Origin of the sequence: Budvicia diplopodorum (assembly GCF_009800925.1) — a bacterium.
Lineage (GTDB): Bacteria > Pseudomonadota > Gammaproteobacteria > Enterobacterales > Enterobacteriaceae > Budvicia > Budvicia diplopodorum.
Genome location: NZ_WOYF01000003.1, coordinates 230686 through 346028 on the forward strand (window position 1 = coordinate 230686; position 115343 = coordinate 346028).

The window sequence follows — 115343 nt, forward strand, 5'->3', positions numbered from 1 at the left end:
GAGGAACTAGGCTTGAGGAATTAAGCTTAAAGGATAAGCCGTTTTTGACCGTTCTGCGTTGTCGAAGTGTTTGACCAATAAAATATGCCGCAACTGAAGTTGCGGCATATTAGCTAATAAGAGCTTACCCGTTGGTTAAGTGATATCAGGTTACCATTGAACGCTGACGCCGATGCGGCCATTCCAGGATTTCATACCTGAATTGTCAAGCGACTGGCTGTAGCCCGCACCGCTGTATACGCTGACTTTATCGCTGACTTTTCCGCTGATGCCAACGTCAATGCCACCCAGCGTTCCGCCAAGGTCGGAGGTAAACGTGACCGGATTCTGACCGTTTAACGACGTAGCCGTCATTTTACTCTCGCCCATGAACTCATGCCAAACGTTGACACGGCCCCAGGTATTGAGCTGGCGCACGCCGGTCGTGTCCCAGGCTTTATTCAGGCGTAGCCCGGCGCGGCTAAGCAATGACTCAGTGTTTCCATAGCTAAACTTGCCATAGGCATCCTGCGCATCGTCCAATGAGACCAACTGATAAGCGAGCTGAGCCTGCGGTTCCAGCGTCCAGTTGTTGCCGAGTATGTGGGAATAGCCGCCCTCAAGGGAGGCCAGAAGCCCCAAACCGTCCGGATTGACCTGCTTCCCATAGGTCGATTTGGCATCCGCCGAATAGAATGTACTCTGGATAATGGTATTCGTGTACCAGCGAGAAGGGCTCGCATGATGCCAATAGCCGCCAACTGTGTAGGCATCCATGTTAATCGTGCCGGCTTTTGAATTGAACATATCTTCAACGTCGGCGGCGATCTGGCCGTAGCCGACATAGACGCCTAGCTTATCGAGAGTCCCGTTCGCCTGCTGGTGGTCGAAGACACCCACGCCGATCTGCACGCCGGCGGAATCGTAATCATAATTAGGCCCGCGGCTGGAGAAGCTATCGCTGTCGCGTATGCCGCGCTCGCCGAAAATTCGGGCCCAGGATCCTGAGAACCACTGGCTTGATGCTTCACCGATCGGAGTCCGTTCTGAGCATTGAACAGATTTATTTTCAGAACCGGTACGTTGCTGCTTGCTATCATCGGCACAGGTAGCGTCATTCGCTGTGAAAAACCAGCTTTCCGGCTCAATGTTACTGCTAAGATCGGCAGTCATCGATGCATATTTAATTGCCAATGATGGAATGACCATATCAACCGGCACTTCCGGGCGAATGTTCGGCACCTGCTTACCGCCGCCGGTTGAACCGCCTGAATCCTCTGGATTGACTGGATTGACTGGGTCAACTGGGTCAACTGGATCAACCGGTCTGGTACTGCGCAGGTACCAGTTACGATTGTCATCGCTGCCGTCAACCGCGCCTTTATAGAGGTTGTAATCATAAGCGCCCGCAGCGACCCGCTCGTTAAGCGCAAAGTGGCCGTCGGAGGCGCCCTGAACGGTCACGACTTCGATACCGTTACCGCTGGTGAGTGCGCCTGCACCGTTGCTATTGACGATTTTCAGCAGGCTTTGGCCTGAGGTATTGCCTTCAACGACCAGCTTATTGCTTGGCGACGCATCGCCATCGAGCTGGGTATTGAGGGTAATTAAACCGTTATTGCCCACATAGTCACCGCGCACGGTCAGGGTTTTGAACGCATTGTCCGGCGCGGCGAAGGCGAGGGTTGCGTTATCGATGGACAGCGAGCCGACATCGGAATCACCGGTCATGGTCCAGAAAGCGCCGCCGTTCAGCGCCACCGCGCCAATATTGTTTGCAGCACCATTCCAGCGCGAATCGCTGTTCAGCGTGATCGCCGCATTGTTCTGCGTCACCGAGTGGATATTGCCGGTCAGCTCCGAGCCTGTGCTGGCGGTAAGCGCGACATCGCCCGTGCCCTGCACATCGAGCAGATAGGCATTGCCGGCTGTGACAACGGCAGCATCGGAGAGGTTCACTACCGCGCCAGCGCCGGTAACCTGGAAGGTATTTTCGGTGCTGGTAACCGAGCCGCCGGACATCGTCAGGACGTTATTGGCGCCGCTGAACATGACACCGATATTGTTGACGCCTTTTGCGGCAACTTTCGTATTGGTTAAGTTTGTTCTTGCGCCCGTTCCGCGCATCGATAAGGCGGTGGAATTAGCACCGGTGGTGGTTACACTCGAATTGGTGGCGGTGACGACAACGTTATTGGTTCCGGCAACTCTGAGGCCGGTGGAGGACGCGCCGCTCATCAAAATGGTCAGGCCGTCAGCTGTCACTGTGCTGACGCCAGAGACGCTCAGTCCGTAGGAATCAGTGCCGGTTACATTGATCTGTGAATTGACGATATTGACGACATTGCTGCTGCCGTTGCTGGTACCAGTGTAAATCCCCGCTTCCGCGGTGCCGGTCACCGTAATGGTGGAATTGCGCATATCAAGCGAGCCACCATTAAAATTTACGATGCCACTTGCACCGTCCAATGAATTGACGGTGATATTGACATTATCCAGCTCGGCGCGGCCTCCGTGGCCGTTAAAAACACCCGAATTCCGGACACCGTAAATATTCGTAGAGATCGGCCATATGCCGATGTAGCCGTTAGGGTCTGTGCCATTCACCGTGATATTGCTGTTGCTCAGCTTCAGCGTGCCGTTGGTCACGGACGCGCCGATATCGGCGGAGGGGCCTTGCACAGTCACGTTGTTAAATGAGGCGCTTGCGTTATTTACCGCGATTCCCATAAAGGCACTGTAGTTGCCAGAGGCATGGGTGCCGGTCACGTTGATTGTAACGTTATCAAGCATCCCGGCTGGCACAGTGGTGTTGTTCAATACATAAATGCCGGCTGAGCCTGCGGCGCTACCGGTGGTGTTGATAACGGTATTGCCGGTCAGGGCAACCTGACCGGCAATACCGATCCAGATGCCGCCGCGCGCGCCAGTCAGGGTTGCTCCGTTGAGCGAAATCAGCGAACCGCCGGATGAATTGACGGCATTGGTATCGCCATTGGTGATTGCGATGGTCCCGTTGCCGGCGATGATCCCGCCGCCGCTTGCCGAGATAGCGTAGCCGCTGGCAACCTGCACAGTAGAGTCGGCAGGAATAGTGATATTCTGACCGGTACCGGCGGTTATCGGCGTGGTTATTGTTGCTGCCAATGCCATTGGAGACGTACTGAGTACGGTCATTGAACATAATAATGCGAGAGGTGAAGGGGCGATCCGTCGGATAAAACTGTCTAAACTTTCCATGCTGGTGATACTGTCCTGAGGTTAATAGTTTGTTGCAGGATATTATATTGACTCATTTATGATTTCAATATTAATAAATATGGAACTCTTTTATTTTGGTAACAAATTAATTCAAGAACTTATTTGTTATATTGTTTAATATATATTACATTCTATTTTTTGAGTTGTTTATTTATGTAAGATATTGATTACATGCATTTTTATTGGAATTTTCTATTGTGATAGATAACCCAAATACAAAAAATATGTGTATTATTGGTAATTTTTTTAAATTAGTTATTAATATAAATTTATATTTATTCTTGTTGTTAATGAGTTTTTTAAATATATTTTGCAACTCATTTGTCGAGTGAGTGTTTGATCTCATTGATTTATTGAACTTCTCCCGGCGGGAGGAATGCTGACAAACCTGAAAGTTTAAATATGTTGGTTTGAAAAACTTAATCGGAAGGAGAGGGTTCCGTTCGGGTCGTAGCAGCTTTAGCTGCCGACAAATTTGTTTGGAACAAATTTGAACAGCGCTAGCGCTGGCCCGCAGGGTGGGACACAAGGATGTGTCCCATAACCGCCCGTAGGAATCCTAGGCCTGACGCTCATTTGGCTCAAAAGTATCGCCCCTCGGCCGCTAGGAAAAACTAATATTCCAATGTTGATTATGCGGACGAAACTTACGCTGAAATCAAATTAAACTACTTTGTCATCAATCTGAAATACCGCAACTTCTGTTGCGGTATTTTAGCTAGTCAAAACCGATTTATTGATTAAGCGATATCAGTTTTACCACTGAACGCTGACGCCGATGCGGCCATTCCAGGATTTCATACCTGAATTGTCAAGCGACTGGCTGTAGCCCGCACCGCTGTATACGCTGACTTTATCGCTGACTTTTCCGCTGATGCCAACGTCAATGCCACCCAGCGTTCCGCCAAGGTCGGAGGTAAACGTGACCGGATTCTGACCGTTTAACGACGTAGCCGTCATTTTACTCTCGCCCATGAACTCATGCCAAACGTTGACACGGCCCCAGGTATTGAGCTGGCGCACGCCGGTCGTGTCCCAGGCTTTATTCAGGCGTAGCCCGGCGCGGCTAAGCAATGACTCAGTGTTTCCATAGCTAAACTTGCCATAGGCATCCTGCGCATCGTCCAATGAGACCAACTGATAAGCGAGCTGAGCCTGCGGTTCCAGCGTCCAGTTGTTGCCGAGTATGTGGGAATAGCCGCCCTCAAGGGAGGCCAGAAGCCCCAAACCGTCCGGATTGACCTGCTTCCCATAGGTCGATTTGGCATCCGCCGAATAGAATGTACTCTGGATAATGGTATTCGTGTACCAGCGAGAAGGGCTCGCATGATGCCAATAGCCGCCAACTGTGTAGGCATCCATGTTAATCGTGCCGGCTTTTGAATTGAACATATCTTCAACGTCGGCGGCGATCTGGCCGTAGCCGACATAGACGCCTAGCTTATCGAGAGTCCCGTTCGCCTGCTGGTGGTCGAAGACACCCACGCCGATCTGCACACCGTAGGAATCGTAGTCATAATTAGGTCCGCTGTTCGATAAGCTATCGCTGTCGCGTATGCCACGCTCTCCGAGAATGCGCGCCCAAGTTCCAGGAAACCACTGGCTTGATGCCTCTCCGACCTCAGGAACCCGCTCTGAACACTGGATGGATTCATTTTTAGCATCGGTATCGTGCTTCTTGTTGCCGTCGTCGGAACAGACGGTGTCACTCGCTGTGGAAAGCCAGTTTTCCGGCTCAATCTTATTGCCAAGATCGGCCGTCATTGACGCATATTTAACCGCTAATGACGGAATGGCCATGTTAAGCGGAACTTCTGGACGAATGTTCGGTACCTGCTTACCGTTTCCGCCTGAACCTGAACCTGAACCTGAACCTGAACCTGAGCCTGAGCCTGAGCCATTCGGTGGATCAACCGGCGTCGTACTACGCAGGTACCAGTTACGATTGTCATCGCTGCCGTCAACTGTGCCCTGATAGAGGTTGTAATCGTAAGCCCCTGCAGCGACCCGATCGTTCAGCGTAAAGCGACCGTCTGAAGCACCCTGAACGGTAATAACTTCGATACCGTTACCCGTAGTGAGTGCGCCGGAGCCATTACTATTAACGACTTGCAGCAGACTGCTGCCAGACGTATTCCCCTGAACTACCAATTTATCGGTTGGAGACGCGTCGCCATCGAGCTGGGTATTGAGAGTAATTAGACCGTTGTTGCCCGTATAGTCGCCGCGCACCGTCAGGGTCTTGAATAAACCGCTCGCCGGCATGAAAGCCAGTTTGCTGTTATCCAGAGTGAACGATGCGACGTCGGAATCATTGGTCATAGTCCAGATACTGTCGTTTGACATTGATACGTCGCCAACATTGCGGGCTGCACCGGTCCAACGAGAGCTGCCGTTCATTGTCACCATTGCATGGTCCAAGGTGGCTGACTGAATATCACCGGTCAGGTTAGCGCCGGTGTCGGCGAGAAGTACTGCGTCCCCGGTTCCCTGTACGTCCATCAGCAGATTGTCGCCGGGTGTAACGGTGACACCGTGAGTGAAATTCAAGTTGGCACTGGTGCCGGTTACTTTTAGGGCGGTGCCTGAGCTTGTTAGTGAGCCGCCATCCATCGCCAAACGATCGTTACTGCCTGTGATTTCCGCACCGATATTACCCACTCCGTGAGCATCAATATGACTATCGGTAAAGTAGGGGACGTTGTTTGTTCCCTGTACTTTCACACCTATGGACGAATCACCCTCTGTCGTAACGTGCGTACTATTGAAATGGGCGGTAGCGTTAGAGGTATTGATTCCACCGACCTTTATTCCGAGAGATGAATCACCGCTCATGTTTACGCTCAGCCCGTCTGCCGTTAGCGTACCTCCGGGGATGTATACGCCAGTGGTGTACTTGCTGGTTGCGTTGACCTGCGTGTTACTGATAGTCGTCGTTACGTTGGTGCCAGAGCCGTTGTATATACCCGATGACCGGTTGAAATCTCCCGTTTTCTCACCCGTCATGGTAATCGTCGAGTTGGCTATATTGACTGAAGTACCGTCCAGATAAGCCATAATGCCGTACGCATTCTGTGAGCTATTAAGGGTGAGATTAACGTTATCAATATCCGCATGGCTCTGACCACCAGCTAGAGTCTCTAAGAAAACGCCTATCTGATGGTTATTAAGAAAGTTCACGTTTTCAGGCCATATACTCATACCTATACTATTACTGGGCAGCGTGCCATTGAGCGTAATATTGCTGTTGGTTAACTTCAAGTTTCCGTTGCTTACTAACGCACCGATATCACCCGATGTACCCTGAACCGTTAGGTTATTGAACGATGCGCTGCTATTTTTAAGCGCTACCCCGATATAGGCGGCGCTGTTGGTGGTGTGGGTACCACCAATATTGACAGTCACATTGTCAAGCGTTCCTACCGGTGCGGTTGGGGTATTCAGCAAATAAATACCGGCTGAACCGCGGGTACTACCGGTAGAGTTGATAATGGTGTTGCCGGTGAAGGAAATTAGGCCGTAGGAGTCCATCCATGCACCGCCGCGTGCGCCGGTCAGGGTAGTACCATCAAGGGAAATCAGTGACCCCGCGCCCGATGAATTGACGGCGTTAGTATCCCCTGTGGTGCTTGCTAATATACCTGAACCCGAGATGACGCCGCCACCGGCTGCCGAAATAGCCCAGCCGCTGGCAACCTGCACGGTAGTGCCTGTAGGTATAGAAATATTTTGACCGGTACCGGCGGTTATGGGTGCTGCCAATATAACGGAAGGGGTAGTGATTGCGGCCATTGAACACAATAATGCGCTAGGTGAAGGCCTGAAGAGTCGGATGAAAATTTTTAAACGAGCCATGTCGGTGGTACTTTCCAGAGGATCTATATAAAGCGCGGTATGCTATATTGACACATATATGAGTTTCAATAATATATATGTAAAAATTTTTAACGTTGGTAACAAAATAATTCATTAAGTTGCCTGTGCTATTGCAGTGAAAGTGTAATGCATTGTTTTTATTTAAATTAATTATTATATTTTATTGATAATTTATATAAATCAATAAATTAATATATGAGCTGTTTATTTTTACTATATTTTATAAATAGTTGGACAACTCATTAGTTGTGGTGAGTGTTTGTTTTTATTTATATTATTGAATAAGTAGTTAACATCGTGGTTGTTTGAGTTGATTTATTACTCAACTAATAAACTAAGGTTGATGCATTTTGTGCACACTTTAGCTGAGGGTGATTGATAAAATGCGCGTTGATTCTGCGGCAACATAAGGGAAACGTAAGTTTGTTTAAGTGAAGTAGCCAGAAGTCTAACTTAAAACATCGCCCCTCGGCTGCAGGAAATCGCTCATATTCCGATGTTATCGATGTGGAAGACGCTTAGAGTAAAGCCTCATTGGGCCATTTTACCGTTGGCTAAGCCTATGAAACCCGTCTTCTGAATATCCAATATGCCAGGCTTCCCGTGGTGAGCGTAATCACTAATAACGGCCACAAACTCCCCCAAATAATAGCGAAGTCCGCATCCTTCAGGTAAATCTGTTTGGTGATATCCGTAAAGTGGCGGATTGGGTTAACCCAAGTGACGTGCTGTAGCCAGACCGGCATATTCTCAACCGGCGAAACGTAGCCAGAGAGCAGGATCGCCGGCATCATAAAGACAAATACGCCGATAAATGCCTGCTGCTGAGTGGCGCACAGCGATGAAATTAGCAGGCCGAACCCGACCAACGACAGGCTGTAAATTATCATAGTGCCGTAAAACATTGGCAGGGATCCGGCGAACGGAATTTGGTAGGCCAGTATACCGATGGTCAGCACAATCGAACCCTGAAATATCGCCACAATCATGGCCGGAACTGCCTTGCCGATAAATATCTGCCATGTGGTTAACGGCGATACCAGCAGCTGTTCCATCGTTCCCTGCTCGCGCTCGCGGGCCACGGACAGCGAGGTGACGATCAGAACGCCAATGGTGACGATCATGGCTATCAGTGAGGGAATAACAAACCACTTATAGTCCAGATTTGGGTTATACCAATTACGGATAACCAGCTCGCTGTTGTTTTGTTTCGGTAAGCCCCCGGTGAGCTCCTGCTGGTAATTGGCGACGATTTGCTGAATGTAGTTAGCCGCTATCTGGGCGCTGTTAGAACGACGCCCGTCGAGAATTATTTGCAAAGATGCGGTTTGGCCGCGTTCGATATCTCGTGAGAAATCTGATGGAAAGCGAACCAGCAACAGGGCTTTCTGCTGGTTGATGGTCGAGTCGATTTCCGGTGAACTATGCAGCAATAGCACGTTAGTGAAGGCTTTGGCTTTGGCAAACCGTTGAGTCAGCTCCACTGAGGCTTTACCGCTGTCTTCGCTATAAACGGCTATCGTGGCGTTGGTCACTTCCAGCGTGGCGGCAAAGGGGAACAGGAACACCTGCAATAACACCGGTAATACTAATATTGCCCGCGTTTGCGGATCGCGCAGCAGGGACTGGAGTTCTTTAATGATAAGGCTAAGCAGGCGATGCAGCATGATGATTTCCCCTAATCCAGCCGCCGCTTGGTTTTCCAGGCGGTGAGTCCGATAAAGAAAATCGCCGAAGCAATTAAGAACAGTAGATTCGTTAGCAAAATGGGGCCGATATTGCCTGCCAGAAACAGCGTTTGTAGCGTGCTGACAAAATAGCGGGCCGGAATAATATAGGTCGTCGCCCTTACGATTTCCGGCATGCTGTCGATCTCGAAGATAAAACCGGACAACATCACTGCGGGTAAGAACCCTGCGTTGAGCGCCACCATGGCCGCGTTAAACTGGTTACGGGTCAGGGTAGAAATTAGCAAACCCATTCCCAACGTGCTGGCTAAAAACAGGCTGCTCATGCCAAATAAAATTAGCAGGGAGCCTCGGTAGGGAACGTCCATGACGAACACGGCCACAACCATGCACAACACCATGGCGATCATTCCCAAAACATAGTAGGGAATCAGCTTAGACAGCAGCAGCTCGGCGCGGGTAACCTGCGTCGACAAGAGGGCTTCCATCGTGCCTCGCTCCCATTCGCGGGCAATCACCAGCGACGTCAGAATAGCGCCAATTACCGTCATGATAATGGTGATCGCGCCGGGAATAATAAAATTACGGCTAATGGCCGCCGGGTTGAACCAGTAGCGTAGCTGAACGTTGATGAGCTGCTGCGGTTTTTCACCCTTATCAGTGGCTTCGTTGCGCAGCCACGTTTGCCAGATCCCCTGCGCGTAGCCCTGCACAAAATTGGCAGTATTGGGTTCGCTGCCGTCAGTAATAACCTGTACTGGCGCGCTGTCCTGCGGGCGGGCAAGGCGACGAGAAAAATCAGGCGGAATGACAATTAACCCGCGAATTTCTCCGGCCTGCAGCCTGTGAATTAAAGCGCGTTTGTCGGTACTGATGGTTGGGGCTATGTAGGCTGAGCCGATAAAGGCATCGACTAAGCGTCGGGCTTCGGGTGTCTGTTGCTCCATCAAAATACCGACTTTAAGCTTGCTGGAATCAAGATTAATCCCGTAGCCAAAAATAAACAGCAGCATCAGCGGAATAACAAAAGCAATCAGACCGCTGCTAGGGTCACGCAAAATTTGATAGGTCTCTTTACGGCACAGTGCGACCAGCCGACGAAGGGAAAATGAGGTATTTAGCTTTGACCGGGTTGCGTTAGCCATTGTTATCCTCCTTATCATAGCCGAGAACCAAATCAATGAAGGCCTGTTCCATGGTTGGGTTGGGATTGTCTGCGGTAGCAACCTGCTGCTTTAAATCGTCCGGAGAGCCAGAAGCAATAATCTTCCCGCGATAAACCAGCCCAACGCGATCGCAGTATTCGGCTTCATCCATAAAGTGAGTGGTCACCATCACGGTAACGCCTTGTTCTACCATGCCGTTAATATGTAGCCAGAATTCTCTGCGGGTGATTGGATCAACGCCGGAGGTCGGTTCATCTAAAAACAGGATATCCGGCTCGTGCATTAGCGCGCAGGAAAGGGCTAAGCGCTGCTTAAATCCAAGCGGTAACGCATTGGGCTCCTGTTTTAGAATCGGCGTAAAGTTAAAGGTGTCGACCATTTCGCCGATCTTATCTTTCTGCTTTTTACCGTGTAGCCCATAGGCACCGGAAAAGAATTTTAGGTTCTGTTCTACCGTCAGGTTGCCATACAGCGAAAACTTCTGGGCCATATAGCCTAAATGCTGGCGGACGTTGCCAGCGCCGGTTTTCAGGTCCATCCCCAGCACCTGTGCTTTACCGCTAGTAGGCACTAACAAACCGCACATCATCTTAAAGGTGGTCGATTTTCCTGCGCCGTTAGGGCCTAACAGGCCGAATATCTCTCCCCGTCTGACCTGAAAGCTCACGTTGTCCGTGGCGGCAAAGCTGCCAAACTTTTTGGTTAATGAACGGGACTCAATCACAATATCGTCCGCGCTGCCTTCTACAATCGGCATGATTTTAGCCAGCGCCGATTCGCTTTCCGGGTTGCCTCCGAGTAGGTCTATAAAGGCATCTTCGAAACGTGGCTCCGCTTCAACAACGTTAGCATTCGGTTGGCCTAGTAACTCGGGCAGTTGCCGGTGGTTTTCACCCTTGCGTAAAATCAGGCGCACCGCTTTTCCCTGAATCACGCCGTCGGTGATTTGGGGCAGCGTTAAGGCTTTTTGTAATAGCTTGCGGTTGGTTCCCTGAGTGGCAGAAATCAGAATACTGCGGCCAGCCATACGCTGGGTTAATTCCTGCGGCGGGCCGTTAAAAATCAGTTCACCTTCATTCATTAGCAGTACCTGACGGCACTGCTCGGCTTCATCCAGATACGACGTGCTCCAGAGTATCAGCATGCCTTCATCGGCCAGTTCGTGGACCATTTTCCACAGTTCGCGGCGCGAAATTGGGTCGACGCCAACGCCCGGTTCGTCCAGCAATAACACTTTGGGCTGACCAATCAGCGTACAGGCGAGGCCCAGTTTTTGTTTCATTCCGCCGGACAGTTTACCTGCCAGACGATCGGTAAAATGGGCTAAATCGGTGAAGGCCAGAAGTTTCTCAACTATTGTCCGACGTTGTTCTCCGATAACGCTGCGTAGATCGGCATAGAGAGTAAGGTTCTCCATCACGGTCAGATCTTCATACAGGCCAAACTTTTGTGGCATATAGCCTAAAACGGCATGCAGCTCTTTGTCGCTTTTGATGGGATCCAGATTGGCAACCCGAACGGTGCCGGAATCCTGCTTTAGTAACCCGGCTAGAATGCGGATTAGGGTTGTTTTCCCTGCGCCATCGGGGCCAACCAGCCCCATCACGGCTCCGCTGTCTATGCGAGTAGTCAGGCTGGCGACGGCCGGTTTGGTGAGGCCAGCAAAGCGTTTCTCAACGCCTTCCAGCACAATGCTATGACCGGCGGTGGCTGAGGCTATCTGTGTCATTACCGGTTCCTAATGGGAGGGAAAATGAACGGTAACCGGCATGCCTTGCCGTAAATTATCATCAGGGTCAGTAACGATAATCCGCAAGCGATAGACCAAGTCAGTACGAAGTTCAGGCGTTTCTACGCTTTTAGGCGTAAATTCAGCGTTAGGAGAAACAAAACCGACGGTACCGTGATAGGGCTTATCCGAGTGGGCGTCGGTATATATTGTTAGTTTTGTTCCGGGAACGGCACGGGCTAAGTTAATTTCACTCACGTAGGCACGAACCCAGACCGGGGCGGTTAGCGACAGGCTAAATACGGTATTACTTGCGCTTAGCATACTGCCGGGCTCAACGGCGCGGGTCAGAATGGTACCCGCCGAAGGGGAAACTAGCTGAGTATCCGATACGTTAAGTTCAGCCTGTTTTAGCGTTGCCTCGGCCGCCGCTAAATTTGCTTTAGCCTGCGCGATTTCCTGTGGGCGATTGCCGGTTTCAAACTGAGATAGTTTATCTTTGGCTGACTGGAGCGTTGCTTTCGCCTGATCTCTGGCATTTTTCGCATCTTCCAGAGAATTGGCCGAAATTGAGCGGCTTTTCCACAGGCCTAGCTGGCGCTGATAAAAGCTTTGGGCGTAATCATAAGCGGCCTGACTCTGAGTTACCGCTGCCCGTACCTGAGCGATTTCCTCCGCCCGATAGCCTTCTTCAATGAGTGCCAGTTGAGCTTTAAGCGCATCGGCATTCGCTTTGGCCTGTAGTCGGGCATTTTGATAAGGGGCATCGTCTAAATGGCCGAGGATTTGTCCGGCAGCGACAGCATCTCCCTCATCGACGTTCAGCGCGGTGAGACGACCGTTAACCCGAAAGCTCAGGTTAACCGTTCTGATATCAACGTTACCATATAGCGTTAGGTTCTGATTCTGGCGGTTGGTATAGCTGTTCCAGCCATAAACTACGCCAGCAATCAAGATAAGCGCTAAAGCGGCCAAGAGGACTTTTTTCTTACTCATCATCAACAGGCTCCTGTCTACACTGATACCCTATGGCCAGATTATCATTTTGATAACGTTAACACGAAGCTACCGTCGTCAGGGACTGTTATTTATTTTATGGCGATTGGTTCGTTGGGCTAATTGATGTTTATCAAATGGCTCACAGAGACTAATTTGCTTACACGATATGAAATGTCTGGCAACAAAGAGATGTAAGAGAAGCTGGCGCTAGACTAAATGAGTGGGATGGTATGTGTATAAAGGCCGTATGACACCGGAGACTATTGATAACGGGGTTTAATTTAATTGGAACCTACGTGTCGTCTATATAGAGCGTTGGAAAATTATCTTTTCCTGATGAAAAAAGGGCCATATATGTGTATATGGCCCTTTTTTAGACAGTCTGTGTTTAGTCAGCTTGCAATAAGCTATCTATACGCTGGTGATACCACTGAATAGCGGCCACTTCCCAGCAGCATCGTAACGATAGCGGCAAAGATATAAACCGATTCAACTTCAAGACCCCAAGCGCCTACAGCGGTCAGCGTGAAGAATTTACCTGTGCCAACCATTAAGGTCGCAATCACTATATTTACTGCAACAATAAAAGCGGCAGGGCGAGTGAAAATGCCCAATATGATTAATACCGGAGCGATAATCTCGCCGATAAAAACGCCGTAAGCAATAAAGCCCGGAAGCCCTTTACTGATAAGCATTTCTTCAATCCAGCCGGTACCGTGCTGGAATTTTGCCACACCGTGGAAAATCATTAAAATAGAAAACGTAATTCTTAGCAGAAGCTTACCGCCGTCCTGATGGTCAGTCAGGCTGGTGAAGCGTTGATTTAAGTTCGCGAGCATAGCGGTCATCCTGTTCCATTACCCAAGGGCTAGCGGTTAAATTAGGCCACTTTGGGTATATTAATTGAACGTACAAATAAATCGAAACAATTGACAAATTGGTCGTCTACTTATTTCGGAGAGGAAAGTATAAGTGATTTTATAAAGTTTGGTAGTTGAAGCGCCTTTTATTTTCCTTCACGAAATAAGCAGCTTATGTCGGTTTACTTAATTACTAATTTATTAAATTCAATAACCCCCCATTTTTAGAGCTAAATTCTTGGTTTCTTCTAAATACATAATTAAAAATCTATATTTTTCTATTATTTAGTCTATAAATTTGATTTAGTTTATCAAAATAACTGAATGATTATTTTCTGTATAGGGTGGTTTCTTGCAAAAGAAACTATTTTCGTATGAAATAATAATCAGGCTATTTATTTTAGAGATGAGCGCCTTAATTTTCTATACCCCAGAAACCCTTACGTTGACTAATTCTTCAACTAACAAATTTAATCAAGATTTTGGTAATTATGACAGTATCCGTATCTATGATTAAAGATTATGCTATAAGATGAGTAACTGATAGCGGTAATTATCTTCAAAGTTATAGCGCAGAGGTACTAATGGAATCTTTCAGATATGATGCAAGGATTAAGCATTTTCTTGAGCAAAAACTCAATAGTTTTGGCATCAAGCGATATTCCTATTTCTTGTCTCAGAAGTTTATAAATTCAACACCGTTGGTAATATCTAATTATCCAGATGCGTGGGTTTCATACTATATTGATGCTGAGCTGTATTTGATCGATCCGGTATTTTTGTCGGCCAAGCAAAGCATCTTGCCTTTTGCGTGGAGTGAGATATCCACAGCCGATGAGCCTTGGGGCGGCGGTGAAGTCCTTAAGTTTGCTCAGCAGCATAACCTTTTTGACGGATATACCTTTACCATTCACGATGCAAATAATTGCATGGCACTGCTCAGTTTTTGCAATATTGATGAAGATAAAGAATTTCCTAATAATATTAGGAAATATAAAAATGATATTCAGATGTTACTTATTACCGTTCATGATGAAATTATTAAAGCTATTCGTATTTATCAGTTAACTAATAATAAACAGTCAATACTCTCAGCCAGAGAGATAGAAATTCTACAGTGGGTTAGTTTAGGTAAAACATATATAGAATCAGCGATAATATTAGGCATACGTGAAAGAACAATAAAATTTCATATGAAGAATATTGTGAACAAGTTGAATGTATCAAATGCAAAACATGCCATAAAGAAAGCTATAGAACTGCATCTGTTAGAGTAAATAACTTATTTAGACAGTATTTTATAACGTTGTTGACGCTGGTTTTTAATCCTGTAAATTTTTTTTATAAAATAAGACATTAAATTGATTATTTTGTTGTATCTTAATGATTTTTAAGTTTAATTTATTATTTCATCGAATGATCCATATAAATGTTATATGAAATGTTGATTCATTTTTTTTGAATTTCATGAACTGCCAAAATTAAGTCATTCAATATTATCTAATAACTAAAATTAGTTATATTTTTTCTGATGAATTGACTGTTCATTATTGATATTCATCATATCGTTTAATGCCTGTTCAACAAATAAATAGGCAATACCCATAACTTGCTGTTGTCGGGATAATTTCCCAAAACCAATATTTGTAGCATTCGTTCTCACCGCATCGGTGTGATCAAAAGGATTAAAATCAGTCTGCTGCTGAATAATATTTAACCACTCCATCCCAAATCCACAACTACGACCGTACAGATATATCCGGTTGATATTGAGTATATTCAGAAAATTATACAGGCTAAGCCCAATGGCTCGAGCGGCATCACTGACCAATGGCCTGAGATCTTCATCCCCTTGATGGTAGCGTTCAATTAGCCAGTCGGTGGTCGGCGTTTTTAAGGCCTTGTCTTGCTGATGACCACGGGAATGATTTTTTAGCATCATGCGTGATTTTTTCTTTAGCGCCGATAACGAAGCGATGGTCTCCAGACAACCGTAGCGCCCGCAGGCACAGGCGGTACCGTCCGGGGCGATAATCGTGTGGCCAATCTGGCCGCTACCGTACAGGCTACCCCGGTATATTTGCTGGTTAATCACAAAAGATGAACCAATACCATAATCAACGTTAATTACGCAGAAATCCTGATGGTTACTGCCATTTTGCCACTTCTCTGCCAGAGCCAGCATAATGCAGTCATTATCGATCAGTAGCTCGGTATTGAGCCGTTCTTCCAACAGATATTTCATTTCGATCGGTGTATCCCAAGGAGCCTGAGGCATATTTTGCGATACGCCGGTAACCGGATTGACCTGACCATGAATTGACAACGCCAAGCGTAAAGGGAGCTGGCGGTTCATCTGATGATATTCTCGGTATAACTTTTCGATTTCTGTCAACAGCACTTCGGGCGTGGTGGCTTTGATAGCGGTTAGGCGAAGCTCTGACTGCGGGTTAATTAACCCATCAACCAGTACGCTTTCAATCATATAGGGCGTTACGTTAAGGCACAGAATAAATCCCGGCGGCGATATAATTCGATAGCTACCACCGCTATGGCCACGCGCGTGCAGGCTCTCTTCATGGTGAGAAACTTTATTCTCCTGTTCCAGCTCAGCCAGAATTTTACTTATCGCAGGGATCGACAGCTGTGAATGCTTAGCCAACGTTGATTTACTGGCAATTTTCTCGCGGTACAAAATTTCTAACAGAATGCTTTTATTTAAATGGCGTATTCGTTGGTTATTCAATCCGTAAATTTGCATTTCACTAAACTCCGTTAACTGTATTGCGTGACCATTGTGCATAACACAAACGATCTTGTCCATTAGACTGGCACCAATGTGTTTTCAGTGTAACTGATTAAATTTGAGGGGCATTATGGGTCAGGTAAAAGTTTGGCAGGAAGTAGTAGAAATTCCGACTTATGAAGCAGGGGCTCAGGATATTCACCCAATGTTCTTAGAGCATCGGGTATATCAAGGGTCATCCGGTGCGGTATATCCCTACGGTGTCACGGATACCCTGAGCGATCAAAAGGTGATGAAAACCTATCAGGCACTCTGGCTGGAGAACGATTACCTAAAGGTGATGTTGTTACCCGAACTGGGCGGGCGAGTACATAAAGCCTGGGATAAGGTTAGACAGCGGGATTTTGTCTATCACAATGATGTGATTAAACCGGCACTGGTCGGGCTACTCGGTCCGTGGATTTCCGGCGGTATAGAATTCAACTGGCCACAGCACCATCGGCCGACGACTTTTATGCCGGTGGACCATTTCATTCAGGATCAAGAAAACGGTGCTAAAACCGTATGGATGGGCGAGACAGAGCCGATGCATGGGCTACAGGTTATGACCGGATTCACCCTGTATCCTAATCGGGCATTGCTAGAAATTACCTCCAAAGTTTATAACGGCAACCCAACTCCCCGGCATTTCTTATGGTGGGCTAATCCTGCTGTTAACGGCGGCGATGGGCACCAAAGCGTATTCCCACCGGACGTAACGGCGGTATTTGACCACGGTAAGCGCGCGGTATCTTCATTCCCTATCGCGACCGGCACATATTACAAAGTGGACTATTCTGCCGGTGTGGATATATCCCGCTATAAAAACGTGCCTGTTCCTACTTCTTATATGGCAGAAAAATCTGAATATGACTTTGTTGGGGCATATTGCCATGACGAAGAGGGCGGTTTATTGCACGTTGCTGACCATCACTATTCTCCGGGTAAAAAGCAGTGGACTTGGGGTTACAGTGAATTCGGGCAGGCATGGGATCGTAATTTAACCGATGAAAATGGTCCTTATATTGAGCTGATGACCGGCGTTTTCACTGATAATCAGCCTGATTTTACCTGGCTAGACGCATGGGAAGAGAAGCGATTTGTTCAAAACTTCCTGCCTTATAATACCTTAGGCACAATCCAAAATGCTTCCTGCGACGCGGTGCTTAAGCTTGAACGCCAGCAGGGAGAATTAGTATGGGGTGTTTACGCGATTGTACCGTTGAATAACGCCCGCCTGACTATCGTTTGTGATGGTGAAACCACCCCACTAGTGGACGTATCCATTGATTTAACGCCGGGTGAAGCGCTGCGTAATCAGTTGTCCGCTAATCCTAACGGTCGTTTAACCATTACGCTGTACGACGCTGATAATAAAGTTGTGCTCAGCTATACCGAACACCAGCCTAAAGAGACGCCGCTGCCGGAAGTGGCTACTACGCCTCTGCCAGCGTGTGAAATGACCAGTACCGATGAAGTTTGGTTTATAGGTCAACATCTTGAACAGTACAATCATGCCAGTCGTTCACCCTTTGATTATTACCTGCGTGGAATCGAACTCGATCCGCTGGACTATCGTAATAATCTGGCACTGGCGACGCTGGAATATAACCGGGCGAACTACTCACTGGCGATTGAATATGCGGGTCAGGCGCTAAAGCGCGCGCACGGCTTGAATAAAAATCCGGTTTGCGGGCTGGCCAGTTTGGTACGTGCCAGCGCCTATGAGCGGCTGGGTCAGTTTGAGCTATCCCGTGAAGATTTCTATCGTGCTACCTGGAGTGGTAACGCTAAACCGGGGGGGTATTATGGTCTGGCCCGGCTGGCAACGCGTAACGGTGAATACCATCAGGCTCTGTCATTCTGTCGGCAAAGTTTGCTATGCAGTACCACCAATCAGGCGGTTATTAGCCTGAAAGGGCTGGTGCTACAACTGTCGGGCCAACGGGAAGAAAGCCGTCAGTGGCTGGCTCGCTGGGCGCAAGAGTATCCGCTTAACCCGACGCTGCATTATCTATTGTGGCGAGAGTATCAGGATGAAGAACGCCTGCAGGTATGGCGTCAGGTAGCCGGTAACCGGGGGATTAATTCACTGATTACCGCGGGCCAAATGCTTTCTTATGGTCAGACTGAGCTGGCGCTAGAGGTGTTAGCCCGTTTAGACAGCCAAGAAACGTTGCCGCTTTATTTACACGCCAGTTTATTACCAGAGAGCCAACGCAGTGCTTTATTGTCCAAAGCGCGCGATGCTTTTCCTCATCACGTAAGGTTCCCCAATACGCTGGATGAAGTGGATATGCTGGCGCAGATAGGGGAATGCTATTTTGCCCGTCATCTTCTAGCCTGTTTCCACTACAGCAAGCGAAATTATTCTCAGGCCGTTGAGCTATGGGAAGCGTGTACTGCCATGCAGCCTGATTTTGTTGACGCATGGCGTGGGCTGGGTATCTACGCATGGAATAAGCAGCATAATCGAGCTTTAGCGGAGAAGTATCTGGATCGCGCTTTCAGCCTCAGCTCGAATGACGCGCGCATACTGTTTGAACGTGACTTACTGGACAAACTGTGCGCTGTAGCACCTCAAGTTCGTTTGGCCCGTTTGGAAGCGCATATGGCGACAGCGCTGGGCCGGGATGATTTAACGGCTGAAGTCCTGAGTCTCTATAATCAGCTTGGTAAACTTCAGGAAGCCGCAGATATCTTGGCTGAACGTAAGTTTCATCCGTGGGAAGGCGGAGAAGGTAAGGTTACCGGCCAGTATATTTCCAATCTGTTATTACGCGCTTTTAAATGCTTCCAGCAGCAGGAGCCAGAAGAGGCAATATCGCTACTGAATCAGGCCCTCCAGTATCCTGAAAACCTAAGTGAAGGGCGTTTGCTTGGACAAACGGATAATGATATCTGGTTCTGGCTTGGAGTATGTGCTTGGCAGCAGGGTAATTCAGAACAGGCCCGTCGTTGCTTTACTCATGCCACCGCTGGCGACAGCACTATCAATGTACATCGTTACTATAACGATCAGCCGCTGGACTACCTGTTTTATCAGGGACTAGCCCAACGGTGTCTCAATCACCTCGATGCCGCACTGTCACTGTTTAATGACATGGCTGACTGGTCCACCGCCATGTCTGCACAAACCGTTAGCCGGGACTTCTTTGCCGTTTCACAGCCAGATTTATTGGCTCTGGATAACGATCTTCAGCAGCAACATCAGGAGAATTGTCTGTTTATCAGTGCGCTGGCTCATCTTGGCCGTGGTGATTTACCGGCATTCAATCAGGTGACAGAACGCCTGCTGGCGCTAAACCCGGCGCATATCAAAGCCGCTCAGTTCAAAACGCTGTCCGTGGTACTGGCTGAGTTTGCAGATCGCGCTTGGGAACTAAATAAGGAGTTTACTAAACAGAGTTAAGTTTAATTTGTGAGCAGCATGATCATCGTAAAGATGAAGGCAGCATAGAATAGCTCGCGTGCACTCTTCCGTACCCATCAGCGTGATAACAAGAAAACGGCGTTGATGGGTACGATCTACGTTAACGATAAAACGCCTTAACTCTTACCCTCGGAGGCATTTATGTCTGACAGAAAAAAAACAGCACTTATTTCGACGTTGATTACCCTTGCATGTCTTATTGTGCCGGGCGTTAACGCCGTAGAAAAAAAAGATATTACGATTGGGGCTATTTATCTTGATACTCAGGGCTACTACGCAGGCGTTCGCTGGGGAGTCCAGAATTCAGCCGGCCAGTCCGGCGTTAAGGTTGACCTTATTGAAACCAACGCTCAAGGTGATATTTCAAAAGAAAGTTCATTTATCGATACTCTGGTTGCGCGTAATGTTGATGCCATTATCCTCTCGGCAGTATCTGAAAATGGCAGTAGCCGAACCATCAAAAGAGCCAGCGAAGCCAATATCCCCATCATTTGCTACAACACCTGTATTAATGCCAAAGGCGTTGATAAATACGTCTCTGCCTATCTGGTTGGCGATCCGGTAGAGTTTGGCAAGAAGTTAGGCAATTCAGCCGCCGATTACTTTATTGCCAACAATATTACCGCACCAAAAATAGCCGTGATTAACTGCGAAGCTTTCGAAGTTTGCGTACAGCGCCGCAAGGGATTCGAAGAAGTGTTGAAAGCCAGAGTCCCAGGGATGACCATCGTTGCTAATCAAGAAGGAACCGTTCTGGACAAAGCCATTTCCGTTGGTGAAAAACTGCTGATTTCTACGCCAGATCTGGATGCCATTTTTGGTGAATCCGGCGGTGCCACGCTCGGTGCGGTTAAAGCGGTTCGTAACCAAAACCGGTCAGGAAAAACGGTGGTATTTGGCTCAGACATGACCACCGAAATTGCTCAGGAGCTACAAAACAATCAGGTTCTAAAAGCCGTTGTGGATATCTCCGGTAAGAAAATGGGTGAAAACGTATTTGCTCAGACCATGAATGTGATTAATAAGACGCTGCCTAAGGAGAAAGTGATTCAGGTTCCTATCGATCTCTATACCACCAGTGAAAGCGGTAAACAGTGGCTGGATACTCATAAAGACGGGCTGCCTTGATGGCTCAAGTGACGTTGCGTAAGTTCTCGGGCAGCAGCACTGATTGTTCGTTCATTATCTGAGGTATTTGGCATGACGGCTCAACCCTTATCTACACCAGACACAGCAATCGCCTGCATTAGCGGCGGTTGCAAACGCTATCCCGGCGTTGTGGCGCTGGATAATGTCAATTTTACCCTACACAAAGGAGAGGTCCGGGCGCTATTGGGCAAAAATGGTGCCGGAAAATCGACGCTAATCCGAATGCTAACCGGCAGTGAACGACCCGATTCCGGCGAAGTTTATTTATGCGGCACATTATTAGACGGTAGTGATGCCCAGTTAACCCGCCGGGCTGCCAGCCTTGGCGTACGTGCCGTTTACCAAGAGTTAAGTCTGGTTGAAGGTCTGAGCGTTGCCGAGAACCTGTGCTTAGGCGAGTGGCCCCGTCAGGGCGGTATGATCGATCAACAAATGATGTTCGATCAGGCTAATGAGTGCCTGTCTGCATTGGGCGTGGATATCGATCCTATGCTACCCGTGGAGCTACTGAGCCCCGCGCAGAAGCAGCTAGTAGAAATCGCCAGGGTGATGAAAGGTAAGCCAAAACTGGTGATTCTGGATGAACCTACCAGCTCACTGGCCAACACTGAAGTCGATTTAGTGATTGCTGCGGTAAAGCTGATGTCGCGATTGGGAATCGCCGTTATCTACGTTAGTCATCGAATGGAGGAGATACGGCGTTTGGCGTCCTCAGCGACGATTATGCGTGACGGTAAAGTCGCCGGTCAGGTTTCATTAGAAAATACCTCAACTCAAGAAATAGTTGCTCTGATGCTAGGGCGACAGCAGCAACAGCATCGTCAGGTAGAAACTTCGGCAATCAGGGGAGAACCCGTACTGTCGGTAAAAAACCTCTCTTTGCCTCCCAAGCTAAACAATATCAACCTGACGTTGCATCGCGGTGAGGTGCTCGGTATCGCTGGGCTCTTAGGCGCAGGGCGTAGCGAATTACTGAAAGCCATCGTCGGGCTAGATCCTTTCCAACAGGGGGAATTGGTACTGAATGGAAAATCTATTTCACGTCCGGATTACGCATCTATGCTGGCTCAGGGTATCGGCTATACCCCGGAAAACCGTAAAGAGGCGGGCATTATTCCTTTATTGGGCGTTGACGAAAATACGGTGATCACTAATCGCCACACGGTCAGCAACAAGGGCATCTTGCAATGGGGGCTTATCAAAACGCTGACCGAAGGCATTATGCGCCGTATGTCGATTAAGGCTTCCGCTAGCTCTACTGCGATTGGGACGTTATCCGGCGGGAATCAGCAGAAAGTGGTGATTGGCCGTTGGGTTTTCGCCAGCAGTCAGATCTTACTGTTAGATGAGCCTACCCGTGGCGTAGATATTGAAGCTAAACAGCAGATCTATCAAATCGTTCGCGAGCTGGCGGCTGAAGGGAAAAGTATCATATTTATTTCAAGTGAAGTAGAGGAATTGCCGCTGGTCTGCGATCGGATATTGCTGTTGCAACACGGCACATTAACCCGCGAGTTTACTTCTCCCGTTAATGTGGATGAGCTGATGTCGGAAATCTTGTCGGTTCACTAAGAATAATAATATATCGAGGAGTATCGAGTATGTCCGCCTCACCGTTAGCATTACCAAAGAACAATGAGTTCAGTATCAAACAGCTGATTTCCCGCCATATTAATGAGATTGGTTTACTTGTTGTTATCGCCATTCTTTATTTCGTCTTTACCGTTAATGCGCCGGGTTTTATTTCACTGAATAATCAAATGAACATTCTGAGAGATGCCGCCACTATCGGCATCGCCGCGTGGGCAATGACGCTGATTATTATTTCAGGGGAAATTGACGTCAGCATCGGGCCAATGGTGGCTTTCATTTCAGTGTGTTTAGCTTATCTATTGCAATATGGCATACCTCTGCTGCCGGCTTTCCTCATGGTATTGCTGTTGGGAGCGCTATTGGGAACGCTAGCCGGAGCCCTGCGCGGTATTTTTAGCGTTCCTAGCTTTGTGGCGACGCTGGGCCTATGGAGCGCCCTGCGCGGCATGGGGCTGTTTATGACCAACGCGCTGCCGGTACCGATTGAAGAGAGTGACATTCTAGACTGGCTAGGCGGGCAGTTTCTTGGCATACCGGTTTCCGCTCTGATTATGATGCTGCTGTTTGCCGTTTTCCTGTTTATCAGTAAGAAAACGGCGTTCGGGCGCTCGGTATTTGCCGTGGGTGGCAATGCCACTGCGGCCCAGCTTTGTGGCATTAACGTAAAACGGGTGCGTATTCTGATTTTTACGCTGTCAGGCTTGCTTGCCGCCATTACCGGCATTTTGTTAGCCGCTCGCCTCGGGTCAGGCAATGCGGGTGCCGCAAACGGCCTGGAGTTTGACGTTATCGCCGCGGTGGTGGTTGGCGGAACGGCGTTATCCGGCGGCCGCGGCTCTTTGTTTGGCACCCTATTAGGCGTGCTGGTGATTACGCTGATTGGCAACGGATTAGTCCTGCTGGGCATTAACTCCTTCTTCCAGCAGGTGGTGCGCGGCGTGATTATCGTCGTAGCGGTACTGGCAAATATTTTACTGACTCAGCGTAATGCAAAATCAAAACGCTGAGGCACATGCCCGTCATACTTCAAGTTGCAGATGCGTTGGCTGCGCTCACTCACCCGAATCACTTACTTATGTAAGCTCATCGGGATTCATTCACTTGCCGCCTTCCTGCACCTCGAATTATTTTGGGCAGAACGAATGACCATCGGCAATAGCATTGTCGATAAAAAAATAGATCAATAATTTAGTCGAGGAAACTATGAAAACCATGTTAGCAGCTTATCTTCCCGGTAATTCCAGCGTTGAGCTACGTGAAGTAGCATTACCAACGCCGGGGATCAACCAGGTACTTATCAAGATGAAGTCTTCCGGTATCTGCGGCAGCGATGTGCACTATATCTATCATAAACATCGCGCTACCGCCGCAGCGCCGGATAAACCGTTATATCAGGGATTCATCAATGGCCATGAGCCCTGCGGCCAGATTGTAGGGCTGGGCGCAGGCTGCCGCCACTTTCGTGAAGGCGATCGGGTACTGGTTTACCATATCTCTGGCTGTGGTTTTTGCTCTAACTGCCGTCGTGGTTTTCCTATCTCGTGTACCGGTGACGGTAAGGCTGCATATGGCTGGCAGCGCGACGGTGGGCATGCCGAGTACCTGATCGCCGAAGAGAAAGATCTGATTCACGTGCCGGATATGCTCAGCTATGAAGACGGTGCCTTTATTTCCTGTGGCGTAGGAACGGCCTATGAAGGGATTCTGCGCGGCGAAGTCTCCGGAAGCGACAGCGTGCTGGTGGTTGGATTAGGGCCGGTTGGCATGATGGCCATGATGCTGGCAAAAGGGCGCGGGGCCAAACGAGTGATTGGCGTAGATATGCTACCCGATCGTCTGGCGACGGCGAAAAAGCTGGGCGTGATGGACAACGGTTATCTGGCTACGACAGAAAATTTACCGGCCGTTATCAGTGAGCTTACCCACGGCGGTGCCGATGTAGCACTTGATTGTTCTGGTAATGCCGCCGGTCGTCTGCTGGCCTTGCAGTCAACGGCTGATTGGGGTCGTGTTATCTACATTGGTGAAACCGGTAAAGTGGAATTCGAGGTTAGCGCCGATCTGATGCATCACCAGCGGCGGATTATCGGTTCATGGGTAACCAGTTTGTACCATATGGAAAAATGTTGCGTCGACCTGTGTGACTGGAAGCTTTACCCTCACAGTGCCATTACCCATCGTTTCTCTCTTGAGCAGGCCGGAGAGGCTTACGCCCTGATGGCCAGCGGCCAGTGCGGAAAAGTTGTGATTAATTTTCCTGAATGAGCCGCATGCTGGCTGATGGTTTAGCACGATGAGGGATGCGTATGACACTGTTTACATTAAGTAATGACCAGCTTGAGCTGAGCGTCTCCTCTGCGGGGGGGGCTATTGAAGGGTTTTATGGCCGCAATGGCGGGGCTTCTGTTGCGCTCCTGCGCCCGGGAAAAGGCAGCGGCTCTGCGATTCAATCCAGCTGTTTTCCACTGGTGCCTTTTGCCAACCGGGTTAACGGTAACCGCTTTTCCTTTGAAGGTAAAACCTACCGTCTTACCCCGAATACCGAATGGGATACTCACTATTTACACGGAGACGGTTGGCTGAACGAATGGCAATGCCTTGAACATACCCAACATGAACTGCTGCTGGAATATCAGCACAGTCAGGGGATATATCGCTACGTCGCTCGTCAGCATTTCCGGCTACGGGATAATGAACTGGACGTTACGCTCAGCGTGACTAACCAAGGTGAAGATGCGTTGCCTTTTGGCCTCGGATGGCACCCCTATTTCCCTCTCACTAAGCACACCACGGTTCAGGCTAAATCAGGGGGTTACTGGTTAGAGGAAGCGCATTGGCTGGCCGGTGAGCACCAGACTACGCTTCCTGCCGATATCGACTTTAACCAACCGTCCCCCGTTCCCCGCCGCTGGGTGAACAATGGCTTTTCCGGCTGGGATGGCAACGCCACTATCCATTGGCCAGAGCACCAGTGGTCTTTAACCATGGAAACTGAGCCTGCCTGCCCATGCTATTTCATTTTTGTTTCCGATCCGGCGTTTGACCAAGGATATGACTTTGATTTTTTCTGTCTGGAACCAATGAGCCATGCGGCTAATGACCACAACGTGCAGGGCGCGGGAGGGCTAAAGCGGCTAATGACAAATGACACATTGACTCAAACTATGCGATTGACCAGCCGGCCACAGCGTTAGCTGTAATGAAGGCTATCACCTGATGTTCAGCAATTTAAGGAACAAGAATGGAAAAATCAACGGATCGGTTCAATATGGGCTACGTATGGATGATGTGTCTGGTTGCCGCCTGTGGTGGTTTACTCTTTGGCTATGATTGGGTAGTCATCGGTGGTGCAAAGCCATTTTATGAAGCCTATTTCTCCATAACCGATCCGGCCCAATCTGGCTGGGCGATGAGCTCTGCGCTGCTAGGCTGCGTATTGGGCGCGGTGATTTCCGGTTGGTGTTCTGACAAATTCGGGCGCAGGTCTCCGCTTATTCTGGCGGCGGTATTGTTTTCCATTTCAGCTTGGGGCACGGCCATTGCGAGCAGTTTTGATTGGTTTGTGTTCTATCGAATTGTTGGTGGCGTAGGAATTGGTCTGGCATCTGCGCTCAGCCCGGTATATATCGCCGAAGTTAGCCCGGCCCAACGGCGCGGCAAGTTTGTATCTATCAATCAACTGACGATTGTTATCGGCGTGTTGGCGGCGCAGTTGGTGAATCTGATGATTGCTGAACCGGTAGACTCGTCTGTCTCAATGGAGGCGCTGGCTCAGACATGGAACGGTCAAACCGGCTGGCGTTGGATGTTTGGTGCCGAGCTGATACCGGCTCTGGCCTTTCTCATCCTGATGTTTTTTGTGCCGGAGTCGCCGCGTTGGCTGGCAAAGGCAGGAAAAGAAGATCAAGCCAGAAAGGTATTACAGCGTATCGGGGGTACGCACTATGCACAGTCGACGCTGAATGATATACAGCGCTCATTGGGTGATGATGCGAAAAAAATCCCATTTAGTGAACTCTGCTCGCCAAAAGTTCGCCCTGTGATTGTCATTGGTATTGTGCTGGCGGTTTTCCAACAGTGGTGCGGAATTAACGTTATTTTTAACTACGCGCAGGAGATTTTCGCCTCCGCAGGGTTTGATATTAACGACACGCTCAAGTCGATTGTGGCTACCGGTTTAATCAACCTGATCTTTACCGTTCTGGCTTTACCGTTGGTAGACCGTCTGGGCCGCCGTAAGCTGATGCTGATTGGCTCGCTGGGGTTAACCGTTATCTATGCGCTGATTGCCGGTGCCTATGCCTTCGGCATTTTAGGCCTGCCGGTTCTACTGTTAGTACTGGCGGCGATTGCCATTTATGCGTTAACGCTGGCACCGGTGACGTGGGTGCTACTGTCTGAAATTTTCCCTAACCGCGTGCGCGGTATGGCAATGGCGGTTGGCACCTTCTCGCTGTGGATCGCCTGCTTCTTATTAACGTACACCTTCCCGCTGTTGAATGCAGGGCTGGGCGCATCGGGTAGTTTCTTACTGTACGGTGTGATTTGCCTGATGGGCTTTCTATTTATCAAAGCAAAAGTACCGGAAACTAAGGGAATTACGCTGGAAGCGCTGGAAACCCTGTTGGGCGGTAACCGTGAGGTTGACGTTGACGGGGTAGCTAACGATAGAGCGGAAGCTAAGTAGCCGGTTACAGGTTAAGCAATCAGTTCTGGAGCTCGGTAAGAGCCGGGCTTCAGAACGCTGAGAAAAACGGTTATTCCAAAATGTTTCACCGGCATACGCTATCGTCGCGCTTTTTATCAGGATTTGTCAGGTAATCCACCGCCGCCTTATCCACACACAGATTCGCTCCTGACAATGCCAGCGTATGTCCGTCACCTTCCAGCGTAAGCAGCGGACTTCTGAATAGCGTCGCCATGGCTCTGGCATTGTGCCAAGGGGTGGTAGGGTCGTGTCGCTGCGCAACAAACAGTAACTGAGGCAGATTAGGCACATCAGCCGGGCGTTTGGCATGAACGTTGTTTTTCCACGGCCACAAGTCGCACAAATCTAGGGAATCCACTTCCTGAGGCTGATAGTTTGTCGCAGCGAACGCTTCTCTAATCAGCCGTTGCTGACGGCGAATATCAATCTGGCTGAGCTCGCGTACGGATTGATCGGTATAGCTGATAGCGTTCAATGCATCCGGATCGCCAAATGATGCGGAATAATCCAGTAACCCGATGACCTCTTTACTGACAATGCCGATGCTGAGTTGCCTAACCGCAGTGGCCAGAGAGGGCCAGGATGAGCGCCATAGCAGAAGAGAGGTGGTCAGTGATATCAGGTCATCGGAGGATATCTGCCGATCTTCGGCTCCGTATAGCGGCTGAGAGTGCAGTTTATTCAACAAATTGCGATATTGTCGGGTAGCCAGCATTTTATCGGATGAGAGAGGGCAACTGCCGGTTTCTGCACACCAGACAGCAAAGCGCTCAAAGGTCTTTTGGTATCCCCGAGCCTGATTAAGTCGCCACGTGAAGCCATCCTTTGTCTCCTCCAGATCGACAACGCCATCCATCACTATTGCCCGGATAGTTGAGGGAAAGCGTTCTGCGTAGAGAGCTGCCACCTGAGTGCCGTATGAATAAGCCACTGCGGTCAGCCTACTGTCACCAAGCGCTTGGCGAATACGATCTACATCACTGACGGCTTCATCCGTGCCAATATGTTTTAGTACCTCAACGCCCGTATTCTCTATGCAGGCTTTAAGCATATTCCGGGCTTCCTGCTCCTGACTAGTGACAGCGGCGGAGGCACTTTCTGGCACCTTGCAGTTAATTTTAGGGGTAGATTGACCGACACCTCGCGGATCGTACCCGACGATATCCCAAGATTCACTCAGTTTATTGACAGGCCAGTCAGTGCTCAGCAAGGGGTTTATACCCGGTATACCCGGGCCACCACTGATGGCGACTAAGCTGCCCTTGCGTACGCCTTTTGCTGGTAGCAGGGTCAATGCAAGCCTGACGGTTTTATCTGAGCGTTGTTGTTCAATACTGGTGCCATTTTTATACCGTAATGGCACCTCCAGATACCCACAGCGCAGGCTGGGGTGGGGAGAGTCGTTAAACCACGAGTGAAATTTGCTGTTTAAGCAGGATTCCCATTGGATTGAGCGAGCATGGCTGCTGAACGGGATGATACCTGCAATAAGCAATATAGCTGACAGTGCTTTTAACATAGGGTTGTCCAATTCTTCGATGAGGGCGGCGATGCTAGCAATGATAAACTAATTAATTGCGAAATAACGCTGTACGAAAAGCCGTCTTAACGTGGGATGTTTTCTCTTTTAAGCGGATCCTAATAGTTAGCGTCAGCTAAAAGCCAGCTTCGCATCGCCCAGCCCGATGGGGTTAGAAAGTAGCGCTGGGCCGGGCTTGACGGGGTGGCCGGATGCGTCATCGCTACCCAACCGGCATTGAGCGCGGGCAATAGATAATATTGACGAAAGCTTCCTCGATGGCTAAGGGCTAAACGACGAATGAGCTCGCTACCTTTTACCCGTTCATTTAATTTCAGGCAGGCCAATAGCCGCTCAACCTGTGCGCTAGCCTGAGCGCTATCTTGTGCGGTTATACCTTCATCAGGTTGGTCTAGTAAGGCTTGTTTGATGGCGATAGAGAGTGATGAAAGCATAAATTCAATAAACGTGGTTGAGTCTGAAAGGGCATCAGACTGTGACAGCGCATGGTAGTAATCTTCCTGACGATCCTTAATCACCGACTCGACCGGAAGATAGGCTAATATCGGCTTCCATTGGCTAAGTAACCGCGTTTGCCATAGCCTGCCCATCCGGCCATTACCATCGGTAAACGGATGTATAAACTCGAATTCATAGTGAAAAACGCAGCTGGCAATTAACGGATGTTCCTGCTGTCGAGATAGCCAGTCAAAAAGTGATGTGATTAAGTCAGAAACCCGGCTGGCGGGAGGTGCCATGTGCAACAGGCGCTGTTCCCGATAAATTCCCACATTCCCCGATCTCAGTTTGCCCGGACGATCGACTAAACCATTCATGAGTACTTTATGGGCCGCAAGCAAATCGGATAGCTGATTTGCCTGCCAGTTCTCCAACTGCTGGTAGGCAGTAAAGGCATTATGTACCTCCTGAATTTCCTGAGGTAGCCCTAATATCCGCTTACCCTCCAGCAGGGCAGTAATCTGCTCAAGCGTTAGGGTATTATTTTCAATTGCCAGAGAGGCCTGAATAGTTTTAATTCGATTACTACGGCGCAGCTGAGGAGACTGACTGCCCGGCGTCATTGACCACTTACCCAAATACTCGCTGATTTCGGCCACCAGCGAAACGATACGGTTGGTCAGGCGGTAAGGAGGGTAATAATCCATCATACTTTTTTGCCCGCTATCGCTGTCAGTATAGGCCTGAGCGCAATGGCTTAAAGCCAATCCGCATGAGTGTCACGATTTTCTATTATCCATAGTGATTAGAGGAGGACAAGCTGTTCCTGCGGATATGCGAAGGATATCCATAAAATGAGCCGGGTCCCGTAGCCAAAGGCTGTCACCCCGACTTTTCGGGATGACAGCCTAAAAGCCTGATTCAGGCAGAACAATCGTTTGGCATCATCTCGACAGACTGTAGGGATATCAACGCGCTCTGTTTTTCCAGCAGCATAAAGGTGACTGATTCTTTCAGCGCCGGGTGCTCAATGCCTGACAGCAGATAGGCTAAAGTAAAGCATTGCTCGGTCAGTTCGGCCGCACTGAGCGGAGTAGTCTCTATTAAGCTAAACATGGGATCTTCCTCTCATAATTAGAGAGTAATGCACTGACGTTAAAACAAAAGTCTTCGAGGCAGATCGACTATTCGATAAAAAATCCCGTGTAAATTGAGGGCGAGTTTGAGTATGCTCTTCAACAGCCATGATGTTATTCCTGTTAACGTTATGGTTAGAAACCCCGTTAGTGTTTGCGCACTGCGGGGTTTTGCTTGTTGCAACGGAAAAATCCGCGCCACGCCACTGTATGGATAGGCGGTTAACGGGTCAATTGGATGATGGGCGATTTAGCGGGAGAATTGTAGATTCTGGAAACGGATCGCAAAAAAGGATAATGCAGAATTGATATTGATGAAGTTTGATTATAGAAGGGAGCCAACGGCTCCCTCGCTATTTATTCACTACCGTGCGTGCTGACTCTGCAAAGGTTTATCCACCGCAGCCACCGGCCCAGCGCACCAGTTATCCCCCTGATTAATCCCACCGTTCGGCGACGTATAGCCAAGGCAGCCTAAGATTGAGTCAAACAGTTCAACGTGGCGTAGCGTTTGACCGTTTTTCTGTTTAGCCCGCAGGCGTTCAAACGATTGTTCCCGCTCCGGCTGGGCCAAAAACTTGTCTGAAGCCCACACCATGATCGGAATGCGGAACTGCTCCGGCGGTGCCATTTCACGTGGGGTGGCGTGGAAGTGGCTGTTTTCATCAATCGACTCACCGTGGTCGGCGGCGTAGATAACCAGCGCATTTTTATCTTTTAACTGATTAATTACGCTATCGATAAAGCTGTCGGTGTACAGCACGCTGTTGTCGAACGAGTTAATCAGTTGAGCTTTACTGCATGAATCATCAATGCCCATGCATTCCGGCTTATAGGTGCCAAAACCTGCAGGATAGCGCTGAGAATAAAGGTAGTGAGAGCCTTTCGTATGCAAGATAACCAGATGCTTACCTTTCGGGTTATTTTTTATCGACTCGCTTAGCTCGTTAACCAATAGCATGTCGTCAACCGGCTTGCCGTCGTTACGCTTCTCAGAGGCGATGGTTTCGCGAAATGAGTAGTTATTCACATTGACGTTGTTGTAAAACCAAATTTCACTCTGCATAGCAAACAGTTCAGAGCTAAAGCCTAGCGAAGACATGACCGAAAAGACGTTTTGCTCTTTTAGAGTTCGCTGTGGGTTATCTTTGGTTCCGCCTTCGCGCACGAACATGCAGCGTAACGAGAGTTTGGTCGCCGTGTCGCAAGAGGTACCTTTAAACATCAACAGGTTTTTCTCTTTAGCCATTTTCGGCGTAGTGTCACGCTCGTAGCCCAGCATGCCCATATGGTCCCAGCGGGTGGTTTCACCAATGATAAACACCACATAGGTTTGGTCGATATCGGCGGGGGCAACGTAAGTAAACTGTTTAGCTGGGTCGAATAGCTTGCGCGTGTCCTGATTTTCATCGGCCTGCGTATAAATAAATAGCCCCGTTGCCGCCAGCCAGTTTGACGGTAAATAGGAGTGGGCGACCACTCCACCGTAGCTTGGCAGGTCTGTATTGGTCCGTTTCTCATAAACTTTTTGCTCAGCATCTTGCATGCGCAGCGGTAGCCAGACCAGCAGAGCCGAGATAATCATGACTGCCAGCGATGAAATCCGCTGACCCGGTTTTTTTAGCTGGTCGAGCAGCGTATCGTTCAGCGAACTACGCCAGATAAGCAGCAGGGGTAAGGCGCTGACGGCAACCACCCATAGGCCGAATTTGAATCCTATTGCTTCAAGGCTTAAGTCGATATCCGTGGTCATGACCGAAATAATGATGCCGTAGCCAATAACAACGTTAAAAAACACCATATAGTAGCTGGCAGCAACGGAAATGATCACGAACAGGCTAGCTGATATGCGGAAAAACAGCTTGCCGCCAAGAGACAGCAGCCGCATGACAAAGAAGGTAAAGAGTAAAATGGTGACAACTTCCGTCAGCGCTTCTAGCTGTTTTTCGACGTTAAGCTGTAGGGTAAAACGGCGATAGAACACGGATATATTGAGAAAAATACCAATATAGAAGGCTAGCAGCATTGATATATGTTGCTGTGATAGGTTTTTCAATTTATTCATAAAGTTGGATTGAGTTTATATCGCTTATACATAAATGGAAATATTAGGCAGTTATTGTATCAATTTCTCGCTGATAACTCAGAAAAAAATATCAATAATCACAATGTGTTGCAGCCTATTTAGATAACGTTTTAGCAACATATTTTCGGAGGTTGATGATAGTTAGCTATAAATTATCACGATCGGCATCGGGTAATGAAAAAGTTGGTTACAACTGACGCGCAATTCTGACATTCGGTTTCCCGCTCGGAAGATATTGAACTCAATGGGTTACTTAACTGGGTTTCGTGGTTAGCCCGGAGCATCCGTTAGTGACTCAGATGCAGCCGTTACAAAACTCAGAATTAAGAAAATATTCGGAAATTTGTATTTGCGATACGTTAGTCAATCTTGTTGGCCTGTACGGTTACTTTTGCTCTGCGGTCGAAAGCTTATACAGCGGGTATTTTCGCCATATGGAATTAAAGCGTGAATTGTTTAATAAGCGAGAAATGGAATAAACAATGCTTTTAGGCTCGCGCCCGTGAACCACGGCGTGCCCGATCAGCACCGATGCTCCATAGTCCGACCAGCTATCGAAAAGCGATACTGCGATCGGCGGGATCTTTTTAATTAAGTATTCCCACGTGTCTTCATCGGATAAATACCCAACGTGGAAACAGTTTCTGGCCAGAAAGGCTGCGGTTTCCAGATTCAGCGCTGCGCCGTTGGTGCAGGTAACAATGATATCCTGCTTGATGTAATAGGCTTCGCACTGGGCCAGCAATTTTTTCACCTGACCGTTTTCGGGGTCGATAATGATGGGCCTTGAACAGCTATCAATCAGCTTTTCAATTGCCGTAATGGCGCTTTCCCGATCGGTTATCTTCCAGGTATTTTCCAGCATTCCGGTGATTTTTTCAGGGGATAGTCTTAGCGCCAGCACGTTTTCGGTAGCGTCGTTAATCGAAATAAAAGCGGCACCCAACGCCATATATTTCCGATATTTCCCGGGAATTCGATACTTCTTATTGAATTTCCTTAGCTGGGAACGTTCGGACATCTTTTGGAAAAAGCCAGCCATGCAGAACCTCGTGGTGGTGTTTGGGCGTTGAGAGTAAATTTTAATTTAGCGTGTTTACAACGCCATAATCATACTAAAAAGGGGCTTTCGCCCCTTTGGTCAATCAATTCTATCGCGTTACAGCGTTAGCTTTGAGCTGCCAGTTTAGGCGATTTGTTAGTCTCAGACGGATGTGTGTCTTTGATAACGGTCCACAGAACCACGGCACCGATCAGGTCGAGGAATCCTAGAATAATGAAGAACGGACCATAGCCAATGGTAACAACTAAGGCGCCCATTAACAGGTTAAAGGATAGTTGGCCTGCCCATGCGGCTGAACCTGCTAAGCCAGTTACGGTAGCCACTTCATTTTTCTTAAACAGATCGGAAGCCAGCGTGATAACCAGCGTTGACAGCATTTGGTGCGCAAAACCACCCAAGCTTATCAGTGCAATCGCAATGTAAGCATTTTCAACGATGCTGACGAACCCGATAGCGGTCATTAACACCGCCGCGATAGTAAAGCCGATGCGACGTGAGTTAACGGTGGTGATATTACAACGCTTAATCAAGAATGCGGTCAGGAAGCCACCCGCCACGCAGCCAAAGTCAGCGGCGAGGAACGGTAACCATGCAAACATGGCGATCTCTTTGATCGGCATATGCATGACCTGAGTCAGGTATAACGGCATCCAGAAGCTGATAGTACCCCAAGCCGGATCGGCAAGAAAACGGGTGACAGCAATACCCCAGAAGTTGCGCTGAGCAAGGATCACACCCATTGCCGGCTTTTCGTTCACGGTAGACTGAAGGTGCTTTTCCTGTCCGTCAAAGATGTAGTTCTTTTCTTCTTCAGTAATGGAAGGGTGCTTTTCCGGTGAGTTATAGATCAAATACCAAATCACCGCGACCACTAAACCGATACCACCGGTAATAACGAAGGCAGCTTCCCAGTTAAAAGTCAGGATAGCCCATACGACTAACGGCGGAGCCAACATGGCACCAATAGAAGTACCTACGTTAAACAGGCCACCGGCGATGCCGCGCTCGGAAGCAGGGAACCACTCAGCAGACGTTTTCATACCGGCCGGGATAACCGAAGCTTCGGTTAAACCCATTAATCCGCGTAAGAAAGCCAGACCCTGCCAGCTACCGACAAAGGCATGAGCCATGTTAACCAGTGACCATGCCACGGCAAAAATGAAGAAACCAACTTTCAGGCCAACCACGTCAAGAATATAGCCGCAGATAGGCTGTGCGATGGTATAGGCTAGTTGGAATGCGCTGATAATCCAGGAGTATTGTTGTTCAGTGATATGCAGTTCTGTAAATAGTGTTGGAGCTGCAACGCTGAGTGAACTTCTGGCCAAATAGTTAACGATGGTAACCAGGCAAACTAGCGATATGATCCACCAGCGAAGATTCTTTATCTTCATAAATAAAAACCTCAAGAATTCTTATGTCAATTTTAGTTTGCCAATTTTTTGACAAGCTACGTTTAGCTTTATATTTAACTGGCCGTCAGCGACGGCACTTCTATTTTTGGTTTGAAAAATAACGTGATGCATTGCCGTAGCAGATATCCGCTACCATTTGTCCGACTAACTCAAAGTCATGCGGTAACTCGCCGTCGTCCATCCATTTACCAACCATATCGCACAGGATGCGACGGAAATATTCATGGCGTGTGTAAGAGAGGAAGCTGCGTGAGTCTGTTAGCATGCCAACGAATTGACTGAGCAAACCCATTTGAGACAGTTGCATAAGCTGGCGTTGCATACCGTCTTTCTGATCGTTAAACCACCAGCCAGAACCGAACTGAACCTTACCGGCAATACCACCGCCCTGGAAGTTACCGCACATGGTTGCCAGCACTTCGTTATCACGCGGGTTCAGGCAGTAGAGAATGGTTTTTGGCAATTGATTATCAATATCCAGCGCGTTCAACAGCTGAGATAAGGCTTCAGCCACCGGACGATCGCCGATAGAGTCAAAGCCAACGTCTGCTCCCAGCAGCTTAAACATCCGCTGGTTGTTGTTGCGTAACGCACCTAAGTGTAATTGCATGACCCAGCCGCGTTTTGCATATTCACGGCCTAACCATACCTGAACGGCAGTGCTGAATTGAGCAACTTCCAGCTCAGACAGCGGCTGTTGTGCCCGGCGCTTTTGTAAGATCAGGTCTAACTCTGCGGTAGCCGGAACCGCCGCGTAGCGAATCACTTCGATACCGTGGTCAGCGGCAACGCAGCCGTGCAGGGCAAAATGGTCGAGGCGCTTGGCCAAGGCGTTTAAAAAGTCGTTAAAGCCAGAGATTGAAACGTCGGCCGCTTTTTCCAGTAGGGGTAAATAGTCGGTGAACCCCAGCAGATCGATCTTAAATGCGCGGTCCGGTCTCCAGCTTGGGCGAACCTGAATATCGAAGCTGCTGTCTTTAGCAATAGTTTGATGGTGGACCAGCGAATCAATAGGATCGTCGGTAGTGCCAACCATCTTAACGTTCATCTGCTTCATAATGCCGCGGGCAGAGAACTCAGGGGTTGCCAGCATTTCGTTAGCCTGATGCCAGATTTTTTCAGCATTTTTTGGACCAAATTGGATATTTTCGATGCCGAAAGGACGCTTCAATTCCAGATGCGTCCAGTGGTAAATCGGGTTTCCCAACGTTTTTGGTACCACGGAGGCCCAGGTTAAATATTTATCATAGGCACTGGCATCGCCGGTAATTAAACGCTCATCAATGCCAGCGGTACGCAGTACCCGCCATTTGTAATGGTCACCGGCCAGCCAAATTTCGGCCAGATTTTTAAACTGGCGGTTTTCAGCAACGTCCTGCGGCGGTAAATGGCAGTGATAGTCAAAAATCGGCTGCACAGCGGCATAGTCAAAATAGAGGCGTTCTGCGGCTGAAGTCGTTAGCAAAAAGCTATCATTCATAAATTCTTTCATCAGAAAACTCCTTAGGCTTTCAAATTTTCAATGCTTTTTTGCGCACCGTTTTGCATTAAGAAGAGATAGCTCTCAGTAACCTTCTTAACAAAGCGCGGGTCGTTCGGTAGCTGCTCGCCAAATACCGACGTTAACCCTAGCAGGGCGTTAACCCGATCTACGCCATCCTGTGAATGGTTAACGATATCAGCCAGCGTACCCGCCATTGGATCGCGAATATCAATTGGCTGCTGGCTATCGTCAACGCCGCCGATATAGCGCATCCAGCCTGCAACACCCAGTGCTAAACAGTCAAAATTGCCGTTGTTAGCTAAGTGCCAGCGGGAAGAGTCGAGCATCCGCTGTGGTAGTTTTTGCGTTCCATCCATGGCGATTTGCCAGGTGCGGTGCTTGAGTGACGGGTTACTGTAGCGCTCGATCAGGCGATCGGCATAGGCGGCTAAATCTACGTTATCAACGCTTAGGGTTGGAGCCTGTTCTTTCAACATTAAATGATGGGCTGCCGCGCGGTAAGACGGGTCAACCATACAGTCATTGATGTGCTGATAACCCGCCAAATAACCTAAGTAAGCCAGAAACGAGTGGCTACCGTTAAGCATACGTAGCTTCATCTCTTCATACGGGAGAACGTCTTTTACTAGTTCAGCTCCGGCAAGTTCCCATTCAGGGCGGCCGGCAACAAAGTTATCTTCAACAACCCATTGGATAAATGGTTCACAGGCAATGCCTACCGGATCGCTAAAGCCCAGTGCGTTGTTGATTTCGGCCAGCGTTTCTTCCGTTGCTGCCGGTACAATTCGATCAACCATAGTGCTTGGGAAACTGACGTTTTGCTCGATCCATATGGCTAAATCTTTATCGCGAGCGTTTGCTAGGTCCAGAACCGCCTGTTTTACGATATGACCGTTTTCTGGAATATTATCGCAGGAAAGAACGGTGAACGGCGCTAAGCCCCGAGCTCTGCGGCGGTATAATGCTTCAACGATGGTTCCGGCGGCCGTTGATGGCGCAGTCGGATTAGCTAGATCGGCTTTAATGGCTGAATTGTTCAGGTCTAGACCAGCACCGCCGGGCAGAACGCAATAGCCTTTTTCGGTAATGGTTAATGACACAATCGCCACCTGCGGCTCGGCCATTTTTTCCAGAACGGCGTCAATGCCGTCTTTTGCCGGATGTAATGACTCTTTCACTGAGCCGATAACCAGACATTTGTTGCTTTCAGCCCCTTTTTCCAGCACGGAGTAGAGGTGGTCCTGTTGACGTAGCGATTCAATTAGCGCTTCTCCGCCAATCAGATTAACTTCGCAAATTCCCCAATCGCCTTGAGTTTTATTTAAAACGCGATCGGTCAATAATGCCTGATGTGCGCGGTGGAATGCACCAAATCCTAAGTGGACAATGCGGGTTTGCAGTTTCTTGCGATCGTATTGCGGTGACAGAACTGCCTGCGGTAATGAGCTTTTTCCTAACATTTGGGATATCCCCCTTAGATTTTTTGATGCGGTCATACCAAAACAAAAATGTATTTTACTTATTATTCATGATGATAAATATTCCACCACAATAATTGATCTCAGCACTCTCACTTTAGATGCGGGAACTTATCATAGTTGTCAGACCAATTAAGGGATCTAATTCACATAAATTAAATAATAAGGATTAAAGCGCATTTTTATGTCGATTCTATTGGGGTTTTTTAGCATTTATTTATTTAATTCACTGAAAATACTGTTTATTTATATTTTTAAATAATTGGTTGACCAATATTGACGCGATAGGCTATGTTATATTCATCATGTGGTTGGTATGGTATTTTACACAGTAGAAGAGATAGCCGTATTTGCAACCCTAGAAGGATTTAGATTATGTTTAGTGCTAAGCGCCTTTATCAAGAACTCGGTATAAAACTCAAAGAGTTACTGAGTTCCGGGCGTTATCCTGTTGGCTCTCGTCTGCCGCCAGAGAGAGATATTGCTGAACAGTTTGGAGTCAGTCGGGCGGTCGTACGCGAAGCGTTGATCATGCTGGAGCTAGAAAACCTGATTGATGTGCGTAAAGGCTCGGGTGTTTACGTTATTAATACCATTAACGACGATAAGGCCGCTTTTAAAGCCACGGATGACGATATCGGTCCTTTTGAATTACTTCAGGCCCGACAGTTACTTGAGAGTAACATTGCCGCTTTTGCCGCAACTCAGCTGATTAAATCCGATATTGCCGACATGATGGACGCGCTGGAACTTGAGCGGGTAGCGTTGGAAAGTGGCCGGACCGATTACGACGACGACGAACTTTTTCACATGTTGATAGCACGAGCAACGCAAAATTCGGTTCTAGAGAGCATGGTTCACGATCTGTGGGTCCGTCGGCAAAATAGCCCGATGTGGCAAAAGCTACATACTCATATTGTCGATCAAAGCTATCGGCATAAGTGGCTCGAAGACCACCGGAAGATCCTGTTGTCGTTACAACATCGGGACCCGGAGGGCGCTAAACGTGCTATGTGGCAGCATTTAGAAAATGTGAAATTGACGCTGTTGGAATTATCTAACAGCGATGATCTTGGGTTTGACGGTTATCTTTTTGATTCTGTTCCGGTTACTAAGTCGTAATGACGGCTTTGCCTGAATATCAGAGTTGATCGAACAACGGTTTGCCGGGTTAACGCCTGATAGCCTTGTGAGTAGCCGTTTGAGATGTAATTCTAATAGAAAAGGTGAATAAATCATGGAACAAACGTGGCGTTGGTATGGCCCTAACGATCCAGTATCTCTTGATGATATCCGTCAGGCTGGTGCTACTGGCGTAGTTACCGCATTACACCATATTCCTAACGGTGAAGTCTGGACGGTTGAAGAAATTCAAAAGCGCAAAGCCGTGCTGGAAGCCAAGGGGCTGACATGGTCGGTTGTTGAAAGTATTCCCGTTCATGAAGAAATCAAAACCCAGTCTGGAAACTACAAGCAGCATATCGCAAACTATCAGCAGTCTATTCGCAACCTGGCTGCCTGCGGTATTGATACCGTGTGCTATAACTTTATGCCAGTTTTGGATTGGACTCGTACCGATCTTGAGTATGAATTACCAGACGGCTCTAAAGCGTTACGTTTTGATCAAATTGCCTTCGCCGCTTTTGAATTACATATTCTTAAACGCGCCGGTGCGCAAGCGGATTATTCTCCTGAAGAAGTGAAGCAGGCTAAAGCCTACTTTGACGCCATGTCTCAGGCCGATATCGATAAGCTTACGGGCAATATTATTGCCGGTTTACCGGGTGCTGAAGAGGGTTATACCTTAGATCAGTTCCGCGCTCACTTGGCAACCTACGACGGTATTGATAAGGCTAAACTGCGCGAGCATATGGGCTATTTCCTTAAGCAAATCGTACCGGTTGCTGAAGCTGCTGGCCTGAAGCTGGCGGTTCACCCTGACGATCCACCGCGTCCAATTCTGGGCCTGCCGCGTATCGTTTCTACCATTGAAGATATGCAGTGGCTGAAAGATACCGTTGACAGCATCAGTAACGGTTTCACTATGTGCACCGGCTCTTACGGCGTGCGCGGCGATAACGATTTAGTTAAGATGATCGAAACCTTTGGCGATCGTATCCACTTTACTCATCTACGTTCAACCTGCCGGGAAGAGAATCCAAAAACTTTCCATGAAGGCGCGCACTTACAGGGCGATGTAGATATGTATTCCGTGGTGAAAGCGATTCTGACCGAAGAAGATCGCCGCCAGAAAGCCGGAAACTTCCGCGCTATTCCTATGCGTCCTGACCACGGTCACCAGATGCTGGACGATCTGAAGAAGAAAACCAATCCGGGTTATTCTGCTATCGGCCGTCTGAAAGGTTTGGCAGAGGTTCGCGGCGTTGAGCTGGCAATTAAGCGCGCGTTCTTTAGCGATAAAAAATAGTCATTGATGTAGCGTTCTGAACGCTCAGCAAGTGATTAAAAGCCCCGGAGAACGTAAGTTCTTCGGGGCTTTTTAATTGATGGGCGTCACTGGGCCTATCCAAGAATAGCCCCGTTCATTGCTAAACCAATGGGGCATCATTATTATCGGGCAAATGCGGCTACGGCACTAACCAGCGGACCGCCAAGGGTGCGTTTTAAGGTTGTCAGCGCAATGCCTTTAAGCAGGGTTTTAGCCCCCTGACGTACCGCATTATTAATGAAATCATGCTCTTCACTCTGTTCCATCCAGCCGTAGCTGTTTACGGTTTCTAACAGCGCTCCTGCCGTAATCACTTTGCTGTCAAAGCGGATAGCAACCGAACCGGCATAACGACGATACTGAATCTCTTTAATACCCGGAATGCGTTCAAGCTTTTCGATCAATGCCGTCACTTCGGCATGATGATGCTGAATGTATTCTGAACGGATACGGATGCGATTTTGGGTCTGATGAACATAGGGAGCCATGGGTGTACACCTGAATGGTAATGATAACGAGAATAATTTATATTAAGCTTTGTGGTCTGTCCAGTATCCTAAATGAGCAATTTGTGCGAAAGAAGGAGGGTGAGAATTAGGCTAAGGACAAGGTTTTGTGGTTTAAATGTGACTGACTACAAAATGTGATGCGTTTAGCTGTTTAAAATCATCGGGTAGCGTCATATGATAACCATAACAAAAATTTAACGCCTTCTTGCCGCAGACGCAGGATGAATGCATCACATTTAGGACACCGAATGAAATCCGATGGCTTCAGTGGATTAATCACGCTACGTCGTTTTGTTGAAATTGCACACCACATACCCGGCCGTTTAAGGCTACGCTTTACTAATCGTCTGGTTGCCGGGCTCAGTCAGGGCAAACTGTCTTCTCTTGAAGCGTTATGTGGTAACGATAGCTGTTTGAAAAGCTATACGGTAAATTCTGCAACGGGTAGCCTGATACTGGAATATGACGCACGACGGTTATCTCCGGCTTTGTTAGACCAGCTGTTTGGCTCCGATGACAACCTTGCACAGCAGGCTTTAACCGCCATTTTGCCAATTATTTCTCCGTCAGATAGCCAATAACGAGGAACTGAACATGAGCAGCGATAAGAGTAATAACGATCGGGAAAACCCTGCCTTTCAAGGCATGCCGCCATACGGCCCTTACGGTTATCCCACGCCTCAGCAAATGCAACAGATGCAACAACAGATGCTGCAAATGCAACAACAGCCAATGATGTGGCCTCCTTATCCTCCGATGTGGAACCCGATGTACGGCCAACCGCCGATGCCTCAACAGCCTCAGGCCCAGCAGCCAATGCCGCAGGGTTTTGACTGGAGCGGGCAGGCTCAGGGCATGGTTGAAGGCATGATGGGCGAACAGGCAGGCCTGTTTAAAAATATCATCAGTACTATCGGCGTTGATGATAAAGAGTTCTGGAAAGGGGCGATGATTGGTGCCGCCGCGGCGCTGATTTTGGGTAATGAAAGCGTACGCAACACGCTGTTGCAAACTTTTGCTAATGCGGGCGATCTGCTAAAAACGGGCAGTTCAAAGGTGAAAGGCGCAGCAGAGTCAGATACCAGTAGCGTTGAAGAAACGGTGACGGCCACCAGCGCCATTTTCCGCGATACCGTTCAGGCTGGCAACGAAGGTTTTTCGGGCTCGGTAGAGGGCCATCGCCAGCCGGGAGAAGATAAAGATGAGCAATAATAGCGATCGCTTAAACCCTGCCAGCAGGGCGCTGATTGCCGGTGCTTTAGTCGGCGCAACGGCGTCTGGCGTGGAGCAATGGCGCCGTTACCAAAGCGGTGAACAAACGCTGAATCAGGCGACCAGTAAAGTATTAATCGATGCGACCAAGGCCGGTTTGATCAGCGGCGCTGCTATGTCCGTCGCTAATGCCACTGCCGGTCGCCCGGTATTAACGTTATTAGCGGTACTGAGCGCTGGCGCTGCCGGTTTGTATCTATTGGATGCGATGAAGAAAGGAGAGTCAGATGAAACAGCCGAATAATCCTTATTACTACAACCCATACTATTCGCCTTACGCACCTTATCCGGTCGATCAATCAACGCTTCAGCCAGCGTATCGTGCCGATAACGGCCGGGCGCACTTAATTACCGGTATCGTTGCCGGTGCTGCGATTGCCTATCTTCTGACTAACCGGAACGTACAGCAAAGCATCAGCTCTACGGCCAATAAAGCCTGGGGTGCGGTGCGCGGTGAAGTTGAAGAGCTAAAAGAGCGTTTAGCCGACGTGCAGGCGGAGCTGGATTACTACCGCGAAAAAGATCAAGACAGCGAGTAACCGCGTTAATGACAAAACAAACGATTGTCACTTTGGTACACCAGCTACCGGGAAGGCTACGGGTGCGGGTTCCTTATTTGCGCCAACGTCAGGATATCGCAGGCTGGCTTAAAACTCAGCTACTCTCTTTGGCCGGCGTGAAGAGCGTTCGCTTACGCCCTGCGGCGGCCTCGGCGGTGCTGAATTATGATACTCACAAAACCAATGCTCAGGTGCTTTTAGAGCAGCTACACGCTATCGACTGGGCTCAGGCCCACGACAGTGAATACGAAACCGAGTATTGCGGCGGTGATCATTTGCTGAACTTAGCCGGTCTGGCGATGACTCAGTTTTTACCGAAACGCTGGGCTGCGCTGCCTGCGTTAATGCTAATTACGCCGACGCTTGCCGAAGGCGTTGAATCATTAAAGCGTCGAGAGCTTAAGGTTGAAGTACTGGACGCTTTAGCGTTGGGCCTGTCGGTGGTGCGTGGCGATTATCGAACCGCCATGCTGACGCAGTCTTTGCTTACCTTGGGTGAATATTTTGAGCAGGAAACCAGCCGCCACTCCGATGAGCTGCTGTCTGAACTGATGCAGCCTCAATACCATTCGATATGGGTTGAGCGCGACGGTACCAGCTGTGAGATTAGCGCCGAGCGGCTGGTTAACGGTGACGTGATGCTACTCGGCCCGGGAGACAATATTCCGGCCGACGGTACGGTACTACGCGGTATTGGCTTAATTAACCAAGCGTCGATGACGGGCGAAAGCGTTCCGGTGCGTCGGGAAACCGGTGCCTGGGTTTTTGCCGGTACGCAGGTTCAGGACGGAAACATTGCCGTCCGGGCCGACCGGGTTGGCGATGAGTCTTCTACGGCGAGCATTCGCCGCTTTATTACCGAGTCGCTCAGCCAACGCAGTGAAACTCAGCAGGTGACGCAAAAGATGGCTGACCGTCGGGTTGCGATTACGCTTGCCGCCGGTGCGGGCATTTTTGCCCTGACCCGTGACTGGAACCGGCTGGCTTCCGTTTTTCTGGTCGATTATTCCTGTGCGCTAAAGCTCAGTACGCCGATTGCCTTCAAGTCCATCATGTATAAAGCCGCGAACTCTGGGCTGTTACTAAAGGGCGGCCGGGCGATTGAACAGCTGGCCGATATCGATACGGTGGTATTTGATAAGACCGGTACGCTGACGTATGGCGATATGCTGGTAACCGACGTAGTCAGTTTCGATCCGGAACACGCGTGGGCTGAGCGGCTGTTAGCCATTGCGGCATCGGTTGAAGAGCACAGTAACCATCCGCTGGCCCGTGCGGTGGTCAACGCGGCTAAGCAGCATGAGCTTCCTCATATTAATCATGGTGAGGTGGAATATGTAATAGCCCACGGTCTGATTTCTGAGCTTGACGAGCATAAGATGGCTATCGGTAGCCGTCACTTCCTGCATGAGCATTACAATATCGATTTTGACCCGTTTAAATCGCAGATTCGTGCGCTTGAAGAGCAGGGGCGCCATCTGCTGTTTATCAGCCTTGATGAACGATTGGCCGGAGTGATCGGCCTGCAGGATCACGTGCGGGAAGAAGCCGCTGAGGTTATCAGCCAACTGCGGGCGCTGGGTGTCAATAACGTGGTATTGCTGACCGGCGATAAGCAGCATAAAGCCGAGCAGATGGCTAAAGATCTGGGCTTTGACCAGTTTTATGCCGAAGCAACGCCGGAAAGCAAAGTCAGCGTGGTTCAGTCATTGCAGGAGCAGGGCTGCCGCGTGATGTTCGTCGGTGACGGGGTTAATGATGCGCCGGTTCTGACTCAGGCTAACGTTGGCCTGGCGATGAACCGCAGTAGTGAACTGGCCCAGCAGGCGGCCGATGCGGTATTACTGCAGGATTCACTGCATGGCGTCGTAGTTGCCCGTGAACTGTCGGTTGAAGCGATGCGCTTAGTTAACAGTAATATCAAGCTAACCGAGTGGATTAACAGCGGTATTATGCTGGCGGCAGCAATGGGTCGGCTATCGCCGACGTTAAGCGCTTTGCTGCATAACGGAACCACAATGGGCGTATTGCTACGCTCGCTGGCGGCAAGGAAATAGCGCCAGTGGCTATAAGCCGTCGGGTTGAGGGAATAGCGCTTCAACCCGTCGGCTATTAATTTGACTCAACGAATCATCATTTAGGGAATGAATGTATGGAAAACAGCACTATAGGTAAATGGCGTGGATTACTGTTCGTTGCTTTAAGCATTCTGATGATATCAGGCTGCTCTACCCGTTCTATTTCTAACGCCGGAAATGGGCAAAACCAGTTTTATGGCGGTGAGCTAAGGGATCAGGACGTGTTAGGCGCAATGCCTGAACAAGGGATTACCGATGCGGATATTAAAACTGCTCTTAACAATTCCCGCTACAGCTTTAGATTACCCAAAGACTCTTCAATTCTGCTGATCCAATCAGGGGCAATGACGCCGGATCCGGCGATGCAACAGGCGCTAAAACAGTTTTATTCTGTCGCCGTCTTCTCCGGTATTCCACCGAACTCATACCGTTATGGTGATAGTCAGCATAAAGACTCCAACGTTGATTATCCTAAACTGCTGCGCCTGACGGCGGCTAACGGTGGTCAGGATAAGATTCTGGTTTACTGGGGGCAGTTAGAAAGCGGTAGCGAAAATGAAGCGACTAAAGTGGTGTCGTGGGTGCCTTTCATCGGTGGCGTATTGCCTGATGAAACCCAGCATATGCGGATCGTACTGCGCGTTGCGCTGATTGATGTATTAAGCGGTCGTTGGACTACGTTGACGCCGGAAACCTTTGAAAGCTCTACCGTAAGCGGTCGGTATAACCGGGATTCCAAAGATACAAAACAGATTACGGCACTGAAAGATCTGGCCTATGAGGCTGCGGCAAAAGAGATTTTTGAGCGTTTTAGCCGCTGATGAACGTGTTGAATTGAGCCTTAGCGTAAGTTGACTATTTTTAACACCAGATAGATAACCGTTAAGGTTGATCGTTAATACCGAATGGCTCTTTTTTAGAGCCATTTTTGTTTTATGGCTAATCTGATTCAGGAGCTAATCTTCGGGCTTCCGCCGTATCTAACTGCACCAGATCCCGATGCTGGTTGAGCGGTTTATCTAAAAAGTGAGTCAGTAAAATTTGTAGCGGATCCCCGTGCCCGACCAACAGTATATGTTTGCCTTCATACTGCTGTTCCAAATCCTGTAGAAAATCCATTTGCCTGTCGCAGACTGACTGTAAGCTTTCTACCTCGCCAAACTCATGTTCCGGATCCTGAATATCGTGCTGCCAGACTAGCTCGTATTGGGAGTCGTCAAGCTGCTCAAAATCACCAAAATAGCGCTCACGCAGGGCCGGGCTTGGGCTGGCCGGAACGGAGATATGGTCAGATGCTAGCGCTGCGGTTTCAACCGTTCGCTTGAAATCTGAGTGGAAAATCATATCCGGCTTGGGAAACGGCCAGTTCTCCAGCGTACGGACTACCTGAGCAATTCCCCACGGGGAGAGTCCGTAGGCGTCGCGACCGTGCTCAATATCACTGATAATGATCTTCTGCTGATTCGCTAAGCTGTGACCGTGGCGGAGAACGTAATAAATATTGCGTAGAGACATGCGATCGATTCCCATATGTCGGTTAGTTGCCAATCGGCAGAGGAAAAGCACTATTCTATTTGTGGACCAAATTTACCCAATAATCAAATTAAAGGTTTCAGTCAGAAGCCCCAAATAAGCTATTTCTTATGGGTATTGGTCAGCGTCGACACCGAGTGGCGCTTCACCAACGTTGGATTAAACAGATTAGTCACGTGGGGTAGCTGTTTGCCCTGCGCCAGTGCAAGTGCGAGCTCTGCGGCCTGAGTGGCCATAGAAACCACCGGGTAGCGAACGGTGGTGAGGCCGGGGCGGAGGTAGCGGGCAATCAGCACGTCATCGAAGCCGATCAATGATATGTTTTGCGGAACCTGAATATTGTTATCGCTCAGCACCGAGAGCGCGCCCGCGGCCATGGTGTCGTTGTAGCAGACTACGGCGGTTATCTGCTGGTTTCGCTCTAACAGCTCAATCAGCGCTTTTTCTCCGCCCGTTTCATCGGGAGAGCCGTAGGCAATACGCTTTTCATTAATGGCTATTTGATGCTCAAGCAGTGCGTCACGATAGCCCTGCAGCCGGTCTTCGGCATCGGAAATTTTATGGTCAGAACAGATAATGCCAATATTGCGATGCCCCTGCTGGATAAGATAATTGGTCGCTAGCCGCGAACCATAGCGGTCATCCAGAGCAACGCATCGGCTTTCCAGACCGGGAAGGATTCGATTAATTAACACCATGCCGGGGATCTGGCGCATTAGTCCGCGTAGTTCATCGTCTGACAGGGTTTTAGCATGAACCACCAACGCCTGGCACTGATGGCGGATAAGCTGCTCTATCGCTTGGCGCTCTTTGTGTTCATCGTGGTAACCATTTCCAATAAGCAGAAAATTTCCCGTCGAGTAGGCTACCTGCTCTGTGGCTTTAACCATGGTGCCAAAAAATGGATCGGATACGTCTGAAACAATCAGGCCCAAAGTGCCTGTGGTTTGGCGGGCTAGCGCTCTGGCATTGGCGTTAGGATGGTATTGCAGGCTTTCCATCGCGTTGAGTACCGCTTCACGGGTGGTGCCTTTTGCTTTCGGTGAATTGTTAATGACACGAGATACCGTCGCAACGGAAACCCCGGCTAATTTAGCTACATCCTTTATGGTCGCCATGATTAATTCGCCTGAATAAAGTAAACGGTTACATCGCTAAGTCTTACGGAAAATAAGGGTATTGGCAATATCAAAAGTAGAAAAATGAGAGAAAGTCCGCTAATTACACGCTTCGTTACACTTTGTAGGGCTATGTTTCGTTTTGAGGGTGGCTGAAAGCCATGGGGTGGGCTAAATTCAGTATCCCAGAGGTATTTATTGGTGAATATTCAACGTTCGCGTTGGAACCATTTACTGGATTACACCGACCTACGCGGATGCGTAGGTTTTTTTTATTCGCAGTATATTTTTGATTGTTTTTTATCCAATCAAAAGTATTAATGACGATCTGTGGGCGAAATTGGTTGTCTTAGATAGCTCAGGAATGTTATCAACGCACATCGCGCTGTTTATAGGGAAATAATAATGGTTATTCAGTTCCTTCGTTTTGTCTTTCGTGTGTGCTTTCGCATTACCGTCAAGGGTGATTTATCCAGCTTTAGCAAAGAGCGTTTATTAATAACGCCAAACCATCTTTCATTTATTGACGGTGTCCTGCTCGGGCTTTTCCTACCGATTAAACCCGTTTTTGCGATCTACTCTAACGTAACCGAGCGCTGGTTTATCCGGATCATCAGGCCATATATCGACTTTGCGCCAATGGACCCAAGTAACCCAATGGCGATTAAATCGCTGATCAGGCAGATAGAAAAGGGTCGACCGATTGTTATTTTCCCGGAAGGCCGGATTACCGTTACCGGATCGCTGATGAAAATCTATGACGGTGCCGCGTTTATTGCCGCCAAGTCTGATGCTACGGTTATTCCTGTTTGGCTTGAAGGGGCTGAGTTCAGCTTTCTTGGGCGACTAAAGGGCATTTTCAAACTGCGCCTGCTGCCTAAAATTACCATCCACGTTCTTCCTGATACCAAAATTTCTATGCCTGAAGCGCCGACGTCAACTGAGCGCCGCAGGCTGGCAGGCGAGCATTTACATCAGGTAATGATGGATGCCCGAATGGCAACCCGCCGACCAAAAACTCTATACCAAGCGTTTTTAGACGCGAAGTCCTGCTACGGTGGAGGGCAGACTATTATTGCTGATATCGCAATGAAGAATGACACTTACCGCACGTTGCTGAAAAAGTCCCTTGGTTTAAGCCGTATTATCGGCAAAGTGAGTGAGCCCGATGAATATGTTGGCCTGCTGCTGCCAAACGCTATCGTCACTGCCGCCGCTATTCTTGGTACTTCTCTTAGCGGGAGAGTTCCCGCGATGCTCAACTACACCGCTGGTGTAAACGGCTTAAACAGTGCGCTGAAGGCCGCAGAAATAAAAACCATTATTACTTCCCGCCAGTTTTTAGAAAAGGGCCAGTTAACCTATTTAGCCGAACAGGTCACTAATGCTAAGTGGTACTACCTTGAAGATATGAAAGATACTCTAACCAGGGAAGACAAACTTTGGGTCATTAAACATCTGATATTCCCGCGTCAGGCGATGGTTAAGAAACGGCCGGATGATGCAGCGGTGGTACTCTTTACCTCCGGTTCTGAAGGCAATCCTAAAGGCGTGGTGCATTCCCATAACAGTCTATTAGCCAACGTTGAGCAAATCCGTACCGTGGCCGATTTTACGCCGAAAGATAAGTTTATGTCGGCGCTGCCGCTGTTCCATGCCTTTGGCCTAACGGCGGGGCTATTTACGCCGTTGATTACCGGCAGCCGGATTTTTCTTTATCCAAGCCCGCTGCACTATCGCATTGTGCCTGAGCTAATTTATGACCAAAACTGCACCGTTATGTTTGGTACACCGACCTTTCTGAGCAACTACGCTCGTTTTGCTCATGCCTATGATTTCGCCCGCCTGCGTTACGTGGTGGCCGGTGCTGAAAAACTATCGGCGGTGACCCGTGAAATCTGGCAGGAGAAGTTCGGCATTCGCATTCTTGAAGGCTATGGCGTCACCGAGTGCGCACCGGTTATTGCTATTAACGTACCGATGGCGGCGAAGTCTCATACTGTCGGTAGAATATTGCCGGGCATGACGGCCCGTTTAATTAAAGTGGCAGGAATTGAAGAGGGTGGCCGTTTGCAGGTCAAAGGTCCTAACGTGATGAAAGGCTATTTGCGGGTTGAGAAGCCCGGAGAGCTTGAGCCACCGGTCGCGGAGAATCAGCAGGGCGATGTAGAAACCGGCTGGTATGACACCGGTGATATTGTGACGTTCGATCGGGAAGGCTTCTGTACCATTAAAGGCCGGGTTAAGCGCTTTGCTAAAATCGCCGGTGAAATGGTCTCTTTAGAAAGCGTCGAGCTGATTGCTAAGAAAGTGGCGCCAGATGCCGACCATGCGGCCACGGCGATTGCCGATTTGGCTAAAGGCGAGTCGCTGGTGCTGTTTACCACTTCCAAAGAGTTGACCCGTGACGCGCTGTCTAAAGCGGCTCAGGAGCTTGGATTACCGGGGCTGGCCGTGGCACGGGACATTAGGTTTATTAACGCACTGCCGCTGTTGGGCAGCGGTAAACCGGACTTTGTCACCCTGAAGAAATTGGCTGAAGAGCCAGCGGAGTAAGTATGACAACTATCGATGTGACGCCTAAACCGTTGCTTAACCGCAGTATGATTGCGGTAACCAGCGCACAGTTTTTCTCCGCATTTGGCGACAGCGCTCTGTTCTTTGCCACTCTGGGTATACTGATTCAGGAAAAGTATCCGCTGTGGAGCCATTCCACCCTACAAATGCTATTTATTGTGGCTTACGTGGTATTAGCCCCCTTTGTCGGCCAGATTGCCGATAGTTTTTCAAAAGGGCGAGTGATGATGTTCGCCAACGGTATTAAGCTGCTTGGCGCTGCGATCATTATCGGCGGTCTGGATCCGTTTGTTGGCTATACCTTAGTAGGGATCGGCGCGACGGCCTATTCTCCGGCTAAATACGGCATCCTCGGTGAAATTACTCACGGTGACCAATTAGTCAAAGCCAACGGTCTGATTGAAGCCTCAACGTTGGCGGCTATTCTGGTGGGTTCCCTGATGGGGGGCTGGATGGTAGATATCAGCCCCTATTTCGCACTGGCGATGTGCTGTGTGGTGTACGCCGCGGCGGTGATTGCTAACTGTTATATTCCCCGCCTCAAGCCTGCCCGTACCGACGCTCGCTGGAATGTGGCCGAAATGGTTAAACGCTTCGCCGGTGCCTGTAAGGTGCTATGGCAAGACGAAAGTACTCGCATGTCACTGGTGGGAACCAGCCTGTTCTGGGGCGCAGGAATTACTCTGCGGTTCTTGCTGATCCTCTGGGTGCCTATTGCGCTACATAGGGACGGATTACTCACGCCAACGCTATTGAACGCCATGGTGGCGGTAGGTATTGTTATCGGCGCGGCGGCTGCGGCTAAGTGGATCACGCTGAAAACGGTTAACCGCTGTATTCCGGCTGGCGTTCTGTTAGGCGTCGGCGTTGTGTGCTTTATCATTCAGGAAAGCTATATTCTTTCTTACGTGATTTTAATGCTGGTGGGCGTGTTTGGCGGCTTCTTTATCGTACCGTTAAATACCTTACTGCAGGATCGGGGCAAACAAACCGTGGGAGCCGGTAATGCGGTGGCGGTACAAAACTTTGGCGAAAACACGGCCATGCTGCTGATGCTCGGCCTGTATACCTTAGCGGTTAAAGCCGGTATGCCAGTGGTGCTCATCGGTTGTATCTTCGGTGGGCTGCTAGTGCTGTCAATTGGTGGACTGTGGGTCGTTCAGTTACGGAAGAGTAAGCCTGTTTAAGCTAAGTTTTGTATCATGGGGGCTAGCTGTATTGGTACTTGTATTTGGTTCTTAGTTGTTGACCTTCCAATAAGCACTTGAACTCAGCCGACATAAACAATTTGCCAGCATGAGCAGCATGGATGCTGCGAAAGGCAGAGCGACGCCGGACAAAATTGTAGGAACAATTTTGAACAACACCTTAGTGTTGGCCCTGAAAGGGTGAGTCTCAGGGATGAGACGAGTATTCCGGCTCTCTGCCGGTGCGTTAAGGCAAATTTTTTATGGCGGGAAGTCGCTTAAGCGACCTGAGTTCTCGTGCGGAGGTGCGGGTGCAGGGTGCGTGTATTGTGGGTTATGGAAACGGCTTACTTTTAGCGAACGAATATTTCACGATTCTTATCTGGAGTCTTTCAGTTTGGCTCGGGATAATCGCCTGATTCAAAATAGATATCAGCTACAAATCAAAATACCTCGCCAGCAGCGCGCTGGTAAATTCCTTCTTCAGGTAGAACCCTCTTGGCAGCGTCATTATTGGCTGCCCGTGTTCGCCTATGGCTTCCGTCAGGGCTCTGCTGTTGGCTGCCTTTGGGCGAATCTGAAGTACTTGTCCGTGGCGTGCTGTAATTGACTCTACTTTTCCCAGCACGATCAGATCCATTAGCTCTTCCCAGTCATGGCGAAGCTGCTGCTCTTCTTGTTGATTCGGGCTCCACAGCAGTGAGGTTCCAATACGCCGTTGCGCCAGCGGAATAGTGCGCTCCCCTTCAACCGGTACCCATAGCACCCGACGCAGTTTGTTTCGCAGGTGAGAGCTTTCCCACGTAATTCCATTGTTGCCGGTTAACGGTGCGACACAAACAAACGTGGTTTCTAACGGTTTTCCTTTGGCGTTGACGGGTATAGTTTTTAATTCGACGCCAAGATGCGGAAAGTCTTGCTCAGGCTTACTGCCTGCGCTAGCGCCGAGGTAGCGCTCTAATAGCATTCCGACCCACCCTTTATCACGCTTTAGATCCTCAGGGATCGGCATGGCTGCCATATCGGCCAGCTCTTTCATGGTATAGCCTGCCAGAGCCAGCGCTCGTTGATATAGCTCTTGCTCGCTGGCTGGAATATTTACCGGTAGTAGCTCGTGATACATGCCTAATCCATTATTAACTGGTCTAAATTCGTGCAATAAAAAATAGTATATATATCCTGTCGAACGCACGAGTGGATAACTACACTAATCATGTGATTTATAGAATTATTTTACTATTTTAACCTCGATGTTAGTTCACTGCATTGGATTTTATATTGAATAAGCCACCGGCAGTGAACAGGATCTTACACTATGTTATCCACAGATATCTTGGATAAGTGTACAAATCTGGCGCGTTGGATCAATTTTCACCCTTGACGGACGCCTTAATTTGGGCATTAACGTCGGCAGCGTTCAACTTTTTACCGTTATCTGTGGATAAAAACGGCGATGAACGTTTTTTGTTCATCAGAAAACTATTGGGTGAACTAAGTCACATATTTGTCGGTTGTGCATAACTATTTATATTTTTATTTAACTGAAAAATATCATTAACTTTAGATTCAAACCGAAGGGCGGAAATAATGTTATGCAAGGTTTTACCCACATTGTTCTCGGGTTCTTCACATAGATATCCACAGTTAAAGTGAATAACATTGAGTGAAATGGCAGTTATCTGTTTATAACTTTTAGTTTTTGGTCAAGTTATTCTTTAGCGATTATCATCGACGGATGCAAACCAGAGGTTTACCGCCTGTACGTTGTGTGAAACAATCAGTACATCTTTAAGATTTATGCTTATTTGAGGTAGTCCGGTGATCGATGATGATGGCTACCGCCCGAATGTTGGTATCGTAATCTGCAATAAGCAGGGACAAGTATTGTGGGCTCGCCGTTATGGCCAGCACTCATGGCAGTTTCCACAAGGGGGAATCAACCTTGGTGAAACGCCGGAACAAGCAATGTACCGTGAGCTTTTCGAGGAAGTTGGACTGAGCCGAAAAGACGTGCGGATCCTGGGCTATACGCGAAACTGGTTACGATATAAATTACCTAAACGTTTGGTGCGTTGGGACACAAAGCCCGTATGTATTGGTCAAAAGCAAAAATGGTTTTTGTTACAGCTACTGAGTAGTGATGCAGATATCAATATGCAGCGCAGCAGCACGCCTGAGTTTGATGGCTGGCGCTGGGTAAGCTATTGGTATCCAGTCCGTCAGGTTGTCTCGTTTAAACGTGACGTTTATCGTCGCGTAATGAAAGAGTTTTCACCAATAGTTATGCCGCTGCAGGAAGTTAAGCCCCAAAAAGCGCATCCGGCCTATCGCCGTAAAAAATGATTGCGTTTTGCCGCTTAGCAGACTGAGTTATAAAATCCGTTAGCCTCACTTAAATCGTGGGGCTAACTTATTTTTACCGCTAAACGTGGCCGTGCCTTTTTAGGTTTTTAAGCATCTGCCTTGCTGCAACTCCAATTATTTTGGGTATGTGCTATCATGGCAAAATCTGCACGTTTTTAACGTAAGAATCAGCCTTAACTAAACCCTCAAGCCAACATTGAAACGTATTGTGGTGATTGATGAACCCTAGCTTTCTAGAATTTCCTAAATTTGATCCGATTATTTTTTCATTAGAGCCCACGCTGCCTTTGTCATTGCGTTGGTATGGCATGATGTATCTGATCGGATTCGTATTTGCCCTATGGTTGGCAAACCGACGCGCCAAGCAGCCCAACAGCGGCTGGACTAAAGATGAAGTCGAAAGCCTACTCTATGCCGGTTTTTTGGGCGTATTTATCGGTGGTCGGGTTGGCTACGTACTGTTCTATGATTTCCCTAGCTTTATCGCTAACCCGCTTTACTTATTTAAAGTGTGGGAAGGGGGAATGTCCTTTCACGGCGGCCTGTTAGGGGTTATCGCCGTAATGTTCTGGTTCGCCCATCGCACCAAACGTACCTTCTTTCAGGTTTCTGATTTTATCGCTCCGTTGATACCTTTCGGACTAGGCGTTGGTCGGCTAGGTAATTTTATCAACGGCGAGCTATGGGGTCGGGTTACCGATTTCTCATGGGCGATGTACTTCCCGACCTCCAGAGCCGCCGACCAACTGTTTGCGGCCCAAAACCCGCAATGGCTGCCGTTTATGAAAGACGGTATGCTGCCGCGCCACATGTCACAGCTGTATGAGATGTGTTTAGAAGGTATTGTACTGTTTATCATTCTTAACCTGTTTATTAGTAAAAAACGCCCGATGGGAAGCGTTTCCGGGCTGTTTTTAATCGGCTATGGCTCATTCCGCTTTATCATTGAGTTCTTCCGCCAGCCGGACGCTCAACTGGGGCTGTTTGACATTTTCAGCATGGGCCAACTGCTTTCTTTACCAATGATTATCGCAGGCATTTTGATGATGGTTTGGGCATATCGTCGTCCTAAACCTACGCAACAACGAGCATAAACAACTATGAAACAGTATTTGGAATTAATGAATAAAGTCTTGCATGAAGGCACAAGCAAGGCCGATCGTACCGGAACCGGTACGCTATCTATTTTTGGTCATCAGATGCGCTTTAATCTGCAAGACGGTTTCCCGCTGGTTACCACTAAGCGCTGCCATTTACGCTCAATTATTCATGAGTTGCTCTGGTTTCTGAAAGGCGAAACTAATATCGCTTATCTGCACGAAAACAACGTCACTATCTGGGACGAATGGGCTGATGATAACGGAGATTTGGGGCCGGTGTACGGTAAGCAATGGCGTTCATGGGGCTCGGCAGACGGCAGCCATATCGATCAGATAACCAAAGTGGTTGAACAGCTAAAAAACGATCCTGATTCCCGCCGGATTATCGTTTCGGCCTGGAACGTTGGTGAACTAGATCAGATGGCACTGGCACCTTGCCACGCGTTTTTCCAGTTCTACGTTGCCGACGGCAAGCTGTCTTGCCAGCTTTACCAGCGCTCGTGTGACGTATTCCTCGGCCTGCCGTTCAACATCGCCAGCTATGCGCTATTTGTTCATATGATGGCTCAGCAGTGCGATCTGGAAGTCGGTGATTTTGTCTGGACCGGTGGTGATACCCACTTGTATATGAACCATATGGATCAGACCCATCTGCAGCTTAGCCGTGAGCCTCGTGCGCTGCCTAAGCTGGTGATTAAACGCAAGCCTGAGTCCATTTTTGACTACCGCTTTGAAGACTTCGACATTGAAGGCTACGACCCTCATCCCGGCATTAAGGCTCCGGTAGCAATCTAACCGCCGCCGATGAACTTATGAATTAAATCCCCGACATGCATCGCCATTCGGGGATTTTTTTAAGGGTGCTTCAGCGCCTCTATCGTTCAAATTTGCAGGCCCGTTCGCAATTTTTTGCAACGGGCCTGCTGTTTTATAAAATGATAGTGAAGCCGATTCCCGAACTCATCATCTTGCCTGTTAGTTGATAATTCCTTTTATTACCCTACCGCTATGGTAATAACAAAGCGTAATACTCAAAGCGGAATGACATTGATAGAAATGATGTTAGTCGTCGCCATTATGGCGATATTGACCACCGGTGGAATGACCAGCTGGCAAAGCTATCAGCAACGGATTTTTCTGGAACAGGCCAGCAGCGGCGCGTTAGCCTTTATGTCTCAGGTTCAGTTTGCGGCCGACTGGCGCAATAGGTCTTATCGGATCCGTATTGGCCGGCGCGAAAATGTCGCCTGTATCAGCGCAGGCCAGCTTGCAGACAGCAGCGATTGCCATTCTGAACTTGGGCTAGCGTTTACTTTACCCGATCCGGGGCTGAGCCTGGATATGAGTCAGTCAGATATCGGGCTAGGTTTTTATGGTTTACGTAATTCTGCCGGTACCGGTCATTTAACGGTGGTTAACCGCGCAGGGCGAGTGCGGTTAATAGTTTCCGCCAAAGGGCGATTGCGCCGCTGCAGTGAAAAAGTAGACGGTCGCCAGCCTTATCTACCGGGAATAGCGCCATGCTAAATTACGCCAGATTAAACAACGGCCTGAATCATGGTGATTCCCAGCGTGGCTTTTCTTTACTAGAAATGCTGATAGCCATGGTTTTGAGCAGCGTAATGATGGTAAGCGTTGCGGCAATGTATCCGGCCTTGCAGCACCAAAGCCAGTCTTTATACCGGCTGTATCGGCTGGAACAGTCTCTTCGGCAGGTATTAAGGGCAATAGAGAAAGATATAAAGCGAGCCGGGTTTTATTATTCATCGGTAGATAGGGGCGGAGCTCAGGTTGGAAATAATAGTGGAACTAAAGGCATCAGGATTGGGGCGCACCCACAGTCGGCTAACAGTTCCTGCGTGCTGGTTGAGTATGATTTAAACCATAACGGAGCCATTGAGCCTGCCGGTTCAGATAACGCAGAGCAGTTTGGCTATCGTTGGTTAGCCGATAGTATGGAACAGCACCGGGGCCCCACTGACTGTAGCGGAGTAGGCTGGGATAAGCTGTTGGATCCGGCTGAAGTGGTGGTGACGCAATTTTTGGTCACCCGAACGGACGTTGGCAATCAGCACTACTTCACGCTAACGCTGGAAGGCTACTGGAATAAGTGGCCACAGTTGAAACGACGGGTAAGCGGTCGTATCAGCGCTAAAAATTTAACATGAATGAAGCTAATTCAGGTAGCCCGTCACGCCAGCGGGGCTACAGTACGATTGCGATGGTTATGCTGTTAATGCTATTTGGAACGCTAATGCTGAAAGGGCTCAATGCGCAGTTAACGACGCAGGTTAAAATTTATGGCGATGAACGGCGTTATCTCAGAGCCTACAATCAGGCGCTTTCATCCATAGATTGGGCATTATCCCAACGTTGGAATGCACGAAGCGACCAATGGCTGTGTCGCGTATCTGATCGTGATGAGCTATCTGCCTGCGTACGAGAAATGGAGGATAGTACGATCCTAATCCGCGGTGCAGGCCAGCTAAACTATGGTGAACCTAATTTGGCGTTGTTCCAGCTGTCAGTTAGACGCGATAGTCAGCAAGGTGAAGATGACGGTGCATCAGCGCTGAAACGCGTGGCACATGGCTATATTGATTTCTGCCCTTTAGCTATGCAGGCCGATTGCGATCTGTCCGTGGAACCTAAAGCTAAACTGAGCTATCAGGGGGAGCGATGAACGCTGTGCATCATCAAAATAGCTCGGCCCCGGTGATTCAGCAATGTGCCGGTTTCAGCCTGCTGGAAGTGCTGATAGCCATGGTTTTATTTTCAATCTCACTGTTGGGGCTATTGCGTTATCAGCAGGTTCTGCTCGCTCAATTCAGTCATTATGCGGACGCGCAGTACGCATGGCGCTTAGCCAATCAGGCGTTAGATATTTATCCGGCCGTCATTGATAACGAACAAAAGCTGCTGGCTGGGCAATGGGTGCTTAACGTTAACGCGGTTGCCGTGCTGCCAGGATGTGAGCAAGTAGGCGCTCAGGTTACGGCTCCGGGAAACATTGATGTGACATTAACCCGATTGATTTGTCGCTGAGCGCCGAGCGGTCGATAATATTTTCATTATTCATCGGCCAAAACGGGTATCCTGCGGTATTGCTTTACACATCGGTCTATAAAATTGAAAATTGTCTTATAATTTAGTCCGATCGGCGGTTTTTAGCTTGTTTCGTCAATTCTATTTCAGGAGCCCGGATGTTCACGGTTTATCACTCAAATCAGCTCGATCTGCTTAAATCGTTGACCACGGCGCTTATTGCCAGCAAACCGCTGGCCGATCCCTTTGCCCAAGAAATCATTCTGGTTCAAAGCCACGGCATGGCCCAGTGGCTACAAATTGAATTGGCTAATGAGCTGGGCATTGCGGCAAACATAGAATTTCCGCTGCCGGCTTCTTTTATCTGGCAGATGTTTACCAAAGTATGGACAGAGATCTCGCAGGAGAGCGCCTTCAGTAAAGATGCCATGACGTGGAAACTGATGTGGCTATTGCCTTCGATGCTTGATTTACCCGATTTTTCAGCGTTGAAGGGCTATCTTAGTGATGATGAGGATATGCGTAAACGCCACCAGCTGGCCGGGAGAATTGCCGACCTTTTTGACCAATACTTAGTTTATCGTCCTGAATGGTTACAATGCTGGCAACAAAATGAGCGGGTAGACGAGCTGGACGAGGCTCAGATCTGGCAGGCTCCCCTATGGCGCGCGCTGATTGAATATACCGAACGGTTACAGCAACCGGGCTGGCATCGGGCTAACTTATACCAGCGCTTTATTGATACGCTCAACCAGCCCGGCTTTTCAGCAAAGGCGCTGCCTGAGCGGGTGTTTATTTGTGGTATTTCCGCACTTCCTCCGGTTTATTTGCGGGCACTTCAGGCGCTGGGTCAACACATTGATGTACACCTGATGTTTACTAACCCTTGTCGTTATTACTGGGGTGATATTCAAGATTATGCTTTTTTAGCCAAACTACAGGCGCGTAAGCGCAGGCATATTAAGCAAAGTCAGGAAATCCCACTGTTTCGTTCGCCGCAGACCGCCGGTGAACTGTTCGATGAGCAAGGTAACCAGCAGCTAAGTAATCCACTACTGGCCAGTTGGGGAAAGCTGGGGAGGGATAACCTCTATCTACTGGCTCAGCTCGACAAAATGCAGGAAGTCGATGCCTTTGTTGATATTGAACCCGATAGCCTATTGCACCGTATTCAGCGGGACATCCTCTCTCTTGACGATTGTGCATTGGTTGTCAACGGTCCTGATTCGCCTCTGGATAGCCGGGATAAACGGGAACTCGATCCCGGCGATCGTTCTATAAGCGTCCACGTTTGCCATAGCGCTCAGCGTGAAGTTGAAGTGCTTTACGATCAATTGTTGGCCATGCTGGATCAGGATCCTAACCTGACGCTGCGCGACATCATTGTGATGGTGGCAGATATCGACAATTACACTCCCTATATCGAAGCCGTTTTTGGCAATGCGCCGCCTGAACGCTATCTCCCTTATGCGATTTCAGACCGTAGTGCCAGTCAGGCACATCCGGTATTAACTGCATTTATAAGCCTGCTGAATTTGCCCGATAGCCGCTTCACTGCGGAAGATATTCTTACGTTGCTGGAAGTTCCTGCATTGGCGATGCGTTTTCAAATTGACGAACAGGGGCTGCAAATTTTACGCCAGTGGGTAGATGGCTCCGGCATTCGCTGGGGGTTAGATGATGAGATGGTCAGCGATCTTGAACTGCCCTCAACGGGGCAACATACCTGGCGATTTGGGCTAACCCGTATGCTGCTTGGCTATGCCATGGACAGCCAACGCGGTGATTATCAAGGGGTGCTGCCCTATGACGAATCCAGCGGTTTAATTGCCAGCCTTGCCGGGCAATTGGCCGAATTTCTGATGCAGCTGTCCCTTTGGCGCAAGCAGCTGGCTGAACCTCGCACTCTGACAGAATGGGCTCCGTTATGTCGCGGGCTAATCGCCTCATTCTTCATAACTGATGTAGAAACAGAGCCGGTTCTGGCGTTAATTGAGCAACAGTGGCAAAAGCAAATAGGCTTTGGTCTGGAGGCCTGCTATCAAGATTTGACTCCGTTAACCATTTTGCGCGATGAGCTTTCAGCCCGTCTAGACAATGAGCGCGTCAGCCAGCGATTTTTAGCCGGATCCATCAACTTTTGTACGCTGATGCCAATGCGTTCGATTCCTTTTAAAGTGGTTTGCCTGCTGGGAATGAATGATGGTGTTTATCCCCGAACTTTACCGCCGCTTGGCTTCGATTTAATGGCCAGCAAACCGCTGCGCGGCGATCGTAGCCGGCGTGATGATGACCGTTATCTGTTTTTGGAAGCGTTACTGTCGGCTCAGCAAAAGCTGTATATCAGCTTTATTGGGCAGTCAATTCAGGATAACAGCCTGCGCTACCCTTCGGTTCTGATTACCGAATTATTGGAATACATCTCGCAGAGCCATCGACTGCCGGATGACCAACCGCTGGATTTAGAGCAAAGTGCTCAGGCGGTTTATGAACACCTACTCTGTCAACATCCACGGGTGCCGTTCAGCGAGCAAAACTTTATCGATGGCAGCGAGCAGCAAAGCTATGCCAGCGAATGGTTACCGGCCGCCAGCAGGTTGGGGGTGCCTCATACGGAGTTTAGTTCAGCGCTTGATGAGCTGGCGCTTAAACGGGTTGAGCTGGACGATCTGCGGCGCTTCTATCGAAATCCGATACGGGCATTTTTCCAACAGCGGCTACGGGTTCATTTCTCTTTGGATGATACCGAACTGCCTGATGAAGAACCTTTTCTGGTGGATAATCTACAGCGTTACCAGATGAATGTGATGCTGTTGAACTGTTTGGTTGAAGACAGAGATCCAAAAGCTTTATTCTCCCGCTCCCGAGCGGCCGGAGAATTACCTTTCGGCGCTTTTGGCGAACTGTTCTGGCAGGGGCAATGCGACGAGATGACCGAACTGGCAGAGCGCGTTAAACAGCACAAATTGCCCGCTAGCAGTATTGAACTTGAATGCACTATTGCTGGGCTGGAGGTTAGCGGCTGGCTACATCAGGTTCAGTCCGACGGCATTTTACGCTGGCGCCCGGCTGAACTATCGGTGATTGACGGTATGCTGCTATGGCTCGACCATTTGGCGTATTGCATTAACGGCGGCACCGGTGAGAGCCGAATGTTTGGTCGTAAAAATAGCGAATGGCGTTTTGCGCCTATACCGGCAAAGCAGGCCGAAGACATGTTTACTGAATGGCTAAATGGGTATGTGCGCGGGTTAAGTACCCCACTGTTATTATTGCCAAAAAGCGCATGGGCATGGCTGACTAACTGCTATGACCAGCGTTCAGGAGATATCGAGTGGGATGACGACATTCAGCAAAAAGCCCGACAGAAGCTGATTCAGGTCTGGGAGGGTGGGCAGCAGGTAACGGGGGAAGGTGAAGACCCTTACCTTATGCGACTTTTTAGAGTCATGGATGATAAAAGCTATCGGCAGATTATTACAGATAGCCAGCCCTATTTGCTGACGCTGATTCGCCATAAGCTGGCAGATTAAAAATCTGGCTAAAAAAATGAACCCTGAGTTGCGGCGCTGTCAAACTGTGAAGTTAATCTCAAAACACCAAGGCGAGCGTTGTGCTCCCTCGGTTATGAGGCCGGCAGGATAACGTGCTATCTTGCCCGTTATATACCCGTCACGTTTCTTGTTGTACGGGCGCTGGCAGTGCTTATGTAACCCGAACTATTTAGAATATAAGTTGTTATTACGTCATCCAAAAGGAAAGCCCATGCGAAAGTTGCATACCTATATCACCGGTATATTATTTATCTTGTCCTGTTGGATTCCCGCAGCTTTTGCCGCTCAGGGTTGGCAGCCGCTGACTGAAAGCATTCAGAAAAGTGAACGGGATACTCGTCAGTATAAGGCGATAAAGTTAGATAACGGTATGACCGTTTTGTTGGTATCCGATAACTTAGCCAGTAAATCATTGGCGGCATTGGCTTTGCCGGTGGGTTCTCTTGAAGACCCCGATAGCCAGCTTGGGCTTGCGCACTATCTGGAACATATGGTGCTGATGGGGTCAAAACGCTATCCGCAGCCTGACAGTATCTCTGAATTTCTTAAAAAACACGGCGGTAGCCATAATGCCAGCACCGCATCTTATCGTACGGCTTTCTACCTTGAAGTCGAAAACGATGCGCTTGCCCCGGCGGTTGATCGCTTGGCCGATGCGATTGCAGAGCCTTTATTAGATCCGGTCTATGCCGATCGTGAGCGCAACGCAGTCAATGCCGAGATGACGATGGCTCGTTCCCGCGACGGTATGAGAATGGCTCAGGTTGGTGCGGAAACTTTAAATCCTGCTCACCCGAGTGCACGTTTTTCCGGCGGTAATTTAGATACTCTGAAAGATAAGCCGGGCAGTAAATTACACGATGAGCTGGTGGCGTTTTACCACCGTTACTATTCGGCTAACCTGATGGTCGGCGTGCTCTATAGCAATGACTCTTTAGATAATCTGGCCAAACTGGCAACCGACACGTTTGGCCGTATTGGTAACCATAACGCCAGCGTTCCTGCCGTTACCGTTCCGGCAGCGACGGCTAAAGAGAAGGGGCTGATTATTCACTACGTTCCGGCCCAGCCTAATAAGCAGCTGCGCATTGAGTTTCGCATTGATAATAATATTGCCGATTTCCGCAGTAAAACGGATACCTATATCAGCTATCTGATCGGTAATCGTAGTGAAAATACGCTATCTGACTGGCTGCGTAAGCAAGGTCTGGCTGACAGCATTGGCGCTGGCGTTAATCCGGTTATTGACCGTAACGGCGGGGTTTTCAGCATTGGGGTTTCATTGACGGATAAAGGGCTGGCTAACCGGGATCGGGTTATTGCTGCGGTTTTTGACTATCTTAACGTGATTCGTAAGCAGGGAATTCGCAAAGACTATTTTGATGAAATCGCCCATGTGATGGATTTAGACTTCCGTTATCCATCTATTTCACGCGATATGGACTATGTCGAGTGGCTATCGGATACCATGCTAAATATTCCAATTGCCAACGTGCTGGATTCTGACTATTTGGCCGATCGTTACGATCCCAAAGCTATTGCTGCCCGTTTGGATGAAATGACGCCGCAGGCGGCCCGCATATGGTTTGTCAGCCCCGATGAACCACATAATAAAACGGCTTACTTTGTTAACGCGCCTTATCAGGTAGAGCGTATTTCTCAGCAACAGGTTTCTCTCTGGCAGTCTGATGAAAAAACGTTAAATTTGAGCCTGCCAACGCTCAACCCGTATATTCCGGATGATTTTAAACTGGTCGCAAGAGCTGAAGCTCCGGCGGGGCCGATTCAGGTATTAAACCAGAGTGATATCAGGGCATGGTACGCCCCGAGTAAGTACTTCCCGGATGAACCCAAAGCGAATATAAAGCTGGCTTTACGTAACGCTAAAACTTCAGACAGCGCTCGTAATCAGGTGATGTTTGCATTGACTGATTATTTAGCCAATCAGGCCCTTGCTCAGATCAACTATCAGGCTTCAGTCGGCGGTATTAGTTTTAGTACCGGCTTAGCGAATGGCCTGCAGCTTAACGTGACCGGTTTTAATCAGCGAATTCCTCAGCTCGTTACCGCCTTCTTAGATCAGTATCGTACTTTCACTCCGACGGCAGAGCAATTGACTCAGGCCAAATCATGGTATCGGGAGCAGCTAGATGCGGCAGAGAAAGGCAAAGCGTATGAACTGGCTTTACAGCCTGTACAGTCACTGTCTCAGGTTCCATACACCGAACGAAACGAGCGGCGTAGCACGCTGGATAACATTTCTGTCGATGATATTGTTCAGTATCGCAATCAGCTCCTGACCAACGGTACGCCAGAATTATTTGTTCTCGGCAACATGACGCCGGAGCAGGTTAAGCAGCTTGCACTGGGCGTCAAACAGCAATTAGGCTGCGTAGGTACCGAGTGGTGGCATGGCCAGAACGTGGTGGTTGATAAACCGACGTTAGCGAACCTGACGAGAAAAGGCAGCAGTACGGATTCCGCATTGGGGGCCGTTTATATTCCTCAGGGTTATGATGAAGTTCAGGGCATGGCTCGCAGCAACCTGCTTGCCCAGATTATCCAGCCCTGGTTTTATAACCAACTGAGAACTGAAGAGCAGTTGGGATATGCCGTATTTGCTTTCCCAATGCAGGTTGGTCGCCAGTCGGGCATTGGCTTCTTATTGCAGACTAATAGTAAAACCCCGGCTTATCTTGAAACGCGTTACCTCAGTTTCTATAAAATGGCAGAAAAACGCCTGTCAGAAATGAAAGAGGCCGACTTTAACCAGTACAAGCAGGCTCTAATCAATGAACTAGAACAGCGTCCGCAAACGTTGGATGACGAAGCTGGCTATTACACCAATGACTTTGGCCGTGGGAATGCCCATTTCGATACCAGAGCTAAGGTACTGGCTCAGGTGAGAAGCTTGACCAAGGCAGATATTCAGGCTTTCTTCCAACAGGCGGTTATCGACAGTAAAGGTCTGGCTGTGATTTCTCAGGTCATGGGGCAGAGCGATGTGAAAACGGAATATGCACAGCCTAAAGGTTGGACTGAATATCCGAATACCTCATCCCTGCAAAAGACCTTGCCCGTTGAGGTTCAGAAGTAATGACCGAACGGCTGCCTGAATCGCTTAACCCGTTAACGCTCCCCCTGTTCGGGGAGCGCTTAATCGAGGCTTCGGCCGGAACGGGAAAAACCTATACCCTTGCGGCGCTTTATCTGCGTCTGCTGCTTGGGTTGGGCGGTGAGGCTGCTTATCCCCGGCCTTTATCTGTGGAAGAGATTCTGGTGGTAACGTTTACAGAAGCCGCCACGGAGGAGTTACGCAATCGCATCAGAGAGAATATTCATAGTTTGCGTATTGCCTGTATCCGTAATCAAAGTAGCGATACGCTTTTGACTCAGCTTATGGCCGAAGTTCCAGATATCGAGAGCGCCTCTTCGCTATTACTGGCGGCAGAACGCCAGATGGATGAAGCGGCTATCTATACTATCCACGGTTTTTGCCAGCGAATGTTAAGCCATAATGCCTTTGAGTCAGGCATTTTGTTTGAGCAATCACTGATTCAGGATGAACTACCGCTGCGCCGTCGGGCTACCGCCGATTTTTGGCGCAGGCATTGCTATCCTTTACCGTTACCGGTGGCTCAGGCTATTAGCGAGGAGTGGAGCGGTCCGGAAAGGCTACTGGCCGACTTATTGCCTTACCTGCACGGTGAAGCTCCTCAGCTTCGTTATCCTCCGTCTCAGGACGATATATCGCAGCGTCACCGGCAAATTATTGACCGGATCGACGAGGTTAAACAGCGGTGGCGGGAGTCTGCGGCAGATCTTGAATCGTTTATCAGCGGTTCCGATGTCGACAAGCGTAGCTATAGCTCGAAGAACCTGCCTAACTGGTTAAATAAAGTGGGCCTCTGGGCTGAAGAAAACACCCAGAGCTATCGGTTGCCAAAAGATCTTAATAACTTTCGCCAGTCAACGATTGTAGAAAAAACCAAGAAGGGTATACCTCCGGTTCATCCGTTGTTTACTGCCATTGAACTACTTTACGCTGAACCATTGACCCTGAGAGACTTGATTTTAGCCAAAGCTATGAGTGAAGTTCGCCTGACCGTTCAGCAGGAGAAACGCCGCCGGGCGGAGCTGGGGTTTGATGATTTACTGAGCCGGTTAGATACGGCACTGCAACGGTCAGGGGCCGATGCGCTGGCCGAGGCAATACGCCAGCGTTATCCCGTCGCTCTGATTGACGAATTTCAGGATACCGATCCTCAACAGTATCGAATTTTCCATAAGCTGTATGGCGGAAGGCAGGATACCGGCCTGTTGCTTATCGGCGACCCTAAACAGGCCATTTACGCGTTTCGCGGTGCAGACATTTTTACCTATATGCGGGCACGCAGTGAAGTGAGCAGCCACTACACTATGGACACCAATTGGCGTTCATCATCGGCGCTGGTGAATTCGGTCAATACCTTATTCCAGCGGATGCCCGCTCCGTTTATTTTTAATCAGATTCCTTTTATTGCGGTGAAACCTGCCGAGAAAAACCAACGGCTTGGCTTTGAACTGCATGGGCAGGATCAACCGGCAATGGGCTTTTGGTTACAGCCGGGTGAAGCGTCAGGGCAGAACGAGTATCAGCAACTGATGGCTCGACAGTGTGCGGCACAGATTCGAGACTGGCTGACGGCAGGGCAACGGCAGCAGGCATGGCTGGTGCGTGGCGATTGGCGACAGCCGGTGATTGCTGCCGATATTGCTATTCTGGTTCGAACGGGAAAAGAGGCGGAGCTGGTACGGGATGCTTTAAGCGCGTTGGCTATTCCGTCTGTGTATCTTTCTAATCGTGAGAGCGTATTTGCCACTGCCGAAGCGAAAGATTTGCTGTGGTTACTGCAGGCCGTACTGACGCCGGAAAAAGATCGGGCATTGCGTAGTGCATTAGCCAGCGGGTTGCTTGGGTTAGATGCTCGCCAAATTGATGCAATTAATCAAGATGAACGCCAGTGGGATCGGCTGGTGGATGAGTTTAGCCAGTACCGCAGTCTATGGCTCAAGCGCGGTGTGCTGCCCATGCTGCGGGAAGTGATGGCCAAGCGACAGCTGGCAGAAAACCTGTTAGTGACGCCGGGCGGTGAACGGCGGCTGACTGATGTGATGCATATCGGTGAACTGTTGCAGGAAGCTGCACTTATGCTGGAAAGTGAGCACTCGCTGGTGCGCTGGCTGGCTCAACAGATTGCTCAGCCAAACGTTCAGGCAGATAGCCAACAGCTGCGGCTGGAGAGCGAGCGTAATCTGGTGCGGATCGTGACTATCCATAAATCCAAAGGGCTTGAATATTCGCTGGTTTGGCTGCCGTTTATTTGCGGTTTCCGTCCACAAAGTCAGGCGTTGTACCATGATAGAGATACCTTTTCGGCCACGCTGGATCTTCACCAAAGTGAGGACGCACTCACGTTAGCCGAAGAAGAGCGCTTGGCTGAAGATTTACGTTTACTGTACGTTGCACTGACTCGATCGATTTACCACTGTAGTATTGGCGTTACGCCACTCTACGCGGGCAATCGAACAAAGGGTAACTCAGATATACACCGTAGCGCTATTGGGTATTTACTGCAGCAAGGGCTGGCCGGTGATTCGACTCTACTGTCTGACTCGCTGAGCGCTTTAGAGCAGCACGAGGGCATTTGCGTTTATCCGGTTACCAATACGGATTCAACCGTCTGGAAGGATGTTATTACGCTGCCAGAAAGCCTGAGCGCGCGCGCGTTTAACGGCCATAGTCAGGATAATTGGCGAGTCACCAGCTATTCAGGCCTGCAGCAGGGCGCGACTCAGCATTATGACATACTTCCACGCTTTGATACCGATGCTGCCGGTGAGAAAAATGATAGCCAGCATGCGCTGCTGAGCCCTCATAGTTTTCCTAAAGGCGCTGTTCCCGGCACGTTTCTTCACGACCTGTTGGAATCGATTGATTTTAGCAAGCCTATTGATCAGGCTTTTCTCGCCGAAAGGCTGGTTATTCAGGGGCTAGACAGCCACTGGTTACCGGTTGTTCAATCGTGGTTAGAAGCGATCGTGAATGCACCTCTTGAACGGGAACGGGGTATTTGTCTAAAAGATATCCCACCGGCTAATCGTCAGTCGGAGCTGCAGTTTTATTTGCCTATCGGCCCAATGCTGGAGTCCGGCAAGCTGGATGCATTGGTGAAACGCTATGACCCGCTGTCTGCCCGCTGCCCTGAGCTTAACTTTCGTCAGGTAAGGGGAATGCTTAAAGGGTTTATTGACCTCGTATTTTGCTGGCAAGGGCGCTATTACCTGCTGGACTATAAGTCTAACTGGCTGGGAGACAGCAGCGATGCTTATACCCCCGAAGCGATGGAACGGGCTATGTGCGAGCATCGGTACGATTTGCAATATCAACTTTATTCTCTGGCTCTGCATCGCTATTTACGTCACCGGATTGCCGATTACGACTATCAGCATCATTTTGGTGGCGTATTTTATCTATTCTTACGCGGTCTGGAACAGGATAAGCCTGAACAGGGCGTGTTCTACTGTCGCCCTCAGTGGAATTTAGTCGACGGTTTAGATCGATTGTTTGCCGGAGAGAAGGAGCCTGCGCGTGTTTAACCTGTTGCAGAAAGCCGCAGAGATTAATCTTTTTCGTCCGTTAGATGTTCAGCTGGCCCGGCTCCTTGCTACCGATAGCGAGCCCCAGCTGGCGCTACTGATTGCGAAACTGAGTGCCGAAGCCGGTGCTGGCCATGTGTGTTTGTCGTTAAGCTCATTGAATGAATTTTCGCTGTTTGACGGGCGACATAGCGAGCTGGCGGCTGAAATTTGGCGATGCGCCGGTCGTCCTGAACGCGCTGATTTCTTGGCGGCGGTGAATGCCTCTCCGGTAGTCAGTGATGGTGGATTAGCCACGCCGTTGGTGCTGTCAGGCGATCGCCTGTATCTGCAACGGATGTGGCAGGATGAAGGGCAGGTTGCCGCGTTCTTCTTGCATCATAGCCGCAATATGGAGATTGGCGCCGTCGGGCTGCATGAAGAGACGCTTCGTCAGGCTTTAGATAATTTATTTGAGCCGGTCCCTGATGATACTGACTGGCAGAAAGTGGCTGCCGCAGTCGCAGTAAGCCGTCAGGTGTCGATTATTTCTGGCGGTCCGGGAACCGGAAAAACCACGACCGTTGCTCGTCTGCTGGCCGCGTTAATACGGTTGGCCGGTCCGGCTAAATTACGTATCGCTCTTGCCGCGCCCACCGGAAAGGCGGCGGCTCGCCTGACCGAATCCCTTGGTAAAGCCAGCCAGAACCTGCCGTTGAGCGATGTACAACGACAGCAAATGCCGTCGGAAGCCTCTACGCTTCACCGCTTACTTGGCGTTCAGCCCAATAGCCGTCAGCTACGCTATCACAAAGACAATCCATTACATCTTGATGTACTGATTGTCGATGAAGCATCGATGGTCGATTTACCCATGATGGCGCGTCTGGTTGATGCTTTGCCTGAGCGTGCCCGGCTAATTTTATTAGGCGATCGCGATCAGCTGGCTTCCGTTGAGGCGGGTGCCGTGCTGGGGGATATCTGTCGGTTTGCGGAGCAAGGCTATAGCAATAGCCGAGCCATTCAGCTGTCAGGCCTGACCGGATATCACATTGAGGGTAATCATTTAGCCGGTTCGGTGCCGGTCCGAGATAACCTATGTTTGCTAAGAAAAAGCTATCGTTTTCATCAATATTCCGGCATCGGTCAGTTCTCTTTGGCGGTTAATCAAGGTGATGGAAGAGGGGCGATTGGCTGTTTTAACCGGGGTTTTAGCGATCTTGAATGGTTGAAAATGAGTGACGGTAATGACTATTTGCGATTGCTGGAGCATTGTACCGAGGGCTATAGGCATTACCTGAGCCAGATAAAAACCGCTGATCCTTTAGCGGTTCTGGCGCTGTTTAACCAGTTTCGTTTACTGTGCGCGTTGCGCAGTGGTCCTTTTGGCGTCGAAGGATTAAATACCCGAATAGAGCAAGCGCTGCTGGCTAAACGACTCATAGCCAAAATGCCCGGCGCGGCAGGACCTTGGTATCCGGGGCGCCCGGTTATGGTGAGCCGTAATGATTCATCATTGGGGTTATACAATGGTGATATCGGTATCGCTCTGATGACCGATAGCGGAGAAATTCGGGTCTATTTTCAATTGCCGGACGGTTCGGTGAAAGCCGTTCAACCCAGCCGATTGCCCACCTGCGAAACGGCTTATGCCATGACGGTGCATAAATCCCAAGGCTCAGAGTTTGCTCATACCGTATTAGCGTTGCCCGACAGTTTCTCTCCACTGATAAGCAGGGAACTGGTCTATACCGCGATCACCCGAGCCCGTGAAAAGTTAACGCTGTTTGCCAATGAAAATATTTTACTCTCTGCTATCCGAGCGCCAACCGAACGCCGGAGCGGGTTGGCGGAACGTTTAGCCGTGGAAGTGGGCTTCGATTAATATCAGACCGGAGTTACCAGAATTTTTGAACGGCGTTGGTAATTATATAGCGCCTGCTTTTTCATCGGCAGATCGTCAATGTTGGCGGGCGTAAAGCCGCGTTCCTGAAACCAGTGGATGCTGTGGGTAGTGAGAACAAATAGCTTTTCTAACCCCATTAAACGGGCCTGACCGCTGACCTTTTCCAACAGTATTTCGCCGCGCAGTGAACTGCGGTATTCAGGATGCACCGCCACGCAGGCCATTTCACCAATTTTTTCTTCGGGGAAGGGATAGAGGGCCGCGCAGGCGATGGTCATATTGTCGCGCTCTATGATGGTAAATTTATCAATTTCCATCTCAAGCTGTTCTCTGGAACGGCGGACCAAAATACCCTGCTGCTCTAACGGGCGGATCAGTTCAAGAATTCCGCCAATATCGTGAATAGTTGCCCGCCGAACCTGCTCGGCACTTTCCATGACGATCTGAGTACCGATACCGTCTCGGGAGAATAGCTCTTGTAGCAGTGCACCACTGTCCTGATAGCTGATCAGGTGGCAACGACGCACTCCGCTGCGGCAGGCTTTTACTGCGCCGCGCAAGAAGCGCACGGTACCTGAATGGTAATCGCCGTTAGTTTCATAACGTTCAAGATACTTTTGTGCATCGTTGGGAAACAGTTCTGGTAAAACGTTACCGTTTTCATCTTCTACACCCTGTGATGAACAAAAACCGATCATTTTCTCTGCTTTGAGCTTGATAGCTAATTGCGTCGCAACTTCTTCTGACGTGAGGTTAAAGCTTTCACCGGTAACGGATACGGCGACGGGGCCCAGCAATACAATAGCGCCGCTGTCTAGCTGGCGATGAATCGCTTCTTCATCAATACGACGAATACGGCCGGAGTGGCAGTAGTCAATGCCATCATCCACGCCCAGCGGTTGTGAAATCACGAAGTTGCCGCTAACGACGTTAATATGCGCTCCTTGAAGTGGAGTATTATTCAGGCTCATTGATAAACGGGCCGTGATATCCAGCTGTAACCGGCCTGCGGCCTGTTTGACTAACTCCAGCGATTCGGCATCGGTGACTCGGGTATGTTTATGATAGATAGCCTGTTTATTATGTACGGTTAGGTTGGCATCGATTTGCGGTCTGGCACCATAAACTACCACTAGGCGGATGCCTAAACTGTGTAATAGCCCGATATCATTGATAATATTGCTAAAATTGTCATGCTCAATAGCTTCGCCACCGAGCATAATGACAAAGGTTTTGCCGCGGTGAGCATTAATATAAGGAACTGAATGGCGAAAGCCCTCAACCAGCTCAATACTGCGTTCCTTCATGATGGACCTCTTGCATAATAATTCGTATTTTTTGTATTTTTATTCTATTTGAGGTCTGCTGGCAAGCAGAATATTTAGCCATTCTTCGTTTATCTGAATTTATCAATAATTGAGCGGTGGCCGGATTGAATGATTTTTTGTCTGATTTGAGCAATAAATGCTAATTTCCCCGATTTTGTACTCTATATTAGGGCTTATTCCCAATAGCATGCAGGTTAAGCGTGACAGCATTGCTTCTGTTAGGTAGAGTTTTCGCCAACTTTCAATTTTGCTTTATTGTGTCGTTTAAACAGTACATTTTACCAAGGATTATTACGGAGCATCATGTCTAGCGTTAAACCCGATTATTTACGCCGCCGTTTATTACAAGGCGCCGCGGCGACGTGGCTATTGAGCATAAGCGGGGTGGGTGCGGCTGCGGCGACTTCCAGCGTGATTGCCGTTCGGGTATGGCCATCCTCGACCTATACGCGGATCACGTTAGAATCTAGTACTCCATTGAAATATAATCAGTTTACCTTAGCAAATCCTAACCGTATCGTGATTGATATTGAGAACGTGCAGTTAAACAGCGTGCTGAACGGAATTGCTAATCAGGTTCAGAGCAGCGATCCGTATCTTAAAATGGCCCGCATCGGGCAGTTTGACCCTAATACCGTACGGCTGGTGCTGGAACTAAAGCAAAATATTAATCCAAACCTGTTTACTCTCAAGCCCGTTGCGGAGTTCAAGAACCGCCTGGTGGTGGATTTGTATCCGTCTAACGGTAGTGCCGATGAAGCGGACGATCCTTTGCTGGCGTTATTAAAAGAGTATAACCAAGGAGCCTTGGAAAAGGATCCGCCCGCGGAGCTGCCTCAGGCCGGTAAAGCCGGGCGAGACAGGCCATTGGTAATTATGCTAGATCCGGGGCACGGTGGTGAAGATCCGGGAGCAATTGGTAAGCGTGGCACTCGCGAAAAAGATATTGTGCTGCAAATAGCCCGTCGTTTACGCACTCTGATTCAAAAAGATCCGAAAATGAAGGTCTATATGACCCGCGATGAAGACGTGTTTATTCCTCTAAAGGTCCGTGTGGCAAAAGCGCGTAAACAGCGGGCTGACCTGTTTATTTCTATCCATGCGGATGCTTTTACCGATCGTTCAGCTAACGGTTCGTCTATTTTTGCTTTATCGACCAAAGGGGCGACCAGTACGGCGGCTAAGTATCTGGCCCAGACTCAAAACGAAGCCGATGAAATTGGTGGAGTGAGTAAGAGTGGCGATCGCTATCTTGATCATACTATTTTTGATTTAGTACAAACTGCGGCGATTAATAACAGCCTGAAGTTTGGCAAAGAAGTGCTGACCCGTATGGGGAAAGTGAATAAACTGCATAAAAATAAAATTGAGCAGGCCGGCTTTGCGGTATTAAAAGCGCCAGATATTCCGTCTATTCTGATAGAAACCGCCTTTATTTCCAATCTGGAAGAAGAGCGTAAACTTCGTACTACGGCGTTCCAACAGCAGCTAGCTGAGTCTATTTTTACCGGAATTAAAGCGTATTTCGCGACGATCAAGTATTAATCCACGACAAACAGGCGTGCGCCTGTTTCATTTACAACATGAGCTTAAGTTTGTAAATTAGTAGGCCGTAGTTTGCGTGGCCGATTAATAAGCATGAAGCTTAAAGGATAATAATATGAAAATAATGAGAGTGATTGTTTGTGCACTTTTTTGCGTGGCTTTTTATGCGACGGCTGCCGGGAACTCCGATTTCCAAGGATTCACCGTGGACATGACCAGAGAGCAGGGTGATGCGCAAGCGAAAAAGCAGGGTTTTGAGGTTCGGGAACTTGATGCGAATACCTTAGTATATGCTGGCAAAGCCTTTGGCCTGACCGATCGGGTACTAAATGCTCGTTACGAAAACGGCAAGCTGGCGGAAATTTCGGTATATATGTGGGGAAAGAGCTCTGGTCCCACCGGGCTGTCCGATAAGGCTCTTGAGGCGAAAGGCATTGAGTTGCTAGCGGCTTTCGATAAAAAATACGGAGCGCATGCGTCTAAGTTAAATGAAGCGACGGACAACACGACCCACACTTGGATACTTTCTGATAAAAGTACCCTACTGCTGGTACTAGGCCCGGACTATGACCGTTCAGTTACTATTGATTACGGCAAGTAACGGCAGCCTGTGCTGTATCGGAATTAAGGCGTATTTTTGACGACTAAATATTGTTCCACTATAAACAGGCGAGTACCGGTTTTAATCAGTGTTACTTAACGGATAATAGTATGAAAATAATAAGGATTGTTGTTTACGGGCTTTTTTTCGTGGCCTTTCATGTGGCGGCTGTCGAAAACTCTGATTTCCACGGGTTTACTTTGGGCATGACCAGAGTACAGGGCGACGCGGAAGCTAAAAAGCAGGGGTTTGAGGTTCAGGCGGTTGATGAGTATGCCTTGGTATATCGCGGCAAAGTCTTTGGCTTGGCCGATCAGATGCTGCATGCTGACTACGAAAACGGCAAACTGGTATATATAAGAGTACATCTCTTTGGGAAAACTATTGTCCCCACAGGGTTGTCCGATCGGGTTCTTGAGGAGAAAGGCAACGGATTGCTGGCAGCCTTTGGAAAGAAATATGGGGCATACACGTCGAAGTTCAATGAAGCCTCGGGCAGCACGACCCACACCTGGGTACTTTCCGACAAAAGTACCGTATTGCTGGTGATAGGAGCGGATGATTACCGTTCGATTGAAATGGGCTACAGCAAGTAGAACAACGGTTAGGGTGCTAGAATTAGAGCGTATTTCGCAATCGTTAATGATTAACCAACAATAAATAAGCGGGTACCAGTTTTAGCAGAGAATAAATAATGGAAAGGCGGGATATTGCAGACATAAAAAAACCTTGGAGGCAATGCCTGCAAGGTTCAGTAGTATTGGTTGCGGGGGCCAGATTTGAACTGACGACCTTCGGGTTATGAGCCCGACGAGCTACCGGGCTGCTCCACCCCGCGTCCGAAACTACGTTTGCTGTACTCTATTTTCGTGCTTCTTTACTGCTTTATATCGGTTCAACTGAATACGGTAGCGACATTATTTAGTTGGTTGCGGGGGCCAGATTTGAACTGACGACCTTCGGGTTATGAGCCCGACGAGCTACCGGGCTGCTCCACCCCGCGTCCGATACTACTTTTACTTCTACTTTCTATTTCCAGATTTCTACAAACGTTTCCAATTAGTATTGCAGCTACAATATTTAATTGGTTGCGGGGGCCAGATTTGAACTGACGACCTTCGGGTTATGAGCCCGACGAGCTACCGGGCTGCTCCACCCCGCGTCCGTAGGAGGCGCATATTACTCTCTGTGACTCAGGTTGCAAGTGATTTTTTCCCTAAAGTTATAAAAACCGCCGATGTCTGCAAATTATGACGATCTTTTGTTCATTTGTTTTCACTGCTTCATTTATGGGGCCTTTCCTTTATACTTGTGGCTTTAGTATTGTCCCATAGCAATCGATAGTGAATAAAGGTGAATGGCGAAATGAAAGGACGTTGGGCTAAATATGTACTTGGTGGGTTAATTATCGCGTTACTTGCAGGATGTGAGTCGCGACCAACTGACAAAGGTCAGCAGTATAAAGACGGTAAGCTAACCCAACCGTTTGCACTGGTAAATAATCCTAACGCAAAGAATAAGCCTGTTAACGGTCAGGATTTCGCCCAACAGGTTTCCGAAATTAGTAAAGTATCGCCTTCACTTTATGCGAAGCATCGCGAGACCTATCAGGCTATTTTCCAATGGATGGTCTCTGGAGCAGAAGGCGTTCAACTGACGAAACACAAAATCAATGCTTATCAAATGGAAGGCGTTGATAATTTCGGTAATGTTCAGTTTACCGGTTACTACACTCCGGTTATTCATGCCCGCCATACCAAGCAAGGGGAGTTTAAATACCCGCTGTATAGCATGCCCGGCAAAACTAAAAAGATGCGTCGCCTTCCCGATCGTGCAGGGATCTATGCCGGAGCGCTTGATGGTTTAGGCTTAGAGTTGGCCTACAGTAACTCTCTCGTCGACAATTTTATGATGGAAGTTCAGGGCAGTGCGTATGTTGATTTTGGTGACGGTACGCCGCTGGTGTTTTTTGCCTATTCTGGAAAAAATGGCCGGGCTTATCATAGCGTGGGTAAGGTTCTGATTGACCGTAATGAAGTTCCACGTGAAGAAATGTCAATGCAGGCGATTAAGAAATGGACTGACGAGCACAGTGAAGCCGAAGTCAGAGAGCTGCTGGAACAGAATCCTTCATTTGTCTTTTTCAAGCCAAGGCATTCAGCGCCGGTTAAAGGAGCAAGCGCGGTTCCTTTAGTGGCTAAGGCTTCTGTCGCTTCAGATAAAACGCTGATCCCACCGGGAACCACTATTCTGGCAGAAGTGCCGTTATTGGATAACCAAGGTAAATTTACCGGTAAATATGAAATGCGTCTGATGATTGCGTTAGACGTGGGTGGTGCAATTAAAGGGCATCACTTTGATATTTATCAGGGTGTTGGTGATGAAGCGGGGCATGCGGCCGGCTTTTATAATCACTATGGCCGGGTTTGGGTACTCAGTACTCCGGCGGATATTGCCAACGATTTGCCGTCCGTGAAGCTGTAATCCAGAAGATTTTATTTTTGTGTCAACCAGTTAGAGATTATGAGGTCGTCATGTCTGCCAGTTATTCTGAGGCCTATTTACAACGTTTTAGCGGCATTGCCCGGCTTTATGGTCGGGAGGTTTTAGCATTGTTTTCTCAGGCTCAGGTTTGCGTTATTGGTATCGGTGGCGTTGGCTCTTGGGCCGCTGAGGCTCTGGCCCGTAGCGGCATTGGCCATATTACCCTGATCGATATGGATGATGTTTGTGTGACCAATACCAACCGCCAAATCCATGCTATGCGACAGACTATCGGCCAGCCCAAAGGTGAGGTTATGGCTCGGCGGATTGCCGAGATCAACCCCGAATGCCGAGTCACCTGTATTGATGATTTTATTACACCCGATAACGTAGCCGAGTATATTACCGACAGGTTTGACTATGTGATTGACGCTATTGATAGTATCCGGCCTAAGGCAGCGCTGCTGGCTTACTGTCGGCGCTATAAAATCCCGGTGGTGACTACCGGCGGTGCCGGTGGGCAAATCGATCCGACACAAATTCAGGTGGCTGATTTAGCCAAAACCATTCAAGACCCGCTGGCCGCCAAACTGCGTGAACGCCTTAAAAGCGATTATAACGTAGTGAAGAATAGTAAAGGAAAACTGGGGATCGACTGCGTATTTTCAACCGAGCAGCTGGTTTACCCTCAGGCCGATGGCAGCGTGTGTGCCGTTAAAAGCACCGCTGAAGGGCCTAAGCGTATGGACTGCGCTTCGGGTTTTGGTGCCATCACTATGGTGACGGCTTCATTCGGATTTGTCGCGGTTTCTCATGCCTTGAAGAAGATGCTGGCTAAGGCTGAGCGCCAAAGAGTTGCGCTTTGATAGTTCACCATTCTTGATGATGTCAGCGGCCTACTTTTACCTATAAAATTCAGCGGCTTTTCTAATGGTAGCAACCAGTGCATCGAGGCCTTGAGATCGCGATGCGCTGAGCTGTTGATAAATCCCCAGTCTGTCGAAGAATTTTAATGGATCGAGGGCTAATACCTGCTCTGGCGTTTTACCCTCAATCTGTGTCAATAAGATAGCCAGAATCCCCTTCACTATTCGCCCTTCACTATCACCGTAAAAGTGGAGGGTGCCGTCAGGCATAATTTGGTGGCCTAGCCACACTCTATTCTCACAGCCTTTTAGCTCAAGCTGCCGTTGTTTTAGCTCTTCGGGCAGCTCGGGCAGCCGTTTAGCTAGCTGAACCAACTGACGATAGCGATCTTCCCATTGCGTTTTATTGCCAAACTGTTCGAGTAGGTGCTCGGTATTAATCTCCGTACCAAAAGGGTGCGGGGCAAGAATCGTCATGATTACTCCAGTAGGGACAGGGCGCTGATTAATGACTGATACAGTTTATCTACGTCATCAGGTTGGTTATAGGGAGCAAATGAAGCGCGTAACGTACCGCTAACGCCGATAGCATCCAGCAGCGGTTGGGCGCAGTGCTGGCCAGAGCGAATGGCTACGCTCTGTTCTGACAGCAGCGTTGCCACATCGCCGTGATGGAAACCGGCTATATTGAAGGCCAGCAGGCTGCTGTTTTGAGCCCGATAGCTGATAAATCCGGGAATTGTCGAGATTCGGTCATAGGCTGATTGTGTCAGTGAGCAGGCGTAACGTTCTGCTTCAACAAGGTCCTGAGTATTTAGCCATGATAACGCGGCACCAAACCCAATAACTCCGGCAATATTGGGCGTGCCCGCTTCAAAGCACTCCGGCACTGACTGGGCTTCAAACCCGTCGAATGACGCCTGAGTTAGCATTTTTCCACCGCCTTGCCAAGGTGCCATGTTATCCAGCAGCGATGCTTTGCCATAAAGCACGCCAATGCCGGTTGGTCCGTAAAGCTTATGGGCTGAGAAGGCGTAAAAATCCACATCTAGCCCTTGTACATCCGGCGGTGAATGTACCACGCCTTGAGCACCATCAACCACAACGACAGTACCGTTTTGGTGAGCTAACGATATGGCAAGCTTAAGGTCCGGACAGCCACCGGTCACATTAGACATATGGGCTATGGCTAGAATTTTAGTTTTGTGGGTCAGTAAGCTTGGCAGCAGGGTTAAGTTGGGTAAGTATGCTTCATTAACCGGAAGTTTAACCACTTTAGCGCCGGTTTGCTGTGCAACCATCAGCCATGGAATGAGATTGGAGTGATGTTCTGATTCACAGACGACTATTTCATCTCCGCTTTTTAGACGCGGGCGGGCATAGCTTTGAGCAACCAGATTAATCGCTTCGGTGGTTCCTTTCGTCCAGACTATCTGCCGTTGGCTGGCCGCGTTAATCAGGCTGGCAACGCTTTTGCGTGCATTTTCAAAGCGTTCTGTAGCATTTTGTGCGGCACTGTGCGCACTACGGTGGACCGTAGCGCCATTGTGGGCATAATATTCGCCGGTTGCCTGAATGACGCTTAACGGCTTAAGCGCCGTTGCTGCGCTATCCAGATAGCAACCAGTCTGGTGTAATGCGGGAAAATGTTGGCGAAACGAAATGGGATCAAAAGATTTCATTGGTATAACACTTTATTTGTGGTCGGCAGATTAACGCCGCGAATAAAAAAGATTGTACTAGCAGCGACAGCAAAGAACAGCGCTAATTGGCACTATTTTATTGCAGTCGGGTGCTTTTCAGAAGATAGTTACTACGCTCAAATTCATTGAATGTTTTACCTGCATGAGCGGTGATCGCTGCAACTTCAATGAATTTGGGTATAGTTATAGTATGTGATCGAAATGGCTCATGATTTTTTATCGGGTTTTCCCCTGTTTAACCGTAAGGAATAGTTTTATGAAACGTCTTGTTCTTATCGCTTCTGCTCTGTTATTGACTTTAGGGCTGGCCGGATGCTCAAGCCACTATGAAATGACAATGGCCGATGGTACGAAGATTATCACCGTTGGTGAGCCTTCTCTTGACCAAAATACCGGCATATATACCTATGAGACCCGTTTTGACGGCGAACAGCAGATTAGTCAGGACTTGGTGAAAGAGTTTGTGAAGCAGCCTTACTAGGTGTGAGACCATATTTTAGATAAAAAAAAGCACCGCGTTTGCGGTGCTACTGAAATCACTACGGACAGACAGGGTAAATGTTCAGAAAATAGATAAATCGTTAGCACAATGTAATCAATGACTAGCGATCGCACCCAACAAGCGTCAGGTAATTAGCAAACACAACATCACAACCACAAAGCCAAAAGTGCGCCCTTCATTCAAAAAACACACATTCTTCATTCCGGCTTAGGAAGTACCGCTACTATAGGTATTTGCTGGCATATACTCAAAGGACAATTTATAATGTATCGCATTAGAAAAACTAATGAATAGATGGGCGGATATCGCCACCCTGTAGCGCTGCATCTGGGAATTACTGCCAATTATATGAAACGATTACCTCCGTTGAACGCTCTACGGGTGTTTGATTCTGCTGCTCGCCACCTTAGCTTTACTAAAGCATCAGAAGAGCTTTTTGTGACACAGGCCGCAGTTAGCCATCAAATTAAGTCATTGGAAGATTTTCTCGGGCTAAAGCTTTTTCGCCGCCGTAACCGCTCTCTTTTATTGACCGAAGAGGGGCAGAGCTACTACTTAGATATCAAAGAAATCTTTATTGCGCTTAATGAGGCAACCCGAAAATTGCAGGCCCGTAGCGCTAAAGGTGCGCTTACCGTAAGTTTGCCTACCAGTTTTGCTATTCAGTGGCTAGTTCCCCGGCTCTCGGGGTTCCATGAAAGCTACCCCGGCATTGATGTGCGAATTCAGGCGATCGATCGCGATGAATGGAAGCTATCAGACGACGTAGACGTGGCTATTTATTACGGTAAAGGGAATTGGTCCGGGCTGCGGGTAGAACCGCTGTATGCCGAGTACCTGATACCCGTTTGTTCCCCTAGCCTGATGATGGGTGATAATCCGTTAACCTCGCCGAAAGCGCTTGAGTATCAGACTCTGTTGCACGATGCGTCAAGACGCGACTGGCAGGCGTATATACGCCAATTAGGCGTGCAGCACATTAACGTGCAGCAGGGGCCGATTTTCAGCCATACGGCGATGGTGGTGCAGGCTGCGGTTCACGGTCAGGGTGTTGCGTTAGTAAACAATATGTTGGCGTTGGCGGAGATAGAGTCCGGCCGCTTGGTTTGTCCGTTCAATCAGGCATTAGCCAGTAAAAATGCTTTTTATCTGGTATGTCATGACAGCCAGGCTGAACTGGGTAAAATAGCGTCTTTTCGAGAGTGGATTTTAGCCCTTGCTTCCAGTGAGCAAGAGAGCGTTCATTTACGCTACGATGAATAAATGTCGGCAAAAATGAAAACATTCACTGTGGAAACTGAGTATTATCAGTAGAATTCACACAGTTTCTCTTGATTCACCGATGACAGTAATAGGGTTAGTTATCATGAATGGTCGTTTAATTCTTATTTTTTCTGCACTTAGCGGTTTTATCTTTGTTGCTCTTGGTGCGTTTGGGGCGCATGGATTAAGTAAAGTGCTCGATGTTCAGCAAATGGCGTGGCTGCGCACTGGTCTGGAATATCAGGGATTACATACTTTGGCTATTCTGGCTCTAGGGTTCGCCGTTCAGTCGCAGAATAATGCGTGGTTTAAATGCAGCGCTGCCTTCTTAGCGCTGGGTACTATTTTATTTAGCGGTAGCCTTTATTGGCTGGCGCTATCGACAACAAAAATGTGGGTGTATATCACGCCAATCGGGGGCTTTTGCTTCCTAATCGGCTGGGCACTTCTGCTGGTTGGCGCTGTGCGCCTGAATAAAAAGGTTTAACCGTGAATACTATAGCGTTGTATTGCCGTCCAGGGTTTGAGAAAGAGTGTGCGGCAGAAATCACGGAGAAAGCCGCAGGGCTGGAAGCGTATGGCTTTGCACGGGTTAAGGATAACAGCGGCTATGTGCTGTTCGAATGCTATCAGCGTGAAGATGCCGAGCGTTTAATTCATAAATTGCCGTTTAGCTCTTTAATCTTTGCCCGTCAGATGCTGCTGGTTGGGGCATTGTTGCGCAACTTACCGGTCGAAGATCGAATTTCACCTATCATTGCCATGATTGAAGGCGCGGTAGAAAACGCGGGCGACCTGCGGGTAGAAGTACCAGATACCAATGATGGCAAAGAGCTATTGAATTTTTGCCGCAAGCTGACGGTTCCGTTACGTCAGGCATTGCGGTCACGCAATATTTTATTGGCTAAAGAGAATAGCCATCGGCCGGTGATCCACGTTTTCTTTATCGCCAGCGGCTGTTGTTATGTCGGCTATTCTTACAGTAACAATAACTCACCTTTCTTTATGGGCATTCCGCGCCTGAAGTTTCCGTCCGATGCACCAAGCCGTTCAACGCTGAAACTGGAAGAAGCATTTCACGTTTTTATTCCTGCCGATGAGTGGGATGAGCGTTTGGCCAGCGGTATGAAAGCGGTTGATTTGGGCGCCTGCCCGGGCGGCTGGACCTATCAGCTGACTAAACGCAGCATGATGATCGATGCGGTTGATAATGGGCCCATGGCTCAGAGCATTATGGACACCGGTCAGGTGGTTCATCATCAGGAAGACGGATTTCGCTTCGAGCCTACCAGCTCTAACATTTCATGGGTTGTCTGCGACATGGTAGAAAAGCCGTGGCGGGTATCGAGCCTGATGGCCGATTGGCTGATAAAGGGCTGGTGCCGGGAAGCCATTTTTAACCTTAAGCTGCCGATGAAAAAGCGTTATGAAGAGGTTTGCCAAAATCTGAAAATGATCGAGGATAAGCTGAAAGAGAACGGCATTAACGCACAAATCAGCGCAAAGCAGCTGTACCACGATCGCGAAGAAATTACGGTTCATGTTCGCCGCATTTGGGCTTCAGTTCCCGGCCGCAGAGATGAACGCGACTAGCTTTGTTATTAACGCCCCATTGCTCGTGAGCAATGGGGCTGTTTATTAATTCTCTTTTTGTTCCGATGGTTCTTTATTGATTCTTAACTGCTGAAGATTTCCTTCCAGATGTATATCCTGCTTTAAGGTCGCAATGTCGCGGCACAGATAGGCTAATTCCTTATGTTCAATTAATTTTTTGCGCCATTTGTCCGGTACGCTGTCTATTTGCTGATAAATTTTATCTAGCGATCCATATTCAGTGAGTAAGGTGGAGGCTGCCTTTGGACCTATCCCCGGAATTCCCGGAATTTTGCTACTGCTGATACCGGCCAGCCCCCAAAAATCTGTCAACTGTGCGGCTGGCACTGAAAATTCTTGTTGAACAAAAGGTATGTCTAACCAACGTTTTTGGAAATAGTCCCGGATACGCAGCGTGGGTGCCAGAAGCTGGCAGTAGCCTTTATCCGTTGAAACAATAGTCACCTGATAGCCCAACTGACTGACTTTATTGGCCAGCGTTGCTGCAAGATCGTCAGCTTCATCACCAACGGATTGCCAACAGGCAACGCCCGCTTGTTCAAACGCTTCACGCAGTTGGGGGAGTTCTGCAACTAACGCCTCAGGCATAGGGGAACGGCCAGCTTTGTAATCAGGGTAAATTTGATGCCGCCACCCGGTATTGCGGTTTTCATCATCAAATACCGCAACTGCGTGAGTGGGCTGGCTGTGCTGTATCAGCTGTTCTAGCGCTCTGATGCAGGTTTGCTGGCATGGTGAACCCTGAACGGCATGAATACGACGAATCAGGTTTAGCGCATCAACAATCAGTAGATGAATAGGCATAATAAGCTGGTGGAGCGTCCTGTAGCTGCCGGAGGGCTATCTCCGGCAGGGTTAGTGCAAACAGGGTCTATTGACCCACTGCCTGCTAATTAAGTAATGATTTCATAACACGGCGTATAGGCTGAACCCGGGAGCTTCATTCTGTGCTGGGCAACGAACCCCTGTAACAGGCTATCCATGTGTTTCATCATTAGCGGGTCGCCGTGGATTTTGAAGCGGCCGTATTGCTCAATAGCCTGAATGCCAACGTCTTTAACGTTACCGGCGACAATTCCGGAAAATGCCCGGCGAAGGGCCGCGGCCAATTGCTCGGGAGGCTGGTTCGGGTGCAGATTCAGGTTTGCCATGTTTTCATGGGATGGTTCAAACGGATGCTGAAGGTCTGGTGCGATCTTGATTGACCAGTTAAAGCTATAGGCATCGCCATTGGCTCTGCGATTCTCTTTTACCGCAGACATTCCATGCTTCATTTGGCGAGCGACTTCTTCAGGATCGCCGATGATTATGGTGTAGTGCTTACGGGCCTCATCGCCTAACGTATTTTGGATAAACTTATCCAGCACCTGAAAGTAGTCAGCGCTCTCTTTTGGTCCGGTCAGGATCAGCGGAAGCTTTTGATCTTTATTTTCAGGGTTCATCAAAATGCCTAGCAGATAGAGCAGCTCTTCTGCTGTACCTACGCCACCCGGGAATATAATAATACCGTGGGCGATGCGAACAAATGCTTCCAGACGCTTTTCAATGTCTGGCATGATAATCAGCTCATTAACCAGCGGATTCGGCGGTTCTGCGGCGATAATCGACGGTTCCGTCAGGCCAATGAAGCGGCTGTCTTTATAGCCCTGTTGCGCATGACCAACGGCGGCACCCTTCATGGGCGCTTCCATCGCGCCCGGGCCACACCCGGTACAGATGTTGAGTTCACGAAGCCCTAACTGATTACCGACTTTACGACCATATAAATATTCGTTTTCATTAATTGAGTGGCCACCCCAGCAAACCACCATATTTGGCGCTTCTCCTACGTGCAAGGCGCGGGCATTACGCAATATGGAGAACACCAGATTAGTCAGATGAACCGGACTATTCAGGTTGGGATGCTGGACTCTGTGTGCCTGAGATAGCTGGCCGTTAACGAACAGGATATCCCGCATAACGGCAAACAGGTTTGACTGGATTGAGCGAATTAATTGGCCATCAACAAAGGCTTCTTCGGGTGGATTTATCAGTTCAAGCTTAACGCCCCGTTCGCGACGAAGTACGTTAATATCAAATGATTTATAGCGCTCAAGCAGCTCTTTGCTGTTGTCCGTCATACTGCCGGCGTTAAGCACGGCCAATGAACAGTTGCGGTATAGTTGATAAAGGTTACTGCTGGCCGTTCTTTTCAGCATGTCGACTTCAAGCTGTGACAGCAGATCCATTGAGCCTAAAGGTGGACTAATATGTGTAATCAAACCGACTCCCTTAATTAAATCAAAACGCCCTCAGGCACGATGTGGACTAAAAATTCACTAAGCGTAATCACGGATTCTATCTGTTTGTACTACTTTACCGATGTTATGGGAACCGTAAACAATAAAAATATGGATTTATATAAATATTGCGAAGTACTGCGTAATATTATGATTTTATAATGCAATTTTTGATTACTGTCTGGCCAGTCTTTCCGTTGTCGGTGTAAAGGCTTCACTGGTCCTATAAGGGTTGATATCTAACCCGCCTCTTCGCGTATAGCGAGCATAGACCGTTAGGTGGGTTGGGTGGCAATAGCGTTGAATGTCATTGAAAATGCGCTCTACGCACTGTTCATGAAATTCATTGTGATGACGAAATGACACCACGTATCGCAATAGCGCTTCCCGATCGATTTTTGGCCCCTGATAGCTTATCTGGACCGAGCCCCAGTCCGGCTGGTGGGTTATCAGGCAGTTAGACTTGAGTAAGTGGCTGACCAATTGCTCTTTAACATGGGGCTGAGCGTCAGTAACCGCGTTAGCCAGCAGCCGATCGTCAAAGTTATAGTTATCAATTTCAATAGGCTGATCGTCGATACATTCGCCGGTAAACGCGCCAACCGGTTGACCTTCTAGCTGCTCTAAGCGAAACAGTTTTACGTTGACTTTACCCTGTGCACACTGGGATAAATCACGGGATAATGCGTGATTAACCTGCTCCCAACCCTCAAATCGCGTTTGGTTGAAGCTGTTGAGATAAAGTTTAAAGCTTTTTGATTCGATCAGATTAACGCTGTCAGATGCGACTCTGACTTCTCCGACGGCAACCTGCGGAAGACCACGAGCGTTCAGCCATGAGAGTTCGTATAGCGTCCAGATATCTGCGCCGTGAAAGGGTAGATTATCCGGCGTTAGTCCTAAGGGTTCGCGGTTTAAACTACGGGGAACGGCCTGTAATAATGTGGCATCGTAGTTATCGATGTAGGCAGTTTTCTTTCCTAATGTGAGGTTTGAAAGTGCCTGATGGTCCTGATAATGGGAAGTCATACTATTACTCCGGTAGGGTATAACGCTATAATCGTATTCCCATGGTTCTTGAAGTTGCAGCCGCATTCGAAAGGCGCCGTTGCGTGAGTCATCTGATTAGGCTCCGCTTTGTTGCTGGAACTTCAATAGCTTTGGGGTTAAAAAAATTGGCTCTAGTGTAACGTAATATTCGAGAGAAATATGACATATCCGGTAATCTCTGCATTAACTCAGTTTACTTCTTCTTTTATTGATTTGTGGCAAAAGCAGGTCGGACACGAACCGGCCAGTGAAGAGCTTTATGGCGTGCCTTCGCCCTGCATTGTGAGAACTGACGATCGGGCCGTGCTTTGGCTACCGCAGCCTTTTGGCGCAGAAAAAACGCTGGCGAACGTAGCGCGTGCTATTGACATTATCTTACGGGAAGAGTGTTCGGCTTTTTATACTGAACAATATGCTGGTGATATGGCGGGGCGTTTTGGCGATCTTGAACTAACGTTAATTCAGGTCTGGAGTGACGAAGATTTTATTCGTTTACAGGAAAACTTAATCGGGCATTTGGTTACTCAACGCCGGTTAAAATTGCCGCCTACGCTGTTCATTGCGACGACCGAATCAGAAATGGATATGATTTCGCTGTGTAATCTTTCCGGTGAGGTGCTACTGGAGCATTTTGGCACTAAAGATCGGCAAGTATTAGCCCCGTCTTTGGCTGAGTTTCTACATGGTTTGCAGCCACGGATAAACAGGCCGGTCTGAGGTAGCCATGGCCGTTGAATCCGGCCTTGGCTAAAGATTCGCTGTTTTTGATATGCAAGTCTTACATGAAACGATCGTCACCTTGTAGGATATATCTCACAAGCACTGTGAGACATTACGCTTATTTCATTTGCCTCTTAAAAATAAATTACTTATTTATTAAATTGTTGACGTTATTTATCTTGGCTTACAGTCGATTGAATAGCATGTAAGCCTTGCAGGTATATTGTGCGCTTAGGGGAATTGAGCGATCCTATGTTCAAGGAAACGGAGCTCAGGACTAAAGGAAAGTATCAGGATGATACGGGCTTTAGGATAAAGCAAAAGGATTAGCTTAGGAAGAGCTCAGGATTGTCGTCAGGACGATGGCAGGACAGTTCAGGATGAAACTTACGGACATCTCCAGGATGGAGAATCAACGCTTACAAGGCTGTAAGTGGTCAGGAAGAGCAACAAGGATAGACCATCAGGATGATGGTAGGACAGTTTAGGGATTGAGCTTACGGACACCTCCAGGATGGAGAATGAAAACCTACTAGGATGGTAGGGGGTCAGGAAGACTAGCAAGGATAGGCATCAGGATGATGCAAGGATGAATAGTCAGGATGAAAGTAGGACGCCGCAAAGGATAGCGTGGTTAGGATAACCAATAGGACACTGTTTTCAGGGATTGAGCAGGGAAGCAAACGAGTAGCTGGATTGCTATAAAACGGACTGAGCCCACTGTGTATACAGTGGGCTCTTTTTCTTTTGTGCTTTATTCACCGGCGGTTTCTACCCGTTGGGGCAAAATGCTATGATTGGCTATCAAACGAAGCTTTAGCTGCTTCGTGGTGCTTAATTGAACAATGAGACAGTCATGAGTTTAGAAAAACAAATAGGGCAGATACTGGCGGATGTCGAGCTGCTGATGCAAGAGTGCGATCTATGGAGCACCGTTCCACCGGAATCGGCAGCGTTTGAGAGCTGTGAGCCTTTTTGTATTGACACGATGATGCCTGAAGAGTGGCTACAGTGGGTTTTTATTTCCCGTATGCGGGAAATATTAGAAAACCAGCGGCCGCTTCCCACCAATATGGCTATCGCCCCCTATTTTGAAGTTTCTTTTAGCCAGCGCGCCGGTGACTACCAGCCGCTGTTGGTTGCACTTCAGAATATTGACCGACTGCTTAATAAAGAAGTTAATAAATGCTAGATATTCTGTATCAGGATGAGCATCTGATCGCGGTGAATAAGCCCAGCGGTTGGTTAGTTCATCGTAGCTGGCTGGATCGCAATGAAAAAGTGGTGGTGATGCAAACGGTACGCGACCAAATTGGTCAGCACGTTTTTACCGTACATCGCTTGGACAGGCCGACTTCCGGCGTTTTATTAATGGCGCTATCCAGCGAGGTTGCCCACCGGCTTTCGCTACAGTTTGAGCAACACCAAATTAATAAGGTTTATCACGCCGTCGTCCGCGGCTATGTGGATGAGTCAGGAACCATCGACTATGCCTTGGTGGAAGAACTCGACAAGGTTGCCGATAAGTTTGCTAAAGAAGAGCGAGAAGCTCAGCAGGCGGTTAGCCACTATAAGACGCTTTCGCTGGCCGAAGCCCCGATTGCCGTCGGGCGGTATACATCGGCCCGATATAGCTTAGTTGAGCTGAACCCTGAGACCGGGCGCAAGCACCAGCTTCGCCGCCATATGGCGCATATTTCCCATCCTATTATCGGCGATAGCCGTCATGGCGATCTTCGCCATAATCGTGCGCTAGCCGAGCATTTTGATTGTCCGCGTTTGATGCTGCATGCCAGCCATTTAGCTTTAAATCATCCGGTTACCGCACAGCCATTAGTTATTTCGGCTCCTTGGGAAGCCCGATGGCAGCATTTGATGACTCAGCTGGGCTGGCAGAACCAATGCCCTGAATATCGTGAGGTTGAATTTATTCGGCCAATAATACAGGATACAGAGGTTAGCTAATCCCTTAAAAACAGAGAGGATCCTCATGGCAAAGATTGGAATTTTCGTTGGAACCGTTTATGGCAACGCACAGATGGTTGCTGAAGAGGCTCAGACATTGCTTCAGCAGCTTGGGCATGAGGTGACGGTATTTGACGAAGGAACGCTGGAAGATTGGGAAACCTATCCGCAGGGCTATGCGCTGATAGTGACTTCAACCACCGGGCAGGGTGATTTACCCGATTCTATTGCTTCACTGTTTTTTGATATGAAAGAGAACCTTGGTCACCAGCCTGAATTACGCTATGGCGTTATTGCCTTGGGCGATAGCAGCTATGATAATTTTTGCGGCGGTGGAAAGCAGTTTGATGCGCTGCTGCAAGAACAGGGCGCTAGCCGGATCGGTGAGGTTCTGTTGATTGACGCAACTGAAGTATCTGAACCTGAGGTTTTTGCATCTGACTGGATTCGTCAGTGGGGAACGTTAGTAAAGTAAGTACCATGTAGAGTCTGGCTTAAGCGCTCGATCAATATAAACCTGATGGATAATCATTATTTGCTCATCAGGTTTGATCTATTCAGCGCGCCTGTTATGACTTGTCTTTCGCCGTCAGCCTCTCGAGATCGGCTTCTATCTCTGCGATTTTACGAGTCACCACCTGCTCTAAATGGCGTAAATCGCCAAGAATTTTCTGTTTGATATCCACTTCAATTTTGTCACCATGACAAATCTGATCGAGCTTTTCTATTACGTAGCGCAGGTTTGGGCTGATTTCATGCACTTCTTTATAAGATTTTTCTGCCCCCGGATTGGCTAAAATGGTTTTACGTTGGCGAGGGTATTTAAATTTGACGCTTTTGGCAAAGAACTCGCCTTTTTCCTTACGGAAGTAGATTTTCAGAATATCGTTACTGGCTTCTTGTCGCAGGCTGTAGCGGTCAATCTGCTTTGGATTCGTAATGCCGAGACTGATGAGGTTATCGTACATAAGAATGCCTTCCTGATTTATTCAATGACTAAAGGTGATAGGCCAAATGGTGGATTAAGAACCATTTAATTATAATATTGCCGTAATACGCCTATTTATCTTAGTCTTTACGCAATTTAATTATATAAAAACTAAGTATTGATTATAGCAGGGGATATTCTTTAGTAGAAAAATGGCCTAGTGTCAGAGATCACAGAATTCCGTAAAAGGACATAATCGACAATGTGTATTTTCACGTTGATAGCGAAGGACGGTTATATTGGGGGCTTTGGAAGCAGGCATGAATAAACAAACGGCAAGAATATTGATTAATCTCTTGGAGAAGAGCGGCGTTCATTTCGCTAAAGGTTTATCCAACGAGGAAGTCATTACCGTTCAACACCATTTCAACGTGAAGTTTCCTCCGGACCTTAGGCTATTTTTACAAACGGCGCTGCCAATATCAGGCAAATTCATTAACTGGCGGGCCGGGCTGAGCTCTACGGTGAAAGAAAAACAGATTATTGAACGGATTAACTGGCCGCTGGAAGGTCTGCTATTTGATATTGAGAACAATGAGTTCTGGATGGCCGACTGGGGAGATAAGCCCGATAGCGTTGAGCAACAGAAAGAAATTGCCGAACAACACTACCGGCAGTGGCCTAAGCTGATTCCAATTTATTCCCATCGCTATATTCCGTCGGTTCCCTACGAAGAGGGTAATCCGGTACTTTCGGTTTATCAGACGGATATTATTTATTACGGAAATGATTTGGCTGCCTACTTCAAAAATGAGTTTAGGCTGACGCTGCCTGAAGGAATTAAGCCGCCGGACGAGCCGAAGAAAATTGATTTTTGGGGCTATTTCTTAGATGGGACTATTTTTAGAATAGGAGATTGATGAGATAAAAGAACGCGGGCCTTTAACCCGCGCTGTAGCGTTTTTTGGCGATTAGTCGATAGTCCGCAGAAGCTCGTTAATACCTACTTTACCTAACGTTTTGGCATCTACCTTTTTCACAATAACGGCGCAATAGAGGCTGTATTTTCCATCTTTAGACGGCAGGTTGCCTGAAACAACAACTGAGCCAGCCGGAACGCGGCCATAATGAACTTCGCCGGTTTCACGATCGTAAATACGCGTGCTTTGCCCAAGGTACACGCCCATTGAAATGACGGAACCTTCTTCAACGATAACGCCTTCAACCACTTCTGAACGAGCACCGATAAAGCAGTTATCTTCGATAATTGTCGGGTTTGCCTGAAGAGGTTCTAACACTCCGCCAATACCAACGCCGCCGGAAAGGTGAACGTTTTTACCGATTTGAGCGCAGGAACCAACGGTAGCCCACGTATCCACCATGGTACCTTCATCAACGTAAGCACCGATATTAACGTAAGAAGGCATGAGGACGGTGTTACGGGCAATAAACGCACCCTGACGCACGCTGGCCGGTGGTACTACGCGAAAGCCTTCTCGCTGAAAGCGCTCGGCATCGTAATCTGCGAATTTCATCGGGACTTTATCGAAATAGCGGCTTTCTGCGCCGTCCATGACGACGTTGTCATTAATGCGAAATGAAAGCAGAACGGCCTTTTTTAGCCACTGATGCGTAATCCACTCTCCGTTAATTTTTTCGGCGACCCGCAGTTCTCCACTGTCTAATTTAGCCAGAGTATGTTTAACCGCTTCGCGGGTAACGGTGTCTGCATTTGCTGGCGTAATTTCGGCTCGACGCTCAAAGGCGGTTTCTATGATGGTTTGTAATTGCTGCATCTTTTGTCCTGATTTGGTATTAAATGAATATGTACTTTATACATCAAGCTGCCGGTGCGTTGGCTATCGGGATGATTGAGTTTGCCGCTTTCCCACAGCTCGAATTGTTTGGGCTATAGCTACTTTTTGTTAGCCTCATCTTTATCCTTTGGATCTAGGGTTTCTGTCAACCTCTGTTTCAATTCTTCACATATTTCAGAAGATAGTGCCATTCGATCGCTATTAGTGAGAATGAATAAGTCTTCAACCCGTTCTCCGATAGTGGAGATTCGGGCGCTGTGTAGCGATAAACCGAGGTTGGCAAAGACTTCGCCAACCCGGGCTAAAAACCCGGGCTGATCCAGTGCCACCAGCTCCATATAGGTTCGCCGTTCGCTGTGACCCGGTAAAAAGTTAACGTGGGTTGGCACGCTAAAGTGGCGCAGCTTAGAAGAGGCCATTCTAGGGCGCGGTCGCTCATAAATTGGCTGAGTTAATGCCCGTTCAATTCCTTCCCTGATTGCCGCATGGCGGTCGGGCGTTAACGGCTTACCGTCAGGTTCCAGAACGATAAAACTGTCCATAGCCATATCGTCACGGTTAGTGAAAATTTGTGCGTCGTGGACGCTGAGGTTGCGGCGATCCAGTTCACCCACGGTGGCGGCAAACAGATAGGGGCGATCCTGACTGTAGATAAATATCTCTGTTCCCCCTCGATTAGGCAGGGCACTGATTAAAACCAACGGCCGATCTTTCGGATGATTCACCAAATGGCGGGCGTGCCACGCCAGTTGGTTCGGCGTATGGCGTAAAAAGTAGTCAGCCCGGCAGCGGCTCCAAATGGCGTGAAGCGCTTGGTCATTGATATTTTCCCGGCGCAATAGCGCCAGCGCCTGAGCCCTGTGGTGGCGAACCCGCTCTCTGAGATCGGGGCGATATTGCATCCCGCGGCGTAGCTGTTTTTCGGTAGCAAAATAGAGTTCGCGTAATAAGCTTTGCTTCCAGCTATTCCACAGTGGCTCATTGGTGGCGCAGATATCGGCGACCGTTAGGCAGATAAGATAATGTAGCCGGGTTTCGGTCTGAACTTCGGTTGCAAACTGTTGAATAACCTTCGGGTCTTGAATATCCCTACGCTGGGCGGTGACCGACATGAGTAAATGCTGCCTGACTAACCAGCTTACCAGTTCGGTTTCGTTTGAGTTCAGTTCGTGTAGTTCTGCAAACGCTTTGGCATCTTCAGCGCCCAGCGTTGAGTGGTCGCCTCCGCGGCCTTTGGCAATATCGTGGAATAATGCGGCCATTAACAAGAGAGACTGCTTTTGTAGGCGAGGGTAGAGCTCTACGCAAAGTGGATGGGCCTGACGGGTCGCTTCGTCGGCAAAGCTTTCTAATTTCATTAACACCCGAACGGTGTGTTCATCTACGGTATAAACATGGAACAGATCAAACTGCATCTGACCGACAATATTACCCCACTGGGGCATATAGGCTGCTAAAACGCTATGACGATGCATCGGGACAATTGCCCGCGTAACCGCGCCCGGATGCCGTAGGATTGCCATAAACAGATCTCTGGCTTTTGGGATATTACACAGCGGCAGGGTTAAGTGACGGCGGGCATAGCGCAGGTGACGCAACGTAGTTGAGTAAATACCTTTAATTTCCGGGTGGATGACCAGTTGGTAAAACAGGTCAATAATGGTTTCAGGCTGTTCAATAAATAGCAGCGGATCGCGTAAATCAATCAGCTGGTCGCGAAGCTGAAAGCGGTCATCCAGCACCTGAGGTTTATCCGAATGGTCCAGCGCTAGAATAGCCTCATCAAACAGCTGCAACAGCATGTGATTCAGTTCTGCAACTCGGCGAGTGACCCGATAGTAATCTTTCATCATGCGTTCTATCGGGAGATTACCTTCTCCTTGGTAACCCAGTAATTCAGCAACGTTTAGCTGCCGGTCAAACAGCAACCGGTTGTCATAGCGAGTTAAAATCAGATGGAGGGCAAAGCGAATGCGCCATAAAAAATTCTGGCACTCTTCCAGTTCGGTACATTCAGCAACCGTCAGGAAACCAAAGCTGACCATCTCTTTGAGCGAGGTAGCGCCAAAATGGCGACGGGCCACCCACAGCAAGGTGTGAATATCGCGTAGGCCGCCGGGGCTGGCTTTAATGTCGGGTTCCAGATTGTAACTGGTGCTGTGATAGCGTTGATGGCGCTCTTCCTGTTCCTGGCACTTGGCGTGAAAGAAGGTATCAGAGGGCCAGATCTCCTGACTAAAAACGTGTTTTTGCAGCGTCAGGAATAGCGCAACATCGCCACAGATAAGGCGAGATTCAATCAGGTTTGTCGCGACGGTGAGATCGGCCAGAGCCTCTTCCAGACACTGTTCCAGCGTTCTGACGCTGTGGCCGACTTCCAGTTTGAGATCCCAAAGCAGGGTAACGATTTCTCCAACGCTTTCCGCCTGTTTCTCGGTCAGAGGCTGCTGGCTGAGGATCAGAATATCGATATCAGACAGCGGATGTAGCTCCGTCCGGCCATAGCCGCCAACGGCGATTAAAGATAGCCCGCTACTGTTTGCCAAGCCTTCTGGCGTTGGTTTAATAAACTGGTGAAATAGCCAGAGCCGCTGGAGTAGGCTGTCCACATAGTCGGAGCGGGCCAGAATCAGTTCATCGACGCCAATACCGGCTTCGAAAGCCAGCTTTAGCCACAGCTGAAACCCGTCTAGTGCCCGTTTTAGCTGTGGTAGGCTAAGTTCGCCGTTGCTAAAACAGGAGGGATCGCAAGGCTTTGGGGGCAGAGTAAGTTCCGACATTGTGAATATTGCCTTCTGACGCTGATGAGTGGCTATTGCCCTATTAAGCTACCGTTAAATTGAGTAATTCGCCAGATTAAACTCAGCGATGCTGGCAAGCGAATCTGCCGCATAAACAAAAATGGCCAACCTAAGTTGGTTAGCCATTTTTTTCGGGCCGTTGCCCATTACATTTCGTGGGTAATGATCGCGTCGATAGTGTCATCTTTACGCAGCGTTAGAATTTCACAGCCGTTGTCGGTGACAACGATGGTGTGTTCATACTGCGCTGACAGGCTGCGATCTTTCGTTTTGACTGTCCATCCATCTTTCATCGTTCTGATACGGTAGTCGCCAGCGTTGACCATTGGCTCAACGGTGAAGGTCATTCCTTTTTGCAATACTACGCCGCCGTCATCGGCATCGTAATGTAGTACCTGCGGTTCTTCATGGAACACTTCTCCAATGCCGTGCCCGCAGTATTCTCGCACCACAGAAAATCCCTGAGCTTCAACATATTGCTGAATGGCTTTACCTAGGGTACGTAAACGGACGCCCGGTTTAATCATTTTTAACGATAAGTAGAGGCTTTCTTGAGTTACGTGGCACAAGCGCTCACCGAGGATCGTTGGCTGACCAACAATAAACATTTTGGAGGTATCTCCGTGGAATGCGTCTTTGATAACGGTTACGTCAATATTGACGATATCGCCGTCTTTCAGCTTTTTCTCATCGCTGGGAATACCGTGGCAAATAACTTCGTTAACCGAAATACACACCGACTTAGGGAATCCGTGGTAGCCAAGGCAGGCTGAAATAGCGTGTTGGACGTTGGTAATGTAATCGTGGCACAGGCGGTCTAACTCACCTGTCGTGACGCCGGGTTTGACGTGAGGTTCGATCATTTCCAGCACTTCGGCGGCCAGGCGGCCAGCAACGCGCATTTTTTCAATATCTTCAGAGGTTTTGATTGATATAGCCATAAAAGAGTGTCCATTAATAATTGGAAGTCAGCGCGAAATACGGGGCAACTGAAAGCGAGCTAACTGGCAATGATAATCAATATAGAATGCAATTATGGTATCAGTCCTGCAAAAGAGTGCCAAATTTATCATGCGGAATGTATTTGAGCTCATCTGGTGATTTTTGAATACCTCCCATTGGTTGAAAATAGTTGTTGACCAATGATGAAAAACTGATATCTTAAGCCGGTTTGAGCACAGTCTTTTAAAAGTAAGGCGTTTTCTATAATCCCTAACATATATAGGTTAAGAGGATGAAAGTTCACATAGTCTGTAAGGTTGATACCAACCCCTAATCATGAGACCCACGGGTTTTCTGATTAGGGGTTTTTTTTCGGTCTAAATTCAACTTGGGAGCAAAAATATAATGCGAGGCCAGCATATTTTAGGGTTGGAACACATGGTGCCCGCCGATATCGAGCGCGTACTTAATGCTGCGACAGAAATGAAAAAGGTGACTAAGCAAGATGTTAAAAAATTGGCCACGTTGCGTGGAAAAGCAATCGTTAACCTCTTTTTTGAGAACAGCACCAGAACGCGTTCCTCCTTCGAACTTGCAGGAAAATATTTAGGCGCCGATGTGATTAATATTGCGGCGTCGACGTCAAGCGTTGCCAAGGGAGAAAGCCTGAGAGACACGTTGTTAACGGTTCAGGCCATGGGTGTCGATGCTATCGTGATGCGCCATAGTGCAGAAGGTGCAGCTCAGTATGCTACTCGCTACGTGAAGGCGGTTGTGATCAATGCCGGCGACGGTGCGCATGAGCACCCGACTCAAGGGCTGCTGGATTTGCTAACCATTCGCCAGCATCACGGAGAGATTGCCGGTAAGAAAGTGGCCATTATTGGCGATGTTCTTCATAGCCGCGTAGCGCGTTCCAATATCTGGGGCTTACTGAAAATGGGAGCGGAAGTGCATCTTGGTGGTCCGAAAACGCTTATTCCTAAAGAGATGCTGGACATGGGCGTGACGATTCACCATCGGGTTGAAGACGCTATCGCCGACGCGGATGTAGTCAACGTATTGCGCATTCAATTAGAGCGCCAGAAGAAAGGGCTGTTTCCGACGGCGCGTGAGTATGCGCGTATTTTTGGTATCAACGACGAACGCTTAAAGCTGGCTAAGAAAAATGTGCTAGTGATGCACCCCGGTCCGATGAACCGTGGGCTAGAAATCTCACCGGAGGTCGCTTACGGGCACCATTCGGGTATCGAAGAACAGGTTAATAACGGTGTAGCAGTTCGTATGGCTCTTTTAACTCTAACTTTAGCTGATGGGGAACAAGCATAATGGCACAGTGGTTAATTCAAAATGGGCACCTTATCGATTCTGCTAATGGCTTAGACGGCGTTATGGACGTACGCGTTGTTGACGGAAAAGTGGCTAACGTTGGCAAATCACTTCAGCCAGACGCCGCCGATGAAATAATCGACGCAAGTGGCTTAATTGTTAGCCCGGGGTTTATTGATATTCACTGCCACCTGCGTGAGCCGGGGCAAGAAGCAAAAGAAGATTTATTTACCGGTACGGCGTCTGCGGCAGCCGGTGGTTTTACCACGATTCTGACCATGGCAAATACTCGTCCGGTTATCGATCAGGCGATTATCGTCGCTGGCATGAAGCATAAAATACAAACTGATGCCGTAGTCAGGGTTGAAATTACCGGTGCGGTGACTAAGGGTTTGGAAGGCAAGGAACTGGCCGAAATTGGCGATATGGCTCAGGCCGGTATCCGCGCTATCTCTGACGATGGCAACTACGTTAATGACGGGCGCCTGATGCGGGCCGCACTGGAATATGCCAGCATGTTTGATATACCGGTGATATCCCACTCTGAAGATTGCTGTCTGGTGGCTGACGGCGTAATGCATGAAGGCTGCGTATCGGCTAAATTGGGCCTGCGCGGCCGCCCTGCAGAGGCCGAGAATATTGCCGTAGCCCGTGAGCTTATGCTGGCTGAAATGACCGGTGGTCATATCCATATTGCCCATGTCAGTAGTAAAGGTGCCGTTGAGCTGATTCGTGCGGCAAAAGCCAAAGGAATTAAGGTAACGGCAGAAGTGACGCCTCACCATTTATGTTTGGTTGATAAAAGTATTGAGTCTTTTGACTCGGCTTTTAAAGTGAACCCGCCATTACGTACCAATGAGCATATTGTTGCTCTGCTGGAAGGCCTGAAAGACGGTACGTTAGATGCGATTGCTACCGACCACGCCCCTCACGCGTATGAAGAGAAAGACTGTGAATTTAACGAGGCGCCTTGCGGTTTCGCCGGTTTTGAAACGGCTTTTAGCGTACTACACAGCCGCTTTGTGCAAAACGGTGAATGGAGCGTGCAGCAGCTGATTCATCGAATGACTGCGGGCCCGGCTGCGGCGTTTAACTGGAAGGATCGCGGGCATCTGAGCGTGGGTGGATTAGCGGATCTGGTCTTGATAGATCCGAAAAAACAGTGGGTTGTTGACCCTAAAACCATGCTAACTCGCGGCAAATCTTGCCCGTTCACCGGTATGGATATGGTTGGTCAGGTGGTACGCACAATGGTTAACGGCAAATGGGTTTATCAGGAAGGTAAAATCTTTCGCGACTGAGTGCCTGATTGCTTAATCTGACATTGTTCAGCCTGAATAGACCTTCGGCGCTATTAGGTTCCTTGGAACCTAATAGCGCATTTATTTACATCCAAATACGAGTATTTGTGGCGCTTTCCCCCGTTTATATGGTATAAAGCGCGCCGGTAATCCGCTCTCTGTGTCTTAAGTTTTTTAAGGTCATTGAGGGAAGAGATTGCCTTAACATTAATCAACGTTATAACACACACGTATCGACACATTCGGCGGGGTGCTCTGAAGGTTCAATCCTTAGGGGTCGGCGTTATGGGATACGTGGAGGCATAACCCCGAACTTTACTCATAGAGGTAATAATGGCAACTGTTTCAATGCGCGACATGCTCAAGGCTGGCGTACACTTTGGTCACCAGACCCGTTACTGGAACCCGAAAATGAAACCTTTCATCTTCGGCGCACGTAACAAAGTTCATATCATCAACCTTGAAAAAACTGTACCTATGTTCAACGAAGCATTAGCTGAGTTGGGTAAGATCGCGTCTCATAAAGGCAAAATCTTATTTGTTGGTACTAAACGCGCAGCATGCGAGCCAGTAAAAGAAGCTGCACATAGCTGTAATCAATTCTACGTTAATCACCGTTGGTTAGGTGGTATGTTGACCAACTGGAAAACGGTTCGTCAATCAATCAAACGTTTAAAAGAATTAGAAATTCAAGCTCAAGACGGTACTTTCGAAAAGCTGACCAAGAAAGAAGCGCTAATGCGTGCTCGTGAAATGGACAAGCTTGAGAATAGCCTGGGTGGTATCAAAGACATGGGCGGCTTGCCTGACGCGTTATTTGTAATTGACGCAGATCACGAGCATATCGCTATTAAAGAAGCAAACAACTTGGGTATTCCAGTATTTGCTATCGTTGATACTAACTCTGATCCGGACGGTGTTAATTTCGTTATCCCTGGTAACGACGATGCTATCCGTGCAGTACAACTGTACCTAGGCGCTGTTGCTGCAACCGTTCGCGAAGGTCGTTCAGACCAAGGCGCTCAGGCTGTAGAAGAAAGCTTCATCGAAGCAGAGTAATAAGGCGTGCTCCATTGAGAGCCCTTATTAACCAGGTATTAGATATGTTGGTTAGGGGGCCTTTGCAGGCTCCCTTTTTGCTTATATCCAACGAAATATAAACCGAGGATTAAGAGAATGGCTGTGATTACCGCTGCTCTAGTAAAAGAACTTCGCGAGCGTACCGCCGCTGGCATGATGGAATGTAAGAAAGCGCTAGTTGAAGCTGATGGCGATATCGAATTAGCCATCGACAATATGCGTAAATCTGGTCAGGCAAAAGCCGCGAAGAAAGCAGGCCGCGTGGCTGCTGAAGGCGTTATCCTGACTAAGATTTCTGCTGACGGCAAATATGGCGTCATCATGGAAGTTAACTGTGAAACTGACTTCGTTGCTAAAGATGCTGGCTTCCTGGCATTTGCTAACGCTGTTGTAGAAGAAGCGCTGACTGCACGTACTGGCAGCATCGAAGCTTTACAGGCTAAGTTTGAAGAGCAACGTACTACTCTGGTAGCTAAAATTGGCGAAAACATCAATATTCGCCGTCTTGCTATCGTAGAAGGCGAGAAGTTAGGTGCTTATATGCACGGTGCTCGTATTGGCGTTCTGGTTGCTGCAACCGGTGCTGCTGACGAAGAGCTGGTTAAGCATATTGCTATGCACGTTGCTGCAAGCAAGCCAGAATTTGTTAACCCAAGCGATGTTCCTGCTGAGGTTGTTGCTCGTGAGCACCAAATCCAGATCGATATTGCTATGCAATCTGGTAAGCCACGTGAAATCGCAGAGAAGATGGTTGAAGGCCGCATGCGTAAGTTTACCGGTGAGATATCTCTGACTGGTCAGGCTTTCGTTATGGATCCAAACAAAACTGTTGATGCCCTGCTGAAAGAACACAAAGCTGGCGTTGCAGAGTTTGTCCGCTTTGAAGTAGGTGAAGGTATTGAGAAGGTTGAAGTAGATTTCGCAGCTGAAGTTGCTGCAATGTCTAAATAGGCTTAGCTTAATATAACGAAGACGGATCGATCTTAACATCGGTCCGTTTTTTTAAACAAAACCCCTTTATTGACTGCCCACAGGAAACAATACCATGGCAACCAACGCAAAACCCGTATATCAGAGAATCCTGCTTAAACTGAGTGGTGAGGCCTTACAAGGCTCCGAAGGTTTTGGCATTGATGCGAGCGTATTAGATCGCATGGCGCAAGAAATTAAGGAATTGGTTGAGTTAGGTATTCAGGTTGGTGTTGTTATCGGTGGTGGCAATTTATTCCGGGGTGCGGGTCTGGCGAAGGCCGGTATGAACCGCGTAGTGGGCGACCACATGGGAATGTTAGCTACCGTAATGAACGGTTTAGCAATGCGTGATGCGTTACATCGTGCCTATGTGAACGCCCGTCTAATGTCAGCTATTCCGCTGAATGGTGTATGTGATGACTATAGCTGGGCGGAAGCCATCAGCCTATTACGTCATGGTCGAGTAGTAATTTTTTCTGCAGGTACAGGTAACCCATTTTTTACCACGGATTCGGCTGCCTGTTTACGCGGTATCGAAATCGAAGCGGATGTAGTGTTAAAAGCGACTAAAGTCGACGGCGTTTTCTCAGAAGATCCAGTGAAAAACCCTGAAGCAACGCTGTACGAAACGTTAGATTATCAGGACGTTTTAGAGCGTGAACTGAAAGTTATGGACTTAGCGGCATTTACTCTGGCCCGCGATCATAACTTACCAATTCGCGTTTTTAATATGAATAAACCGGGCGCTTTGCGCCGCGTAGTCATGGGTGAGAATGAGGGAACGTTAATTTCCCGGCCGGCAGAATAATCGAGCTTTATAGACTGATAAAGGTTTATAGTTAGATTCTTCCCTAAGGAATTCGCCACAGGGCTAAATTTGACGGGTTACGCGACCGCGTGTGGCCCACCATATTACTTGTTTTTAAAGGTTAGCAACGTGATTAACGAAATCAGACAAGATGCTCAGGTACGCATGGAAAAATGCGTCGAAATGTTTAAAACACATATTAGTAAAATTCGTACCGGACGTGCACATCCGAGCCTGCTTGAAGGTATTCAGGTTGAATATTATGGTTCAGCAACCCCTTTGCGCCAGCTCGCGAGTATCGTTGCTGAGGATTCCCGCACTTTGGCAATTACGGTATTTGATCGCAGTATTAGCCCGGCGGTTGAGAAGGCGATTATGTCTGCTGATTTAGGTTTAAATCCTTCATCTGCCGGTACGGTGATCCGCGTTCCGCTTCCAGCGCTAACTGAAGAACGCCGTAAAGACCTGATCAAGGTAGTGCGTGCCGAAGCCGAAAATGGTCGTATTTCAGTGCGTAACGTTCGTCGCGATGCGAACGATAAAGTAAAGGCGCTGCTGAAAGATAAAGAGATTAGCGAAGATGATGACCGTAAATCTCAAGACGAAATTCAAAAGCTGACCGACGTTTTTATTAAGAAAGTCGATACAGCATTAGCAGAGAAAGAAGCCGAACTGATGGATTTTTAATGCCGTTGGTTATGCAACCTATAACGAACCCGGAATAGTTTATCTATACCGGGTTTGTTGCTATATAAGTCGCGCATTTGGTGTCCGGCGGTTGCTATAGTTAATTCTAAGCGTTGAAAAGTAGAAGCGATCAAGCGGTATTCATTCGGTAGTTATTTTTCTGTCGCTAAAAGAGTAACATGACCCAAATTTTTCTGGCTGAGATCTTGTTTAGCCTGAATATCAATGAGTTTTTCAGAGTTCGTAAAGATTAACGTAATGAAAAAAATAACGATTTTAGGATCTACTGGATCAATTGGGCACAGCACGCTATCCGTAATTCGGGAAAACCCTCATTTGTTCAGCGTTTATGGGTTAGCCGCTGGCTGTAATGTAGCGGTTATGGCTGAACAATGCCGTGAATTTAAGCCTCAGTTTGTTTCTATGGCTGATGAAGCATCGGCCCGGGCGCTACGTTTAATTCTTCAATCGGAAGGGCTGGCAATTGACGTTCTGTGCGGCGTACAGGCCGCATGTGATTTAGCTTCTGCTGCTGAAGTCGATCAAGTGATGGCCGCTATCGTGGGGGCCGTAGGCTTATTGCCAACGCTCGCTGCAATACGAGCCGGTAAACAGGTGCTACTAGCGAATAAAGAGTCGCTGGTGACCTGTGGGCGGCTGTTTATGGACGCGGTTAAACAAAGCGGAGCACAGCTGTTGCCGATTGACAGCGAGCATAATGCGATTTATCAGAGCATGCCGGAATCAGTTCAGCGCCAGCTTGGTTATGCATCGCTCGAAGATAACGGTATCTCCCGGATTATATTAACCGGTTCTGGCGGTCCTTTTCGTACCTGGTCAATGGAGCAGCTAAAAACGGTAACGCCGGATCAGGCGTGCGCTCACCCTAACTGGTCTATGGGGCGTAAAATTTCCGTTGATTCTGCCACCATGATGAATAAAGGGTTGGAGTATATCGAGGCGCGCTGGCTATTTAATGCTTCAGCGCAGCAGATGGAAGTGCTCATTCACCCTCAGTCAATGATTCACTCAATGGTTCGCTATCATGACGGTAGCGTGCTGGCGCAGTTGGGCTCTCCGGATATGAGAACGCCAATTGCTCAGGCAATGGCCTATCCTAATCGGGTTAAATCAGGCGCGAAGCACTTAGATTTTTGCAGTATTGGGGCATTATCTTTTGAACAACCTGACGTTGAACGCTACCCTTGTTTAAAGCTAGCGATGGCCGCTAGCGAGTCAGGGCAGGCGGCGACAACCGCCTTGAATGCCGCAAATGAAGTTATCGTTGAGGCATTCTTACGACATCAAATAGGTTTCATAGATATTGCTGCATTAAATAGCCGTGTGATGGATAAATTAGTTCATACTGAACCTCAGAGTATTGATGAAGTCTTACTGATAGACTCATGGGCTAGAGCCTGTGCCAAACAATTTATCGCCATTCGATGCTAATCTTATGGCATATTTGTTACAGTACAGCCTAAATGATATAGTTTGTGCCATTAAGCCGTTTAAGTTATCTGGCCAATGGAAATGGGCGGTAGAAAAGTACACTAACGAGCTGAGTTTAGTAGGCCGTGCAAGTTCACGGCTTTTTTGCGCAAGAAAACAGCTGATTTTTTTACCGTTGCTCTATTTATAGCTGAGGAATCTTAATAGGTTATGTCGCCCGCGAAACAGCAATTGAATAACAATAAAATGTCGGTGCCGCGCCATGTCGCTATTATTATGGATGGTAATGGACGTTGGGCTAAGCAGTTGGGTAAGTTAAGGATTTTCGGGCATCAGGAAGGTGCAAAAGCCGTCAGACGTGCCGTTAGCTTTGCCGTTAATCATCGTATCGAAGCGCTAACGCTTTATGCCTTCAGCAGTGAGAACTGGAATCGGCCTCCTCAGGAGGTTTCTGCTCTGATGGAGTTATTTATTCGGGCATTAGATAAAGAAGCCAAAAGCCTTCATAAACATAACGTTCGCTTAAAGGTTATCGGTGATACTCAACGTTTTAGCGAAAAATTACAGGCTCGGATTCAACGTGCAGAAGCGCTGACCGAGTCGAATACCGGACTTACGTTGAATATTGCAGCAAATTACGGTGGTCGCTGGGATATTATTCAAGCAGTTCAACAACTCGCTCACCAAGTGAGCGAAGGTATATTATTACCCGATGCGATCGATGAGCAGACGTTGAATCAACGAATTAATCTGAGTGAATTAGCTCCGGTAGATTTAGTGATCAGGACTGGCGGTGAACACCGCATCAGTAATTTTCTGCTGTGGCAAATTGCCTATGCAGAACTTTATTTTACTGAAGTTCTCTGGCCTGATTTTGATGAACTTGTTTTTGAAGGTGCGCTTAATGCATTTGCACAACGCGAACGCCGTTTTGGTGGGACTGAACCCGCGAGTATCAAAGAAATATAGGAGGTTCTCGTGTTGAAGTCACGCATCATTACAGCTCTGATTCTTATACCTATTGTTATTGCAGCGTTGTTTATGTTACCCCCGTTACCTTTTGCTATTATGATTATCGCTGTCAGTATGCTGGCTGCGTGGGAGTGGGGACAATTTTCCGGTTTGGGGTCTCCCTTCCAACGGGTTATCTTAGCCATTGTCTGTGGTATTGGGCTAGCCGCGTTGTTCTGGCCAACTTATCGCTCTCCTTTGCCTCTATTGGATCACCCGGTTGTAGGGGGATTCCTATTAGCCTCTCTTGGCTGGTGGGCATTAGCGTTGGTAATGGTGATGCTGTATCCGAAGTCGGCCCAGCTGTGGAATAAGTCCTATTTTCTTCGACTGCTATTTGGCGTATTAACCATTATTCCATTCTTTTGGGGTATAGTGACGCTGCGCCAGTATGGCTTTGAACAAAATAGCTATACCGGAGCTTGGTGGCTGCTATACGTGATGTTTTTAGTTTGGGGTGCTGACTCCGGTGCCTATGCTTTTGGAAAAATGTTCGGCAAACATAAACTAGCGCCGAGAGTTTCGCCGGGAAAAACGTTAGAAGGCTTGGTTGGTGGATTAGCCACATCGGCACTTTTAGCATGGTTGTTCAGCCTATACGCGCCATTAAATATCTCTCTTAACACATTACTTATTTGTTCAGTGATAGCCGTTATGGCTTCAGTGCTGGGCGATTTAACTGAGAGTATGTTTAAACGGGAAGCCGGTATAAAAGATAGCGGTAATTTGATTCCTGGCCATGGTGGGATCCTTGATAGGATTGATAGTTTAACAGCGGCTGTTCCCGTGTTTGCCTGTTTAATTCTTTTAGTTTTTAAAGGTTAGTTCGGAACATTTATAGCCTATGAATATATTTGGAACGATAGCAGCGTTTATTGTTACCATCGGTATTTTAGTTACCGTACATGAGTTTGGCCATTTTTGGGTTGCCCGCCTCTGCGGTGTAAAAGTTATTCGTTTTTCTATCGGTTTTGGCAAAACGCTGTGGCGGCGTACTGATAATAAAGGCACTGAGTATGTCGTCGCTATGATTCCGCTAGGCGGCTATGTAAAAATGCTTGATGAACGCGCCGCGGAAGTAGAGCTTCAATACCGGAATCAAGCGTTTAATAATAAAACCGTCGGCCAGCGTGCTGCAATCATTGCTGCCGGGCCTCTAAGCAACTTCATTTTTGCGATATTTGCTTATTGGTTGATTTTTATTATTGGAATTCCTACCCTTCGTCCGGTGGTTGGTGAAGTTGAGCCTCAGTCTATTGCTGCTCAGGCAGATATTTCAGCGGGAATGGAACTAAAGTCGATTACCGGTATCGAAACGCCTGATTGGGATTCTGTTCTTTTAGCCATGGTAGGGCAGGTCGGTGAGAAAGATGTAGAAATAACTGTGGGACCTTCTGTTGGTTCTTCGGTTACTTTAGTTAAGCACTTAAACCTGGCTAACTGGCAGTTTGATGCAGATAATAAAGCGAAGCAGGATCCGATCAAGGCCTTAGGTTTATCACCTAAATATCCTCAGATTGAGCCTATACTTGAAGTTGTGCAAAAAGGCTCGGCGGCAGAAAAAGCAGGTTTGCAACCTCAGGACCGGTTAATTAGAATTGATGGCAAAGATTATGACCAGTGGCCCAATTTTGTTAGGTTAATAACAAACAGCCCTGGTAAGCCAATAGAATTAATAATAGAGAGAAACGGCGTTAGCCACTCTTTATTAATGACACCCGATGTAAAGGTGTTGGATGATGGAACACAGCGAGGTTTTGCTGGAATATCTCCAAAGGTAATACCGCTGTCTGACGAGTATAAAGTTAATCGTCAGTATGGCGTTTTTCAGGCTATTCCTCAGGCAACTGATGAAATATGGCAAGTGACTAAATTAATAGTCAAGACGATAGGTAAGTTGATAACGGGTGACATTAAGTTAAAAAACCTGAGTGGCCCGATATCAATCGCTGAGGGTGCTGGCGTATCTGCTAGCTATGGGGTAGTTTATTTCCTAAAGTTTTTAGCGCTTATTAGCGTTAACTTAGGCATAATTAATCTGCTCCCATTACCTGTGTTAGACGGGGGGCATCTTGTGTTCTTAGCGGCAGAAAAAATAATAGGTAAACCGGTTTCTGAGAGAGTTCAAGACTACAGTTATCGCGTTGGGGCAATCTTATTGGTAATGTTGATGGGACTTGCACTTTTCAATGATTTCTCACGCTTTTACGGCTAGAGAACAGGTTAGGAAGAACAGATTACAACGATGGCGATGAAAAAGTTGTTTCTAGCGTCGCTGCTGTTTGGCAGCGCCACCGTATACGGTGCCGATGGATTTGTCGTAAAAGACATCCAATTCGAAGGATTACAGCGCGTTGCCACAGGGGCTGCATTACTCAATATGCCTGTCCGTGTTGGTGATACTATTGACGATGGCGACATTGGCAATACTATCCGTGCCTTATTCGCTTCTGGAAACTTTGAAGATGTAAGGGTTATGCGTGATGGAAGTACCCTTATCGTTCAAGTTAAAGAGCGTCCAACTATAGCAAGCGTGACCTTTTCCGGTAATAAAGCGGTTAAGGACGATATGCTAAAACAGAACCTTGAGTCTTCTGGCGTTCGGGTTGGTGAAGCGCTAGACAGAACAACTCTGAGTTCAATGGAAAAAGGCTTAGAAGATTTTTACTACAGCGTGGGTAAGTATAGCGCTTCGGTAAAAGCCGTTGTAACTCCACTCCCGCGTAATCGCGTTGACCTAAAATTAGTTTTTGCTGAGGGTGTATCTGCCAGCATTCAACAAATTAATATCGTCGGCAACAATGCGTTTTCTACCGAAGAGTTAGTTAGCCGCTTCCAGCTGCGAGATGAAGTTCCGTGGTGGAATCTGGTCGGCGACCGTCAATATCAAAAACAAAAATTATCTGGAGATCTCGAAGCTCTGCGTAGTTTCTATTTGGATCGCGGCTATGCCCGGTTCAATATTGATTCGACTAACGTGAGCTTGACGCCGGATAAGAAAAGCATCTATATCACTATCAATCTAACGGAAGGTAAGCAGTACAAGCTTTCTGGCGTTGAGGTCAAAGGTAATTTAGCTGGCCGTGCAGCCGAGATTGAAGAACTGGCGAAAGTGACTCCAGGTGAATTGTATAACGGTAGTAAAGTAACCGGTATTGAAGACAGCATTAAAAAGCTGTTAGGCCGCTATGGTTATGCCTACCCGCGTGTTGCAACTCAGCCTGAAATTAACGATCAAGATCAGACCGTTAAACTGCATATCAACGTTGACTCTGGTAACCGTTTCTACGTTCGTCGCATCCGTTTTGAAGGTAACGATGTCAGTAAAGACTCCGTGCTTCGTCGTGAGATGCGTCAGATGGAAGGCGCATGGCTGGGTAACGATTTAGTTGAGAAAGGTAAAGAACGGCTGAACCGCTTAGGCTATTTTGAAACCGTAGACGTTTCAACTGAACGCATCCCGGGCATGCCCGATCAGGTTGATGTAGTCTATAAAGTTAAAGAGCGTAATACAGGTACCTTTAACTTTGGCGTCGGCTACGGTACTGAAAGTGGGGTGAGCTTCCAAGTTGGCCTGCAACAGGAAAACTGGATGGGTACCGGTAAGAGTGTCGGTATCAGCGGTACCAAGAATGACTATCGTACCTATGTTGAACTATCGATAACTGAACCATATTTCACCGTTGACGGCGTAAGCTTAAGCGGCCGAATTTTCTATGATAAGTTCAGCGCGGACGATGCCGATTTATCTGACTATAGTAAGAGCAGCTACGGTGTAGGCACTACGCTGGGCTTCCCGATCAATGAGAATAACTCGCTGCGGTTTGGTCTGGATTTTGTTCAGAACGATCTGACGGAGATGCAACCTCAGGTTGCGATGTATCGTTACCTTGAGTCAGTGGGTGAAAAGCCTAGCTTAAATAGCGATGCTGACTATACTGCAACAGATTTCTTTGCAACCGCTGGTTGGAGCTATAACAGTCTTAACCGAGGATACTTCCCGACATCAGGTACCCGTGCGGGCCTGAACGGTAAAGTGACTGTTCCTGGTTCAGATAACGAATACTACAAAATTACTTTTGATAGTGCGAGTTACTACCCAATTAATACTAATGAAACTTGGGTTCTGTTAGGGCGTGTACGTGCAGGTTATGGTGATGGTCTGGGCGGTAAAGAGATGCCGTTCTACGATAACTTCTACGCGGGTGGTTCTGGTACGGTTCGTGGTTTCCAGTCTAACAATATTGGACCTAAAGCCGTATACATCAGAGGTTGTTCAACGCCTAACACTGTCGCAGGTTGCTATCTTGAAAAAGACAGCGATGCCGTTGGTGGTAATGCTATGGGTGTTGCGAGTGCAGAGCTGATTATTCCTACGCCGTTTGTTGGTGATAAGTATGCCAACTCATTGCGTACATCAGTATTCTTTGATGCAGGTACAGTTTGGGATACTAACTGGACAGATACCGCTGCGACTAAGGCTGCAGGTATTCCCGATTACAGCGATCCAAGCAATATTAGAACATCAGCCGGTGTGGCAGTTCAGTGGATGTCTCCACTAGGCCCATTGGTCTTCTCTTACGCTAACCCGTTAGATAAGTATGATGGTGATAAGTCAGAACAGTTCCAGTTTAACATTGGTACAACCTGGTAACTGTTGTGAATTAGTAGTGAAAAACAGTGAGTTTTACTCAATAGCAATTATAGTAAGGAGTTCAAATTGAAAAAGTGGTTATGTGCTGCAGGTTTAGGTTTAGCTATGGTTGCTTCAGCGGGCGTTCAGGCAGCTGATAAAGTTGCCGTTGTTGACGTGATGAGTATTTTGCAAAAAATGCCAGAGCGTGAAGTTATCGCTAAGCAACTGGACACCGAGTTTAAAGCTCGTGCTACAGCTCTACAGAGTGAAGAAAAAGCAGCGCAAGATAAAGTGAAGAAACTGCAAACCAGCGGTGCTTCAATGAAAGCTGCGGATCGCTCAAAACTAGAGGGCGAAATTAAAGCCTTCCAGGAAAAAGCGAATGCCTTCACTCAAGACAGCCGTCGTCGTGAAGCAGAAGAGATGAACAAGTTAGTTGCTAAAGTACAAGCAGCGGTGAAAACTGTAGCTGATAAAGAAGGCTATTCAGTCGTGATTAAAGCTGATGCGGCGTTCTATGCAGCAGCTGAAACCAATATCACTGATAAAGTACTGGCTCAGGTTAAATAAGTCATGCACTCCATTCGTTTAGCTGATTTGGCAGAACATTTGGGTGCGGAAGTACACGGTGATGGCAATATTGCCATCACCGGTATTGCTTCTATGAGTACTGCAATAGAAGGGCAAATTACTTTCTTGTCCAACAGCCTTTATCAGGAGCAGCTTTTAGCCTGTAAAGCGAGTGCAGTCGTGTTAACAGAGGAAAATCTTCCATTCTGTCAGCATCTACCTACCTTAGTAGTTAAAGACCCTTATATTAGCTATGCACGTATGGCTCAGCTTCTGGATTCAACTCCATCGCCGGCGGAAAATATTGCTTCAACAGCGGTGATTGCGGCTAATGCTCAATTGGGAAAAAACGTCTCAATTGGTTCCAATGCGGTAATCGAGACCGGTGTTAAATTGGGTGATAACGTTGTTATTGGTGCCGGGTGCTTTGTTGGTAAAGATGCTTGTATCGGCGCTGGTACCCGTTTGTGGGCTAACGTAACTATTTATCATCGAGTTGTTATTGGCGCTCAATGCCTTATTCAGTCCGGCAGCGTTATCGGTGCCGACGGTTTTGGCTATGCTAATGAGCGTGGAAACTGGATTAAAATCCCTCAACTGGGAACGGTAATAATTGGCGATAAAGTTGAAATCGGTGCCTGTACTACCATAGATCGTGGTGCACTTGATGATACGATTATCGGCAATGGTGTGATCATTGATAACCAATGCCAGATTGCGCATAACGTGACAATTGGCGACAATACGGCAATAGCTGGTGGTGTTGTTATGGCCGGTAGCCTGAAAGTCGGCAAGTATTGCCAGATTGGCGGTGCAAGCGTTATTAATGGTCATATGGAAATTTGCGATAAAGCCGTTATAACTGGAATGGGAATGGTGATGAGACCGATCACTGAACCTGGAGTTTATTCTTCCGGTATTCCTCTTCAGCCAAATAAAGACTGGCGCAAAACGGCTGCTCTTGTGTTGAATATTAACGACATGAGCAAACGACTCAAAGCCGTCGAACGGAAAGTTGATGGGAAGTAGCTTGACATAATTGTATAACAAATAGTCATTAACCCATTGAGTTTTGCTATTTTATTCGCGGCCTGCTTTCATAGTCTGTAGAGATTTGGAGCAGGCCGCGTTGTTGCTTCATCAGTTTAGTTTAGAAGACAGGAAGAGTATTTTGACTACTGACAATCGTACTCTGGATATTGAAGAGATACTGAGTTTATTACCTCATCGTTATCCATTTTTGCTCGTGGATCGGGTTTTGGATTTTGATAAAGGGAAATTTTTACGGGCGGTTAAGAACGTTTCGTTTAATGAACCTTTCTTTCAGGGGCATTTCCCAGGTAAGCCTATTTTCCCTGGCGTATTAATTCTAGAAGCCATGGCGCAAGCCACGGGAATTCTGGCGTTTAAAAGCCTCGGTCAGTTAGAGCCGGGCGAGCTTTATTATTTTGCGGCTGTAGATAATGCCCGCTTTAAACGACCTGTGTTGCCCGGGGATCAGCTGATTCTTGAGGTCGAATTTATCAAAGAGCGTCGTGGTGTTGCCCGTTTCCGTGGTGTTGCCAAAGTTGACGGCGAGATTGCGTGTGAAGCCGACATGATGTGTGCTCGACGCCGGGAGTCTTAATATTGTGATAGATAACACCGCCGTTATTCACCCTACAGCAATTGTTGAAGAGGGTGCAATCATTGGAGCCAATGTGCATATTGGCCCATTTTGCTGGATTGGTTCTCAAGTTGAGATCGGTTCAGGCTCAGTGCTTAAGTCTCATATTGTCGTAAACGGCATGACTAAGATTGGCTCTGATAATCAAATCTATCAGTTTGCCTCTATCGGCGAAGTGAATCAGGATTTGAAATATGCCGGAGAACCGACCCGCGTTGAGATTGGCGACCGTAATCGCATTCGCGAAAGCGTCACAATCCATCGTGGTACAGTACAAGGCGGTGGCTTAACAAAAATTGGTAATGATAACCTGCTGATGGTCAATGCACATATTGCCCACGACTGTCAGATTGGTAACCGTTGTATTCTGGCAAATAACGCGACCTTAGCCGGGCACGTTGAGATTGATGATTTTGTTATCATTGGCGGCATGACCGCCGTTCATCAGTTTTGCATCATTAGTGCGCATGTGATGGTTGGTGGCTGTTCCGGTGTAGCACAGGATGTGCCTCCGTATGTTATCGCGCAGGGTAATCACGCAACGCCGTTTGGAATTAACATTGAAGGGCTGAAGCGTCGTGGTTTCGAGAAAGATGCCCTGCACGCTATTCGTAACGCTTATAAATTGCTTTATCGTAGCGGTAAAACGCTGGAAGAAGCTAAGCCAGAAATTGAAGCTCTGGCGAAAGAGCAGCCGGCCGTTCAGCCGTTCGTTGATTTCTTCAATCGCTCCACGCGTGGCATTATTCGTTAAGCCATGCAACAGCGTCCCCTGACGATTGGTCTCGTTGCCGGAGAAACCTCCGGTGATATTCTTGGTGCCGGATTGATCCGCGCCCTCAAGGCTCAATTTCCTGATGCCCGCTTTGTCGGCGTTGCTGGTCCATTAATGCAGGCCGAAGGCTGTGAAGCCTGGTTTGAAATGGAAGAGCTGGCCGTGATGGGCGTGGTTGAAGTTCTTGGGCGGCTTCCTCGATTATTAAAAGTTCGTCGTGAACTTACCCGCCGCTTTAGTGAATTGAAACCAGACGTTTTTGTCGGCATTGACGCCCCTGACTTTAACATTACTCTTGAAGGTAGGCTGAAGGCTCACGGCATCAAAACTATTCACTATGTTAGCCCGTCCGTTTGGGCCTGGCGTCAAAATCGGGTATTCAAAATCGGTCGTTCGACCGATCTGGTACTTGCTTTTCTGCCTTTTGAGAAAGCATTCTACGACCGCTTTGGCGTGAATTGCCGCTTTATTGGTCATACGATGGCCGACTCGATGCCGTTAGTACCTGACCGCTCAGCCGCAAGGCGGGCGTTAGGTATTGCTGAAAATGTCCATTGTCTGGCTTTATTGCCAGGAAGCCGTCACTCCGAAGTTGAAATGCTGAGCGCAGACTTTCTAAAGACCGCGACGTTGCTGCGCCAGACTTATCCTGAACTTGAAATTTTGGTTCCGTTAGTTAACGCGAAGCGGCGTGAACAGTTCGAACGTATTAAAGCCGAAGTAGCGCCAGATTTGCACGTTCATCTGCTGGACGGTCAGGCGCGAAACGCCATGATTGCCAGCGATGCTGCCTTACTGGCATCCGGCACGGCGGCGCTTGAGTGCATGTTAGCAAAATGTCCTATGGTAGTTGGTTACCGAATGAAGCCTTTTACCTTCTGGCTGGCTAAGCGCTTAATTAAAACCCCATATGTCTCATTACCTAACCTGTTAGCTGGGCGTGAATTAGTCACCGAACTGCTTCAGGACGATTGCTTGCCTGACAATCTGGCAAACGCTTTAAAACCTTTATTGAATAATGAAAACGACCATACAAAGGAACTAAAGCAGACGTTCAATGAATTGCACCAAAGCATTCGTTGTGACGCAGATAAACAGGCAGCACAGGCGGTTCTTGAACTAGCCGGATATGCGTTCCAACCCCAATAAATAATCCTAACGGGTATCATGTGATGAAAAGTACCGAGATGGAACCTTTTGTATACCCTGTTGCAAACCTTATTGCAGGCGTTGATGAAGTGGGCAGAGGCCCGTTAGTTGGCGCAGTGGTGACCGCCGCTGTGATTTTAGATCCGGCAAACCCCATTATTGGTCTGGCTGACTCAAAAAAGCTAAGTGAAAAGAAGCGCCTCGCGCTGTTTGATGAAATAAAAGAAAAAGCGCTTTGCTGGAGTCTGGGCCGGGCTGAGCCAGAAGAAATCGATCGGCTCAATATTTTGCATGCCACTATGTTAGCCATGCAGAGGGCGGTTAATGGGCTGAGTATCCAGCCTGATTTTGTTTTAATTGATGGTAACCGTTGCCCGACATTACCAATGAAGTCATTGGCCGTGGTAAAAGGGGACGATCGGGTTGCTGAAATCAGTGCTGCATCCATTCTGGCTAAGGTTTCCCGAGATCGTGAAATGGCCGAACTGGATTTGCTGTTTCCTCAGTATGGCTTTGCCCAACATAAAGGTTATCCTACGGCTTTTCATTTAGCGAAATTAGCCGAGTTCGGGGTAATTGAACATTACCGTAAAAGTTTTGCTCCGGTCCGGCGCGAGCTGGGATTAGAATAACGATTGCCGAAAGTTTATTGTCCGGCGTTTATTTGAATCACAACCTTAACAATCTGATTGCTGGTATTTTATATGGCTGAACCTCGTTTTATTCATCTGCGTACCCACAGTGACTATTCCATGATTGATGGGCTGGCCAAAACGGGTGCGTTGGTGAAAAAAGTGGCTGCACTCGGTATGCCGGCCATGGCGATCTGTGATTTTACCAATCTTTGCGGGCTGGTGAAATTTTACGGTTCTGCGCACGGCGTTGGCGTTAAGCCAATCATCGGCGCCGATTTTCGCATGCAGAGCGAAACCATGGGGGATGAGCTAACCGAAATAACCGTACTGGCGGCAAATAATGAAGGTTACCAAAATCTGACTTTGCTTATTTCCCGCGCCTATCAGCGGGGATATGTACAGGGCGGCCCGGTTATTGACCGTGAATGGTTGGTTGAGCATAAGAACGGCATTATTCTGCTTTCAGGCGGCCGGTTCGGCGACTTAGGTCAATCACTGATGCGCGGTAATCAGCCCCTCGTTGATGAGTGCCTGCAGTTTTATCGCGAGCATTTTACCGATAATTATTATCTGGAGTTGGTTCGAACCGGGCGAGACGAGGAAGAGATTTACCTTCATGCCGCCGTAGAGTTTGCCACTCGTGAACACCTGCCCGTAGTCGCAACTAACGACGTCAAATTCATCAGTCAGTCAGACTTTGATGCCCATGAAATTCGGGTGGCGATCCATGACGGTTTTACGCTAGACGACCCTAAACGACCGAAGAAATATAGCGCTCAGCAATATCTGCGCAGCGAACAAGAAATGTGCGAGTTATTTGCGGACATTCCTGAAGCGCTAATCAATAGCGTAGAGATTGCTAAACGCTGTAACGTCACCATACGTTTGGGTGAATACTTCCTGCCGCAATTTCCTACCGGTGATATGACCACTGAGGACTTTCTGGTTGCCCGTTCCAAAGAGGGCTTAGAAAGACGGCTTGAGTTTTTATTTCCCGATGCGGATGAGCGAGTCAATAAACGCCCGGAATATGATGAACGTCTGGATATCGAACTTGGCGTAATTAACCAAATGGGATTTCCGGGCTACTTCTTGATCGTTATGGAATTTATCCAGTGGTCGAAGGATAATGATGTGCCTGTGGGGCCGGGGCGAGGCTCTGGTGCGGGTTCATTGGTTGCTTACGCGCTGGGAATTACCGATCTTGACCCGCTAGAATTTGACCTGCTGTTTGAACGTTTCTTAAACCCAGAACGTGTCTCTATGCCCGACTTTGACGTTGACTTTTGCATGGAGAAACGCGATCGGGTAATTGAACACGTTTCTGACATGTACGGGCGAGATGCGGTATCTCAGATTATTACTTTCGGTACCATGGCTGCAAAAGCGGTAATCCGCGATGTGGGTCGAGTACTTGGCCATCCTTACGGATTCGTCGATCGGATATCCAAGCTGATTCCAATGGATCCGGGGATGACGCTAGATAAAGCGTTTGCCGCTGAGCCTCAGCTTCCTGAGCTATACGAAGCCGACGAGGAAGTTAAAGCGCTGATCGACATGGCTCGCCAGCTGGAAGGCGTAACTCGGAATGCGGGTAAACATGCCGGTGGCGTGGTTATCTCGCCGACTAAAATCACCGATTTTGCACCGCTATATTGCGACCCTGAGGGGCAATTCCCGGTTACTCAGTTTGATAAGAATGACGTTGAATATGCCGGTTTGGTGAAGTTTGACTTTCTCGGTCTGCGGACATTAACCATCATTGACTGGGCATTGGGCATGATCAATGCTCGTCGCGCTAAAACCGGGCTTGAGCCGATCAATATTGCGGCGATTCCGCTGGAAGATAAAAAAAGCTTCGATATGCTTCAGCGCTCAGAGACGACTGCGGTATTCCAGCTTGAATCCCGCGGTATGAAAGATCTGATAAAACGTCTGAAGCCTGACTGTTTTGAAGATATGATCGCTCTGGTTGCGCTATTTCGCCCGGGGCCTTTGCAATCGGGCATGGTAGATAACTTTATCGACCGTAAGCACGGGCGAGAAGAGCTATCTTATCCTGATATTCAATGGCAGCATGAAACCCTGAAGCCGGTGCTTGAACCTACCTACGGTATTATTTTATACCAAGAACAGGTTATGCAGATTGCTCAGGTTTTGGCTGGCTATACGCTGGGCGGTGCAGATATGCTGCGCCGGGCAATGGGTAAGAAACAGCCCGAAGAGATGGCCAAGCAGCGTTCTGTATTTAAAGAAGGTGCAGAGCGGATGGGAATCGACGGCGAACTGTCGATGAAGATCTTCGATCTGGTGGAAAAATTTGCCGGTTACGGTTTTAACAAATCTCACTCTGCGGCTTATGCTTTAGTTTCATACCAAACTCTGTGGCTCAAAGCGCACTATCCGGCTGAATTTATGGCGGCGGTTATGACTGCCGATATGGATAACACCGAGAAGGTGGTTGGCCTGGTCGACGAGTGCCTGCGTATGGGACTAAAAGTCTTGCCGCCGGATATCAATAGCGGGCTTTATCATTTTCACGTAAACGATGATGGTGAAATCGTTTACGGTATTGGTGCAATTAAAGGGGTTGGTGAAGGCCCAATAGAAGCTATAATTGAAGCGCGTAATCAGGGTGGGTATTTTAAAGAGCTGTTTGAGCTATGCTCCCGCTCAGATACCAAACGTTTAAATAAACGCGTGCTCGAAAAGCTGATTATGGCCGGTGCGTTCGACCGGCTGGGCCCACATAGGGCCGCATTGATGAGCTCTTTGGCTGAAGCAATGAAAGCCGCCGATCAGCATGCGAAGGCAGAAGCGCTGGGTCAGGCAGACATGTTTGGCGTATTGGCAGAAGAACCTGAGCATGTTGAGAAAGCCTATGCTAATGTAGCGCCGTGGCCGGAGCAGGTTATTTTAGACGGTGAGCGTGAAACGCTGGGTCTGTATCTTACCGGCCATCCGATTACCCAATATTTGAAAGAGCTGGAACGCTATACCGGTGGTCTGCGTCTTAAAGACATGCATCCGACAGAGCGTGGGAAAACCATTATTGGCGTAGGCTTAGTGGTAGCTGCCAAAATAATGACGACTAAGCGCGGCAACAGA

The 115343-nt window shown here is 48.3% G+C and carries 92 protein-coding genes and 3 tRNA genes (2 of these 95 only partly in view); 62 read left to right on the forward strand and 33 right to left on the reverse strand.

Translation table 11 applies throughout. The features are described from left to right. Positions 1 to 10 carry the 3' end of a cell division protein FtsP gene (gene ftsP, locus GVI43_RS05020; protein ID WP_246201518.1) on the forward strand. The gene continues 1424 nt to the left of window position 1, outside the view, so the window shows 10 of its 1434 coding nt (coding positions 1425-1434); the start codon falls outside the window, past its left edge; its stop codon occupies positions 8 to 10. Positions 11 to 150: 140 nt separating this feature from the next. Here ftsP and GVI43_RS05025 read toward each other — a convergent pair whose 3' ends face one another. From GVI43_RS05025 to GVI43_RS05055, 7 genes are all read right to left on the reverse strand, one after another. Further along, entirely contained in the window at positions 151 to 3219 is a 3069-nt protein-coding gene (locus GVI43_RS05025) for an autotransporter family protein (protein ID WP_159565754.1), read from the reverse strand. A gap of 777 nt (positions 3220 to 3996) precedes the next feature. Beyond that, entirely contained in the window at positions 3997 to 7032 is a 3036-nt protein-coding gene (locus GVI43_RS05030; RefSeq protein WP_159565756.1) for an autotransporter family protein, read from the reverse strand. Positions 7033 to 7676: 644 nt separating this feature from the next. Next, positions 7677 to 8783 (reverse strand): ABC transporter permease, encoded by a 1107-nt coding sequence (locus tag GVI43_RS05035; protein ID WP_159565758.1) that lies wholly within the window; start codon positions 8781 to 8783, stop codon positions 7677 to 7679. Between the two features lie 11 nt (positions 8784 to 8794). Further along, a complete protein-coding gene (locus GVI43_RS05040; protein WP_159565760.1) occupies positions 8795 to 9949 on the reverse strand; it encodes an ABC transporter permease in 1155 nt (384 codons plus the stop codon). Continuing rightward, on the reverse strand, positions 9942 to 11699 hold the full coding sequence (locus GVI43_RS05045; protein ID WP_159565762.1) for an ATP-binding cassette domain-containing protein: 1758 nt from the start codon (positions 11697 to 11699) through the stop codon (positions 9942 to 9944). The genes GVI43_RS05040 and GVI43_RS05045 overlap by 8 nt, the downstream gene beginning before the upstream one ends. 9 nt (positions 11700 to 11708) lie before the next feature. Continuing rightward, positions 11709 to 12695 (reverse strand): secretion protein HlyD, encoded by a 987-nt coding sequence (hlyD, locus tag GVI43_RS05050; RefSeq protein WP_159565875.1) that lies wholly within the window; start codon positions 12693 to 12695, stop codon positions 11709 to 11711. Positions 12696 to 13105: 410 nt separating this feature from the next. After that, the gene (locus GVI43_RS05055; RefSeq protein ID WP_159565764.1) at positions 13106 to 13537 is read right to left on the reverse strand and encodes a DoxX family protein; all 432 of its coding nucleotides are present in this window, start codon (positions 13535 to 13537) and stop codon (positions 13106 to 13108) included. Positions 13538 to 14142: 605 nt separating this feature from the next. On the opposite strand from GVI43_RS05055, the gene GVI43_RS05060 reads away from it, so the two are divergent. Next, positions 14143 to 14835: a helix-turn-helix transcriptional regulator gene (locus GVI43_RS05060; protein WP_159565766.1), complete on the forward strand. Its 693-nt coding sequence runs from the start codon at positions 14143 to 14145 to the stop codon at positions 14833 to 14835. 236 nt (positions 14836 to 15071) lie between these two features. Here GVI43_RS05060 and GVI43_RS05065 read toward each other — a convergent pair whose 3' ends face one another. Then, complete coding sequence (locus GVI43_RS05065) at positions 15072 to 16319, reverse strand: ROK family protein (RefSeq protein WP_159565767.1); 1248 nt, start codon at positions 16317 to 16319, stop codon at positions 15072 to 15074. A 115-nt stretch (positions 16320 to 16434) separates the two neighbouring features. Here GVI43_RS05065 and GVI43_RS05070 point away from each other — a divergent pair, with 115 nt between their 5' ends. From GVI43_RS05070 to GVI43_RS05100, 7 genes are all read left to right on the forward strand, one after another. Continuing rightward, complete coding sequence (locus GVI43_RS05070; RefSeq protein ID WP_159565768.1) at positions 16435 to 19755, forward strand: DUF5107 domain-containing protein; 3321 nt, start codon at positions 16435 to 16437, stop codon at positions 19753 to 19755. A gap of 162 nt (positions 19756 to 19917) precedes the next feature. After that, complete coding sequence (locus GVI43_RS05075) at positions 19918 to 20904, forward strand: substrate-binding domain-containing protein (RefSeq protein ID WP_159565769.1); 987 nt, start codon at positions 19918 to 19920, stop codon at positions 20902 to 20904. Between the two features lie 72 nt (positions 20905 to 20976). Then, positions 20977 to 22497: a sugar ABC transporter ATP-binding protein gene (locus GVI43_RS05080; protein WP_159565770.1), complete on the forward strand. Its 1521-nt coding sequence runs from the start codon at positions 20977 to 20979 to the stop codon at positions 22495 to 22497. A gap of 29 nt (positions 22498 to 22526) precedes the next feature. Next, complete coding sequence (locus GVI43_RS05085) at positions 22527 to 23525, forward strand: ABC transporter permease (RefSeq protein ID WP_159565771.1); 999 nt, start codon at positions 22527 to 22529, stop codon at positions 23523 to 23525. Between the two features lie 196 nt (positions 23526 to 23721). Next, positions 23722 to 24783 (forward strand): zinc-dependent alcohol dehydrogenase family protein, encoded by a 1062-nt coding sequence (locus tag GVI43_RS05090; RefSeq protein ID WP_159565772.1) that lies wholly within the window; start codon positions 23722 to 23724, stop codon positions 24781 to 24783. 41 nt (positions 24784 to 24824) lie between these two features. Beyond that, positions 24825 to 25712, forward strand: coding sequence for an aldose 1-epimerase (locus tag GVI43_RS05095; protein WP_159565773.1), 888 nt, complete (start codon positions 24825 to 24827; stop codon positions 25710 to 25712). Positions 25713 to 25759: 47 nt separating this feature from the next. Continuing rightward, complete coding sequence (locus GVI43_RS05100) at positions 25760 to 27205, forward strand: sugar porter family MFS transporter (protein ID WP_159565774.1); 1446 nt, start codon at positions 25760 to 25762, stop codon at positions 27203 to 27205. Positions 27206 to 27290: 85 nt separating this feature from the next. On the opposite strand, the gene GVI43_RS05105 is transcribed toward GVI43_RS05100, so the two are convergent. From GVI43_RS05105 to GVI43_RS05140, 8 genes are all read right to left on the reverse strand, one after another. Beyond that, entirely contained in the window at positions 27291 to 28745 is a 1455-nt protein-coding gene (locus tag GVI43_RS05105) for an alpha/beta hydrolase (RefSeq protein WP_159565775.1), read from the reverse strand. Between the two features lie 119 nt (positions 28746 to 28864). Continuing rightward, positions 28865 to 29914 (reverse strand): Fic family protein, encoded by a 1050-nt coding sequence (locus GVI43_RS05110; RefSeq protein WP_159565776.1) that lies wholly within the window; start codon positions 29912 to 29914, stop codon positions 28865 to 28867. 211 nt (positions 29915 to 30125) lie between these two features. Next, entirely contained in the window at positions 30126 to 30320 is a 195-nt protein-coding gene (locus GVI43_RS05115) for a hypothetical protein (protein ID WP_159565777.1), read from the reverse strand. Between the two features lie 384 nt (positions 30321 to 30704). Continuing rightward, positions 30705 to 32405 (reverse strand): kdo(2)-lipid A phosphoethanolamine 7''-transferase, encoded by a 1701-nt coding sequence (gene eptB, locus GVI43_RS05120; RefSeq protein WP_159565778.1) that lies wholly within the window; start codon positions 32403 to 32405, stop codon positions 30705 to 30707. A 406-nt stretch (positions 32406 to 32811) separates the two neighbouring features. Then, the gene (locus GVI43_RS05125; protein ID WP_159565779.1) at positions 32812 to 33447 is read right to left on the reverse strand and encodes a DUF1266 domain-containing protein; all 636 of its coding nucleotides are present in this window, start codon (positions 33445 to 33447) and stop codon (positions 32812 to 32814) included. 146 nt (positions 33448 to 33593) lie between these two features. Beyond that, a complete protein-coding gene (locus GVI43_RS05130; protein WP_159565780.1) occupies positions 33594 to 34883 on the reverse strand; it encodes an MFS transporter in 1290 nt (429 codons plus the stop codon). 100 nt (positions 34884 to 34983) lie between these two features. After that, entirely contained in the window at positions 34984 to 36396 is a 1413-nt protein-coding gene (gene uxaC, locus GVI43_RS05135; RefSeq protein ID WP_159565781.1) for a glucuronate isomerase, read from the reverse strand. Positions 36397 to 36407: 11 nt separating this feature from the next. Continuing rightward, the gene (locus tag GVI43_RS05140) at positions 36408 to 37868 is read right to left on the reverse strand and encodes a mannitol dehydrogenase family protein (protein WP_159565782.1); all 1461 of its coding nucleotides are present in this window, start codon (positions 37866 to 37868) and stop codon (positions 36408 to 36410) included. A 393-nt stretch (positions 37869 to 38261) separates the two neighbouring features. Here GVI43_RS05140 and GVI43_RS05145 point away from each other — a divergent pair, with 393 nt between their 5' ends. Continuing rightward, positions 38262 to 39008: an FCD domain-containing protein gene (locus GVI43_RS05145; RefSeq protein WP_159565783.1), complete on the forward strand. Its 747-nt coding sequence runs from the start codon at positions 38262 to 38264 to the stop codon at positions 39006 to 39008. A gap of 115 nt (positions 39009 to 39123) precedes the next feature. Further along, entirely contained in the window at positions 39124 to 40314 is a 1191-nt protein-coding gene (uxuA, locus tag GVI43_RS05150; RefSeq protein WP_159565784.1) for a mannonate dehydratase, read from the forward strand. Between the two features lie 143 nt (positions 40315 to 40457). Here uxuA and GVI43_RS05155 read toward each other — a convergent pair whose 3' ends face one another. Beyond that, positions 40458 to 40823 carry an HMA2 domain-containing protein gene (locus tag GVI43_RS05155; RefSeq protein WP_159565785.1) on the reverse strand — a complete coding sequence of 122 codons (366 nt, stop codon included), beginning with the start codon at positions 40821 to 40823 and terminating at the stop codon, positions 40458 to 40460. Positions 40824 to 41092: 269 nt separating this feature from the next. On the opposite strand from GVI43_RS05155, the gene GVI43_RS05160 reads away from it, so the two are divergent. From GVI43_RS05160 to GVI43_RS05185, 6 genes are all read left to right on the forward strand, one after another. Continuing rightward, positions 41093 to 41425, forward strand: a complete 333-nt coding sequence (locus GVI43_RS05160; protein WP_159565786.1) for an HMA2 domain-containing protein — start codon at positions 41093 to 41095, stop codon at positions 41423 to 41425. Positions 41426 to 41438: 13 nt separating this feature from the next. After that, the gene (locus GVI43_RS05165) at positions 41439 to 42056 is read left to right on the forward strand and encodes a hypothetical protein (protein WP_246201521.1); all 618 of its coding nucleotides are present in this window, start codon (positions 41439 to 41441) and stop codon (positions 42054 to 42056) included. Further along, on the forward strand, positions 42046 to 42360 hold the full coding sequence (locus GVI43_RS05170) for a magnetosome protein MamC family protein (RefSeq protein ID WP_159565787.1): 315 nt from the start codon (positions 42046 to 42048) through the stop codon (positions 42358 to 42360). Before GVI43_RS05165 ends, GVI43_RS05170 begins: the two co-directional genes overlap by 11 nt. Beyond that, entirely contained in the window at positions 42344 to 42655 is a 312-nt protein-coding gene (locus tag GVI43_RS05175) for a YtxH domain-containing protein (protein ID WP_159565788.1), read from the forward strand. Before GVI43_RS05170 ends, GVI43_RS05175 begins: the two co-directional genes overlap by 17 nt. A gap of 8 nt (positions 42656 to 42663) precedes the next feature. Next, on the forward strand, positions 42664 to 44733 hold the full coding sequence (locus GVI43_RS05180; protein ID WP_159565789.1) for a heavy metal translocating P-type ATPase: 2070 nt from the start codon (positions 42664 to 42666) through the stop codon (positions 44731 to 44733). Between the two features lie 95 nt (positions 44734 to 44828). After that, complete coding sequence (locus GVI43_RS05185) at positions 44829 to 45575, forward strand: lipoprotein YafT (RefSeq protein ID WP_159565790.1); 747 nt, start codon at positions 44829 to 44831, stop codon at positions 45573 to 45575. Positions 45576 to 45693: 118 nt separating this feature from the next. On the opposite strand, the gene GVI43_RS05190 is transcribed toward GVI43_RS05185, so the two are convergent. Both GVI43_RS05190 and galR read right to left on the reverse strand, forming a co-directional pair. Further along, a complete protein-coding gene (locus GVI43_RS05190) occupies positions 45694 to 46269 on the reverse strand; it encodes a histidine phosphatase family protein (protein ID WP_159565791.1) in 576 nt (191 codons plus the stop codon). A gap of 119 nt (positions 46270 to 46388) precedes the next feature. Continuing rightward, positions 46389 to 47405 (reverse strand): HTH-type transcriptional regulator GalR, encoded by a 1017-nt coding sequence (gene galR, locus GVI43_RS05195; RefSeq protein WP_159565792.1) that lies wholly within the window; start codon positions 47403 to 47405, stop codon positions 46389 to 46391. 405 nt (positions 47406 to 47810) lie between these two features. Between galR and aas the strand changes: the two genes are divergently transcribed. Together aas and lplT are read left to right on the forward strand one after the other, a co-directional pair. Continuing rightward, positions 47811 to 49961, forward strand: a complete 2151-nt coding sequence (aas, locus tag GVI43_RS05200) for a bifunctional acyl-ACP--phospholipid O-acyltransferase/long-chain-fatty-acid--ACP ligase (RefSeq protein WP_159565793.1) — start codon at positions 47811 to 47813, stop codon at positions 49959 to 49961. Positions 49962 to 49963: 2 nt separating this feature from the next. Next, the gene (gene lplT / locus GVI43_RS05205; RefSeq protein WP_159565794.1) at positions 49964 to 51169 is read left to right on the forward strand and encodes a lysophospholipid transporter LplT; all 1206 of its coding nucleotides are present in this window, start codon (positions 49964 to 49966) and stop codon (positions 51167 to 51169) included. A 436-nt stretch (positions 51170 to 51605) separates the two neighbouring features. Here the strand turns inward: lplT and mutH are convergent, their stop codons facing one another. Continuing rightward, positions 51606 to 52292 carry a DNA mismatch repair endonuclease MutH gene (gene mutH / locus GVI43_RS05210; protein WP_159565795.1) on the reverse strand — a complete coding sequence of 229 codons (687 nt, stop codon included), beginning with the start codon at positions 52290 to 52292 and terminating at the stop codon, positions 51606 to 51608. A 695-nt stretch (positions 52293 to 52987) separates the two neighbouring features. Here mutH and rppH point away from each other — a divergent pair. The 11 genes from rppH (at position 52988) to recD (ending at position 69735) form a co-directional block, all read left to right on the forward strand. Then, complete coding sequence (gene rppH, locus GVI43_RS05215; protein WP_159565796.1) at positions 52988 to 53512, forward strand: RNA pyrophosphohydrolase; 525 nt, start codon at positions 52988 to 52990, stop codon at positions 53510 to 53512. A gap of 239 nt (positions 53513 to 53751) precedes the next feature. Then, entirely contained in the window at positions 53752 to 54627 is an 876-nt protein-coding gene (gene lgt / locus GVI43_RS05220; RefSeq protein WP_159565797.1) for a prolipoprotein diacylglyceryl transferase, read from the forward strand. Positions 54628 to 54633: 6 nt separating this feature from the next. Beyond that, positions 54634 to 55428, forward strand: coding sequence for a thymidylate synthase (gene thyA, locus GVI43_RS05225; protein ID WP_159565798.1), 795 nt, complete (start codon positions 54634 to 54636; stop codon positions 55426 to 55428). A gap of 213 nt (positions 55429 to 55641) precedes the next feature. Then, positions 55642 to 56160, forward strand: a complete 519-nt coding sequence (locus tag GVI43_RS05230) for a prepilin-type N-terminal cleavage/methylation domain-containing protein (RefSeq protein ID WP_281350982.1) — start codon at positions 55642 to 55644, stop codon at positions 56158 to 56160. Further along, positions 56154 to 56801: a prepilin peptidase-dependent protein gene (locus GVI43_RS05235; RefSeq protein WP_159565800.1), complete on the forward strand. Its 648-nt coding sequence runs from the start codon at positions 56154 to 56156 to the stop codon at positions 56799 to 56801. Before GVI43_RS05230 ends, GVI43_RS05235 begins: the two co-directional genes overlap by 7 nt. After that, complete coding sequence (locus tag GVI43_RS05240; protein WP_159565801.1) at positions 56798 to 57316, forward strand: YgdB family protein; 519 nt, start codon at positions 56798 to 56800, stop codon at positions 57314 to 57316. Before GVI43_RS05235 ends, GVI43_RS05240 begins: the two co-directional genes overlap by 4 nt. Continuing rightward, positions 57313 to 57678, forward strand: coding sequence for a type IV pilus modification PilV family protein (locus GVI43_RS05245; RefSeq protein WP_159565877.1), 366 nt, complete (start codon positions 57313 to 57315; stop codon positions 57676 to 57678). The genes GVI43_RS05240 and GVI43_RS05245 overlap by 4 nt, the downstream gene beginning before the upstream one ends. 158 nt (positions 57679 to 57836) lie before the next feature. Then, a complete protein-coding gene (gene recC, locus GVI43_RS05250) occupies positions 57837 to 61211 on the forward strand; it encodes an exodeoxyribonuclease V subunit gamma (protein ID WP_159565802.1) in 3375 nt (1124 codons plus the stop codon). Between the two features lie 232 nt (positions 61212 to 61443). After that, positions 61444 to 64329 (forward strand): pitrilysin, encoded by a 2886-nt coding sequence (gene ptrA, locus GVI43_RS05255; RefSeq protein ID WP_159565803.1) that lies wholly within the window; start codon positions 61444 to 61446, stop codon positions 64327 to 64329. Next, a complete protein-coding gene (gene recB / locus GVI43_RS05260; RefSeq protein ID WP_159565804.1) occupies positions 64329 to 67871 on the forward strand; it encodes an exodeoxyribonuclease V subunit beta in 3543 nt (1180 codons plus the stop codon). The genes ptrA and recB overlap by 1 nt, the downstream gene beginning before the upstream one ends. Beyond that, positions 67864 to 69735, forward strand: a complete 1872-nt coding sequence (gene recD, locus GVI43_RS05265) for an exodeoxyribonuclease V subunit alpha (protein ID WP_159565805.1) — start codon at positions 67864 to 67866, stop codon at positions 69733 to 69735. Before recB ends, recD begins: the two co-directional genes overlap by 8 nt. Before the next feature lie 2 nt (positions 69736 to 69737). On the opposite strand, the gene argA is transcribed toward recD, so the two are convergent. Further along, complete coding sequence (argA, locus tag GVI43_RS05270; protein WP_211959067.1) at positions 69738 to 71066, reverse strand: amino-acid N-acetyltransferase; 1329 nt, start codon at positions 71064 to 71066, stop codon at positions 69738 to 69740. 321 nt (positions 71067 to 71387) lie between these two features. Here argA and amiC point away from each other — a divergent pair, with 321 nt between their 5' ends. The 3 genes from amiC to GVI43_RS05285 all read left to right on the forward strand — a co-directional run bounded on the left by amiC (position 71388) and on the right by GVI43_RS05285 (position 73826). After that, positions 71388 to 72629 carry an N-acetylmuramoyl-L-alanine amidase AmiC gene (gene amiC, locus GVI43_RS05275; RefSeq protein WP_159565807.1) on the forward strand — a complete coding sequence of 414 codons (1242 nt, stop codon included), beginning with the start codon at positions 71388 to 71390 and terminating at the stop codon, positions 72627 to 72629. Positions 72630 to 72744: 115 nt separating this feature from the next. Then, complete coding sequence (locus GVI43_RS05280; RefSeq protein ID WP_159565808.1) at positions 72745 to 73230, forward strand: hypothetical protein; 486 nt, start codon at positions 72745 to 72747, stop codon at positions 73228 to 73230. Between the two features lie 206 nt (positions 73231 to 73436). After that, on the forward strand, positions 73437 to 73826 hold the full coding sequence (locus GVI43_RS05285; protein WP_159565809.1) for a hypothetical protein: 390 nt from the start codon (positions 73437 to 73439) through the stop codon (positions 73824 to 73826). Between the two features lie 165 nt (positions 73827 to 73991). Here the strand turns inward: GVI43_RS05285 and GVI43_RS05290 are convergent. The 3 genes from GVI43_RS05290 to GVI43_RS05300 all read right to left on the reverse strand — a co-directional run bounded on the left by GVI43_RS05290 (position 73992) and on the right by GVI43_RS05300 (position 74392). Beyond that, a tRNA-Met gene (locus GVI43_RS05290) sits at positions 73992 to 74068 on the reverse strand. Positions 74069 to 74156: 88 nt separating this feature from the next. Continuing rightward, positions 74157 to 74233 (reverse strand) — tRNA-Met (locus GVI43_RS05295). 82 nt (positions 74234 to 74315) lie between these two features. Then, a tRNA-Met gene (locus GVI43_RS05300) sits at positions 74316 to 74392 on the reverse strand. A gap of 203 nt (positions 74393 to 74595) precedes the next feature. On the opposite strand from GVI43_RS05300, the gene mltA reads away from it, so the two are divergent. Next, positions 74596 to 75714 carry a murein transglycosylase A gene (mltA, locus tag GVI43_RS05305; RefSeq protein ID WP_159565810.1) on the forward strand — a complete coding sequence of 373 codons (1119 nt, stop codon included), beginning with the start codon at positions 74596 to 74598 and terminating at the stop codon, positions 75712 to 75714. 50 nt (positions 75715 to 75764) lie between these two features. Next, positions 75765 to 76580, forward strand: a complete 816-nt coding sequence (gene tcdA, locus GVI43_RS05310) for a tRNA cyclic N6-threonylcarbamoyladenosine(37) synthase TcdA (RefSeq protein WP_159565811.1) — start codon at positions 75765 to 75767, stop codon at positions 76578 to 76580. 36 nt (positions 76581 to 76616) lie between these two features. Here tcdA and csdE read toward each other — a convergent pair whose 3' ends face one another. Together csdE and csdA are read right to left on the reverse strand one after the other, a co-directional pair. Next, positions 76617 to 77057 (reverse strand): cysteine desulfurase sulfur acceptor subunit CsdE, encoded by a 441-nt coding sequence (gene csdE / locus GVI43_RS05315; RefSeq protein WP_159565812.1) that lies wholly within the window; start codon positions 77055 to 77057, stop codon positions 76617 to 76619. Positions 77058 to 77059: 2 nt separating this feature from the next. Next, the gene (gene csdA, locus GVI43_RS05320) at positions 77060 to 78262 is read right to left on the reverse strand and encodes a cysteine desulfurase CsdA (protein ID WP_159565813.1); all 1203 of its coding nucleotides are present in this window, start codon (positions 78260 to 78262) and stop codon (positions 77060 to 77062) included. Between the two features lie 277 nt (positions 78263 to 78539). On the opposite strand from csdA, the gene GVI43_RS05325 reads away from it, so the two are divergent. The 4 genes from GVI43_RS05325 to rlmM all read left to right on the forward strand — a co-directional run bounded on the left by GVI43_RS05325 (position 78540) and on the right by rlmM (position 81641). Then, positions 78540 to 78764, forward strand: a complete 225-nt coding sequence (locus GVI43_RS05325) for a YgdI/YgdR family lipoprotein (protein WP_159565814.1) — start codon at positions 78540 to 78542, stop codon at positions 78762 to 78764. A 369-nt stretch (positions 78765 to 79133) separates the two neighbouring features. Continuing rightward, on the forward strand, positions 79134 to 80048 hold the full coding sequence (locus tag GVI43_RS05330; protein WP_159565815.1) for a transcriptional regulator GcvA: 915 nt from the start codon (positions 79134 to 79136) through the stop codon (positions 80046 to 80048). Between the two features lie 103 nt (positions 80049 to 80151). After that, complete coding sequence (locus tag GVI43_RS05335) at positions 80152 to 80535, forward strand: DUF423 domain-containing protein (protein ID WP_159565816.1); 384 nt, start codon at positions 80152 to 80154, stop codon at positions 80533 to 80535. Between the two features lie 2 nt (positions 80536 to 80537). After that, entirely contained in the window at positions 80538 to 81641 is a 1104-nt protein-coding gene (gene rlmM, locus GVI43_RS05340; protein ID WP_159565817.1) for a 23S rRNA (cytidine(2498)-2'-O)-methyltransferase RlmM, read from the forward strand. Between the two features lie 45 nt (positions 81642 to 81686). Here the strand turns inward: rlmM and xni are convergent, their stop codons facing one another. The 3 genes from xni to queF all read right to left on the reverse strand — a co-directional run bounded on the left by xni (position 81687) and on the right by queF (position 84970). After that, positions 81687 to 82466, reverse strand: coding sequence for a flap endonuclease Xni (xni, locus tag GVI43_RS05345; RefSeq protein ID WP_159565818.1), 780 nt, complete (start codon positions 82464 to 82466; stop codon positions 81687 to 81689). A gap of 89 nt (positions 82467 to 82555) precedes the next feature. Further along, positions 82556 to 83923, reverse strand: coding sequence for a nucleotide 5'-monophosphate nucleosidase PpnN (gene ppnN, locus GVI43_RS05350; protein ID WP_159565819.1), 1368 nt, complete (start codon positions 83921 to 83923; stop codon positions 82556 to 82558). Between the two features lie 192 nt (positions 83924 to 84115). Continuing rightward, positions 84116 to 84970 (reverse strand): NADPH-dependent 7-cyano-7-deazaguanine reductase QueF, encoded by an 855-nt coding sequence (queF, locus tag GVI43_RS05355; RefSeq protein WP_159565820.1) that lies wholly within the window; start codon positions 84968 to 84970, stop codon positions 84116 to 84118. A 180-nt stretch (positions 84971 to 85150) separates the two neighbouring features. On the opposite strand from queF, the gene syd reads away from it, so the two are divergent. From syd to GVI43_RS05375, 4 genes are all read left to right on the forward strand, one after another. Further along, a complete protein-coding gene (syd, locus tag GVI43_RS05360) occupies positions 85151 to 85708 on the forward strand; it encodes a SecY-interacting protein (protein WP_159565821.1) in 558 nt (185 codons plus the stop codon). Between the two features lie 859 nt (positions 85709 to 86567). Further along, entirely contained in the window at positions 86568 to 86903 is a 336-nt protein-coding gene (locus tag GVI43_RS05365) for a YqcC family protein (RefSeq protein ID WP_159565822.1), read from the forward strand. Continuing rightward, complete coding sequence (gene truC, locus GVI43_RS05370) at positions 86897 to 87676, forward strand: tRNA pseudouridine(65) synthase TruC (protein WP_159565823.1); 780 nt, start codon at positions 86897 to 86899, stop codon at positions 87674 to 87676. Before GVI43_RS05365 ends, truC begins: the two co-directional genes overlap by 7 nt. Positions 87677 to 87701: 25 nt before the next feature. Then, positions 87702 to 88151 (forward strand): flavodoxin, encoded by a 450-nt coding sequence (locus GVI43_RS05375; protein WP_159565824.1) that lies wholly within the window; start codon positions 87702 to 87704, stop codon positions 88149 to 88151. 94 nt (positions 88152 to 88245) lie between these two features. On the opposite strand, the gene GVI43_RS05380 is transcribed toward GVI43_RS05375, so the two are convergent. Next, positions 88246 to 88644, reverse strand: coding sequence for a DUF3461 family protein (locus GVI43_RS05380; RefSeq protein WP_159565825.1), 399 nt, complete (start codon positions 88642 to 88644; stop codon positions 88246 to 88248). 280 nt (positions 88645 to 88924) lie between these two features. Here GVI43_RS05380 and GVI43_RS05385 point away from each other — a divergent pair, with 280 nt between their 5' ends. After that, positions 88925 to 89524, forward strand: a complete 600-nt coding sequence (locus tag GVI43_RS05385; RefSeq protein ID WP_159565826.1) for a hypothetical protein — start codon at positions 88925 to 88927, stop codon at positions 89522 to 89524. 51 nt (positions 89525 to 89575) lie between these two features. Here the strand turns inward: GVI43_RS05385 and dapD are convergent, their stop codons facing one another. The 3 genes from dapD to map all read right to left on the reverse strand — a co-directional run bounded on the left by dapD (position 89576) and on the right by map (position 94163). Beyond that, the gene (gene dapD / locus GVI43_RS05390) at positions 89576 to 90400 is read right to left on the reverse strand and encodes a 2,3,4,5-tetrahydropyridine-2,6-dicarboxylate N-succinyltransferase (protein WP_159565827.1); all 825 of its coding nucleotides are present in this window, start codon (positions 90398 to 90400) and stop codon (positions 89576 to 89578) included. A gap of 119 nt (positions 90401 to 90519) precedes the next feature. After that, the gene (gene glnD, locus GVI43_RS05395) at positions 90520 to 93201 is read right to left on the reverse strand and encodes a bifunctional uridylyltransferase/uridylyl-removing protein GlnD (protein WP_159565828.1); all 2682 of its coding nucleotides are present in this window, start codon (positions 93199 to 93201) and stop codon (positions 90520 to 90522) included. Between the two features lie 167 nt (positions 93202 to 93368). Next, on the reverse strand, positions 93369 to 94163 hold the full coding sequence (gene map, locus GVI43_RS05400; protein WP_159565829.1) for a type I methionyl aminopeptidase: 795 nt from the start codon (positions 94161 to 94163) through the stop codon (positions 93369 to 93371). Between the two features lie 406 nt (positions 94164 to 94569). Here map and GVI43_RS05405 point away from each other — a divergent pair, with 406 nt between their 5' ends. From GVI43_RS05405 to dnaE, 18 genes are all read left to right on the forward strand, one after another. Then, complete coding sequence (locus GVI43_RS05405) at positions 94570 to 95493, forward strand: aspartate carbamoyltransferase catalytic subunit (protein ID WP_159565830.1); 924 nt, start codon at positions 94570 to 94572, stop codon at positions 95491 to 95493. Continuing rightward, entirely contained in the window at positions 95493 to 96794 is a 1302-nt protein-coding gene (locus tag GVI43_RS05410; RefSeq protein ID WP_159565831.1) for a dihydroorotase, read from the forward strand. The genes GVI43_RS05405 and GVI43_RS05410 overlap by 1 nt, the downstream gene beginning before the upstream one ends. Positions 96795 to 97127: 333 nt before the next feature. Further along, positions 97128 to 97853: a 30S ribosomal protein S2 gene (gene rpsB, locus GVI43_RS05415; protein ID WP_159565832.1), complete on the forward strand. Its 726-nt coding sequence runs from the start codon at positions 97128 to 97130 to the stop codon at positions 97851 to 97853. 117 nt (positions 97854 to 97970) lie between these two features. Then, positions 97971 to 98825, forward strand: coding sequence for a translation elongation factor Ts (gene tsf, locus GVI43_RS05420; protein ID WP_159565833.1), 855 nt, complete (start codon positions 97971 to 97973; stop codon positions 98823 to 98825). Positions 98826 to 98919: 94 nt separating this feature from the next. Then, positions 98920 to 99654, forward strand: a complete 735-nt coding sequence (gene pyrH / locus GVI43_RS05425; protein ID WP_159565834.1) for a UMP kinase — start codon at positions 98920 to 98922, stop codon at positions 99652 to 99654. Between the two features lie 129 nt (positions 99655 to 99783). Continuing rightward, positions 99784 to 100341, forward strand: a complete 558-nt coding sequence (gene frr / locus GVI43_RS05430) for a ribosome recycling factor (protein WP_159565835.1) — start codon at positions 99784 to 99786, stop codon at positions 100339 to 100341. A 258-nt stretch (positions 100342 to 100599) separates the two neighbouring features. Continuing rightward, positions 100600 to 101793: a 1-deoxy-D-xylulose-5-phosphate reductoisomerase gene (gene ispC, locus GVI43_RS05435; protein WP_159565836.1), complete on the forward strand. Its 1194-nt coding sequence runs from the start codon at positions 100600 to 100602 to the stop codon at positions 101791 to 101793. Between the two features lie 210 nt (positions 101794 to 102003). Beyond that, positions 102004 to 102762 (forward strand): (2E,6E)-farnesyl-diphosphate-specific ditrans,polycis-undecaprenyl-diphosphate synthase, encoded by a 759-nt coding sequence (gene ispU, locus GVI43_RS05440; protein ID WP_159565837.1) that lies wholly within the window; start codon positions 102004 to 102006, stop codon positions 102760 to 102762. 9 nt (positions 102763 to 102771) lie between these two features. After that, on the forward strand, positions 102772 to 103629 hold the full coding sequence (gene cdsA, locus GVI43_RS05445) for a phosphatidate cytidylyltransferase (protein ID WP_159565838.1): 858 nt from the start codon (positions 102772 to 102774) through the stop codon (positions 103627 to 103629). Between the two features lie 19 nt (positions 103630 to 103648). Beyond that, positions 103649 to 105019 carry a sigma E protease regulator RseP gene (gene rseP / locus GVI43_RS05450; RefSeq protein WP_159565839.1) on the forward strand — a complete coding sequence of 457 codons (1371 nt, stop codon included), beginning with the start codon at positions 103649 to 103651 and terminating at the stop codon, positions 105017 to 105019. A gap of 30 nt (positions 105020 to 105049) precedes the next feature. Then, complete coding sequence (gene bamA / locus GVI43_RS05455) at positions 105050 to 107458, forward strand: outer membrane protein assembly factor BamA (RefSeq protein ID WP_159565840.1); 2409 nt, start codon at positions 105050 to 105052, stop codon at positions 107456 to 107458. Between the two features lie 66 nt (positions 107459 to 107524). Next, positions 107525 to 108010, forward strand: a complete 486-nt coding sequence (locus GVI43_RS05460; protein WP_159565841.1) for an OmpH family outer membrane protein — start codon at positions 107525 to 107527, stop codon at positions 108008 to 108010. A 3-nt stretch (positions 108011 to 108013) separates the two neighbouring features. Further along, on the forward strand, positions 108014 to 109039 hold the full coding sequence (gene lpxD / locus GVI43_RS05465) for a UDP-3-O-(3-hydroxymyristoyl)glucosamine N-acyltransferase (protein ID WP_159565842.1): 1026 nt from the start codon (positions 108014 to 108016) through the stop codon (positions 109037 to 109039). Positions 109040 to 109181: 142 nt separating this feature from the next. Beyond that, entirely contained in the window at positions 109182 to 109637 is a 456-nt protein-coding gene (gene fabZ / locus GVI43_RS05470) for a 3-hydroxyacyl-ACP dehydratase FabZ (RefSeq protein ID WP_029094439.1), read from the forward strand. A 4-nt stretch (positions 109638 to 109641) separates the two neighbouring features. Next, the gene (gene lpxA / locus GVI43_RS05475) at positions 109642 to 110430 is read left to right on the forward strand and encodes an acyl-ACP--UDP-N-acetylglucosamine O-acyltransferase (protein ID WP_159565843.1); all 789 of its coding nucleotides are present in this window, start codon (positions 109642 to 109644) and stop codon (positions 110428 to 110430) included. Positions 110431 to 110433: 3 nt separating this feature from the next. Beyond that, positions 110434 to 111600, forward strand: coding sequence for a lipid-A-disaccharide synthase (gene lpxB / locus GVI43_RS05480; protein ID WP_159565844.1), 1167 nt, complete (start codon positions 110434 to 110436; stop codon positions 111598 to 111600). 38 nt (positions 111601 to 111638) lie between these two features. Then, positions 111639 to 112232, forward strand: coding sequence for a ribonuclease HII (gene rnhB / locus GVI43_RS05485; protein WP_159565878.1), 594 nt, complete (start codon positions 111639 to 111641; stop codon positions 112230 to 112232). Between the two features lie 72 nt (positions 112233 to 112304). Beyond that, positions 112305 to 115343 carry the 5' portion of a DNA polymerase III subunit alpha gene (gene dnaE / locus GVI43_RS05490; RefSeq protein WP_159565845.1) on the forward strand. The gene runs 444 nt beyond the window's last position, so only the first 3039 of its 3483 coding nucleotides appear in the window; the start codon lies at positions 112305 to 112307; the stop codon falls past the right edge of the window.

Coding starts and splice junctions, on each gene's coding strand:
- GVI43_RS05025 (WP_159565754.1), bottom strand. CDS start 3,219: ATGGAAAGTTTAGACAGTTTTATCCGACGGATCGCCCCTTCACCTCTC.
- GVI43_RS05030 (WP_159565756.1), bottom strand. CDS start 7,032: ATGGCCGCAATCACTACCCCTTCCGTTATATTGGCAGCACCCATAACC.
- GVI43_RS05035 (WP_159565758.1), bottom strand. CDS start 8,783: ATGCTGCATCGCCTGCTTAGCCTTATCATTAAAGAACTCCAGTCCCTG.
- GVI43_RS05040 (WP_159565760.1), bottom strand. CDS start 9,949: ATGGCTAACGCAACCCGGTCAAAGCTAAATACCTCATTTTCCCTTCGT.
- GVI43_RS05045 (WP_159565762.1), bottom strand. CDS start 11,699: ATGACACAGATAGCCTCAGCCACCGCCGGTCATAGCATTGTGCTGGAA.
- hlyD (WP_159565875.1), bottom strand. CDS start 12,695: ATGAGTAAGAAAAAAGTCCTCTTGGCCGCTTTAGCGCTTATCTTGATT.
- GVI43_RS05055 (WP_159565764.1), bottom strand. CDS start 13,537: ATGCTCGCGAACTTAAATCAACGCTTCACCAGCCTGACTGACCATCAG.
- GVI43_RS05060 (WP_159565766.1), top strand. CDS start 14,143: ATGGAATCTTTCAGATATGATGCAAGGATTAAGCATTTTCTTGAGCAA.
- GVI43_RS05065 (WP_159565767.1), bottom strand. CDS start 16,319: ATGCAAATTTACGGATTGAATAACCAACGAATACGCCATTTAAATAAA.
- GVI43_RS05070 (WP_159565768.1), top strand. CDS start 16,435: ATGGGTCAGGTAAAAGTTTGGCAGGAAGTAGTAGAAATTCCGACTTAT.
- GVI43_RS05075 (WP_159565769.1), top strand. CDS start 19,918: ATGTCTGACAGAAAAAAAACAGCACTTATTTCGACGTTGATTACCCTT.
- GVI43_RS05080 (WP_159565770.1), top strand. CDS start 20,977: ATGACGGCTCAACCCTTATCTACACCAGACACAGCAATCGCCTGCATT.
- GVI43_RS05085 (WP_159565771.1), top strand. CDS start 22,527: ATGTCCGCCTCACCGTTAGCATTACCAAAGAACAATGAGTTCAGTATC.
- GVI43_RS05090 (WP_159565772.1), top strand. CDS start 23,722: ATGAAAACCATGTTAGCAGCTTATCTTCCCGGTAATTCCAGCGTTGAG.
- GVI43_RS05095 (WP_159565773.1), top strand. CDS start 24,825: ATGACACTGTTTACATTAAGTAATGACCAGCTTGAGCTGAGCGTCTCC.
- GVI43_RS05100 (WP_159565774.1), top strand. CDS start 25,760: ATGGAAAAATCAACGGATCGGTTCAATATGGGCTACGTATGGATGATG.
- GVI43_RS05105 (WP_159565775.1), bottom strand. CDS start 28,745: ATGTTAAAAGCACTGTCAGCTATATTGCTTATTGCAGGTATCATCCCG.
- GVI43_RS05110 (WP_159565776.1), bottom strand. CDS start 29,914: ATGATGGATTATTACCCTCCTTACCGCCTGACCAACCGTATCGTTTCG.
- GVI43_RS05115 (WP_159565777.1), bottom strand. CDS start 30,320: ATGTTTAGCTTAATAGAGACTACTCCGCTCAGTGCGGCCGAACTGACC.
- eptB (WP_159565778.1), bottom strand. CDS start 32,405: ATGAATAAATTGAAAAACCTATCACAGCAACATATATCAATGCTGCTA.
- GVI43_RS05125 (WP_159565779.1), bottom strand. CDS start 33,447: ATGTCCGAACGTTCCCAGCTAAGGAAATTCAATAAGAAGTATCGAATT.
- GVI43_RS05130 (WP_159565780.1), bottom strand. CDS start 34,883: ATGAAGATAAAGAATCTTCGCTGGTGGATCATATCGCTAGTTTGCCTG.
- uxaC (WP_159565781.1), bottom strand. CDS start 36,396: ATGAAAGAATTTATGAATGATAGCTTTTTGCTAACGACTTCAGCCGCA.
- GVI43_RS05140 (WP_159565782.1), bottom strand. CDS start 37,868: ATGTTAGGAAAAAGCTCATTACCGCAGGCAGTTCTGTCACCGCAATAC.
- GVI43_RS05145 (WP_159565783.1), top strand. CDS start 38,262: ATGTTTAGTGCTAAGCGCCTTTATCAAGAACTCGGTATAAAACTCAAA.
- uxuA (WP_159565784.1), top strand. CDS start 39,124: ATGGAACAAACGTGGCGTTGGTATGGCCCTAACGATCCAGTATCTCTT.
- GVI43_RS05155 (WP_159565785.1), bottom strand. CDS start 40,823: ATGGCTCCCTATGTTCATCAGACCCAAAATCGCATCCGTATCCGTTCA.
- GVI43_RS05160 (WP_159565786.1), top strand. CDS start 41,093: ATGAAATCCGATGGCTTCAGTGGATTAATCACGCTACGTCGTTTTGTT.
- GVI43_RS05165 (WP_246201521.1), top strand. CDS start 41,439: ATGAGCAGCGATAAGAGTAATAACGATCGGGAAAACCCTGCCTTTCAA.
- GVI43_RS05170 (WP_159565787.1), top strand. CDS start 42,046: ATGAGCAATAATAGCGATCGCTTAAACCCTGCCAGCAGGGCGCTGATT.
- GVI43_RS05175 (WP_159565788.1), top strand. CDS start 42,344: ATGAAACAGCCGAATAATCCTTATTACTACAACCCATACTATTCGCCT.
- GVI43_RS05180 (WP_159565789.1), top strand. CDS start 42,664: ATGACAAAACAAACGATTGTCACTTTGGTACACCAGCTACCGGGAAGG.
- GVI43_RS05185 (WP_159565790.1), top strand. CDS start 44,829: ATGGAAAACAGCACTATAGGTAAATGGCGTGGATTACTGTTCGTTGCT.
- GVI43_RS05190 (WP_159565791.1), bottom strand. CDS start 46,269: ATGTCTCTACGCAATATTTATTACGTTCTCCGCCACGGTCACAGCTTA.
- galR (WP_159565792.1), bottom strand. CDS start 47,405: ATGGCGACCATAAAGGATGTAGCTAAATTAGCCGGGGTTTCCGTTGCG.
- aas (WP_159565793.1), top strand. CDS start 47,811: ATGGTTATTCAGTTCCTTCGTTTTGTCTTTCGTGTGTGCTTTCGCATT.
- lplT (WP_159565794.1), top strand. CDS start 49,964: ATGACAACTATCGATGTGACGCCTAAACCGTTGCTTAACCGCAGTATG.
- mutH (WP_159565795.1), bottom strand. CDS start 52,292: ATGTATCACGAGCTACTACCGGTAAATATTCCAGCCAGCGAGCAAGAG.
- lgt (WP_159565797.1), top strand. CDS start 53,752: ATGAACCCTAGCTTTCTAGAATTTCCTAAATTTGATCCGATTATTTTT.
- thyA (WP_159565798.1), top strand. CDS start 54,634: ATGAAACAGTATTTGGAATTAATGAATAAAGTCTTGCATGAAGGCACA.
- GVI43_RS05230 (WP_281350982.1), top strand. CDS start 55,642: ATGGTAATAACAAAGCGTAATACTCAAAGCGGAATGACATTGATAGAA.
- GVI43_RS05235 (WP_159565800.1), top strand. CDS start 56,154: ATGCTAAATTACGCCAGATTAAACAACGGCCTGAATCATGGTGATTCC.
- GVI43_RS05240 (WP_159565801.1), top strand. CDS start 56,798: ATGAATGAAGCTAATTCAGGTAGCCCGTCACGCCAGCGGGGCTACAGT.
- GVI43_RS05245 (WP_159565877.1), top strand. CDS start 57,313: ATGAACGCTGTGCATCATCAAAATAGCTCGGCCCCGGTGATTCAGCAA.
- recC (WP_159565802.1), top strand. CDS start 57,837: ATGTTCACGGTTTATCACTCAAATCAGCTCGATCTGCTTAAATCGTTG.
- ptrA (WP_159565803.1), top strand. CDS start 61,444: ATGCGAAAGTTGCATACCTATATCACCGGTATATTATTTATCTTGTCC.
- recB (WP_159565804.1), top strand. CDS start 64,329: ATGACCGAACGGCTGCCTGAATCGCTTAACCCGTTAACGCTCCCCCTG.
- amiC (WP_159565807.1), top strand. CDS start 71,388: ATGTCTAGCGTTAAACCCGATTATTTACGCCGCCGTTTATTACAAGGC.
- GVI43_RS05280 (WP_159565808.1), top strand. CDS start 72,745: ATGAAAATAATGAGAGTGATTGTTTGTGCACTTTTTTGCGTGGCTTTT.
- GVI43_RS05285 (WP_159565809.1), top strand. CDS start 73,437: ATGACCAGAGTACAGGGCGACGCGGAAGCTAAAAAGCAGGGGTTTGAG.
- mltA (WP_159565810.1), top strand. CDS start 74,596: ATGAAAGGACGTTGGGCTAAATATGTACTTGGTGGGTTAATTATCGCG.
- tcdA (WP_159565811.1), top strand. CDS start 75,765: ATGTCTGCCAGTTATTCTGAGGCCTATTTACAACGTTTTAGCGGCATT.
- csdE (WP_159565812.1), bottom strand. CDS start 77,057: ATGACGATTCTTGCCCCGCACCCTTTTGGTACGGAGATTAATACCGAG.
- csdA (WP_159565813.1), bottom strand. CDS start 78,262: ATGAAATCTTTTGATCCCATTTCGTTTCGCCAACATTTTCCCGCATTA.
- GVI43_RS05325 (WP_159565814.1), top strand. CDS start 78,540: ATGAAACGTCTTGTTCTTATCGCTTCTGCTCTGTTATTGACTTTAGGG.
- GVI43_RS05330 (WP_159565815.1), top strand. CDS start 79,134: ATGAAACGATTACCTCCGTTGAACGCTCTACGGGTGTTTGATTCTGCT.
- GVI43_RS05335 (WP_159565816.1), top strand. CDS start 80,152: ATGAATGGTCGTTTAATTCTTATTTTTTCTGCACTTAGCGGTTTTATC.
- xni (WP_159565818.1), bottom strand. CDS start 82,466: ATGCCTATTCATCTACTGATTGTTGATGCGCTAAACCTGATTCGTCGT.
- queF (WP_159565820.1), bottom strand. CDS start 84,970: ATGACTTCCCATTATCAGGACCATCAGGCACTTTCAAACCTCACATTA.
- syd (WP_159565821.1), top strand. CDS start 85,151: ATGACATATCCGGTAATCTCTGCATTAACTCAGTTTACTTCTTCTTTT.
- GVI43_RS05365 (WP_159565822.1), top strand. CDS start 86,568: ATGAGTTTAGAAAAACAAATAGGGCAGATACTGGCGGATGTCGAGCTG.
- truC (WP_159565823.1), top strand. CDS start 86,897: ATGCTAGATATTCTGTATCAGGATGAGCATCTGATCGCGGTGAATAAG.
- GVI43_RS05375 (WP_159565824.1), top strand. CDS start 87,702: ATGGCAAAGATTGGAATTTTCGTTGGAACCGTTTATGGCAACGCACAG.
- GVI43_RS05380 (WP_159565825.1), bottom strand. CDS start 88,644: ATGTACGATAACCTCATCAGTCTCGGCATTACGAATCCAAAGCAGATT.
- GVI43_RS05385 (WP_159565826.1), top strand. CDS start 88,925: ATGAATAAACAAACGGCAAGAATATTGATTAATCTCTTGGAGAAGAGC.
- dapD (WP_159565827.1), bottom strand. CDS start 90,400: ATGCAGCAATTACAAACCATCATAGAAACCGCCTTTGAGCGTCGAGCC.
- glnD (WP_159565828.1), bottom strand. CDS start 93,201: ATGTCGGAACTTACTCTGCCCCCAAAGCCTTGCGATCCCTCCTGTTTT.
- map (WP_159565829.1), bottom strand. CDS start 94,163: ATGGCTATATCAATCAAAACCTCTGAAGATATTGAAAAAATGCGCGTT.
- GVI43_RS05405 (WP_159565830.1), top strand. CDS start 94,570: ATGCGAGGCCAGCATATTTTAGGGTTGGAACACATGGTGCCCGCCGAT.
- GVI43_RS05410 (WP_159565831.1), top strand. CDS start 95,493: ATGGCACAGTGGTTAATTCAAAATGGGCACCTTATCGATTCTGCTAAT.
- rpsB (WP_159565832.1), top strand. CDS start 97,128: ATGGCAACTGTTTCAATGCGCGACATGCTCAAGGCTGGCGTACACTTT.
- tsf (WP_159565833.1), top strand. CDS start 97,971: ATGGCTGTGATTACCGCTGCTCTAGTAAAAGAACTTCGCGAGCGTACC.
- pyrH (WP_159565834.1), top strand. CDS start 98,920: ATGGCAACCAACGCAAAACCCGTATATCAGAGAATCCTGCTTAAACTG.
- ispC (WP_159565836.1), top strand. CDS start 100,600: ATGAAAAAAATAACGATTTTAGGATCTACTGGATCAATTGGGCACAGC.
- ispU (WP_159565837.1), top strand. CDS start 102,004: ATGTCGCCCGCGAAACAGCAATTGAATAACAATAAAATGTCGGTGCCG.
- rseP (WP_159565839.1), top strand. CDS start 103,649: ATGAATATATTTGGAACGATAGCAGCGTTTATTGTTACCATCGGTATT.
- bamA (WP_159565840.1), top strand. CDS start 105,050: ATGGCGATGAAAAAGTTGTTTCTAGCGTCGCTGCTGTTTGGCAGCGCC.
- lpxD (WP_159565842.1), top strand. CDS start 108,014: ATGCACTCCATTCGTTTAGCTGATTTGGCAGAACATTTGGGTGCGGAA.
- lpxB (WP_159565844.1), top strand. CDS start 110,434: ATGCAACAGCGTCCCCTGACGATTGGTCTCGTTGCCGGAGAAACCTCC.
- rnhB (WP_159565878.1), top strand. CDS start 111,639: ATGGAACCTTTTGTATACCCTGTTGCAAACCTTATTGCAGGCGTTGAT.